This window comes from Streptomyces sp. NPDC005811, assembly GCF_040630405.1.
Taxonomy (GTDB): Bacteria; Actinomycetota; Actinomycetes; order Streptomycetales; family Streptomycetaceae; genus Streptomyces.
The window spans coordinates 113,672-203,493 of the sequence record NZ_JBEXXK010000016.1 but is presented as its reverse complement, the minus strand read 5'-3'; the positions used below and the strand labels follow the sequence as shown (position 1 = coordinate 203,493).

At 72.1% G+C, this 89,822-nt stretch carries 75 protein-coding genes, 1 pseudogene and 1 riboswitch; of the genes and pseudogenes, 53 read left to right on the top strand and 23 right to left on the bottom strand.

Annotated elements, in window-relative coordinates:
• Positions 1 to 128: 128 nt before the first annotated feature.
• Positions 129 to 506 carry a glycine cleavage system protein GcvH gene (gene gcvH / locus ABZ490_RS19520; RefSeq protein WP_358991401.1) on the bottom strand — a complete coding sequence of 126 codons (378 nt, stop codon included), beginning with the start codon at positions 504 to 506 and terminating at the stop codon, positions 129 to 131.
• Between the two features lie 108 nt (positions 507 to 614).
• On the bottom strand, positions 615 to 1,733 hold the full coding sequence (gene gcvT / locus ABZ490_RS19515) for a glycine cleavage system aminomethyltransferase GcvT (protein WP_358991398.1): 1,119 nt from the start codon (positions 1,731 to 1,733) through the stop codon (positions 615 to 617).
• Positions 1,734 to 1,894: 161 nt separating this feature from the next.
• Positions 1,895 to 1,995: riboswitch (glycine riboswitch) on the bottom strand.
• Between the two features lie 180 nt (positions 1,996 to 2,175).
• Between gcvT and ABZ490_RS19510 the strand changes: the two genes are divergently transcribed.
• The 10 genes and pseudogenes from ABZ490_RS19510 (at position 2,176) to ABZ490_RS19465 (ending at position 14,346) form a co-directional block, all read left to right on the top strand.
• A complete protein-coding gene (locus tag ABZ490_RS19510) occupies positions 2,176 to 2,865 on the top strand; it encodes an AAA family ATPase (protein WP_358991395.1) in 690 nt (229 codons plus the stop codon).
• Positions 2,866 to 2,955: 90 nt separating this feature from the next.
• Entirely contained in the window at positions 2,956 to 3,756 is an 801-nt protein-coding gene (locus tag ABZ490_RS19505; protein WP_358991392.1) for an enhanced serine sensitivity protein SseB, read from the top strand.
• Positions 3,757 to 3,916: 160 nt separating this feature from the next.
• On the top strand, positions 3,917 to 4,714 hold the full coding sequence (locus ABZ490_RS19500; protein WP_358991390.1) for an enhanced serine sensitivity protein SseB C-terminal domain-containing protein: 798 nt from the start codon (positions 3,917 to 3,919) through the stop codon (positions 4,712 to 4,714).
• Positions 4,715 to 5,033: 319 nt separating this feature from the next.
• Positions 5,034 to 6,041, top strand: coding sequence for an ABC transporter permease (locus ABZ490_RS19495; RefSeq protein ID WP_358991387.1), 1,008 nt, complete (start codon positions 5,034 to 5,036; stop codon positions 6,039 to 6,041).
• A gap of 121 nt (positions 6,042 to 6,162) precedes the next feature.
• Positions 6,163 to 7,965 carry an ABC transporter substrate-binding protein gene (locus tag ABZ490_RS19490; RefSeq protein WP_358991384.1) on the top strand — a complete coding sequence of 601 codons (1,803 nt, stop codon included), beginning with the start codon at positions 6,163 to 6,165 and terminating at the stop codon, positions 7,963 to 7,965.
• 109 nt (positions 7,966 to 8,074) lie between these two features.
• Positions 8,075 to 9,073 (top strand): ABC transporter permease, encoded by a 999-nt coding sequence (locus tag ABZ490_RS19485; RefSeq protein ID WP_358991381.1) that lies wholly within the window; start codon positions 8,075 to 8,077, stop codon positions 9,071 to 9,073.
• Entirely contained in the window at positions 9,070 to 10,167 is a 1,098-nt protein-coding gene (locus ABZ490_RS19480) for an ABC transporter ATP-binding protein (protein WP_358991378.1), read from the top strand. Before ABZ490_RS19485 ends, ABZ490_RS19480 begins: the two co-directional genes overlap by 4 nt.
• 14 nt (positions 10,168 to 10,181) lie before the next feature.
• A pseudogene (locus ABZ490_RS19475) lies at positions 10,182 to 11,324 on the top strand (dipeptide ABC transporter ATP-binding protein); the annotation flags it as partial.
• Between the two features lie 917 nt (positions 11,325 to 12,241).
• Positions 12,242 to 13,633, top strand: coding sequence for a M1 family metallopeptidase (locus ABZ490_RS19470; RefSeq protein ID WP_358991375.1), 1,392 nt, complete (start codon positions 12,242 to 12,244; stop codon positions 13,631 to 13,633).
• Positions 13,634 to 13,689: 56 nt separating this feature from the next.
• Positions 13,690 to 14,346, top strand: coding sequence for a trimeric intracellular cation channel family protein (locus ABZ490_RS19465; RefSeq protein ID WP_358991372.1), 657 nt, complete (start codon positions 13,690 to 13,692; stop codon positions 14,344 to 14,346).
• Here ABZ490_RS19465 and ABZ490_RS19460 read toward each other — a convergent pair.
• The gene (locus ABZ490_RS19460; RefSeq protein WP_358991369.1) at positions 14,255 to 15,550 is read right to left on the bottom strand and encodes an alpha/beta hydrolase-fold protein; all 1,296 of its coding nucleotides are present in this window, start codon (positions 15,548 to 15,550) and stop codon (positions 14,255 to 14,257) included. The two genes, ABZ490_RS19465 and ABZ490_RS19460, sit on opposite strands and share 92 nt — an antisense overlap.
• A 126-nt stretch (positions 15,551 to 15,676) precedes the next feature.
• On the opposite strand from ABZ490_RS19460, the gene ABZ490_RS19455 reads away from it, so the two are divergent.
• Positions 15,677 to 16,537 (top strand): thioesterase family protein, encoded by an 861-nt coding sequence (locus ABZ490_RS19455; protein ID WP_358991366.1) that lies wholly within the window; start codon positions 15,677 to 15,679, stop codon positions 16,535 to 16,537.
• Positions 16,538 to 16,619: 82 nt separating this feature from the next.
• Here the strand turns inward: ABZ490_RS19455 and ABZ490_RS19450 are convergent, their stop codons facing one another.
• Positions 16,620 to 17,201, bottom strand: a complete 582-nt coding sequence (locus tag ABZ490_RS19450) for a TIGR03086 family metal-binding protein (protein WP_358991363.1) — start codon at positions 17,199 to 17,201, stop codon at positions 16,620 to 16,622.
• Positions 17,202 to 17,312: 111 nt separating this feature from the next.
• Here ABZ490_RS19450 and ABZ490_RS19445 point away from each other — a divergent pair, with 111 nt between their 5' ends.
• Together ABZ490_RS19445 and ABZ490_RS19440 are read left to right on the top strand one after the other, a co-directional pair.
• Entirely contained in the window at positions 17,313 to 18,320 is a 1,008-nt protein-coding gene (locus tag ABZ490_RS19445; protein ID WP_358991360.1) for a YafY family protein, read from the top strand.
• A gap of 116 nt (positions 18,321 to 18,436) precedes the next feature.
• The gene (locus tag ABZ490_RS19440) at positions 18,437 to 18,805 is read left to right on the top strand and encodes a hypothetical protein (RefSeq protein ID WP_358991357.1); all 369 of its coding nucleotides are present in this window, start codon (positions 18,437 to 18,439) and stop codon (positions 18,803 to 18,805) included.
• Between the two features lie 96 nt (positions 18,806 to 18,901).
• Here the strand turns inward: ABZ490_RS19440 and ABZ490_RS19435 are convergent, their stop codons facing one another.
• On the bottom strand, positions 18,902 to 19,543 hold the full coding sequence (locus tag ABZ490_RS19435; protein ID WP_358991354.1) for a TetR family transcriptional regulator: 642 nt from the start codon (positions 19,541 to 19,543) through the stop codon (positions 18,902 to 18,904).
• 133 nt (positions 19,544 to 19,676) lie between these two features.
• On the opposite strand from ABZ490_RS19435, the gene ABZ490_RS19430 reads away from it, so the two are divergent.
• The 4 genes from ABZ490_RS19430 (at position 19,677) to ABZ490_RS19415 (ending at position 22,720) form a co-directional block, all read left to right on the top strand.
• Positions 19,677 to 19,841, top strand: coding sequence for a hypothetical protein (locus ABZ490_RS19430; protein WP_358991351.1), 165 nt, complete (start codon positions 19,677 to 19,679; stop codon positions 19,839 to 19,841).
• Between the two features lie 30 nt (positions 19,842 to 19,871).
• The gene (locus ABZ490_RS19425) at positions 19,872 to 20,150 is read left to right on the top strand and encodes a DUF4190 domain-containing protein (protein WP_358991349.1); all 279 of its coding nucleotides are present in this window, start codon (positions 19,872 to 19,874) and stop codon (positions 20,148 to 20,150) included.
• A gap of 69 nt (positions 20,151 to 20,219) precedes the next feature.
• A complete protein-coding gene (locus tag ABZ490_RS19420; RefSeq protein ID WP_358991346.1) occupies positions 20,220 to 21,389 on the top strand; it encodes a cysteine desulfurase family protein in 1,170 nt (389 codons plus the stop codon).
• Between the two features lie 152 nt (positions 21,390 to 21,541).
• Positions 21,542 to 22,720 carry a VCBS repeat-containing protein gene (locus ABZ490_RS19415; protein WP_358991342.1) on the top strand — a complete coding sequence of 393 codons (1,179 nt, stop codon included), beginning with the start codon at positions 21,542 to 21,544 and terminating at the stop codon, positions 22,718 to 22,720.
• A 104-nt stretch (positions 22,721 to 22,824) separates the two neighbouring features.
• Here ABZ490_RS19415 and ABZ490_RS19410 read toward each other — a convergent pair whose 3' ends face one another.
• Positions 22,825 to 24,405 carry a multicopper oxidase domain-containing protein gene (locus ABZ490_RS19410; protein ID WP_358991339.1) on the bottom strand — a complete coding sequence of 527 codons (1,581 nt, stop codon included), beginning with the start codon at positions 24,403 to 24,405 and terminating at the stop codon, positions 22,825 to 22,827.
• Positions 24,406 to 24,630: 225 nt separating this feature from the next.
• Complete coding sequence (locus ABZ490_RS19405) at positions 24,631 to 25,290, bottom strand: peptidoglycan recognition family protein (RefSeq protein WP_358991336.1); 660 nt, start codon at positions 25,288 to 25,290, stop codon at positions 24,631 to 24,633.
• 82 nt (positions 25,291 to 25,372) lie between these two features.
• On the opposite strand from ABZ490_RS19405, the gene mnmA reads away from it, so the two are divergent.
• Positions 25,373 to 26,503, top strand: a complete 1,131-nt coding sequence (gene mnmA / locus ABZ490_RS19400; RefSeq protein ID WP_358991333.1) for a tRNA 2-thiouridine(34) synthase MnmA — start codon at positions 25,373 to 25,375, stop codon at positions 26,501 to 26,503.
• Between the two features lie 12 nt (positions 26,504 to 26,515).
• On the opposite strand, the gene ABZ490_RS19395 is transcribed toward mnmA, so the two are convergent.
• Positions 26,516 to 27,295, bottom strand: a complete 780-nt coding sequence (locus tag ABZ490_RS19395; protein ID WP_358991330.1) for an alpha/beta hydrolase — start codon at positions 27,293 to 27,295, stop codon at positions 26,516 to 26,518.
• A 38-nt stretch (positions 27,296 to 27,333) separates the two neighbouring features.
• On the bottom strand, positions 27,334 to 27,657 hold the full coding sequence (locus ABZ490_RS19390; RefSeq protein ID WP_358991328.1) for a DUF427 domain-containing protein: 324 nt from the start codon (positions 27,655 to 27,657) through the stop codon (positions 27,334 to 27,336).
• Between the two features lie 50 nt (positions 27,658 to 27,707).
• Between ABZ490_RS19390 and ABZ490_RS19385 the strand changes: the two genes are divergently transcribed.
• The 15 genes from ABZ490_RS19385 (at position 27,708) to ABZ490_RS19315 (ending at position 46,324) form a co-directional block, all read left to right on the top strand.
• Positions 27,708 to 28,247, top strand: coding sequence for a TIGR00730 family Rossman fold protein (locus ABZ490_RS19385; protein ID WP_358991325.1), 540 nt, complete (start codon positions 27,708 to 27,710; stop codon positions 28,245 to 28,247).
• 39 nt (positions 28,248 to 28,286) lie between these two features.
• A complete protein-coding gene (locus tag ABZ490_RS19380) occupies positions 28,287 to 28,964 on the top strand; it encodes an SDR family oxidoreductase (RefSeq protein ID WP_358991433.1) in 678 nt (225 codons plus the stop codon).
• A 20-nt stretch (positions 28,965 to 28,984) separates the two neighbouring features.
• A complete protein-coding gene (locus ABZ490_RS19375; protein ID WP_358991322.1) occupies positions 28,985 to 29,986 on the top strand; it encodes a methionine synthase in 1,002 nt (333 codons plus the stop codon).
• A 15-nt stretch (positions 29,987 to 30,001) separates the two neighbouring features.
• Positions 30,002 to 32,206, top strand: coding sequence for an NAD-dependent DNA ligase LigA (gene ligA, locus ABZ490_RS19370; protein WP_358991319.1), 2,205 nt, complete (start codon positions 30,002 to 30,004; stop codon positions 32,204 to 32,206).
• 208 nt (positions 32,207 to 32,414) lie between these two features.
• Complete coding sequence (locus tag ABZ490_RS19365) at positions 32,415 to 35,000, top strand: bifunctional diguanylate cyclase/phosphodiesterase (protein ID WP_358991316.1); 2,586 nt, start codon at positions 32,415 to 32,417, stop codon at positions 34,998 to 35,000.
• An 85-nt stretch (positions 35,001 to 35,085) separates the two neighbouring features.
• Positions 35,086 to 35,382, top strand: coding sequence for an Asp-tRNA(Asn)/Glu-tRNA(Gln) amidotransferase subunit GatC (gene gatC / locus ABZ490_RS19360; protein WP_018531282.1), 297 nt, complete (start codon positions 35,086 to 35,088; stop codon positions 35,380 to 35,382).
• A 5-nt stretch (positions 35,383 to 35,387) separates the two neighbouring features.
• Complete coding sequence (gatA, locus tag ABZ490_RS19355) at positions 35,388 to 36,890, top strand: Asp-tRNA(Asn)/Glu-tRNA(Gln) amidotransferase subunit GatA (protein WP_358991312.1); 1,503 nt, start codon at positions 35,388 to 35,390, stop codon at positions 36,888 to 36,890.
• Complete coding sequence (locus ABZ490_RS19350) at positions 36,887 to 37,126, top strand: hypothetical protein (protein ID WP_067008367.1); 240 nt, start codon at positions 36,887 to 36,889, stop codon at positions 37,124 to 37,126. Before gatA ends, ABZ490_RS19350 begins: the two co-directional genes overlap by 4 nt.
• A gap of 15 nt (positions 37,127 to 37,141) precedes the next feature.
• A complete protein-coding gene (gene gatB / locus ABZ490_RS19345; protein WP_358991308.1) occupies positions 37,142 to 38,656 on the top strand; it encodes an Asp-tRNA(Asn)/Glu-tRNA(Gln) amidotransferase subunit GatB in 1,515 nt (504 codons plus the stop codon).
• A gap of 177 nt (positions 38,657 to 38,833) precedes the next feature.
• Positions 38,834 to 39,202: a hypothetical protein gene (locus tag ABZ490_RS19340; RefSeq protein WP_358991430.1), complete on the top strand. Its 369-nt coding sequence runs from the start codon at positions 38,834 to 38,836 to the stop codon at positions 39,200 to 39,202.
• A 176-nt stretch (positions 39,203 to 39,378) separates the two neighbouring features.
• The gene (locus tag ABZ490_RS19335; protein ID WP_358991306.1) at positions 39,379 to 41,607 is read left to right on the top strand and encodes an MMPL family transporter; all 2,229 of its coding nucleotides are present in this window, start codon (positions 39,379 to 39,381) and stop codon (positions 41,605 to 41,607) included.
• Positions 41,585 to 42,160, top strand: coding sequence for a GNAT family protein (locus tag ABZ490_RS19330; protein WP_358991303.1), 576 nt, complete (start codon positions 41,585 to 41,587; stop codon positions 42,158 to 42,160). The genes ABZ490_RS19335 and ABZ490_RS19330 overlap by 23 nt, the downstream gene beginning before the upstream one ends.
• A 36-nt stretch (positions 42,161 to 42,196) precedes the next feature.
• Positions 42,197 to 42,766: a hypothetical protein gene (locus ABZ490_RS19325; protein WP_358991300.1), complete on the top strand. Its 570-nt coding sequence runs from the start codon at positions 42,197 to 42,199 to the stop codon at positions 42,764 to 42,766.
• A 199-nt stretch (positions 42,767 to 42,965) separates the two neighbouring features.
• Positions 42,966 to 43,199 carry a hypothetical protein gene (locus ABZ490_RS19320; protein ID WP_358991297.1) on the top strand — a complete coding sequence of 78 codons (234 nt, stop codon included), beginning with the start codon at positions 42,966 to 42,968 and terminating at the stop codon, positions 43,197 to 43,199.
• Between the two features lie 107 nt (positions 43,200 to 43,306).
• Positions 43,307 to 46,324: an AAA family ATPase gene (locus ABZ490_RS19315; protein ID WP_358991427.1), complete on the top strand. Its 3,018-nt coding sequence runs from the start codon at positions 43,307 to 43,309 to the stop codon at positions 46,322 to 46,324.
• An 18-nt stretch (positions 46,325 to 46,342) separates the two neighbouring features.
• Here ABZ490_RS19315 and ABZ490_RS19310 read toward each other — a convergent pair whose 3' ends face one another.
• Both ABZ490_RS19310 and ABZ490_RS19305 read right to left on the bottom strand, forming a co-directional pair.
• Positions 46,343 to 47,503 (bottom strand): PQQ-dependent sugar dehydrogenase, encoded by a 1,161-nt coding sequence (locus tag ABZ490_RS19310; protein WP_358991294.1) that lies wholly within the window; start codon positions 47,501 to 47,503, stop codon positions 46,343 to 46,345.
• A 125-nt stretch (positions 47,504 to 47,628) separates the two neighbouring features.
• On the bottom strand, positions 47,629 to 48,627 hold the full coding sequence (locus ABZ490_RS19305; protein ID WP_358991291.1) for an aldo/keto reductase: 999 nt from the start codon (positions 48,625 to 48,627) through the stop codon (positions 47,629 to 47,631).
• Between the two features lie 75 nt (positions 48,628 to 48,702).
• Here ABZ490_RS19305 and ABZ490_RS19300 point away from each other — a divergent pair, with 75 nt between their 5' ends.
• From ABZ490_RS19300 to serA, 6 genes are all read left to right on the top strand, one after another.
• On the top strand, positions 48,703 to 49,677 hold the full coding sequence (locus ABZ490_RS19300) for a 2-hydroxyacid dehydrogenase (RefSeq protein WP_358991288.1): 975 nt from the start codon (positions 48,703 to 48,705) through the stop codon (positions 49,675 to 49,677).
• Positions 49,678 to 50,045: 368 nt separating this feature from the next.
• On the top strand, positions 50,046 to 53,132 hold the full coding sequence (locus ABZ490_RS19295; protein WP_358991285.1) for an EAL domain-containing protein: 3,087 nt from the start codon (positions 50,046 to 50,048) through the stop codon (positions 53,130 to 53,132).
• A 233-nt stretch (positions 53,133 to 53,365) separates the two neighbouring features.
• Positions 53,366 to 55,210, top strand: coding sequence for an acetolactate synthase large subunit (locus ABZ490_RS19290; RefSeq protein ID WP_358991282.1), 1,845 nt, complete (start codon positions 53,366 to 53,368; stop codon positions 55,208 to 55,210).
• A 32-nt stretch (positions 55,211 to 55,242) separates the two neighbouring features.
• A complete protein-coding gene (ilvN, locus tag ABZ490_RS19285) occupies positions 55,243 to 55,767 on the top strand; it encodes an acetolactate synthase small subunit (protein ID WP_358991279.1) in 525 nt (174 codons plus the stop codon).
• A 118-nt stretch (positions 55,768 to 55,885) separates the two neighbouring features.
• Entirely contained in the window at positions 55,886 to 56,884 is a 999-nt protein-coding gene (gene ilvC, locus ABZ490_RS19280; RefSeq protein WP_358991276.1) for a ketol-acid reductoisomerase, read from the top strand.
• Between the two features lie 232 nt (positions 56,885 to 57,116).
• Complete coding sequence (serA, locus tag ABZ490_RS19275; protein ID WP_358991273.1) at positions 57,117 to 58,706, top strand: phosphoglycerate dehydrogenase; 1,590 nt, start codon at positions 57,117 to 57,119, stop codon at positions 58,704 to 58,706.
• A gap of 121 nt (positions 58,707 to 58,827) precedes the next feature.
• Here the strand turns inward: serA and ABZ490_RS19270 are convergent, their stop codons facing one another.
• Complete coding sequence (locus tag ABZ490_RS19270; RefSeq protein WP_358991270.1) at positions 58,828 to 60,327, bottom strand: MFS transporter; 1,500 nt, start codon at positions 60,325 to 60,327, stop codon at positions 58,828 to 58,830.
• Positions 60,328 to 60,437: 110 nt separating this feature from the next.
• Between ABZ490_RS19270 and ABZ490_RS19265 the strand changes: the two genes are divergently transcribed.
• The gene (locus tag ABZ490_RS19265) at positions 60,438 to 61,010 is read left to right on the top strand and encodes a TetR/AcrR family transcriptional regulator (RefSeq protein WP_358991267.1); all 573 of its coding nucleotides are present in this window, start codon (positions 60,438 to 60,440) and stop codon (positions 61,008 to 61,010) included.
• On the opposite strand, the gene ABZ490_RS19260 is transcribed toward ABZ490_RS19265, so the two are convergent.
• The 5 genes from ABZ490_RS19260 to ABZ490_RS19240 form a co-directional block, all read right to left on the bottom strand.
• On the bottom strand, positions 60,964 to 61,668 hold the full coding sequence (locus tag ABZ490_RS19260) for a dipeptide/oligopeptide/nickel ABC transporter ATP-binding protein (RefSeq protein WP_358991264.1): 705 nt from the start codon (positions 61,666 to 61,668) through the stop codon (positions 60,964 to 60,966). The genes ABZ490_RS19265 and ABZ490_RS19260 overlap by 47 nt on opposite strands.
• Positions 61,665 to 62,588, bottom strand: a complete 924-nt coding sequence (locus ABZ490_RS19255) for an ABC transporter ATP-binding protein (RefSeq protein WP_358991261.1) — start codon at positions 62,586 to 62,588, stop codon at positions 61,665 to 61,667. Before ABZ490_RS19255 ends, ABZ490_RS19260 begins: the two co-directional genes overlap by 4 nt.
• Positions 62,578 to 64,293: an ABC transporter permease subunit gene (locus ABZ490_RS19250; RefSeq protein WP_358991257.1), complete on the bottom strand. Its 1,716-nt coding sequence runs from the start codon at positions 64,291 to 64,293 to the stop codon at positions 62,578 to 62,580. Before ABZ490_RS19250 ends, ABZ490_RS19255 begins: the two co-directional genes overlap by 11 nt.
• Entirely contained in the window at positions 64,290 to 65,783 is a 1,494-nt protein-coding gene (locus tag ABZ490_RS19245) for an ABC transporter substrate-binding protein (RefSeq protein WP_358991254.1), read from the bottom strand. The genes ABZ490_RS19250 and ABZ490_RS19245 overlap by 4 nt, the downstream gene beginning before the upstream one ends.
• Positions 65,784 to 66,035: 252 nt before the next feature.
• On the bottom strand, positions 66,036 to 67,307 hold the full coding sequence (locus ABZ490_RS19240) for a helix-turn-helix domain-containing protein (protein WP_358991251.1): 1,272 nt from the start codon (positions 67,305 to 67,307) through the stop codon (positions 66,036 to 66,038).
• Positions 67,308 to 67,488: 181 nt separating this feature from the next.
• On the opposite strand from ABZ490_RS19240, the gene ABZ490_RS19235 reads away from it, so the two are divergent.
• Genes ABZ490_RS19235 through ABZ490_RS19225 form a run of 3 tightly spaced genes read left to right on the top strand, consistent with a single transcriptional unit; the run spans position 67,489 to position 70,962 of the window.
• Positions 67,489 to 68,415 (top strand): proline dehydrogenase family protein, encoded by a 927-nt coding sequence (locus ABZ490_RS19235; protein WP_358991248.1) that lies wholly within the window; start codon positions 67,489 to 67,491, stop codon positions 68,413 to 68,415.
• A 52-nt stretch (positions 68,416 to 68,467) separates the two neighbouring features.
• Positions 68,468 to 70,099, top strand: a complete 1,632-nt coding sequence (pruA, locus tag ABZ490_RS19230; RefSeq protein WP_358991245.1) for an L-glutamate gamma-semialdehyde dehydrogenase — start codon at positions 68,468 to 68,470, stop codon at positions 70,097 to 70,099.
• 17 nt (positions 70,100 to 70,116) lie between these two features.
• Positions 70,117 to 70,962, top strand: a complete 846-nt coding sequence (locus ABZ490_RS19225) for an alpha/beta hydrolase (protein WP_358991242.1) — start codon at positions 70,117 to 70,119, stop codon at positions 70,960 to 70,962.
• Here ABZ490_RS19225 and ABZ490_RS19220 read toward each other — a convergent pair.
• Positions 70,959 to 71,165, bottom strand: coding sequence for a DUF5988 family protein (locus ABZ490_RS19220; RefSeq protein ID WP_358991239.1), 207 nt, complete (start codon positions 71,163 to 71,165; stop codon positions 70,959 to 70,961). The genes ABZ490_RS19225 and ABZ490_RS19220 overlap by 4 nt on opposite strands.
• 312 nt (positions 71,166 to 71,477) lie before the next feature.
• Between ABZ490_RS19220 and ABZ490_RS19215 the strand changes: the two genes are divergently transcribed.
• Positions 71,478 to 71,612: a hypothetical protein gene (locus ABZ490_RS19215; protein WP_099053954.1), complete on the top strand. Its 135-nt coding sequence runs from the start codon at positions 71,478 to 71,480 to the stop codon at positions 71,610 to 71,612.
• 65 nt (positions 71,613 to 71,677) lie between these two features.
• On the opposite strand, the gene ABZ490_RS19210 is transcribed toward ABZ490_RS19215, so the two are convergent.
• On the bottom strand, positions 71,678 to 73,246 hold the full coding sequence (locus tag ABZ490_RS19210) for a metallophosphoesterase family protein (RefSeq protein WP_358991236.1): 1,569 nt from the start codon (positions 73,244 to 73,246) through the stop codon (positions 71,678 to 71,680).
• Between the two features lie 144 nt (positions 73,247 to 73,390).
• On the opposite strand from ABZ490_RS19210, the gene ABZ490_RS19205 reads away from it, so the two are divergent.
• From ABZ490_RS19205 to cimA, 7 genes are all read left to right on the top strand, one after another.
• Positions 73,391 to 74,434: a 3-isopropylmalate dehydrogenase gene (locus ABZ490_RS19205; RefSeq protein WP_358991233.1), complete on the top strand. Its 1,044-nt coding sequence runs from the start codon at positions 73,391 to 73,393 to the stop codon at positions 74,432 to 74,434.
• Between the two features lie 247 nt (positions 74,435 to 74,681).
• Complete coding sequence (locus ABZ490_RS19200; protein WP_358991231.1) at positions 74,682 to 75,770, top strand: branched-chain amino acid aminotransferase; 1,089 nt, start codon at positions 74,682 to 74,684, stop codon at positions 75,768 to 75,770.
• A gap of 163 nt (positions 75,771 to 75,933) precedes the next feature.
• Positions 75,934 to 76,665 (top strand): urease subunit gamma, encoded by a 732-nt coding sequence (ureA, locus tag ABZ490_RS19195; RefSeq protein WP_358991228.1) that lies wholly within the window; start codon positions 75,934 to 75,936, stop codon positions 76,663 to 76,665.
• Positions 76,662 to 78,374, top strand: coding sequence for an urease subunit alpha (locus ABZ490_RS19190; RefSeq protein ID WP_358991225.1), 1,713 nt, complete (start codon positions 76,662 to 76,664; stop codon positions 78,372 to 78,374). The genes ureA and ABZ490_RS19190 overlap by 4 nt, the downstream gene beginning before the upstream one ends.
• 9 nt (positions 78,375 to 78,383) lie before the next feature.
• A complete protein-coding gene (locus tag ABZ490_RS19185; RefSeq protein WP_358991222.1) occupies positions 78,384 to 79,430 on the top strand; it encodes an agmatine deiminase family protein in 1,047 nt (348 codons plus the stop codon).
• 152 nt (positions 79,431 to 79,582) lie between these two features.
• Positions 79,583 to 80,125 (top strand): TetR/AcrR family transcriptional regulator, encoded by a 543-nt coding sequence (locus ABZ490_RS19180; RefSeq protein WP_358991424.1) that lies wholly within the window; start codon positions 79,583 to 79,585, stop codon positions 80,123 to 80,125.
• Between the two features lie 283 nt (positions 80,126 to 80,408).
• A complete protein-coding gene (cimA, locus tag ABZ490_RS19175) occupies positions 80,409 to 82,022 on the top strand; it encodes a citramalate synthase (RefSeq protein ID WP_358991219.1) in 1,614 nt (537 codons plus the stop codon).
• A gap of 12 nt (positions 82,023 to 82,034) precedes the next feature.
• Here cimA and ABZ490_RS19170 read toward each other — a convergent pair whose 3' ends face one another.
• Positions 82,035 to 82,640: a GPP34 family phosphoprotein gene (locus ABZ490_RS19170; protein WP_358991421.1), complete on the bottom strand. Its 606-nt coding sequence runs from the start codon at positions 82,638 to 82,640 to the stop codon at positions 82,035 to 82,037.
• A gap of 161 nt (positions 82,641 to 82,801) precedes the next feature.
• On the opposite strand from ABZ490_RS19170, the gene ABZ490_RS19165 reads away from it, so the two are divergent.
• Both ABZ490_RS19165 and ABZ490_RS19160 read left to right on the top strand, forming a co-directional pair.
• Positions 82,802 to 85,804, top strand: coding sequence for a glycoside hydrolase family 3 N-terminal domain-containing protein (locus ABZ490_RS19165; RefSeq protein WP_358991215.1), 3,003 nt, complete (start codon positions 82,802 to 82,804; stop codon positions 85,802 to 85,804).
• A 32-nt stretch (positions 85,805 to 85,836) separates the two neighbouring features.
• Positions 85,837 to 87,192, top strand: coding sequence for a hypothetical protein (locus ABZ490_RS19160; protein WP_358991212.1), 1,356 nt, complete (start codon positions 85,837 to 85,839; stop codon positions 87,190 to 87,192).
• A 231-nt stretch (positions 87,193 to 87,423) separates the two neighbouring features.
• Here the strand turns inward: ABZ490_RS19160 and ABZ490_RS19155 are convergent, their stop codons facing one another.
• From ABZ490_RS19155 to ABZ490_RS19145, 3 genes are all read right to left on the bottom strand, one after another.
• The gene (locus ABZ490_RS19155; protein ID WP_358991209.1) at positions 87,424 to 88,206 is read right to left on the bottom strand and encodes a serine protease; all 783 of its coding nucleotides are present in this window, start codon (positions 88,204 to 88,206) and stop codon (positions 87,424 to 87,426) included.
• A gap of 218 nt (positions 88,207 to 88,424) precedes the next feature.
• Positions 88,425 to 89,063, bottom strand: coding sequence for a hypothetical protein (locus tag ABZ490_RS19150; protein ID WP_358991206.1), 639 nt, complete (start codon positions 89,061 to 89,063; stop codon positions 88,425 to 88,427).
• Positions 89,064 to 89,166: 103 nt separating this feature from the next.
• Positions 89,167 to 89,769, bottom strand: coding sequence for a YceI family protein (locus tag ABZ490_RS19145; RefSeq protein WP_358991203.1), 603 nt, complete (start codon positions 89,767 to 89,769; stop codon positions 89,167 to 89,169).
• Positions 89,770 to 89,822: the final 53 nt, after the last annotated feature.

Genomic DNA, 89,822 nt, shown 5'->3' with positions numbered 1-89,822 from the left:
GAAGTTCTCCGACGCGATCATCTCGAGCGTGGACTGCTGGCGGTGCAGCTCGGCGTCGACCGCGGCCGCGATCTCCGGGTCGAGCTCGTGCAGGGGGGTGTTCAGAACAGTCATCTGGACGGTCATCCTCAGCCGGCGGTGTAGGCGGTGTACTCGTCGGCGGACAGCAGCTCCTCCTGCTCGCCCGCGACGCGTACCTTGAACAGCCACCCGCCCTCGAAGGGGGCGGAGTTCACCAGCGACGGGTCGTCGACGACGTCCTGGTTGACCTCGACGATCTCGCCGTCGACCGGCGAGTACAGCTCGCTGACCGACTTGGTCGACTCCAGCTCACCGCAGGACCCGCCCGCGGTGACCGTGGCGCCGACCTCCGGGAGCTCCACGAAGACGACATCGCCGAGCGCGTTGGCCGCGTGCTCGGTGATGCCCACCGTCGAGACGCCGTCCTCGGCGGCCGACAGCCACTCGTGCTCCTTGCTGTAGCGCAGCTGCTGGGGGTTGCTCATGGCCTGAATTCTCCTGTACGCGAGGGAGTGCTGATGAAGGGGGACCGCTCGGCGCGGGCGTGAGCAGCGCATATGTGCGCAGGGTCACGCGCCGGGCGGGGTCGGTCGCTACTTCTGGCGCTTGTAGAACGGCAGGGCCACGACCTCGTACGGCTCGTGGCTGCCGCGGATGTCCACACCGATGCCCTCGGTGCCCGGTGCGGCGTGCGCGGCGTCGACGTAGGCCATCGCGACGGGCTTGCCCAGGGTGGGGGAGGGGGCGCCGGAGGTGACCTCGCCGATCACCTCGCCGCCGGCGACGACGGAGTACCCGGCGCGCGGGATCCGGCGGCCCTCGGAGACCAGGCCGACCAGGACCCGCGGAGGGGCCGACACGGCCCGTTCGGCCGCCGCCTCCAGGGCCGTGCGCCCCACGAAGTCGCCCTCCTTCGCGAACTTCACGACCCGGCCGAGTCCGGCGTCGAAGGGCGTCAGCGACGTGCTCAGCTCATGCCCGTACAGCGGCATGCCCGCCTCCAGGCGCAGGGTGTCCCGGCAGGACAGACCGCAGGGGACCAGTCCGACGCCCTCGCCGGCCCCGGTCAGCGCCTGCCACAGCTCCACGGCGTGCTCCGGACGCACGAACAGCTCGAAGCCGTCCTCGCCGGTGTAGCCGGTGCGCGCGATCAGCGCGGGGACCCCGGCGACCGTGCCGGGCAGGCCCGCGTAGTACTTCAGGCCGTCGAGGTCGGCGTCGGTGAGCGACTTCAGGATGCCCGGCGACTCCGGACCCTGGACGGCGATCAGCGCGTAGGCGTCCCGGTCGTCGCGGACCTCGGCGTCGAAGCCGGCGGACCGCTCCACCAGCGCGTCCAGCACCACCTGGGCGTTGGAGGCGTTGGCGACGACCAGGAACTCGGTCCCGGCGAGCCGGTACACGATCAGGTCGTCCAGGATGCCGCCGTCCTCCCGGCAGATCATGGTGTAGCGGGCGCGGCCGACGCCGACGGAGGCGAGGTCGCCCACCAGCGCGTGGTTCAGCAGCGCGGCGGCCTGCGGCCCGCTCACCGTGATCTCGCCCATGTGCGAGAGGTCGAAGAGCCCGGCCCGGGTCCGCACGGCGGTGTGCTCGTCGCGCTCGGAGCCGTAGCGCAGCGGCATGTCCCAGCCGGCGAAGTCGGTCATGGTCGCGCCGAGCGAACGGTGCAGCGCGTCGAGCGCGGTACGGCGGGGTGGGTTACTGCTCATCGGACGGTCGTCTCCCAAGGCATGGCGGGCGAGGTCGTTCCTGCCCGTTCCTCCCCATCTGTCATCGGAACCTGAGAGGTTCGCCATGACCCACGAGAGGGGGCACGGCTTGCACCTTGGGTGGGGCAGCCGGAAGACGGCGGCCCGCTTTTCAGATGTGCCTCGCCCGCGCGGTAACGGTGCCTGAGAGATTCAAGGGAGGGACTTGCTCCTTCGGCGCCCCGGCGAAGACTGCTGCTGGGGACTCTCCCGCGCGGATTCAAACGGCCGGTATGCAGTTGGCGCGGACATCATTGCACGCCCACGCCCGATCGCGGCAGGCCGCATCTGTAACCGGCTTGTGTCTGTACGCGCACGAAATGGCGAGGCGCCGCGCATTACCTTCTCTTTACGCTCGATGGGGAGGAGGGACTTACCCGAACCCCAGGGGAGGACGATCACGGTGGACAGGACCACGGCGAGGACCACGGCATTCGCGACCACCTCGGCGCTCACGCTGCCCGCACTGCCCGCACAGCCCGCGGGCCGGGCCCGGGAGGCCTGCGGTCCGCGGACCGTCCCGGTGGTCCGCGATCTGCGCGAGCGGGCCGGCCACAGCCCGCACGGACTGCTCTTCGGCCCCCGCGACCTGGTCGTCGTCACCGGACTCCCCGGCAGCGGCAAGTCCACGCTGATGCGGCGGGCCGTGCAGGGCGCGGCGATCGACTCCCAGGACACCCGCGACCGCTTCGGCGCCCGCGCCCCCCGCTTCCTGCCCTACGCCGTGTACCGCCCCCTCGTCCGCGTCGCCCACTTCGCCGCGCTGCGCCGCGCCCTGCGCACCGGCGAGGGCGTCGTCGTGCACGACTGCGGCACCCAGACCTGGGTGCGCGACTGGCTGGCCCGGGAGGCCCGCCGTCGGGGCGGCACCCTGCACCTGCTCCTGCTCGACGTCACCCCGGACACCGCGATCGAGGGCCAGCGCGAGCGCGGCCGCGGCGTCTCGCGGTACGCCTTCCTGCGGCACCGCAGGACCGCCGCCCGGCTGGTCCGCGCCGTGGAGAAGGGCCGGCTGCCCGCGGGGGTCGGCTCGGCGGTGCTGCTCGACCGGGACTCGGCGGACGCCCTGAAGCGGATCGGGTTCACCGCATGAGCGTCCCGGACCGTCCGGGGACGGGGGAAGGCCCCCGCACACCCGCTAGCCTTTCAGCCACAACAGCGGTTCCCAGCAGGCGGTAGGCAGATGGACTTCCCCCCGGCGGACTTCCCGGTCTCCCCGGACTTCCCGGCGCAGGCACACCCCCATCCCCACAGCGGATGGCCCGGCAACGAACTGGAGGAGGTGCTCTCCGTCTCCCTCGGCGCGCCCGGCGCCGGCGCGCGGATCGTGGAGGTGCTCGGGCGCAGCTTCGTCTGGGTGCCCCTGCCCAACGGCGGCGGCCCGCACAGCGGCCCCCTCGACCTGCCCACCCTGGAGCTGGAGGGCCAGGTCTATGTGCCGGTGTTCAGCTCCGAGGAGCAGTTCCACCAGGCCGCCGGTTCGCACATGTCGTACACGATCGCCCCGGCGGTCGAGTTCGCCCGCGGGCTGCCCCCGCAGGTCGGGCTGCTCATCAACCCGGACGGCACGGTCGGCGTCCCGCTGCCCCCGGCGGCCGTGGCCGAGCTGTGCCGCGGCGGCCGCACGCTGCTGGACGGACCCGCGAGCGGCGGCCGGGTCCGCCTCTTCGAGCCCGACTGGCAGGAGGACCCGATGGAGTTCCTCGCCGCGGCCTCCGCCGAGTTCGAGGCGACCGGCGTGGTCCTCACGGCCCGCCGCTGCCTCGCCGCCGTCGAGACGGCCGACCCGGTCATGTTCGTGGGCGTCGAACTCTCCCACCTGGACCCCGAGGTCCGCGAACTCCCCCTGGACGCGCTGGGCCGCGCGATGGGCGCGACCCCGCCGAACTGGCCGGTCAGCCTGATCCTCCTGGACATGGCCCAGGACCCGGTGGCGGAGTGGATGCGCGATCGCATACGGCCGTTCTATACGAGGGGCCACTGAGCCACTGAAGGGGCGCGGGGCTGTATCGATATGCGGCTCCGCCGCGGGGCGCGAAGAGTGACCACCCACCCGCACTCGCCGACGCACCACCGGCCCGGGGGCGGCAGGCGCTTAAGCTGTTCACAGACGCGGGGCAATTCATGAAGAAGGGGCGGTTCAGGTGAGCGCCAGCGGCATCGCGACCGGACAGGTCGAGCACATGCTGCGCCAGGTCACGCCCGGGCGCTACGACGCCTACGAGGCCCTCCTGCGCGCGCTCGCGACCCCCGCCTCCGGCCAGGTCTGGATGCTCCTGTGGCACGGCCAGGCCGGCTCCCCGGACGCCCAGTACGGAAACATGGAGGTCGACGGCCACGGCTACGCCCCCTGTGTCACCTCCGCCCAGGAGCTCTCGGCGAGCGGCTGGAACCGCGGCTACGAGGTGGTCGACGTGGTCGACGTGGCCCGCACCCTCTACCCCGACCACTACGGCCTCTGGCTGAACCCGCACGCACCGGGCGGCGGCGTCGGCCTCCCCTGGCTGGACCTGCGCCGGATCGCCACCGGCCTGGACCGCCATCCCGCCGGCCCCCTGCGGCTGTCCGAACCCGGCATCGAGATCCCCCAGTTCTACGCCCTGCTCGCGCAGAACGCCCACCGCACCCCGGCGGTCCGCGCGCTGCGCCGCGCCTGGGTGCAGCCGGCCCTGGGCGCCCCCTACCTGGCCATCGGGCTCGACGTGTACGACACCTCCCCGCCGGCCGTGGACGCCGTACGGGCGATGATGCAGCAGTCGATCGGGGCCGTACCGGACGGGCTGCCGGTGTCGACGGTGGCCATGACCGACGAGCACGACCCGGTCGTGATGTGGATGCGGGCCGGCGCGCGCCCGTTCTACGACCGTGAGGCCCACGTTCCGGCCGCACCGGCGCAGGCTCCCGTCGGCGGTTACGGGTACCCGCCCGCCGGCCGGTACTGAGAATTGGTCAACTCTGTGGACTCCTGAGGGTTGACGGCCGTTGATCTTCGCGCGTAGATGACGGCGATTCAGACCGCTTCCGTCGGGTGTGTCCGAATAAGTCGCCGTCCGCCCCCCGTTACCCCGCGTCCGGATAACGGAACCTCCATGGTCGCATCACGTTTACGCATCCTTTCGTCGCCAACTCTGGCTACAGATCGCCAAAGCGTTGAAGACTCCCGGTCCAGGGGACTTCGTCCCTGTGTACGACGGACTGAAAATGCCGCTACAAGCGGCAAGTGCGCGCCGGTCACCGCCGGTTGAGAGGGGTCCCTGCCAGATGACGGCACCATTGCACGAGCCGACCGCGGAAGCGGCCCCGAGCGCGGCTGAAGAAGCGGCGGTCGCCACCGGCGGCGCCAAGGCCGTACAGGGCCGTTCCCTGGGCCGGATCGCCTGGGAGCGCCTGAAGCGGGACAAGCTCGCCCTGACCGGCGGCATCGTGGTGCTTCTGCTCGTCGTGGTCTCGCTGCTCGCCCCGGTCATCACGGGCCTGCTCGACCAGGACCCGAACGAGTACCACGAGAACCTCATCGACCCGCTGTTCGGCACCCCGACCGGGTCCCTCGGCGGCATCAGCGGCGAGCACCTGCTGGGTGTCGAGCCGGTCAACGGCCGTGACATCTTCGCCCGCATCCTCTACGGCGCCCGGATCTCGCTCCTGGTCGGCTTCCTGTCCGCGGTCGTCGCCGTCGTCCTCGGCACGATCCTCGGCATCCTCGCCGGCTTCTTCGGCGGCTGGATCGACTCCGTCATCAGCCGCGTCATGGACGGTCTGCTCGCCTTCCCCCAGCTGCTGTTCATCATCGCGCTGGTCTCCGTCATGCCGAACGACCTGCTGGGCCTGACCGGTTCCAGCGTGCGGGTGTTCGTGATGATCCTGGTCATCGGATTCTTCGGCTGGCCGTACATCGGACGTGTGGTCCGCGGCCAGACACTCTCCCTGCGTGAGCGCGAGTACGTCGAGGCGGCCCGGTCCCTGGGCGCCGGGCGGCTGTACATCCTGTTCAAGGAGCTGCTGCCCAACCTCGTCGCCCCCATCGTCGTCTACACGACGATGATGATCCCCACCAACATCCTCACCGAGGCGGCCCTGAGCTTCCTGGGTGTCGGCGTCAAGCCGCCCACCGCCTCCTGGGGACAGATGCTCTCGAGCGCGATCGACTACTACGAGTCGGACCCCATGTACATGGTGGTCCCGGGTGTGGCGATCTTCATCACCGTGCTGGCCTTCAACCTCTTCGGCGACGGCGTCCGGGACGCGCTGGACCCGAAGGCGTCCCGCTGAACCGCAGTACCCCCCGAACCGCCGCAGTACAGCTCGCAGTACAGCCCGCACGACTGCCGCACCCCCAAACGTCCCGTGGCACCGACACGGGGTCTCTCATCAATCCGGAGGATCCGAGATCGTGACTACCCAACGCACCTCAGGGCGGCGGAAGCAGGCATTTGCCGCTGCCGCCGCGGTCGCCGCGCTGCTGACCACGGCGGCGTGCGGCGGTGGCGGAAGCGACGACGGCGGCAAGGGTTCGAGCACCGGTGCCGCCGGCTTCGACGCCGCGAACAACAAGGTCGCCCAGGCCTCCCTGGCCAAGAAGGGCGGCACGCTGAAGTTCGGTGGCGCCCAGGACGCCGACTCGTGGGACACCACGCGCGGTTACTACGGCTTCATGTGGAACTTCGCGCGCTACTACAGCCGCCAGCTGGTCACGGGCAAGACGGAGCCGGGCAAGGCGGGCGCCACCCTCACCCCGGACCTCGCCACCGGCCTGGCCAAGGTCACGGACGACGGCAAGACCTACACGTACACCCTGCGTGACGGCGTCACGTGGGAGGACGGCAAGCCGATCACGTCCAAGGACGTCAAGTACGGCATCGAGCGCGTGTGGGCGCAGGACGTGCTGTCCGGCGGCCCCGTGTACCTGAAGGACGTCCTCGACCCCAAGGGCGAGTACAAGGGCCCCTACAAGGACTCCTCCGCCGACAAGCTCGGTCTGAAGGCGATCGACACGCCGGACGACAAGACCGTCGTCTTCCACCTCCCGCAGGCCAACTCGGACTTCGAGGAGATCCTGGGCCTGGTCTCGGCCTCCCCGGTCCGCCAGGACCAGGACACCAAGTCGAAGTACGGTCTGCACCCGTTCTCCTCCGGCCCGTACAAGTTCGCCTCGTACAGCCCGGGCAAGGAACTGACGCTGGTCCGCAACGACAAGTGGAGCCAGGCCTCGGACCCGATCCGCAAGGCCTACCCGGACAAGATCACCGTCACGTTCTTCTCGGACGCCAACCAGCTCGACCAGCGTCTGCTCAACGGTGACCTCGACCTGGACATCAACCAGACCGGCATGTCGCCGCAGGGCCGCACCACCGCCCTGAAGGAGCACAAGGCCAACCTGGACAACCCGGTCTCCGGCTACATCCGTTACGCGGCCTTCCCGCAGAGCGTGGCGCCGTTCGACAACGTCGAGTGCCGCAAGGCCGTCATCTACGGCGCCGACCACGTGTCGCTCCAGACCGCGCGTGGCGGCCCGGTGGCCGGTGGCGACATCGGCACCAACATGCTCCCGCCGTCCGTCCCGGGCGCCGAGGGCCAGAAGTACGACCCGTACGAGATCTCGGGTGCCAACAAGGCGGGCAACGAGGCCAAGGCCAAGGAGGCCCTGAAGGCCTGCGGTCAGCCGAACGGCTTCAAGACCACCATCGCGGTCCGCAACAACAAGCCGGTCGAGGTGGCCACCGCCCAGTCGCTCCAGGCGTCGCTGAAGAAGATCGGCATCGACGCGCAGATCGACCAGTACGACGGCTCGCAGACCACCGGCATCATCGGTAGCCCCGCCAACGTGAAGAAGAAGGGCTACGGCATCATCATCATGGGCTGGGGCCCGGACTTCCCGACCGTCCAGGGCTTCGGTCTCCCCCTGTGGGACAGCAAGTACATCCTCGACAGCGGTAACTCCAACTACTCGCTGATCAAGGACAAGACGATCGACGGTCTCTTCGACTCCTACGTCACCACGCTGGACGACGCGGGCAAGGAGAAGATCTCCACGGAGATCAACCACAAGGTCATGGAGGGCGCGTACTACCTGCCCTTCGTCTTCGAGAAGTTCATCAACTGGCGCTCGGACAACCTCGCGAACGTCTACACGACCGACAACTACAGCGGTATGTACGACTTCGTGAACCTCGGTCTGAAGAACCCCAAGAAGTAACCCCGGCCACCCGCCGAACGGCACGAAAGGCAGGTGAAGGCCGGCGCGGCGTGATCGCGGGCCACCGGACAATCTCCGGTGGCCCGCGGTCCGCGGCGGGCCGAGAGCTGTGCTCGCTTACCTCATCAGGCGGCTGTTCGCCGCCGCAGTGATGCTCGTGGTCATCATCATGGTGGTCTTCGGCATCTTCTTCCTCGTCCCCAAGTGGGCGGGCGTGGACATCGCCACGAGCTTCGTGGGCAAGCAGGCCGACCCGGCCGCCGTCGAGGGCGTGCGGCAGAAGCTGGGCCTGGACACCCCGATCTATGCCCAGGTCTGGGAGTTCTTCAAGGGCATCTTCGCCGGCCGCACCTACTCGGGCGGCGGGGACACCATTCACTGCGCCGCCCCGTGCTTCGGCTACTCCTTCCGCAGCGAGCAGGCCGTCTGGCCGGTGCTCACCGACCGCTTCCCGGTGACCCTGGGGCTCGCGCTCGGTGCCGCCTTCCTGTGGCTGGTCTTCGGTGTCGCCGCGGGTGTGCTCTCCGCGCTCAAGCGGGGCACCCTGTGGGACCGCGGCGCGATGGTGGTCGCCCTCGCGGGCGTCTCCCTGCCCATCTACTTCACCGGCATGCTCAGCCTCGCGATCTTCGCGTTCGGGCTGCACTGGATCGACGCCCAGTACGTGCCGCTGGAGGACAGCTTCACCGGCTGGCTCGGCGCCATGATCCTGCCGTGGATCACCCTCGCGTTCCTGTACGCGGCGATGTACGCCCGGATCACCCGCGCCACCATGCTGGAGATCCTCGGTGAGGACTACATCCGCACCGCCCGCGCGAAGGGCCTCAAGGAACAGACCGTCATCGGCAAGCACGCCATGCGCTCGACGATGACCCCGATCCTCACCATGCTCGGCATGGACCTCGGCGCCCTCATCGGCGGCGCGATCCTCACCGAGTCCACGTTCAACCTGCCCGGTCTCGGCCGGGCCGTGCTCGATGCCATCCGCAACCAGGACCTGCCCATCATCGTGGGCGTCACCCTGGTCACCTCGCTGGCGGTCCTCTTCGCCAACCTCGTGGTGGACATCCTGTACGCCGTGATCGACCCCCGAGTGAGGCTCACGTGACCGAACTCAGCAAGAGCGGAACGGCCGTGAACGAGCCCACCTCGACCTCGCCGGCCCCCTCCGCCTTCCTCGAAGTACGCGACCTGAAGGTGCACTTCCCCACCGACGACGGCCTGGTCAAGTCCGTCGACGGGCTCAGCTTCCAGCTGGAGAAGGGCAAGACCCTCGGGATCGTCGGCGAGTCCGGTTCCGGCAAGTCGGTGACCTCGCTCGGCATCATGGGCCTGCACACCGCCGGCCAGTACGGCAAGCGCAAGGCGCAGATCTCCGGCGAGATCTGGCTGAACGGCACCGAACTGCTCGGCGCCGACCCGGACTACGTCCGCAAGCTGCGCGGCCGCGAGATGGCGATGATCTTCCAGGATCCGCTGTCCGCGCTCCACCCGTACTACACGATCGGCCAGCAGATCGTGGAGGCGTACCGGATCCACCACGACGTCGACAAGAAGACCGCGCGCCGCCGTGCGATCGAGATGCTCGACCGGGTCGGCATCCCGCAGCCCGACAAGCGCGTCGACAACTACCCGCACGAGTTCTCCGGCGGTATGCGCCAGCGCGCGATGATCGCGATGTCGCTGGTCAACAACCCCGAGCTGCTCATCGCGGACGAGCCGACGACCGCCCTGGACGTGACCGTCCAGGCGCAGATCCTGGACCTCATCCGGGACCTGCAGAAGGAGTTCGGCTCCGCGGTCATCGTCATCACCCACGACCTGGGCGTCGTCGCCGAACTCGCCGACGACCTGCTGGTGATGTACGGCGGCCGCTGCGTCGAGCGCGGACCGGCCGAAGAGGTGTTCTACGAGCCCCGCCACCCCTACACCTGGGGTCTGCTCGGCTCGATGCCGCGGCTGGACCGCGACCAGCAGGAGCGCCTGATCCCGGTCAAGGGCTCCCCGCCCTCCCTGATCAACATCCCGTCCGGCTGCGCCTTCAACCCGCGCTGCCCGTACGCGGACCTCCCGAAGGACAACGTCACCCGCACCGTCCGGCCCGAGCTCGCCGAGGTCGGCAGCCGGCACTGGGCGGCCTGCCACCTGGGCAAGGAGCAGCGGGAGCGGATCTGGACCGAAGAGATTGCGCCGAAGCTGTGAGTGACGAGAAAGCGGTGACGATTCCCGCACAGGCCGGCGAGAGCCGTCGTACCGACGGCGAGGTGCTGCTGAAGGTCACCGGGCTGCAGAAGCACTTCCCGATCAAGAAGGGCCTGCTCCAGCGGCAGGTCGGGGCGGTGCACGCGGTCGACGGCCTGGACTTCGAGGTCCGCTCCGGCGAAACCCTCGGTGTGGTCGGCGAGTCCGGCTGCGGCAAGTCGACGATGGGCCGGCTGATCACCCGGCTCCTCGAACCGACCGGCGGCAAGGTCGAGTTCGAGGGCAAGGACATCACGCATCTCGGCGTGGGCGGGATGCGTCCGCTGCGCCGCGATGTGCAGATGATCTTCCAGGACCCGTACTCCTCGCTGAACCCGCGCCACACCATCGGCACGATCATCGGCGCTCCCTTCAAGCTCCAGGGCGTGACGCCCGAGGGCGGCATCAAGAAGGAAGTGCAGCGGCTGCTGTCGGTGGTCGGTCTCAACCCCGAGCACTACAACCGCTACCCGCACGAGTTCTCCGGCGGTCAGCGCCAGCGCATCGGCATCGCGCGGGCGCTCGCGCTGAACCCGAAGCTGGTCGTCGCCGACGAGCCGGTGTCCGCGCTGGACGTCTCGATCCAGGCGCAGGTGGTGAACCTGCTGGACGACCTCCAGCAGGAGCTGGGCCTGACGTACGTGATCATCGCGCACGACCTGTCGGTCGTCCGGCACGTCTCGGACCGGATCGCGGTGATGTACCTCGGCAAGATCGTGGAGCTGGCCGACCGCGACCTGCTCTACAAGTCGCCGATGCACCCGTACACCAAGGCGCTGATGTCGGCGGTGCCGATCCCGGACCCCCGGCGCAAGAACGCCAAGAGCGAGCGGATCCTGCTCAAGGGCGACGTCCCCTCGCCGATCTCGCCGCCGAGCGGCTGCCGCTTCCACACGCGGTGCTGGAAGGCGACGCAGATCTGCAAGACCACCGAGCCGCCGCTGCTGGAGCTGCGCCCCGGTCAGCAGGTCGCCTGCCACCACCCGGAGAACTTCGCCGACCAGGCACCGCAGGACACGGTCCTGCTGACGGTCGCGAAGGAGGCGGCGGAACTGGTGGCCGACGAGGTACTCGCCGAGTCGGCGGAGACGTCGGCGGCGGTGGCGGCGGAGGTGGCCACGGAGACGGCCACTTCGAAGGAGACCTCCGGCACCCCGAACCCGACCGAGGCCCCCGAAGCCGCGGAGGCGCCCGAGTCCACCGAGGCGGCCGAGGCTCCTGAGGCAGCCAAGGGCACCGAGCCCGCTGAGGCGGCTGAGCCCGCTGAGACGGCCGAGCCCTCCAAAGCGGCTGAGCCCTCCAAGGCGGCCGAGGTCACCGAGGCTCCTGAGGCAGCCACGGGCCCTGAGGCCTCTGAGGCGGTCGAGGCTGCGGATCTCTCCAAGGCCACCGAGGCTCCCGTGATCCCCCAGATCCCTGAGGGCGTCGAGACGGCCGAGGCCGGCGAGGCTGCCGAGGGCAGCGGGGACAGCGGGGCCACCGAGACCCCGGAGGCCTCCGAGGCATCTGCGGTTTCCGAGGCCACCGAGGCCCCGGAGGCTGAAGCGCCTGCGGCTCCCGAGGTCCCGGAGGCTGAAGCGCCTGCGGCTCCCGAGGTCCCGGAGGCTTCTGAGGCATCTGCGGTTTCCGAGGCCACCGAGACCTCCGAGGCATCTGCGGCTTCCGAAGCCACCGAGGCCCCGGAGACCTCCGAGGCACCTGCGGCTTCCGAGACCTCCGAGGCGCCCGCGGCTTCCGAGGCAACTGCGGCCTCCGAGGCCGGCGAGACCTCCGAGGCTGGCGAGACCCCGGAGGCCGCTGAGGCCTCCGAGGTTTCTGAGGGCGCCGAAGCCTCCGAGGGCAGCGAGGCTTCGGAGGAACCCGCGGAACCCGCGGAACCCGCAGGGACGCCCGCCGCTCAGGTCTCGCCGTCCGAGGGCCAGGAGTCAACCGACAAGTAGCGCATGACGAGTTGGCAAAGTCATGCACATGCCCGAACGGGAGAGGTCAGAGTCGTCCGTGTCCGACTTATCGGCACACGCTCGAAGGGACGACCATGGCACTCTCCCGTTCGGCACGTTTAGGGGCCCTCGCGACCGCGGCGGCCTCTTTTCTCGTCATCGCCGCCTCCCCCGCCCCCACCCCGGGCGCCGACGGCATCGGCGACAGCTACTTCCCCCAGCTCGGCAACGGCGGCTTCGACGCCCGCCACTACGATCTCTCCCTCGCCTACGATCCCGACACCGACCGCCTCGACGGCCGTACGACGATCACCGCCCGCGCCACCCAGCACCTCTCGTCCTTCGACCTGGACCTCCAGCAGCTGGAGGTCACCCGGGTCGAGGTGAACGGCAGACGGGCCCAGTTCACCCGCGACGGCGACGAGATCCACGTCACCCCGCGCGGCCCGCTCCGCAAGGGCGCCACCTTCGAGGTCACCGTCACCTACGGCGGCGTCCCCGAACCCCTCGGCGGCCCCATCGTGTTCGGCTCGGACTACGGCTGGATGAAGACCGCCGACGGCGTCTTCGTCGCCTGTGAGCCCAACGCCGCCTCCACCTGGTTCCCGTCCAGCGACCACCCCTCCGACAAGGCCACCTACGACATCCGGATCAAGGCGCCCCAGGGCCTGACCGCCGTCTCCAACGGCCGCCTGGTCTCGACGTACGACAAGGGCACCTCGACGTACACCCACTGGCGCGAGACCAAGCCGATGGCCACCTATCTCGCGACCGCCACGATCGGGAAGTTCGACGTGAAGACCGGGACGACCCCCGGCGGCACCCCGATCTACGTCGCCATCGACCCGGTGCTGGCGAACAGCAACAACGTCGACGTCTACGCCGTGACGGCGGCCGCCACCGACTACTGGTCGCAGGTCTTCGGGCCGTACCCGTTCGAGGAGACCGGCGCGATCGTCGACGACATGCCCCAGGCCGGGTTCTCCCTGGAGGTGCAGTCCAAGCCGGTGTACTCGGCGGTGCGCAGCGAGTCGACGATCGTGCACGAGCTGGCCCACCAGTGGTTCGGCGACTCGGTGTCGGTGGCGCACTGGAAGGACATCTGGCTGAACGAGGGCTTCGCCACCTACGCCCAGTGGCTGTGGGCCGAGCACCAGGGCACCCGCTCGGCGCACGACTCCTTCCTCGCCGGCTACAACGCCCGCCCCGCCGACTCCTCCTTCTGGCAGATCACCGTCGGCGACCCGCAGCGCGACACGATGTTCGCCTCCGCCGTCTACCAGCGCGGCGCGATGACCCTCCAGGTCCTGCGCGAGCGGATCGGCGACACCGCGTTCTTCAAGCTGCTCCCGGCCTGGACGAAACTGCACCGCTACGGCAACGCGGACACCGACGACTTCGTCCGCCTCGCCGAGAAGATCTCCGGGCAGCAGCTGGACGACCTCTTCCAGACCTGGCTGTTCACCACAGGGAAACCGACCCTGTGACGCCGTACTGCCTGGGTTTGTAAGGTCCACCCTGGCTTACGGGTGACAATGTAAGGGTGTTCCAGCAAATCTTCAGCCCTTCCGTCCAGCACACGCTCGATCTGGTCGGCATCTTCGTGTTCGCCATCTCCGGCGCGCTGCTGGCCGTACGCAAGAACTTCGACGTGTTCGGCATCGCCGTGCTCGCCGAGGCCACCGCGCTGGGCGGAGGGCTGATCCGGGACGTGATCATCGGTGCGGTGCCGCCGGCCGCCTTCACCGACCTGGGGTACTTCCTCACCCCGCTGTTCGCCGCCCTGCTGGTGATCTTCCTCCACCCGCAGGTGGAGCGGATCCAGTCGGCCGTGAACGTCTTCGACGCGGCGGGCCTCGGTCTGTTCTGCGTCACCGGCACGACGAAGGCGTACGACTACGGCCTCGGCCTGACCGCGTCCGCCGCCCTCGGCCTCACCACGGCCGTCGGCGGCGGTGTGCTGCGGGACGTGCTGGCCAACGAGGTGCCCTCGCTGCTGCGCTGGGACCGCGACCTGTACGCGGTCCCGGCGATCGTCGGCGCCACCCTGGTGGTGATCTGCATCCGCTACGACGTCCTCACCCCGCTGGCCAGCGGTTTCGCGTCCGCTACCGCTTTCGTCCTGAGGCTGCTCGCGATGCGGTTCCACTGGCGAGCGCCTCGCGCGTGGAACCGCCGGTCGACGGTACGGGAGGAGTAGTCCCCGTAGTCCCCGTAGTCCCCGTAGTCCCCGTAGCCCCCACGTCCCCGGTGCCCCCCGCGGCCTGCCGGGCGCTGATCCGGTGCTGGTCGAGCTGGGTGCTCAGCCACCGGAACGCCGGCACCACCTGCGGCCGCCACAGTGCCATGGTGTGCCCGCCCGCGCTCTTCGGGATGTAGACCACGTGCACGGCCGTCGGGGCCTTGGCCTCCTTCTGGAGCGCGAGCGCGGCCTCGTAGCCGTCGCCCGGCTGGCCGGAGAGGTAGAGCGCCACGGCCGGCGGGGCGGCCGTGCGGGCGAGCATCAGATAGGGGTTGGTGGCCCGGCGCAGGGCCGGGTCCTGGGCGGCCAGGGAGTCCCGCTCGCCGATCGGGTCGTTGTAGCCGGACAGGCTCACCGCCGCCCGGTAGCGGTCGGGGTGGGCGACGGCCAGCTTGATCGCGCAGTGCGCCCCGGCCGAGTACCCGGCGACCGCCCAGCCCTTGGGGGCGGGCTGGGCCCGGAAGTTGTCCATGACCATCCGGGGTACGTCGATGCTCAGCCAGGTGTCGGCGTTCACCGTGCCGGGCACGTTGGCGCAGCCGGTGTCCACGCCCGGCAGCAGGGTGGTGCGCGGTGCCACCAGGATGAACGGCGCGACCTTGCCCTGGCGCATCAGCGGTGCCAGCTGGGCGGTGGCGCGCAGCGAGCCGAACCAGGACTTGGGCGAGCCGGGATAGCCGGGCAGCACCTCGACCACGGGGAACCGGTGCCGGGCGTAGGCGGCCTCGTGGTACTGCGGGGGCAGCCAGACGTAGACCTCGGCGTTCACGCCGGAGACCCGGCCCTGGAGCTGGGTGACCTGGACCCCGCCGGCCTGGTGCATCCCGGCCCCCTGGGCCTGGGTGAACCTCTGTCTGACCCTCGGCAGATGCGTCAGCGAGATCCCGCCCGTGCCGTCGGCGCCGAGGTCGGCGGCCTGCTGCACATGGTTGCTCGTACCGAGCAGGTCGGACCAGTTGTCGTAGAGGTTGTTGGCGTTGTTGACCAGGACGAAGACCAGTGCGACGGCCGTCCCCTGGGCGAACACCAGCATCAGCACCCGGGCCGCGCCCCGCAGGAATCTCGGTCCCCCGATCCGTGACCACAGGACGAGGGGGAGGGCGACGGCGACGACGGCCAGCACGATCAGGGTGTAGAGGAACGCAGTCCCGGTGAGGCTCATGTCCCCCTAGAGGAGAAGCCGGGGCGCGGGGTTTACGGATGAGTACGGACACTTACCGAGAAATTGCCCGCGTCTCACCTTTCCAAAAAGCTACTGCTTAGTAATTACCTGTTGTACGGTTCATCCATGCCAGAAGCAGCTACCGCGGCGGCCGAGCGGGTCACCATCGGGGACAGCGAGTTCGACCGCGACACCGCGCTCACCCGGCGCGCCCCGGGCGTCTACGACATCGACCTCTCCGCCGGCTGGACGATCATCAGCGCCGTCAACGGCGGCTATCTGCTCGCCGTCCTCGGCCGCGCCCTCGCGGACGCCCTGCCGCACCGCGACCCGTTCACCATCTCGGCCCACTACCTCACCGCCTCCCAGCCGGGCCCGGCGGTCGTCCGCACGGAGGTGGTCCGCACCGGCCGCACCCTGTCGACCGGCCAGGCCTCGCTCCTCCAGTACGACGAGAACGGCGCCGAGGTCGAGCGGATCCGCGTCCTCGCCTCCTACGGCGACCTGGACTCCCTGCCGGACGACGTCCGTACGACCGCGAAGCCGCCCGTGTTCCCGCCGCTCGACCAGTGCTTCGGCCCCGAGGACGGACCGGCCCCCGTGGACGGCAGCTCCGCGATCACCGAGCGCCTGATGCTCAAGCTCGACCCCTCCACCCTGGGGTGGGCCCTCGGCGCGCCCTCCGGCAAGGGCGAGATGCGGGCCTGGTTCGGCCTCAAGGACGGCCGCGACCCGGACCCGCTCTCCCTCCTCCTCGCCGTCGACGCCCTCCCGCCGACCGCCTTCGAGATCGGCCTGAGCGGCTGGGTCCCCACGGTCGAACTCACCGTCCACGTCCGCAGCCGCCCCGCCCCCGGCCCGCTGCGCGTCTCCATCACCACCCGCAACCTCGCGGGCGGCTTCCTGGAGGAGGACGCGGAGGTCTGGGACAGCACCGACCGCCTGGTGGCCCAGTCCCGCCAACTGGCCCGCGCCAGACTGGCCTGACGGCGCCGGATTGGCCTGACGGCGCAGGAGGACTGGCGGCGTTGCAGATCTGGCGGTGCCGGAGGCCTGGCCGCGAGGGCGGCTAGGCGAGCGGCTTGCGGCCCAGCCAGGCTGCCAGGCGGGTGTAGGCGTCCGCGTCCTCGGGGGCCGGGTGGGCCGGGCCGAAGGGGGTGCGGCTGTCGCGCTCGGGGTCGGGCAGGTTGCGGTGGCCGGCCGCCAGGGCGAACTCGGCGAGCTCCGGGTCGAGGGCGACGGGGTGGCCGAGGGACTCGCCGAGGTCCCAGGTGTGGGTCACGATCTCCATCACGTATCCGGCGAGGGCCGCGTCCCCGGGGACCTCGCCCCACGGCACCCGCACCGGCGCCGCCATCCGGTCCTCGCTCTCCCAGGCCTTGACGGCCCGGGTCCTGACCTCGTCGTAGGCCTCCGCCCAGCCGTCGTCCGCGACGCCCTCGACGAACGCCGGTTCGGCGAGCCCGTCGCCGCCCTCGCCGACGATCGCGATCCGCCGGGTGCCGCCGACGATGTGGCTCAGCAGCGTCCGTACGTCGAACTCGGCGCACGGGGTCGGACCGGCGAGCTGCTCGGGCCGTACCGTCCGGATCAGCGCGGCGGCCTGCTCGGTCGCGCGGGTGTAGACGGGGCGGGGGTCGGTCGGGTTCATGGTCGGGCCTTTCCTCGGTTCCTCGGTGGACACGACCCGGATACTGGACCCATAACCTGACATCCGCCGTCAGCATTTGTCCGGCCGCCCCGGACGGGGGAACCTGGGGCCGTGAAGTCCGACCGTCTCCTGTCGATCCTGCTGCTCCTGCAGACCCGCGGCCGGGTCCCCGCCCCCGAACTCGCCGAACGCCTCGAAGTGTCCGTGCGCACGATCTACCGGGACATCGAGGCCCTGTCCGCCTCCGGCGTCCCCGTCTACGCCGAACGCGGACGGCACGGCGGCATCGAACTGCTCCCCGGGTTCCGCACGGACGTCACCGGCCTGACCGCCGACGAGTCCCGCGCCCTGTTCATCCTGGCCGCCCAGGGCGCGCACGCCGCCCTCGGCCTGGACGCGGCCCTCGGCTCCGCCCTGCGCAAGGTCATGGCCGCGCTGCCCGCCCCGCACCGCCCCGCCGCCGAGGTGACCAGCCGCCGCATCCTGGTCGACGCCACCCGCTGGAAGGGCGGCCCCCAGCCGGCCGTCGACCTCGACACCCTCCAGGACGCCGTCTTCACCGACCGGCGGCTGCGGCTGCGCTACCGCCACAGCGGCGATCCCGGCCCCACCACCCACACCGTCGACCCCTACGGCCTCGTCGCCAAGGCGGGCGTCTGGTACCTGGTCGCCGACCGGCGCGGGAAGCCCCGGCTGTTCCGCGCCGACCGGGTGCGCTCGGCGACCGTGCTGGACGACCCCGTACGACGGCGGCCGGGTGTCGAACTCGCCGACGCCTGGGAGGTGCTGCGCCGTCAGGTGGAGGAGCGTCCGGCCGGGGTCGAGGTCACCGTCCGGGTCCGGCGCGAACGGCTCGACATGTTCCTGCGCATGAACGCACCGGCGCTCGTCGAACTCCCCGGGGGCGAGGGCCACGGGGAGGGCTGGGTGACCGCACGGCTGTCGTACCCGTCCGTCCCCGCCGCCCGCCAACTCCTCGCGTTCTCCGACCGGGTGGAGGTCCTCGCCCCGCCGGAGGTGCGCGAGGAACTGCGGGCCGCGGCGGCTTCTGTCACGGAGCTGTACCAGCGTACTGATGGGTCACCCATGGTGAATTCGCAGGTCAGCCCGGTTTCTTGAGGTGCGCTTTACCTCATTGACAGGCAGCGGACAGAGCGGGCCCAAGGAAGCCTCAGCCGCCGTTGGTTGAGTGCCCGCATCTCAGGACTCCCTCATCGTGCTTGGAGCTGTCTCTCATGAAGCGTGTGCGTCTCGTCCCGGCGGTGGCCCTGTTGGCGCTCTCGCCCCTCGCCCTGGTCGCCTGCGGTTCCGGCGACTCCTCCTCCAGCGGCAGTTCCGGCCAGAGCCAGAACTGCCAGGCCCCGTCCGGCATGCCGACCGGGGCCGCTCCGAGCGGCGCCCCCTCGGGCGCCCCGTCCGGCGCCCCGTCCGGTGCCGCCTCCGGGCAGCCGACGGGCACGCCCACCGGTGTCCCCTCCGGCATGCCGAGCGGCGCGCCCGGCGGCGGCCAGGGCGGCCCCGGCGGCGGTCAGGGCGGCGGCTGCGGCGGCCCCGGCGGCGGTCAGCAGGGCGGCCAGGGCCAGCAGGCCCAGCAGCAGGGCTGACGGCCCGTCGGGTCCGTACGGCACAGGCACGACAGGGCGGCGCATCCGTACACGGGTGCGCCGCCCCGCCGTGTGCGGGGCTCGGGTACGCCGGGCTCAGGTGCCCGGGGACCGGTCGTGCCAGTGGTGGCGGCCGATGCTGATGAGCCGCATCTGACGGGTCGCCCGCGCCGCTACCCGCTCCCGCTCCTCCGGCGCCGCCTCCAGCGCCTCCAGGAACAGCGAGGCCGTGATGAGCATCTGGTCCACGTACAGGTGCGACAGCATCAGCAGGTCGTCGTCGTTCCAGCCCTCCGCCTCGGAGTCCTCGGCCAGTTCGTCCCGGACCTCCTCGGCGAAGCGGCCGAGTTGCTCCCGGATCGCCTCGCGCACCGGCTGGACCCCGCCGTGCCGCTCCCGGGCGATGAACCGGACATGCGCCGAGTGCGCGGTCACGTACCCCTCTATCAGCTCCACGGCGCGGGTGATGCGCTCGTCGCTCGTCTCGGCGGCGGTCACCGTGGTCCGGATCATCGGGTGCAGACTCCCCAGCGCCTCCTCGACCAGGGCGACGCCGAGATCCGCGGTGGAGCGGAAGTGCCGGTAGAACGCGGTGGGGGCGACCCCGACGGCCCGGGTGACCTCGCGCAGGCCCAGGCTGCTCAGGCTCTGCTCCTCCAACAGGGCGAGCGCGGCGTCCAGGAGCGCCTGCCGGGTCTTCTGCTTCTGGGCCTGCCGGATGCCGACGGTGTGACTCATATCATCCAGTTAACAACTGTTCTCCGGAATTGGAAAGCCGCGGAGCGCGGTAGACTCAAAGTCAGTGAACAACTGTAACCACAACTGTTCACTGAAATGTTCACCCGGACTTCACGGAGGGGGATCCGATCCCATGCTGTTCCTCGTGGCCGCCCTGTTGCTGCTCGGTGTCGTCATGGGCACCGTGGCCCACGCGCCGCTCGACTTCTCGCTCGCCATCGCCGCCGTGATCGCCGTCTGGCTCGGCGTCTTCGCGCTGCGCGAGCGGCACGCCCGCCGCCGCGCCTCGACCCGCTGACCGGCACCGCCCGACAGGAGCTGAACCGACATGAACCTCACCGCACCGGCCACCGGCCGCGCCCCCCGGGGCGCCGGCGTCCGCGACACCGACGGCATGGCCGTCGCGTCCTTCGTCCTCGGTCTGCTGGGCCTGCTGGTCCTGAACCTCTTCCTCGGCCCCCTCGCGATCGTCCTCGCCTCGGTGGCCCTGATCCGCGGCACCGCCCGCCCCGGCCGGGCCTGGCTGGGTCTCGCGCTCGGCGTCGCCGACCTGCTGGTCCTGCTCGCGTTCATGCAGGCGGACGCGTCGGTGTCCTGGGGCTTCTAGCACCGGCCGCACCCTCGGCCGACCTGGACACGAGGTCCCGCCACGGCGCCCCGTAGAATCGTGGCCACCATGGCATACCTCGACCACGCCGCGACCACCCCGATGCTCCCGGAGGCGGTCGAGGCACTCAGCGTGCACCTGAGCATCACCGGCAATGCCTCCTCCCTCCACGCATCCGGCCGTCGGGCGAGACGGACGGTCGAGGAGGCCCGCGAGACCCTCGCGGAGGCGCTCGGCGCCCGCCCCAGCGAGGTCGTGTTCACCTCCGGCGGCACCGAGGCCGACAACCTCGCCGTCAAGGGCCTGTACTGGTCCCGCCGTGACGCCGACCCGGCCCGCACCCGGGTGCTGGCCAGCCCCGTCGAGCACCACGCGGTCCTCGACGCCGTGCACTGGCTCGGCGAGCACGAGGGCGCCCGGATCGAGTACCTCCCCGTCGACGGGTACGGCCGGGTCCACCCCGACACCCTGCGCGAGGCCATCGCCCGCGACCCGGACGACGTCGCCCTCGCCACCGTCATGTGGGCGAACAACGAGATCGGCACGGTCATGCCGGTCCGCGAACTCGCCGACGTCGCAGCCGAGTTCGGTGTCCCGCTGCACGCCGACGCCGTCCAGGCCTTCGGTCAGGTCCCGGTCGACTTCGCGGCCTCCGGACTCGCCGCGATGACCGTCTCCGGCCACAAGATCGGCGGCCCGTACGGCATCGGCGCCCTGCTCCTGGGCCGTGAGTACACCCCCGTCCCCGTCCTGCACGGCGGCGGCCAGGAGCGGCACGTGCGCTCCGGCACCCTCGACGTCCCCGCCGTCGCCTCCTTCGCCGTCGCCGGCCGCCTCGCCGCCGAACAGCGCGAGTGGTTCGCGCGGGAGATCGGCGCCCTGCGCGACTCCCTGGTCGCCGCGGTCCGTACGGCCGTCCCGGACGCGATCCTCGGCGGCGACCCGGCGCCGGGCGGACGGCTGCCGGCCAACGCGCACTTCACCTTCCCGGGCTGCGAGGGCGACTCCCTGCTCCTGCTGCTCGACGCCCAGGGCATCGAGTGCTCCACCGGCTCCGCCTGCACGGCCGGCGTCGCCCAGCCCAGCCATGTGCTGCTCGCCACCGGCACCGACCCCGACCTGGCCCGCGGCACCCTGCGGTTCTCCCTCGGGCACACCAGCACCGAGGCCGATGTGGAGGCGCTCGTCAAGGTCATCGGGCCGGTGGTGGAACGGGCCCGGGCGGCGGGACTGACGTAATCCGCCGTGCCTTTAGTGTCGACACTCGACAGGAATCTGGGCGGCAGCTAGCGGTCACCTGTCAATATGGTGACTAGGTGTCGACAGTGGGCGACTATTCGGCTACCTTCCGATGCAGGTTCCCCCCGCTGCTGTCGACAGAAGGCCGTCCCATGACCGTCGCGTCATCGCACGAACGCCGCGTCCCCCGGCGCAGAGCCCCGCTCGCCGTGGCCGCACTGCTCCTCGTGGGCGCCCTGTCCCTGGCCCCGGCGGCCGCCGCCGTCGGCACGGCCGGCGTGACGTCCGCCTGCACGGGTGCGCTCGCGTACACCGCGCTCGACACCTCCGGCACGGCCGCCGCCCAGACCCGGCACGTCGTCACCGCCGACCTGGACGGCGACGGCATCCAGGACGTGGTCGGCAGCAACCTGGACGCCGACTCGGTGACGGTGCTGCTCGGCGCCGGTGACGGGTCCTTCGCCGAGAGCACCACCTACCCCGTCGGCACCCGCCCCTACCAGACCGTCGTCGCCGACTTCGACGGCGACGGCCACCCCGACCTCGCGACCACCGACTTCGGCGGCGCCCAGGTCAGCGTGTCGCTCAACGCCGGTGACGGGACCTTCGGCGCCGCCTCGGCGATCGACGTCGGCACCTCACCGCGGGCCCTGGCCACCGGGGACCTCGACGGCGACGGCCTGCCCGATCTCGTGGTCGCCGAACAGGGGCCGAGCACGGTGCGCGTGCTGCTCGGCCGGGGCGACGGCACGTTCGAGGACCTGGGACAGACCGCCACGGGCAGTCAGCCGCACGGCGTGGTCGTCGGCGACTTCGACGGCGACGGCGCCCCGGACGTGGCCACCGCGAGCGTGGGGAGCGCCGGAGTGAGCGTGCTGCTCGGCACCGGCACGGGGGCGCTCGGCGCCGCGACCTCGTACGCCGCCACCTCCCGTCTCTACTCCCTCGCCGAGGGCGACTTCGACGGGAACGGCACCCTCGACCTGGCCACCGTGAGCAACGGGACGAACGCGCTGGACGTGCTCTCGGGCAACGGTGACGGCACCTTCGGCACGGCCACCACCTACACCACCTCCGGACTGCCGGTCGCGGTCGGCGCCGCCGATCTGGACGGCGACGGCCGCACGGACGTCATGGTCTCCTCCCTCAAGGGCAACTCCGTCGCCGTCTTCCGGGGCGGGGTGAACGGCTCGCTCACGGCGCTCGCCGACCTCTCCGCCCCCGGCGCCTACGACGCCACGGCGGCCGACCTGGACGGCGACGGCGTCCGCGACCTCGTGGTCGCGAACAGCGGCGCGGGACAGGTGGACGTGTTCAAGGGGACCTGCTAGCCACCGCCACCACCATGAACCTGGCCCGGGTGCGCTGGGTCAGGGGCTGCCGCCGGCACTTCCACTGCCGGCGGCAGCCTGCTCTGGGGGCAGGGCCGAGGTGCCTAGCTCTCCGTGACCATGAGGGCCGCCATCATGCCCTCGTCCTCGTGCTGGAGCAGATGGCAATGGAGCATGTACATGTACGTGTCGTCGGTGAAGTCGGTGAACTTCATCGCGATCTTGATGGAGCCGCCGCCGACCACCTCATACGTGTCGTACCAGCCGAGGTTGACGCCGGTGGGTTCCTCGCCGTTGATCTCGATCAGCTGGAACGGCACGTCGTGCAGATGGAAGGAGTGCTCCAGCTGCGTGCTGTTCTTGATCGTCCAGATCTCCTCGGCGTCCAGCGTGGTGCTGATCATCGCCATCGAGGACATGCTGGTGCCGGCCGAGCCGTTGATCAGCATGGTCGCGCCGCTCTGGCCGAGGGTGATCGTCCGCGCGGTGAAGTCGCTCGTGTCGTACCGGGTGATCGTGTTGAGCGCGCTCGGCAGGTCGTCGGGCGTGTCCGAGGCGTCCGGGGTCACGGTGAGGAAGTCGTACGTGCCGCTTCCGCCGCGGATCCAGCCGGTCGTGACCACTGCCTGGAGCGTGACGGCGTCCTCCAGGTCGAGCACGAACTCGGCGCGCGCGCCGGCCACCAGGCGGATCGTGGTCACCTCGGTGGCCTCGGTGAGGTAGCCCTGGTCGGTGGCGATCTGGGTGAGCGTCCCGCCGTCGCTGCGCTGGACGGTCATGATGTCGGCGGGGGAGGCGTTCAGGACGCGGAAGCGGGTCCGCGTCTTGGTGGCGGTGAAGCCGAGGGTGGTCGAGTCCACGTTGGTGCCGTTGACCAGCACCGGGAAGGTGACGGTGGAGCTGCGGTACCCGGTGGCCTCGTACTTGATGTCGCCGCTGGTGTCGACGGCCAGACACTGGAGGATGATCGGGATGTCGTCGACGCCGTACTCGCTCGGCAGCGCGGCCGAGACGTCCGAGTCGTCCTCCACGATGATCATCCCGGCCAGGCCGTGGACGACCTGCTCGGCCGTGGTGCCCAGGGCGTGCGGGTGGTACCAGAGGGTCTTGGCCTCGTCGAGGACCTCGAAGGTGGGCGACCAGGTCTCGCCGTCGGCGAATGCGTTCTGCGGGCCGCCGTCCATCTTGGGCGGGATGTGGGCGCCGTGGAAGTGGACGGTGGTGTCGTCGCCCAGGCTGTTGGTGATGTTCAGCAGGACCGTGTCGCCCTTGGTCCACTTCATGGTGGGGCCGAGGTACGACCCGTTGTAGCCGGCCGTGGTGCTGGTGACGCCGCTGATCACCTCACTGGTGCCGGTCTTCGCGGTCAGGGTGTAGGTGGTGGCGCCGTCGGTGGTGGTGGTCTCCAGCAGGTCCGGGATGTTCAGGGTGCCGGTGGCTTCCGTGGCCGCGGACGCCTTGTTGCTGTTGCCGCCGGTCAGCAGCGAGAAGCCGATCCCGGCCGCGCCGACCGCGCCGAAGCCGACGCCCGCCATCCCGCTGAGGAACTTCCGCCGGTGCAGGCCCTTGCCGCCCCGGCCCCTCGTCTCCTTCGTGTGCTCGCCCTTGGCGGCCCGGCCGCTCCTCGCGTGGGCACCCGTGCTCTGCTCGCCCGCTCCGGAAGCGGGGTCTGTGGTGTGGGTCATGGCCGTGGAGCTTTGGGCTAAGGCCTATGTGAAGACTGAGCCGAAGTTAGGAGTCAGCTCTGATCCCTGTGCAGCCTTAATAATGCTTTTGGATCTTCAACTCCTCTGAAAAAAAGCCAAGTTGGCGTGCCGCAGGTCAGGATCGCGGTGCGGGACACATCGGGCGGTCCGCCCTCACGAATCGCTCACGATTCTGGAAACTTGTGAGCTGCGTCACAACGGATGTCAGGCGGAAGCGGTTCGCGCCGTTTTGACGAGCTTCAGGTACCGGTCCCAGTCCCAGTGCTCACCGGGGTCGGTGTGGTCCGTCCCCGGCACCTCCACATGCCCGATGATGTGCTCCCGGTCGACGGGGATGCCGTACCGCTCACAGATCCGGGCGGTCAGCCGCGCGGACGCCTCGTACATCGCGTCGGTGAAGTCCTCCGGCCGGTCCACGAACCCCTCGTGCTCGATGCCGACACTGCGCTCGTTGTACGCGCGGTTGCCCGCGTGGTACGCCACGTCCAGCTCGCGGATCATCTGCGTGACGCCGCCGTCCCGGCCCACGATGTAGTGCGCCGCCGCCAGGTGCCCCGGGTCCTCGAACGCCTGCACCGCGCTCGCCAGATCGCCCTGGGTGACATGGACGACGATCATGTCGACGCCGTAGTCGTCCGGACGGTCCGCCCAGCGGAAGTTCGCCTCCGAGGCCGCCACCCAGCGCGCGCCCCCGAAGTCCACCGCGCCCTCCACCCGCGGCTTGCGCACCCCCGGCAGCCGCCAGTACAGCTCCGTCAGCTCCTCACGCGCCAGCACCGCCGACCCCACGGCGGCCACCGCGCCGCCGATCAGCAGCGCCCGCCGTCCGATCCGCCGGTCGGTGTCGCTCCCTCTCGCCCCCATCGCCCGCCCTTTCTCGCCCTTCGTGATCGTCAACGGATATGCGCGAGCTGTGGTTCCCCGCCCCCCGTACCCTGGAGGGGTTATGACTGAGACCTCGCAGCGCCCCCGCCCCCTCCGCGTACTCGCCGCCATGTCCGGCGGGGTCGACTCCGCCGTCGCCGCCGCCCGCGCCGCGGAAGCCGGCCACGACGTCACCGGAGTCCACCTCGCGCTCTCGGCGAACCCGCAGTCCTTCCGCACGGGCGCGCGCGGCTGCTGCACCATCGAGGACTCCCGCGACGCCCGCCGCGCCGCCGACGTCATCGGCATCCCGTTCTACGTCTGGGACCTCGCCGACCGCTTCCGCGAGGACGTCGTCGAGGACTTCGTCGCCGAGTACGAGGCCGGCCGCACCCCCAACCCCTGTCTGCGCTGCAACGAGAAGATCAAGTTCGCCGCCCTGCTCGACAAGGCGCTCGCGCTCGGCTTCGACGCGGTCTGCACCGGCCACTACGCGCAGATCGTCACGCGGCCCGACGGCTCCCGCGAGCTGCACCGCGCCTCCGACATGGCGAAGGACCAGTCGTACGTCCTCGGCGTCCTCGACGAGAAGCAGCTCGCCCACGCCCTGTTCCCGCTCGGCGACACCCTCACCACCAAGGACGAGATCCGCGCGGAGGCCGAGCGCCGGGGCCTCGCGGTCGCCAAGAAGCCCGACTCCCACGACATCTGCTTCATCGCCGACGGCGACACCCAGGGCTTCCTCGCGAACCGCCTCGGCCGCGCCGAGGGCGACATCGTCGACGAGTCGGGCGCGAAGATCGGCACCCACGAGGGCGCGTACGGCTTCACCATCGGCCAGCGCAAGGGACTGCGCATCGGCACCCCGGCCGCCGACGGCAAGCCCCGCTACGTCCTCGACATCTCCCCGGTGAACAACACCGTGACGGTCGGCCCGGCCGCCGCCCTCGACGTGAGCGGCCTGACCGCGATCAAGCCGCGCTGGTGCGGGGCGGCCCCCACCGGCCCCGGCACCTACACCGCCCAGCTGCGCGCCCACGGCGGCGAGACCGAGGTGACGGCGGAGTCCGTCGACGGCGAGCTGAGCGTGACGTTCGCCGAGCCGGTCCGCGGGGTGGCCCCCGGCCAGGCGATCGTCCTGTACGACGGCACGCGCGTGGTGGGCTCGGCGACGATCGCCTCGACGGTCCGGACGACGGCCGGGGTGGCCTGACCGGCCCTGCTCCTAGGAGCCGAAGAACTCCGCCAGCACCGGCGCGAGCACGTTCGGATCCACCATGTGGGTCTGGCCCTCCAGCAGGCGGTACGTCCCCTGCGGCGCCGCCTCCGCCACCGCGCGCGTGGCCTCGCGCATCCAGGGCGGACTGTCGCCGCCCGCCACCGCGAGCACGGGCACCCCGAGGGCGGCCAGCCGTTCCCGGGGGACCCGGCCGCCGGCCATGACCGCGTCGTCGTAGGAGAGGGTCGGCGCGATCGCCTCCATGCCGGCCCACATGGGCGACTGGCGGGCCCGCTCGATCATCTCCTCGGCCAGCCCCGTCAGCCGCAGGAACAGCTCCACGGCGTCCCCGCGCCGCCCCTGGGCGAGGGCCTCGGAGAGTCGCTCGGTGTACTCGGCGCGTCCGCGCACCGCCTCCTCGTCGACCGCGTACGGCGTCTCGTAGACGGCCACCCGCCGCACCGGCAGCCCGCTCGCCGCCGCCTCCAACACCAGCGCCCCGCCCGAGGAGATGCCGTACAGCGAGGCCTCGCCGCCCGCCACCTCGATCAGCGCGGCGAGGTCCTCCACCTCGCGTTCCACCGCGAACGGCGCCGTGTCACCGCTGTCGCCGCGGCCCCGCCGGTCGTACGTCAGGACCGTGCAGCTGCGCGTGAGCAGCCCGCCCAGGGGCGCCACGGTGCCGCCCGTGGACATCGCCCCGCTCACCAGGATGACCGCGGGACCCTGTCCGGCCCGGGCGTACGCGAGTTCGGTGCCGTCGCGCGAAATGGTCTTCTTGTCCATGTCAGAGCAGACTGCCGCACGGCGGGGCGGTGATCGGCCTACGACACCTCCACTTCGTAGAAGCACAGGTGGTTCCTGATCTCGGCGACGTCCGGCTTCGGGTCCGGGTACGCCCACACGAGGTCGGGCGCGCCGGGCAGCGACCAGTACGACGCCGTGCCCTTGAAGGGACAGAAGGTGTGGGTCTCGGACGGCGTCAGCAGGTCCATGCGCACATCGGCTTCGGGGAGGTAGAACCGCACCGGGCAGCCCGTCTCGCGCAGGGCGAGGGCCCGGTCGGTCTCGGCGAGCACCCGGCCGTCGTGGACGACCCTGATGTGCCGGGGGTCCCGCTCGATCGTGATCGTGTGTCCTCGGGTCATGTCGGAAAAGCACTCGCGGACCCCCGGTTCTTCCCGCGTACGGTGGCGGCATGCGTATCTGTGTCTTCCTCTCCGCCGCCGACCTCGACGACCGTTACACACGACCCGCGCGCGAGTTCGCGGAACTGCTGGGCAAGGGCGGGCACACGCTCGTGTGGGGCGGGTCCGACACGGGTCTGATGAAGGTCGTCGCCGACGGGGTGCAGGAGAACGGCGGCCGGCTGTGCGGGGTGTCCGTGACCTTCCTCGCCGCCAAGGCCCGGCCGGGCGCCGACGAGATGGTGATCGCCAAGGACCTCGCCGAGCGCAAGAAGCTGCTGCTGGAGAAGGCCGACGCCGTGGTGGTACTGGTCGGCGGCACGGGCACCCTCGACGAGGCCACCGAGATCCTGGAGCTGAAGAAGCACGGCCACACCGACAAGCCGGTCGTGCTGCTGAACACCGCCGGCTTCTACGACGGACTCAAGACGCAGTTCCGGCGCATGGACGACGAGGGATTCCTGCCGCGCCCGCTGACCGACCTGGTGTTCTTCGCGGAGGAGCCGGTGGGGGCGCTCGCCTACCTGGAGGAGAGCCAGGGCACCTCCTGAGGGCCGCGTGATGCGAGCATGGCGGGCATGACTACCCATGTGATCACCGGGGCGGGCTCCGGCATCGGCGCGGCCGTCGCCCGCCGGCTGCACGCGCGCGGGGACGACCTCGTGCTCCACGCGCGCGACGCGGGCCGCGCGAAGGAACTCGCCGCGCGGTTCCCCGGCGCCCGCACCCTGGTCGGCGACCTCGCCGACCCCGACCGGCTGAGCTGGGCCTTCTCCCACCAGTCGCTCCCGGACCGGGTCGACTCGCTGCTGCACATCGCCGGCGTGGTCGACCTGGGCCCGGTCGGCGAGCTGACCCCCAAGACCTGGCGCCACCAGCTCGACGTCAACCTGATCGCCCCCGCCGAGCTGACCCGCCACTTCCTGCCATCGCTGCGGGCCGCGCGCGGGCACGTGCTGTTCGTGAACTCCGGCGCCGGCCTCCGGGCGAGCGCCGACTGGTCCGCGTACGCCGCCTCCAAGCACGGCCTCAAGGCCCTCGCCGACTCCCTGCGCGGCGAGGAGCACGGCAACGGCGTCCGCGTCACCTCCGTCTACCCCGGCCGCACCGCCGGCCCCATGCAGGCCAAGGTGCACCAGCAGGAGGGCAAGGAGTACGACCCCGCCGAGTGGATCGACCCCGAGTCGGTGGCGACGACGATCCTGATGGCGCTCGACCTGCCGAGGGACGCCGAGGTCAACGACCTGACGGTACGGCCCGGTCGCTGACCTTCCGTAGGCTTCCCCACGTGAACGCAACTTCGCCCTACGGCCCCGCCACCGGCGTCGGCTCGCTCCCCGGCGGCGACGCCAGGGAGGCGGCCAGGACCGCCACCGGCTCCTTCGAGGACTTCCCCTTCCTGCCCGAACTCCCGGCCCGCGGCCCCGGCGCCGACATGATCGGCCGGACGGCGGGGATGCTCGTCGAGCTGTACGCGCGCGTGGAACCCAGCGGCTGGCGGCTCGGCGACCATCCGGGCCGCGACACCAAGCGGGCCCGCTCCTGGCTCGGCGAGGACCTCGACGCCCTCGAGGAGTTCACCCAGGACTACGAGGGCCCGCTGAAGGTGCAGGCCGTCGGCCCCTGGACGCTCGCCGCCGCGCTGGAGCTGAGGAACGGCGAGGCCGCCCTCTCCGACCCCGGCGCCTGCCGCGACCTGGCCGCCTCCCTGGCGGAGGGGCTGCGGCTGCACCTCGCCGAACTGCGGCGGCGCATCCCCGGCGCCCGCCTCGTCCTCCAGCTCGACGAACCGTCCCTCACCTCCGTCCTGACCGGCCGGGTGCGCACCGCCAGCGGCTACCGCACCCACCGCGCCGTCGACCGCCAGCTCGTCGAGGCCACCCTGCGGGACCTGGCCGGGGTGCACGGGGACGGCCCCGTGGTGGTCCACTCCTGCGCCCCGGACGTGCCCTTCGCCCTGCTGCGCCGGGCCGGGGTCGCCGGGATCTCCTTCGACTTCTCGCTGCTCACCGAGCGTGACGAGGAGGCGATCGGGGAGGCGGTGGAGGGCGGCACCCGGCTCTTCGCCGGTGTCGTGCCGGGCACGGACGCCGCATTGTCGGACCCTGCTAGTAGCGTCATGGGTGTACGGACGCTGTGGCGCAGGCTGGGGCTGCAACCGGGACTTCTCGCGGAGGCGGTCACGCTCACACCGGCCTGCGGACTCGCGGGGGCCTCTCCCGCGTACGCCCGCCGGGCCCTCGCCCACTGCGTCCGGGCGGCGAGATCCCTCGCGGACAACCCAGAGTAACGGGAGGACCACACGGTGGCCGGCGACAAGCAAGCGGAGACGACGGTGCCCGCCGAGGCACGGGAGCAGCACGCGCAGCTCGCTGAGCAGATCGAGGAGCACCGCTTCCGGTACTACGTGAAGGACGCTCCCGTCATCAGCGACGCGGAGTTCGACCGCCTGCTGCGCGCCCTGGAGGCGCTGGAGCAGCAGTACCCCGAGCTGCGCACGCCCGACTCGCCGACCCAGAAGGTCGCGGGGGCGTACGAGACGGACTTCACCGCCGTCCAGCACCGGGAGCGCATGCTCTCCCTGGACAACGCCTTCGACGACCTGGAGCTGGCCGCCTGGGCCGAGCGCGTCCACAAGGACGTCGGCGCCTCCGCGTACCACTTCCTGTGCGAGCTCAAGGTCGACGGCCTCGCCGTCAACCTCACGTATGAGAACGGCCGCCTCACGCGCGCGGCGACCCGCGGCGACGGCCGCACCGGCGAGGACATCACGCCCAACGTGCGCACCATCGCCGAGATCCCCGACCGGCTGGCGGGCGACGGCGTGCCCACGCTCGTGGAGATCCGCGGCGAGGTCTACTTCCCGATGGAGGGGTTCGAGGAGCTCAACGCCCGGCTGGTCGCGGCCGGCGACAAGCCCTTCGCCAACCCGCGCAACGCGGCGGCCGGTTCCCTGCGCCAGAAGGACCCGCGCGTCACGGCCACCCGCCCGCTGCACATGGTCGTCCACGGCATCGGCGCCCTGGAGGGCTACGAGGGCATGGACCGCCTCTCCGAGGCCTACGACCTCCTCAAGGGCTGGGGCCTGCCCACCTCCACCCACAACCGGGTCGTCGGCGACCTCGACGGCGTACGGCAGTTCATCGCGTACTACGGCGAGAACCGCCACTCCGTGGAGCACGAGATCGACGGGGTCGTCGTCAAGCTCGACGAGATCCGGCTCCAGGGCCGGCTCGGCTCCACGGCCCGTGCCCCGCGCTGGGCCATCGCGTACAAGTACGCGCCGGAGGAGGTCAACACCAAGCTCGTCAACATCCGCGTGGGCGTGGGCCGTACGGGCCGGGTGACACCGTACGCGCAGGTCGAACCGGTGACGGTGGCGGGCTCCGAGGTCGAGTTCGCGACCCTGCACAACCAGGAGGTCGTCAAGGCCAAGGGCGTCCTCATCGGGGACACCGTGGTGCTGCGCAAGGCCGGGGACGTCATCCCCGAGATCCTCGGCCCCGTCGCCGACCTCCGGGACGGCACCGAGCGGGAGTTCGTGATGCCGGCCGAGTGCCCGGAGTGCGGTACGCCGCTCAGGCCGATGAAGGAGGGAGACATCGACCTGCGCTGCCCCAACGCCCGTGCCTGTCCCGCCCAGTTGCGCGAGCGGGTCTTCTACCTGGCCGGTCGCAAGGCACTGGACATCGAACAGTTCGGCTACGTCGCCGCGGCCGCCCTCACCAACCCGCTGGAGCCCGCCGAGGCGCCGCTGCGCAACGAGAGCGACCTCTTCGACCTCACCATCGAGCAGCTGCTGCCCATCAAGGCGTACGTCCGCGACCAGGACAGCGGACTGCCCAAGCGCGACCCGAAGACCGGCGAGGAGAAGATCGCCACCGTCTTCGCCAACCAGCAGGGCGAGGCGAAGAAGAACGCGCTGGCGATGCTGGAGAACATCGCCGCCGCCAAGGACCGCCCGCTCGCCCGTGTCCTCACCGGGCTGTCGATCCGTCATGTGGGGCCGGTCGCGGCCGAGGCGCTCGCGCGCGAGTTCCGCTCCATCGACCGCATCGAGCAGGCGAGCGAGGAGGAGCTGGCGGCCACCGACGGCGTGGGCGCGATCATCGCGGCCTCGCTCAAGGAGTGGTTCGCCGAGGACTGGCACCAGGAGATCATCCGCAAGTGGAAGGCCGCCGGCGTCCGCATGGAGGACGAGGGCTCCGGCGAGGACGAGGGCCCCCGCCCCCTCGAAGGCCTCACGGTCGTCGTCACCGGCACGCTCGAACACTTCACCCGCGACGGCGCCAAGGACGCGCTCCAGAGCCGGGGCGCCAAGGTCACCGGTTCGGTCTCCAAGAAGACCTCGTTCGTCGTCGTGGGTGACAACCCCGGCTCCAAGTACGACAAGGCGATGCAGCTGAAGGTGCCCGTGCTGGACGAGGACGGCTTCACCGTCCTGCTCGAACAGGGCCCGGACGCGGCCGCCGAAGTGGCCCTCGCGGCGGAGGAGTCGACCGGGGAGTAGCCCGAACCGGCGGTTGAAGGCCACCCGATCGGCGCATACCAGATGCATACGGGTGGCCGGGGCGCATTCGGGCAACCGTCGACGACCGCTGCCCGTGGACGCCTTCCGCGGCCTACTGTTGAGGTGTGCACCCAACGCGGCGCCGCCCACGGGTTGTCGGGCAGTGCGCCGCGTGGCGTGGGCACCGCCGGTTGTGAGAGGGACGGGAATGGAACCGACCGAGAGCGACGCCCCGGACTCCCGGCTGCGCCGGCTCCGGGGCGTCGGCGTCAGGTGGGGGAGCCGCTGGGCGGGGCGGTCCGGGCGACAACCGGGTGCTCAGGCGCACCCCCCGCGGACCGCTCCCGACCTCCGCGCCCCCACGGAACCTCCCGCCGAACCGGCCCCCGGGCTGCCCACGAGATTTCCCCACGCATCCGCAGCCGGGCTGCCTACGAGACTTCCCACCGCACCCGCGGCCGGGCTGTCCGCGGCACCACCGGCCGGATCCGCCGCGGGGTCGTCCGCGGCGCCACCGGCCGCACCCGCCGCCGGGCTCCCTGCTCCACCACCGGCCGGGCCCGCCTCCGGCCCGCCCGGCCCCTCCGGTCCGGCCCGGCCCCCGGCGCCGTCCGGCGCGTCCTGTCTGTTCGGCGCCTCGGGTCTGTCGGGGGCCTCCGCCCTCCCCGGGGCCTCCGTCTACTCCGGGACGTCCGCCCTGCCCGGCGCCTCGGTGCTGTCCGCGAGCTCCGGACTGCCCGGTGCCGAACCCGACCGGCAGCCGTCCTGGCCCGCGCTGCCCGCCGCGGTCGTCGGCGCGGCCGCCCTCGCCCTCGGCGCCGGCTTCTACCGCGCCTTCACCGGCAGCCACGCCCTCTTCCCGTCCGGTACGGCCGGCTGGGCGCTGGCCCTGCTGACCGGCGCCATCGTCGGGCACCTGGTCATGCTCGGCCGGGCCCGCTGGTGGGGCGGCACCGGCTCCGGCGCCGCCCTCACCCTCGCCGTCCTGCTGCTGTACGGCTGGGTACCCGCCGGTCTGGTCAGCCTCACCGTCGTCGTCCTGGTCGGCATCGCCAGACGCCACCGCTGGCGGCAGGGCGTCCTGCACGGCGCGGTGGACATCCTCGGCATCGGTACGGGCGCCCTGCTGCTGGCCGCGTGCGGACGGGTGCCGTCCGTCGAACACCCCTGGTACCCGGACGGCTGGACCGTCTACACCGGCCCCCAGGTGGCCCTGGTGGCCGTCGCCTATCTCTCCGTCACCCGCGTCCTGCTCTGGTACCTGCACGCCCCCCGCTCCGGCGGACTGCCCACGGTCGCCCGCACCGCCCTCCTCAGACAGGGCCTGGTCGCGGTGGCCCTGCTCGGCATCGCGCCGCTGGTCTGCGTGGTCGCCATCGCCAAACCGATCCTGCTGCCGCTGTTCGCGATCCCGCTCATCGCCCTCGACTCCACGCTCTGGATGGCCCGGGCCCGCGCCGAGGAGCAGTTGCGCGACCCGCTGACCGGACTGCCCAACCGGCAGTGGCTGCTGGAACGCATCTGGACCGCCCTGGACGACGCCGAGCGCATCGGCGCCCGGTCCGCCCTGATGCTCATCGACCTCGACCGCTTCCGTTCGGTCAACGACACCCTCGGGCATCTCGCCGGTGACCGGCTCCTCCTCCAGACGGCCGAACGGCTGCGGGTGGCCCTTCCGCGCGGGGCGGAGGTGGCACGGCTCGGCGGGGACGAGTTCGCCGTCCTGCTCCCGGTCGCCGACTCCACCACCTCCGCGACCCGGGTCGCCCGCGCGCTGGTCGCCGCCCTCAGCTCGCCGCTCGACCTCGACGGACTCACCCTCGTCCTGGAGGCCAGCGCGGGCGTCGCCGTCTTCCCCGACCACGCCCGTGACGCGGAGGGCATGCTGCGCCGGGCCGACGTGGCGATGTACCAGGCCAAGCGGGACCGTACGGGAGTCGAGGTGTACGAGTCCAAGCGGGACTCCAACACCCCCGACCGGCTCGGGCTGCTGGGCGATCTGCGGCGGGCGCTGGACGCGCACGAGGTGCAGCTGCACTACCAGCCGAAGGTCCGCTTCGACGGGCAGGTGGCGGGTCTCGAGGCGCTGGTGCGGTGGGTGCATCCGGAGCGGGGGAAGGTGCCGCCGGACGAGTTCATAGCGATCGCCGAGTCCTCCGGGCTGATGCCGCACCTCACGGAGTACGTGCTGGAGACGGCGCTCGGCCAGGTCGCCCGGTGGCGGGCGCAGGGGCTGTTCGTGCCGGTCGCGGTGAACGTCTCGCCGCGCGACGTCCACACGCCCGGGTTCGCCGGGTCCGTCGCCGCGCGTCTCGCCCGGCACGGAGTGCCCGCGGGAGCGCTCCAACTGGAGATAACGGAGCACGTCCTGCTGGAGGATCCGCAGCGGGCGGCGGACACGCTGAACGGGCTGACCGGGCACGGCGTGAAGATGTCCCTGGACGACTTCGGGACCGGGTACTCCTCGCTGGTGCATCTGCGGCGGCTGCCGGTCAGCGAGCTGAAGATCGACCGTTCCTTCGTGGCGCGGCTGGCGGTGGACACCGAGGACGCGGAGATCGTGCGCTGCACGGTCGACCTCGCGCATTCCCTCGGGCTGCTCGTGGTCGCGGAGGGTGTCGAGGACGACGAGACCTGGGAACGGCTGCGGGATCTGGGCTGCGACGCGGTGCAGGGGTGGCTGGTGGCCGCGGCGATGCCTCCCGAGGAGACGACGGCATGGCTGCGGGCGCGGGGCTCGCGCGGCTGGCAGCGTCCGGCGGCGGCGCTCCCGGCCGCCGCCACCGACGACTAGCCCACCGAACCGTTTCACGGCCACGGGCCGCCGCACCCTAGGATTGGCCCCACATCACCATTCACTCACCCCAGAGGAACGCTGCATGCCTGGCATCACGCGCGAGGAGGTCGCCCACCTCGCCCGGCTGGCGCGTCTGGAGCTGAAGCCCGAAGAGCTCGACCACTTCGCGGGACAGCTGGACGACATCATCGGCGCGGTCGCCCGCGTCAGCGAGGTCGCCGACCAAGACGTACCGCCGACCTCGCACCCGCTCCCGCTGACCAACGTCATGCGGGCGGACGAGGTCCGTCCGTCGCTCACCCCCGAGCAGGCGCTCTCCGGCGCCCCGGCCCAGGAGCAGCAGCGTTTCAAGGTGCCGCAGATCCTGGGGGAGGACTAATCGCCATGACGGACCACGTCACCATCATCAAGCTCACCGCCGCCGAGACGGCCGCGAGGATCGCCTCCGGCGAGCTCACCGCCGTCCAGGTCACCGAGGCCCACCTCGCCCGGATCGAGGCCGTCGACGAGAAGGTCCACGCCTTCCTGTACGTCGACCGCGAGGGCGCCCTCGCCCAGGCCCGTGCCGTGGACGAGAAGCGGGACCGCGGGGAGAAGCTCGGCCCGCTGGCCGGCGTCCCGCTCGCGCTCAAGGACATCTTCACCACCGAGGGCGTGCCCACGACCGTCGGTTCGAAGATCCTCGAGGGCTGGATCCCGCCGTACGACGCGACCCTCACCAAGAAGCTGAAGGCCGCCGACGTCGTCATCCTCGGCAAGACCAACATGGACGAGTTCGCCATGGGGTCCTCCACCGAGAACAGCGCCTACGGGCCGACCGGCAACCCCTGGGACCTCACCAGGATCCCCGGCGGCTCCGGCGGCGGTTCCTCCGCCGCGCTCGCCTCCTTCCAGGCGCCCCTGGCCATCGGCACCGACACCGGCGGCTCCATCCGCCAGCCCGCCGCCGTCACCGGCACGGTCGGCGTGAAGCCGACGTACGGGGCCGTCTCGCGCTACGGCATGGTGGCCTTCTCCTCCTCCCTCGACCAGGGCGGGCCCTGCGCCCGTACGGTCCTGGACGCGGCGCTGCTGCACGAGGTGATCGCCGGGCACGACCCGCTCGACTCCACCTCGATCGACACCCCGGTCCCGCCGGTCGTCGAGGCCGCCCGCAACGGCAGCGTCGAGGGCATGCGCGTCGGCGTCGTCAAGCAGTTCCGCGGCGAGGGCTACCAGGCCGGAGTCATCCAGCGGTTCGACGAGTCCGTCGCGCTGCTGAAGGAGCTGGGCGCCGAGATCGTCGAGCTGGACTGCCCGTCCTTCGACCTCGCCCTGTCGGCGTACTACCTGATCGCGCCGTCCGAGTGCTCCAGCAACCTCGCCCGCTTCGACGGGCTGCGCTACGGGCTCCGTACGGGCGACGACGGCACCCACTCGGCCGAGGAGGTCACCTCCCTCACCCGGGCGGAGGGCTTCGGGCCCGAGGTCAAGCGCCGGATCATGCTCGGCACGTACGCGCTCAGCTCCGGCTACTACGACGCGTACTACGGCTCCGCCCAGAAGGTCCGCACGCTCATCACGCGCGACTTCGAGAAGGCCTTCGAGCAGGTCGACGTGATCGTCTCGCCGACCACGCCCACCACCGCCTTCCCGATCGGCGAGCGCGCCGACGACCCGATGGCGATGTACCTGGCCGACCTGTGCACCATTCCGACCAACCTCGCGGGCAACGCGGCCATGTCGCTGCCGTGCGGTCTCGCCCCGGAGGACAACCTCCCGGTCGGTCTCCAGATCATCGCCCCGGCGCTGAAGGACGAGCGGCTGTACAAGGTCGGCGCCGCCGTCGAGGCCGCCTTCGTGGAAAAGTGGGGGCACCCGCTCCTCGAGGAGGCTCCGTCGCTGTGAGTGCACTGAACAAGGCCAAGGGCTTCAAGAAGTCCAAGTCCGGTACGTACCTGTCGATGGCCGGCACGGCCTTCGGCGCGATCGGTGTGGCCAAGCAGATCAAGAAGGCCCGCGCCGAGCACGACACGCTGCGGCTCATCGACGCGACCGTCTCCGCGGTCGCGATCGTCACCGGTCTCGCCATCCTGTACCGCGAGCTGAAGCGGCTGGGCGACGACGACGTCCTGCTGGGCTGAGAGGGAAGTTTCACCGTGACCACCACGACCGACCTGGTGTCGTACGAGGACGCGCTGGCGTCGTACGACCCCGTCATGGGCCTCGAGGTCCATGTCGAACTCGGCACCAAGACCAAGATGTTCTGCGGCTGCTCGACCGAACTCGGTCAGGACGCCAACACGCAGACCTGCCCCACCTGCCTCGGCCTGCCCGGCTCGCTCCCGGTCGTCAACGCGACCGGCGTCGAGTCCGCGATCAGGATCGGTCTCGCGCTGAACTGCGAGATCGCCGAGTGGTGCCGCTTCGCCCGGAAGAACTACTTCTATCCGGACATGCCGAAGAACTTCCAGACCTCCCAGTACGACGAGCCGATCGCCTTCAACGGCTACCTCGACGTCCAGCTGGAGGACGGTGAGGTCTTCCGCGTGGAGATCGAGCGCGCCCACATGGAGGAGGACACCGGCAAGTCGACCCACGTGGGCGGCGCGACCGGCCGGATCCACGGCGCCTCGCACTCGCTGCTCGACTACAACCGCGCCGGCATCCCGCTGATCGAGATCGTCACCAAGCCGATCGAGGGCGCGGGCGAACGCGCTCCCGAGGTCGCGCGGGCGTACGTCCGTGAGCTGCGCGAGGTCATCAAGGCGCTCGGCGTGTCGGACGCCCGCATGGAGATGGGCCAGATGCGCTGCGACGTGAACCTGTCGCTGCGCCCCAACGGCACCGAGAAGTTCGGCACGCGTTCCGAGACCAAGAACGTGAACTCGCTGCGGTCCGTGGAGCGTGCGGCCCGCTTCGAGATCATGCGGCACGCGGCCGTGCTGAACGCCGGCGGGACGATCATCCAGGAGACCCGCCACTTCCACGAGGACACCGGGTCGACGACCTCGGGCCGCGTGAAGGAGGAGGCCGAGGACTACCGGTACTTCCCCGAGCCGGACCTCGTGCCGGTGGCCCCCTCCCGTGAGTGGGTGGAGGAGATCCGGGCGGCGCTTCCCGAGCTGCCGCTGGTCCGCCGTACCCGGCTGCTCGCCGAGTGGGGCATCTCCACCACCGACATGCAGGCGATCCTCAACGCCGGTGCCCTGGACAAGATCGTCGCCACGATCGACGCCGGTGCCGACGCGGCCTCCGCCCGCAAGTGGTGGATGGGCGAACTGGCGCGCAGCGCCAACGAGTCGGGCACGTCCCTGGACGAGCTGGCCATCACGCCGGAGCAGGTCGCCCGGGTCACCGAGCTGGTCTCCAAGGGTGACCTGAACGACAAGCTGGCCCGTCAGGTCATCGAGGGCGTCCTCGCGGGCGAGGGCACCCCGGACGAGGTCGTCGACCGGCGCGGGCTGAAGGTCGTCTCCGACGAGGGCGCGTTGACCACCGCCGTCGAGGAGGCCATCGCCGGCAACCCGGGCATCGCCGACAAGATCCGCGGTGGCAAGGTGGCCGCGGCCGGTGCCCTGGTCGGCGCCGTGATGAAGGCCACGCGCGGGCAGGCCGACGCGGCCCGCGTCAAGGAGCTGATCCTGGAGAAGCTGGGGGTCAGCGAGGGCTGACCTCGGGTGACCTCGGGTAACTCCGGAGAGGGGGTGCGTCCGCTCAGGGCGCACCCCCTCTCCCGCTCTCAGCCTGAAGCGCTACGCTCGCGCGCCATGAGTGCACGAACCGACTCAGAGCCACAGGGCGGCATAGACGCCGCGGGCGCCACGGATGACGCGGGTGACGCGGACGACGTGGGCGAGGCAGCAGGCTCCGAGGTTTCCGATCAGGCAGCCGACGCGGACGACGAGGCCGGTGCCGACGACTCCGACGACTCCGACGACTCGGACGACTCGGACGACGACGAGTACGACTACGAGGACGCCCGGCGGGCCCGCTGGACGGCGACCGCGACCGGGGCCCTGCTCACCCTCGCCGGTCTCGCCGCGTCCCTCATGCGCCTCGGCGGCACCGCCCCGGCCTTCGTCCCGGCCGCCTACGCCCTGGGCGCGGTCGTCTGCGCCGGCGCGGGCTTCCTGGGCGCCCGGGGCCGTACCCGGCGCGCTCTGTGGCTGATGATCGCCGGGGTGATGGTGATGGCGTTCGGCGACCAGGCCGACTGACATGCGCTGACACCGCCGTCGTTATTGTCCTGTGATCTGCCTCCCACTCTTGTGAAAAGACACACGAACGCATCAAAGGATCTTCACCGCCTGCAAGAGTGGCACCGCATTGCTCATACGTTCTTTGCGGGCTGTTTCCCGGTCAAAGATCCACAATTCACCCCGGGAGCACGTCAGTGGCAGCCCTCGCACGTTGGTGTGTACGCAACCGCCTCGTCACGGTGGTGCTCTGGCTTCTCGCTCTCGTCGGCACGGCCACCGCCGCCGTCGCCACCGGCTCCGCCTACTCCAACGACTACGAGGTCCCCGGCACCGAGTCCGGCCGCGCCACCCAGCTGCTCGCCGAGGGGTTCCCCGCCCTGGGCGGCGACAGCGACACCGTCGTCTGGCACACCACCTCGGGCACCGTCCGCGCCGCCGACGTCGAACAGACCATGACCCGCGCGCTGGACCGGATCGCCGACCTGCCCGGGATCGCCTCCGTGACCGGACCCTACGGCGAGCAGGGCGCCGCGCAGATCAGCAAGGACGGGCACACGGCGTACGCCACCGTCACCTTCGCCGACCGCGCCGAGGACATCGGCACGTCCGAGGCACGGGCCGTGGTCAAGGCCGCCAAGGCCGCCGAGAGCGACGGACTCCAGGTCGAGCTGGGCGGCAGCGCGATCGCCCTCACCGAGTCCTCCGGCGGGCATCTCGCCGAGATCGTCGGCGTGGCCGTGGCCGCCGTCGTGCTGTTCCTCGCCTTCGGCTCGCTCGCCGCCTCGCTGCTGCCCATCGCCACCGCCCTGGTCGGCGTCGGCACCGCCTACGCCGGCATCCAGCTCCTCGGGCACGCCATGACCGTCGCCGACTTCGCGCCGATGCTCGGCATGCTGGTCGGCCTCGGCGTCGGCATCGACTACGCGCTGTTCATCGTGACCCGCCACCGGCGCGGCCTGAAACGGGGCCTGACGGTCACCGAGGCCGCCACCAACGCCGTCGCGACGACCGGACGCGCGGTCGTCTTCGCGGGCGCCACGGTCTGCATAGCCCTGCTGGGGATGCTGATCCTGCGCCTGAACTTCCTCAACGGCGTCGCGATAGCCGCCTCCCTGACCGTCGTCCTCACGGTCGCCGCCTCCGTGACCCTGCTGCCCGCCCTGCTGGCCTGGATCGGCCCGCGCGCCCTCAGCCGCCGCGAACGCCGCCGGCTCGCCGAGCACGGACCCGAGCCGGAGCTGCCCACCGGGTTCGCCGCCCGCTGGTCGGCGTTCGTCGAGCGCCACCCCAAGCTCCTCGGCTCGATCGCCGTCGTCGTCATCGCCGTCCTAGCCCTGCCGACGTTCTCCCTGCGCCTGGGCACCTCCGACCAGGGCAACGACCCGAGGACCAGCACCACCCGCCAGGCCTACGACCTCCTCGCCGACGGTTTTGGCGCCGGGGTGAACGGCCCGCTGACCCTGGTGACCCGCGTCGACGGCGCCGAGGACCGGCTCGCCCTCGACAACCTCGACACCACCCTGCGCGCCACCGAGGGCGTCGCCTCGGTGACCCCGGTCACCTTCGACTCCGGCGGACACCTCGCCTACCTCACGGTCGTGCCGGAGGCCGCCCCGCAGTCGAAGAACACCAGCGAGCTCGTCGACCGGCTGCGCGAGGAGGTGCTGCCCCGGGCCGAGGCCGGGACCTCCCTCGACGTCCAGGTGGGCGGGGGCACGGCGGGCTACGACGACTTCGCCGGGGTCATCGTCGGCAAACTGCCGCTCTTCGTCGGCGTCGTGATCAGCCTCGGCTGTCTGCTGCTCCTGCTCGCCTTCCGCTCCGTCGGCATCCCGCTCAAGGCCGCCGTGATGAACGTGGCCGCCGTCGCCGCCGCCTTCGGGGTCGTCGTCGCGGTCTTCCAGTGGGGCTGGGGGAGCGAGCTGCTCGGCCTCGGCCGGGCCGGCCCGATCGAGCCCTTCCTCCCGGTCATCATGGTGTCGGTCCTCTTCGGCCTCTCCATGGACTACCAGGTGTTCCTGGTCAGCCGGATGTACGAGGAGTGGCTGGAGACCGGCGACAACCGGCGCGCCGTACGGGTCGGCCTCGCCGAGACCAGCCGCGTGATCAACTCGGCGGCGGTCATCATGATCTCGGTGTTCCTCGCCTTCGTCCTCAGCGGCGACCGGGTGATCGCCATGTTCGGCATCGCGCTCGCCGCCGCCGTCGCCCTGGACGCCTTCGTCCTGCGCACCCTGCTGGTGCCCGCGCTGATGCATCTGCTCGGCGGCGCCAACTGGTGGCTGCCGCGCCGGCTCGACCGCCACCTGCCCCGGATCAGCATCGAACCGCCCGAGTGCCGTGCCGCCCATGAGAGGCTCACCGAGGTGGTCGAGGCGCTGGAGAAGGAGCGGGAGCCGGATGTACGCGATATCGCTGGGTGACGACGGAGCCGAACTGCGGCCGCTGGAACCCTGGCACGCCGAGGAGTTCCTCGCGCACCTGGAGCGCGGCCGCGCGTTCATCAACGCGTACGTCCCCTTCGGCTCGCAGGCCACCGACACCGCCGGGGCGCGCGAGGTGCTCCAGCGGTACGCCGGCCTGCGCGCCGCCGACACCGGCTCCCTGCACGGACTCTGGCTGGAGGGGCGGCTCGTCGGCGGGGTGCTGTTCCTGAACTTCGACGCGGAGAACGGCAACTGCGAGGTCGGCTGCTGGCTGGAGCCCGCCGGCACCGGGCGCGGCCTGGTCACCCGGGCCATGCAGGTACTGATCGACTTCGCCGTCGAACGGCGCGGGATCGAGCGCGTCGAGTGGGTCGCCTCGGCCGGCAACACCAAGAGCCTGGACGTGGCCCGGCGGCTCGGGTTCACCCGCGACGGCGTCCGCCGGGAGGCCTACCCCTATCGTGGGGTGCGGCACGACCTCGAAGTGTGGTCCGTGCTGGCCCGGGAGTGGCGTGCCGCACGCGCGCGTGCCGCTCACAACGATCATTAAGGGACCTCTCAGAGAGCGTCCGTACGGTGCGAGGTTATGGGAACCAAGACTGTTGACGAGGCCGCCGACGAGCAGACGGCGGACCTCACCAAGACCGAAGCGTCCGACGACGTGACCGAGGCCGACACGGACGGCTCGGCCGGCACGGACGACAACGAGGTACTCGAGGACGGCCTCGACGCCGACCTGGACGACGCCGTCGCCAAGGAGGGCGCCCCGGGCGTCGGCCAGGGCGCGGGGGCCGTCGTCGCCGCCGTGCTCGGCCTCGTGTCGCTCAGCGGCAGCTGGATCGGCACGATCGCGGGCGCCCGCCAGACCCTGGTCGGCCAGCTCCAGACCTCGTCGAGCGCGACCGTCGCCAAGCAGATCCAGGCCGTCTACGGCGACGCCTGGCAGACCACCGCCCTGTGGGCCGGCCTGTTCGCGCTGACCGCCCTGGTCGTCGGTGTCGTCGTGCTGGCACGCCCCGCGTTCGGCAACGCCGGCCCGCAGGCCCCCTGGATCAAGTCGGTCTCCTGGGCCGGCGTGGTACTCGGTGTGATCGGCCTGCTGCTGGCCGTCCTCAAGTACACCGACGCCCTGCTCGGCCTGCCGTCCGCGAGCTGAGTCCCGCACCCGTCACGAGGGGCCTCAGGGCCGCCGTAAGCACCTTACGGCGGCCCTGAGGCCCCTCACGCACGTCTAAGGCCCCTGCGCACGGCCGAAGATGCGGCACTCTCCCGATGTGGCGGACCCCCCTCGGGGACGAGGGTGGGGACACCGCGGCAGGCGCCACGCCGGCCCGCCGTCCCGAGGGGGAACCACCATGTACGCGTACGAGATCCAGCAGGCCCGTGCCGCCGAGCTGCTGCGCCGGGCCGCACACGAGCGGCTGGCCCGTGAGGCCGTCCGCGGCCGCCGCGCCGCCCGCCGCGAGGCCGCCGAGCGTGCCGCCCGTGCCGCCCGAGACGGTCGGGACGGTCGGGAGGGCGAGGCCGACCGCGCGTCCGCGGCACCCGGCACCCGCTCCCACAGGCCCCGGTCCGCCCGCCCGGCATGACCGCCGTGGCCGGGCCGGAGGGCGGCCGCACAGGGGTCGGCCGCCCTCCGGCACCGACGCCGGGCGCCGTGCCGATAACGAGTGGGCCGGTGCCGTCCTCGCGTGCGATGCTCGCCCCCGTGGAGACCAGGTCCGTCAGTCCCGTCTTCGTCGGCCGCCGCGACGAGCTCGACCTCCTGAACGACGCGCTCACCCGCGCCGCCGCGGGAGAACCGCAGGCGTTCCTGATCGGCGGCGAGGCCGGGGTCGGCAAGACCCGCCTCGTCGAGGAGTACACGGCCGTGGCCGCCCGCCGGGGCGCCGTCGTCGCGCTCGGCGGCTGTGTGGAGATCGGCGCCGACGGGCTGCCCTTCGCCCCCTTCTCCACCGCCCTGCGCGCCCTGCGCCGCGCCCTGCCGGACGAACTGACCGCGGCGGCGGCCGGACAGGAGACGGAACTCGCCCGGCTGCTCCCCGAGATGGGGGAGACCCGGCCCGGGCGGCACGACGAGGAGGGCATGGCCCGCCTCTTCGAGCTCACCGCCCGCCTCCTGGAACGCGTCACCGCCGACCGCACGGTCGTCCTCGCCCTGGAGGACCTGCACTGGGCCGACGCCTCCACCCGCCATCTGCTCTCCTACCTGCTGCGCACCCTGCGCACCGGCCGTCTCGTCGTCCTCGCCACCTACCGCGCCGACGACATCCACCGCCGCCACCCGCTGCGCCCCCTGCTCGCCGAACTCGACCGGCTGCGCACCCTCCGCCGCCTGGAACTCGGGCGTCTCACCCGGGAGGAGACGGGCCGTCAGATCGCCGGCATCCTCGCCCAGGAACCCGACCCGGCCCAGGTCGACGACATCTTCGAACGCTCCGACGGCAACGCCTTCTTCGTCGAGGAACTCGCCGTCGCCGCCCACGAGGGCTGCTGCACCGGCCTCACCGACTCCCTGCGCGATCTGCTGCTGGTCCGGGTCGAGGCGCTGCCCGAGACCGCCCAGCTCGTCACCCGGATCGTCGCCGAGGGCGGCTCCACCGTCGAGTACCGGCTGCTGGAGGCCGTCGCCCGGCTCGGCGAGGACGAGCTGATCACGGCACTGCGGGCCGCCGTGGACGCCAACCTCCTGCTCGCCACCCCCGACGGCGACGGCTACCGCTTCCGCCACTCCCTCGTCCGCGAGGCCGTCGGCGACGATCTCCTCCCCGGCGAACGCTCACGCCTCAACCGCCGCTACGCCGAGGCCCTCGAAGCGCATCCGGCCCTCGTCCCCGCCGAGGAGCGGGTGATGCGGCTGGCCAGCTACTGGTACCACGCCCATGAACCGGCCAAGGCCCTCCCCGCCGTCCTGGCCGCCTCCGTCGAGGCCCGCTCCCGCAGCGCCTACAGCGAGCAACTGCGGCTCCTGGAAAGGGCGATGGAGCTGTGGGACACGGCCCCCGAGGACATACGGTCCCGGCTGCGCCCGGTGGACTACACCGAGGCCTACCCTCCCCCAATGCCTGAACGACGTGGGGGGACCCCCAGCGGCTGCGACCCCGCCACCACCCCGCTGCGCTATCTCGACCTCATGGCCGAGGCCGCCGTCGCCGGCCGCTTCTGCGGGGAACGCGAACGCGCCTTCAAGATCACCAAGCGGGCGCTGCGGCTCCTCGCCGACGAGAACGACCCGTTGCGCTCCGCCTGGTTCTGGGTCCAGCGCTCCCGGCTGGTGCGCTCCCTGGGCCGGGGGAGCGGCCGCGAGGAACTGGCCCGTGCCCAGGACCTGGTCCGCGGCCTGCCGCCCAGCGAGGTGCACGCCCAGGTCCTCACCCGCGCCGCCAACTGGTCCATGATCCACTCACCCGGTCCGGAGGCGTACGACGACGCCGAGCGCGCGGTCGCGTACGCCAGGATGGTCGGCGCCCGCGAGACCGAGCTCGACGCCCGCCAGATTCTCGGCAGCCTCATGGTCGGCGCCGGTGACATCGAGGCCGGCCTGGCCGAGATGCACGAGGTGAAGGAGCGGGCCCTGGCCGAGGACATCACCTCCGTCGCGCTCAGCGTCTACATCAACCTCCCCTCCGAACTGGAGGCGGTCGGCCGCTCCCGGGACGCCGTGACCCTCCTGGAGGAGGGCGTCGCCTTCGCCGGACGGCACGGGCTCAACGACACCAAGGCCTGGGTGTGCGGAAACCTCGCCGAGTCCCTGTTCTCCCTGGGCCGTTGGGAGGAGTCGGAGGCCGCCTCGGCCGCGGTCGCCGACCGGGCCGGGCAGGGCGTGGCAGCCCAGGGCATCCACGCCACCCGCCGCGCGGAACTCTCCCTGGCCCGGGGCGACTTCGCCGAGGCGCAACGCCAACTCGCGGCCGCACAGGGCTTCTTCGGTGCCCAGGAGCGCGCCGCCCAGCACCACCTCCCGCTCACCCGGATCGCCCTCGCCCTGGCCGTCGCCGAGGGCCGCCCCGCCGACGCCCGCGCCCACCTCGTACGCGCCCTGGAGCCCGGCTTCCCGCCCGGCTCCCAGTGCTACGCCTGGCCCCTGCTGATCACCGCCGCGGAGGCGGGCCCGGACCTCCTGGACGCGCTCCGCAAGGCCGCCAGGTCGGTCGCGACCCCCGCCCCGGTCTGGCAGGCGCACGCGAGCTGGCTCCGCGCCGAACTGCTGCGCGCCGAGGGCCGCGCCGTCCCGGACGACTGGTCCGAGGTGGTCACCGCCTTCGAGCGGCTGCAGCGCCCCTACGACCTCGCCCGCACCCGGCACCGCCTCGCCGAGGCCCTGCTGGCGACGGGCGACCAGGACCGCGACCGCGCGACCGAGCTCCTGCGCCTCGCCCACGCGGTCGCCGGCCACCTCGGCGCCCGCCCGCTGACCGACGCCGTGACGGCCCTGGCCCAGCGGGCGCGCATCCCGCTCACCCCGCGGACCTCCAACGACCCCGCCGACGCCCTCGGCCTCACCAGCCGTGAACGCGACGTCCTGCGCCTGGTCTGCGCCGGCCGGACCAACCGCCAGATCGCCGCCGCGCTCTTCATCTCCCCGAAGACGGCCAGCGTCCATGTCTCGAACATCCTCGCCAAGCTGGGTGTCTCCGGCCGCGGAGAGGCGGCCGCCCTGGCCCACCGGCTGGGGGTGTTCCCGCCGGAGCCGGGAGAGCGCGCGCTCGCCTGAGGCCGGGGCCCGGCCGGTTCAGCTCACCCTGAGCTCCAGGATCCGGTCGTCGCCCTTCTTCGGGGTGCCGCGGCCGTCCGTGTTGCTGGTGGTGACCCAGAGCCGGTCGCCGCCCGCCGAGACCACCGTGCGCAGCCGGCCGTGCTCGCCCTGGAGGAAGGACTGCGGGTCGGCCGAGGCCTCGGTGCCCCTGAGGGGGATGCGCCACAGGCGCTGCCCCTTCAGACCGGCCATCCAGATCGAGCCCTCGGCGTAGGCGATACCGCTGGGGGAGGCGTCGTCGGTGTGCCACTCGGCTATCGGGTTCACGTACGCGCTGTCGTCCGACTCGCCCTCGACCACCGGCCAGCCGTAGTCGCCGCCCGGCTTGATCGCGTTCAGCTCGTCCCAGGTGTCCTGGCCGAACTCCGAGGCGAACAGCCGCTGTGCGGAGTCCCAGGCCAGTCCCTGCACATTCCGGTGGCCGTACGAGTACACCGCGGAGTCGGGGAAGGGGTTGCCCGGCGCCGGATCGCCCTCGGGGGTCAGCCGCAGGATCTTGCCGCCCAGGGACTTCCTGTCCTGGGACAGCCCGCGGTCGCCGGTCTCGCCCGTGCCGGCGTACAGCATCCCGTCGGGGCCGAAGGCGATCCGGCCGCCGTTGTGGATCATGCCCTTGGGGATGCCCTTGAAGACCGTGTCCGGCGCGCCCAGCTGATCACCTGCGGGCCGCTTCGGGTCGTAGATCATCCGGACGATCCGGTTGTCCGAGACGGAGGTCAGATACGCGTAGACCATGTGGTCCGAGGCGTAGTCGGGGGAGAGGGCGAGGCCGAGCAGTCCGCCCTCGCCGGCCGCGGAGACCCCCGGGACCTCGCCGACCTCGGTCTTCCTGCCGCTCGACTCGTCCACGTGGGTGATCGTGCCCTCGTCGCGCGAGGCCACCAGGAGTCCGCCCTCGGGGAGCGGGGCCAGGCCCCACGGCGAGTTCAGGCCCTCGGCGACCGTGCGCACCACCACGACCGTGCCCTTCGCGGGCGGGGTCGCCTCGGCGCTCGGGGAGGACGAGCCCCGGACCGCCGTACCGCTCGCGGACGCGCTCGGCCCGGTCCCGGACGACCCCCCGTCGCCCGAGGAGCAGCCGGCCGCGAACAGCAGCGCCCCCGCGGCCAGCCCGGCCGTCACCACTCGACCTCGCACGATCGCGCTCCCTTCGACACGGCGGTCCCGCGGCAGCCTCCACCTGTCCCTACGCGGAACCCGCCCCACAGGTTCCCGATCCCCGCCGGTCCCACCCGAAAGCGGCACCGGAGACCGCGCGGCGCTCACTCCCACGATCCCTGGGCGGCGGGCAGCTCCGCCACCTCGGCCAGGTCCCGGGGCGTCAGCCGCAGTCCGGCCGCACCGGCGTTCTCCTCCACCCACCGCTCCTGCTTGGCCCCCGGCACCGGGACCACGTGCCGCCCCTGCGCCAGCACCCAGGCCAGCGCCACCTGGGCCGCCGTCACCCCCTCGCCGTGCCGCGCGGCCACCCGGCGCAGACCGGCGATCACGGACTGGTTCGCGGCCATCATCTCGGCGGTGAAACGGGGGTGCCGGGCCCGCATGTCGTCCGGTTCGAAGCCCTCGCCCGGGGTCAGCGTGCCGGTGAGGAAACCATTCCCCAGAGGCATCGCCGCCAGAAAGCCCACCCCGCGCTCCGCGCACCACGGCAGCAGCGCGTCCAGGGCCTCCGGCGACCACACCGACAGCTCCGCCTCCACCGCGCTCACCGGGAACACCTGCTGCAACCGCCGCAGTTGCCCGATCGTCGCGTCGTGCAGCCGCCCGCCGGAGCGCCGGCCGCCCCGCGCCCCCACCGCGCACAGCCCCAACGCCCTTACCTTGCCCGCCCGGACGAGCTCCGCCATCGCGCCCCAGGTCTCCTCGACCGGGACCTCGGGGTCGGCGCGGTGCAACTGGTACAGGTCGATGACCTCCGTCTGGAGCCGCCGCAGCGACGCGTCGCAGGCCCGTCTCACGTACGCGGGGCGGCCGTTGGCCACGATGTGCTGCTCGCCCACGAGCAGACCGACCTTCGTCGACACGAACGCGTCGCCGCGCCGCTCCTTCAACACCCGCCCCAGCAACAGCTCGTTGGTGAACGGGCCGTACATGTCGGCCGTGTCCAGCAGGGTCGAGCCCAGGTCCAGTGCCCGGTGCACCGCCCTCACCGATTCCTCGCCCCGCCGCCGTGACCCGCTGTATCCCCAGCTCATCGGCATGCACCCAAGTCCGACGGCCCCCACCGAGAGCGCCCCCACACCGATCGTCCTGCGCTCCACCTGCCCGCGACCCTCCCTCTTACGACCCCCCAACCTAACCTCTGTACGCGCGCGTACCTGAATTAGCCTCCTCGCATGAGCATCGACCCGCCCCGTGACGTATGGCTGCCCATCCCCCCGGAGGAGATCGAGGGTCTCCCCGAGGGGTTCGACTACCTCTTCTGGGACGGGGGAGAGGACGGCGATCAGCCGTACCCCGGGGACCCCGCCGACTGCGTCGTGTACGTCGTGCCGTACATGAAGGCGCAGCGGGTGCGGGTGGCGCCGCTGGCCGAGATGCGGCGGGTGCGGGTCGTGCAGACGCTCACCGCCGGGGTGGACGACATCACCGCACGGCTGGCGGACCTGCCGTCCGGTGTACGGCTCTGCAACGCGCGCGGGGTGCACGAGGCCAGCACCGCCGAACTGGCGCTCGCCCTGACGCTCGCCGCGCTGCGGGGGATCCCGCAGTTCGTGCGGGCCCAGGACCGCGGGCACTGGGAGGGCGGCTTCCATCCGGCGCTCGCCGACAAGAACGTGCTGGTCGTCGGGTACGGGGCCATCGGCGCGGCCATCGAGGACCGGCTCGTGCCGTTCGAGGTGGCGCGTGTGGCGCGCGTCGCGCGCTCCCCGCGCACGACGGCGCGCGGTCTTGTGCACCCCTTCACCGAACTGCCCGCCCTGCTGCCCGACGCGGACGTGGTCATCCTCTCCACCCCGCTCACCGAGACCACCCGCGGCCTGGTCGACACCGAGTTCCTGGCCCGTATGAAGGACGGCGCGCTGCTGGTCAACGTGGCCCGCGGCCCGGTCGTCGACACCAAGGCGCTGCTCGCCGAAGTGGAGACCGGACGCCTCATCGCCGCCCTGGACGTCACCGACCCCGAACCCCTGCCCCCCGCCCACCCGTTGTGGCGCGCGCCCGGTGTGCTGATCAGCCCCCACGTCGGCGGCCCCACCTCCGCCTTCCTGCCCCGCGCCAAGCGGCTGCTCGTGGACCAGTTGGGACGGTTCGTGAACCAGGAGCCTTTGCGCCACGTGATCCTGACGACGGGTGCGGCAGCCGTGTAGTCCGGTTCCGGCACCCTCCGCAGTCCCCCGGGCGCGGTCCGTACGCATATGCCGATGATCGTCACGGAGCGTAGAGAACCTATGTCCCTGAGTGACGGGACTGGTGTATCGTCCCGACAGGGGCTGCGCCGCGACCTTTCGGCGCCTGGGACGGACATTTCAGACTTGTGAGGGGGGCGACGGGCGATGCACGGCCTATGGACGAACGATCCGACGCGGCGAAGCCGCCGGCGGCGGCCCTGGCGCACGGCCGCGAGCGGACACGGTCACGACACCCACCCCGGCCATCACCACCACCGGCACGGCGGCCGCAGGAAGCAGGCGCACCGGGACCCGAGGGACCCGGCGCCGCGGACGTGGGGGATCCGGTGAGTACCCCGACGACCTCCACGACCCTCCTCGACGGAGTCGACCCGGTCCCGCGCGACCGGTCCCCGGCGAAGAGGCCGTCGGCCGGGCGCCCGTCCTTGGGCGCCGGCCCGAACCTGGTGCACCAACTGGTGCTGGCCCTCGTCTGCGCGGGATACGCCGTCGGTTCCGCGCTCGGCTGGGGCTCCGACGAACTCGCCCTGATCATGGGCGACTTCGGACTGACCGCCGCGGCGGGCACCGCCGCCGTCTCCTGCTTCCTCTACGCGCGCACCCGCCGCGTCCGCTTTCGACCCGCCTGGCTGCTCTTCGCCCTCTCCTCGGCGATGGCCGCCCTCGGCAATCTCGTCTGGGGCTGGTACGAGGTCGTCCTCGGGCGTCCCGTGCCCAGCCCCAGCTACGCCGACCTGTTCTTCCTGTGCTTCGCGCCGCCCGCGATCGTGGGGCTGCTGGTGCTGGCCGCCCGGCCCGTCACCAAGGCCGGCTGGGTCTGCCTGGTGCTCGACGCCTGGCTGATCGCCGGCTCCCTGCTCACGCTCTCCTGGAGCCTCGCCCTCGCGCAGGCCGCGAAGTTCGACGGACCGAGCGTGGCGCACGCGGCGCTGTCGCTGGCGTACCCGCTGCTCGACATCGCCCTGGTGAGCATGGTCCTCGTCCTGCACTTCAGAAGGGCCTACGTGAACCGCACGGCGGTGAACACGGCTGTCGGCGCGCTCGCGCTGACCGTGATGTGCGACGCCCTGTTCACCTCGCCGCTCATGCACAACAACTACCACTCGGGCCAGCTCCTCGACGCGGGCTGGTTCGCGGGCTCCCTGCTCCTGGCGTACGCCCCCTGGGCCGCCTCCCGGCAGCAGGGCGCCGCCGACGAGGGACACACGCGCGTGGTCCACGAGCACGTACCGGGACACCGCCCCGGCGGGCACCCGCACGCGGCCCCGCACCCCTCCGCCCCCACTCCGCCGCAGGCGTCCCCGCAGGCGTCCCCGCAGGCGCCCGCGCAGGCGTCCCCGCAGGGCGGCGACCACGGCCGCTACCCGGCCACCCGGCCCATCACGGGCTCCCTCGCCGCCCTCACCCCGTACCTGGCCGCCGCCGTCTGCACCCTGGGGATCCTCTACAACGTCCTCAACGGCCGCAGCGTCGACCGCGTGGTGCTGCTGACCGGCGGCGCGGTCGTGCTCGCCCTCGTGGTGCGCCAGGGGATCATGCTGCTGGACAACATCACCCTCACCCAGGAACTGGCGCAGAAGGAGAACCACTTCCGCTCCCTGGTGCAGGGCTCCAGCGACGTCATCATGATCGCCGCCCCCAGCGGCATCCTGCGGTACGTCTCCCCGGCCGCCGCCGGGGTCTACGGACGGCCCGCCGAGGCCCTGGTGGGCACCGAGCTGGCCGACCTCATCCACCCCGAGGACCTGGGCTGCGTGGTGCACGAGGTGCGCCGCTTCCTCGCCGCCAGCCCCCAGGACGAGCCCACCACCCGGATCGAGTGCCGCTTCCGCTCGGGCGAGGCCGCGAGCGGGGGAGGCTGGCTCAACGTCGAGTCCACGGTCAACCGCCACCACGGCGGCCTGATCTTCAACAGCCGGGACGTCACCGAACGGGTGCGCCTCCAGGCCCAGCTCCAACACAACGCCGAGCACGACCCGCTCACCGACCTGCCCAACCGCGCCCTGTTCACCCGGCGCGTCCAGCAGGCCCTGTCCGGCCGCCGCAGCTCCGACCGGGGCACCGCCCTGCGCAACACCGCCGTCCTCTTCATCGACCTCGACGGCTTCAAGGCGGTCAACGACACCATCGGGCACCAGGCCGGGGACGCGCTGCTCGTCCAGGCCGCCCGCCGGCTCCAGGACGCCGTCCGCAAGGGCGACACCGCGTCCCGGCTGGGCGGCGACGAGTTCGCCGCGCTGATCGTCGGCGACACCACCCGCGACCGGGCCGCCCGGGAGCGGCACATCCTGGAGCTCGCCGACCGCCTCAGGGTCACCCTCTCCCAGCCCTATCCGATCGATGGCAACGACGTCAGGGTCGCCGCCTCCATCGGGGTCGCCTTCGCCGAACCGGGCCTCGGCGCGGGCGAGCTCCTGCGCAACGCCGACCTCGCCATGTACCGCGCCAAGGCGGGCGGCAAGGGCCGGGTCGAGCTGTACAAGCCACAGATGCAGCAGGACGTCGTACGCCGGGCGGAACTCGCCACGCGACTGCGGGCCGCACTGCACGACGGGGAGTTCGCCCTGCTGCACCAGCCCGTGGTCCGGCTGGACGACGGCCGGATCGCGTCGGTCGCCGCCCAGGCGCGCTGGCGCTCCTCCCAGGGCGTGCTGTTCACCCCCGCCGAGTTCCTGCGGGTGGCGGAGGACGGCGACCGGACCGCCGAACTGGGCCGCTGGATCCTGGAGGAGGCCGTCGAACAGGCCGCCGACCGGATCGCGAGCGGACTCACGGTCCCGGTGGCGGTCCGGACGAGCGCCCGCCGGCTGCTGGACCGGTCGATGCCGCTGGGCTCCGTGGAGGCCCTGCTCACCCGGCACGGACTGCCCTCCGGCTCCCTGCTGATCGAACTGGCGGACCTGGACCCCAAGGTGTCCCTGGACGAGCTGGAGCGCCGCCTGGGCGCGCTGCGCCGCCTCGGTGTCCGGATCGCCCTCGACGGCTTCGGCGGCGGCTACGGCGCCCTCACCGCGCTGCGCAGGGTCCCCGTCGACGTGCTCAAGCTCGACCGCTCGCTGGTCGAGGGGGTCGTCGAGTCCGCGCGGCTGCACAAGATCACCAGCGGGCTGCTGCGGATCGCCTGCGACCTGGGGCTCCAGTCCGTGGCCGAGGGCGTGGACCTGCCCGAGCAGGTCGTGGCCCTGCGGGCGATGGGCTGCACCCATGGCCAGGGCATGGCGTTCTCCGGGCCGCTCGACGAGTACCGGCTGCGCCGGGCGCTCGCCACCGGCCGCTACTCGGTGCCGCACGGTCCCGTGGAACCCGCGTTCGCGGGCGGCGCCCCAGGGGTGTACACCAGTGGGGTAACCGCCGTCCTGGGGAGCGGAAGTGGACTGCGCTCACATACTGAGACTCCTGTCCCACCCACTTGACAGTCGGTGCGCGCCAGGGGGAGGGTCAATGCCATGCGCACCCGAATTCTCGTACTTGGAAAGCGCGTCGGCTGAAGCTGGTGACGCCCGGGAGACCCCGGACTCCCAGCGACCCACACCCGGCGCGCTCCCCTCGCTTGCCTTACGGCACGAGGGGTTTTTTGTTGCACAAAACGCAGTGAACCCGCAGTAGAACCCGCAGTGAAACCCTCAGCATCGAGAAGAGAATGCCGATGACCGAGCAGGCCACCGGGGCTCATCCCCAGCCCCGGCCCCGATCCGGAGGACACTCCGCCACCGTCGAGCACGTCACGGGCGCGCAGTCCCTCATCCGCTCCCTCGAGGAGGTCGGCGCCGAGACGGTATTCGGCATTCCGGGCGGCACGATCCTGCCCGCCTACGACCCGATGATGGACTCCACCCGGGTCCGCCACGTCCTGGTCCGCCACGAGCAGGGCGCCGGCCACGCGGCCACCGGTTACGCGCAGGCCACCGGCAAGGTCGGCGTCTGCATGGCGACCTCCGGTCCGGGCGCGACGAACCTGGTCACGCCGATCGCCGACGCGAACATGGACTCGGTGCCGCTCGTGGCGATCACCGGGCAGGTCGTGTCCAAGGCGATCGGCACGGACGCCTTCCAGGAGGCGGACATCGTCGGCATCACGATGCCGATCACCAAGCACAGCTTCCTGGTCACCAAGGCCGAGGACATCCCGCGGGTGATCGCGCAGGCGTTCCACATCGCCTCCACCGGCCGCCCCGGACCGGTCCTGGTCGACATCCCCAAGGACATCCTCCAGGCGAAGACCACCTTCTCCTGGCCGCCCGTCATGGACCTGCCCGGCTACCGCCCGGTGACCAAGCCGCACGCCAAGCAGATCCGCGAGGCCGCCAAGCTGATCACCGCCGCCAAGCGGCCGATCCTCTACGTCGGCGGCGGCGTCCTCAAGGCCGGCGCCACCGCCGAGCTGAAGGTCCTGGCCGAGCTGACCGGCGCACCCGTCACCACCACCCTGATGGCGCTGGGCGCGTTCCCCGACAGCCACCCGCAGCACCTGGGCATGCCCGGCATGCACGGCTCGGTCGCCGCGGTCACCGGTCTGCAGAAGGCCGACCTGATCGTCGCCCTCGGCGCCCGCTTCGACGACCGCGTCACCGGCAAGCTCGACAGCTTCGCGCCGCACGCCAAGATCGTCCACGCGGACATCGACCCGGCCGAGATCGGCAAGAACCGCACCGCCGACGTCCCGATCGTGGGCGACGCCCGCGAGGTCATCGCCGATCTGATCCAGGCCGTGCAGAAGGAGCACTCCGAGGGGCACCAGGGCGACTACACCGCCTGGTGGAAGGACCTCGACCGCTGGCGCGAGACCTACCCGCTCGGCTACGACCAGCCCAGCGACGGCTCGCTCTCCCCGCAGCAGGTCATCGAGCGCATCGGCCGGCTCGCCCCCGAGGGCACGATCTTCGCCGCGGGCGTCGGCCAGCACCAGATGTGGGCCGCCCACTTCATCCAGTACGACAAGCCCGCCACCTGGCTGAACTCCGGCGGCGCCGGGACGATGGGCTACGCGGTCCCGGCCGCGATGGGCGCCAAGGCCGGAGCACCGGACAAGACCGTCTGGGCGATCGACGGCGACGGCTGCTTCCAGATGACCAACCAGGAACTCACCACCTGCGCCCTGAACAACATCCCGATCAAGGTCGCCATCATCAACAACGGCGCCCTCGGCATGGTCCGCCAGTGGCAGACCCTGTTCTACAACCAGCGCTACTCCAACACGGTCCTGCACTCCGGCCCGGACGACGTCAACCCGAACGCCCGCGGCACCCGCGTCCCCGACTTCGTGAAGCTGTCGGAGGCGATGGGCTGCCACGCGATCCGCTGCGAGTCGCCGGACGAGCTGGACAAGGTCATCGAGGAGGCGAACTCGATCAACGACCGCCCGGTCGTCATCGACTTCATCGTCCACGAGGACGCGATGGTCTGGCCGATGGTCGCCGCCGGCACCTCCAACGACGAGATCATGGCCGCCCGGGACGTCCGCCCCGACTTCGGCGACAACGAAGACGACTGAGCAGCGAAGACGCAGAGAGAGACGCAACGAACATGTCCAAGCACACGCTCTCCGTCCTGGTGGAGAACAAGCCGGGCATCCTGGCCCGGATCGCCGCCCTGTTCTCCCGCCGAGGCTTCAACATCGACTCCCTCGCCGTCGGGGTCACCGAGCACGCCGACATCTCCCGCATCACCATCGTGGTGAGCGTCGAGGCGCTGCCGCTGGAGCAGGTCACCAAGCAGCTCAACAAGCTCGTCGAGGTGCTGAAGATCGTCGAGCTGGAGCCGGCCCAGGCCGTCCACCGCGAACTCGTCCTGGTGAAGGTGCGCGCCGACAACGAGACGCGCTCCCAGATCGTCGAGATCGTCCAGCTGTTCCGCGCCAAGACCGTGGACGTCTCCCCGGAGGCCGTGACCATCGAGGCCACCGGCAGCAGCGACAAGCTGTCCGCGATGCTCAAGATGCTGGAGCCGTACGGCGTCAAGGAACTGGTCCAGTCCGGCACGATCGCGATCGGCCGCGGGGCCCGTTCGATCACGGACCGCTCGCTGCGCGCGCTCGACCGATCCGCGTAAGGCTGGATACGGGCGGTCGGGTGACCCCGGCCGCCCGTATACCGAGACCCCGAGACTTCCCTTCCGCCCGCCGTCATACGGTGGGACGCAACACCTGCACTCAAGGAGAGAACCCAAAGTGGCCGAGCTGTTCTACGACGCCGACGCCGACCTGTCCATCATCCAGGGCCGCAAGGTCGCGGTCATCGGGTACGGCAGCCAGGGCCACGCCCACGCGCTGTCGCTCCGTGACTCGGGTGTCGACGTCCGCGTCGGTCTGCACGAGGGCTCCAAGTCCAAGGCCAAGGCCGAGGAGCAGGGCCTGCGCGTGGTGACCCCCGCCGAGGCCGCGGCCGAGGCCGACGTCATCATGATCCTCATCCCGGACCCGATCCAGGCCCAGGTCTACGAGGAGTCCATCGCCCCGAACCTGAACGACGGCGACGCCCTGTTCTTCGCGCACGGCTTCAACGTCCGCTTCGGCTTCATCAAGGCCCCGGCCGGCGTCGACGTCGCCCTGGTCGCCCCGAAGGGCCCGGGCCACCTGGTCCGCCGCCAGTACGAGGAGGGCCGCGGCGTCCCCGCGATCGCCGCCGTCGAGCAGGACGCGACCGGCAACGCCTTCGAGCTGGCCCTGTCCTACGCCAAGGCGATCGGCGGCACCCGCGCGGGTGTCATCAAGACCACCTTCACCGAGGAGACCGAGACCGACCTGTTCGGTGAGCAGGCCGTCCTCTGCGGTGGCACCGCGGCCCTGGTCAAGGCGGGCTTCGAGACCCTGGTCGAGGCCGGCTACCAGCCGGAGATCGCCTACTTCGAGTGCCTGCACGAGCTGAAGCTGATCGTGGACCTCATGTACGAGGGCGGCCTGGAGAAGATGCGCTGGAGCGTCTCCGAGACCGCCGAGTGGGGCGACTACATCACCGGCCCGCGCATCATCACCGACGCCACCAAGGCCGAGATGAAGCAGGTCCTCGCGGAGATCCAGGACGGCACCTTCGCCCAGAACTGGATGGACGAGTACCACGGCGGTCTGAAGAAGTACAACGAGTACAAGACGGCCGACTCCGAGCACCTGCTGGAGACGACCGGCAAGCAGCTCCGCAAGCTGATGAGCTGGGTGAACGAGGAGGCGTAAGCCTCACGCGAGAGGGCCGGGGCACACCGCTCCGGCCCTTTTGGCCATCCCGTCCGGCCCGGACGGGTGATCCTTCCGCGGAGGCGTGAGGCGACCTCCGTGGCAGCACTACACTGCTGCCTATATACGCGTTCAGGCCCACAGCGTCGTGCGTCTTCCACGCGGCTAGCCCCTCCTCCGCCTGCGGCCGTCGGGACGGCCGTCCGCATGCTTTGGACTTGTGAGGACTCACGTGAGCTCGAAACCCGTCGTACTCATCGCTGAAGAGCTGTCGCCCGCGACCGTGGACGCACTTGGCCCGGACTTCGAGATCCGGCACTGCAACGGAGCGGACCGAGCCGAACTGCTCCCCGCCATCGCCGGCGTCGACGCGATCCTGATCCGCTCGGCCACCAAGGTCGACGCCGAGGCGATCGCCGCCGCCGGCAAGCTGAAGGTCGTCGCCCGCGCCGGCGTCGGCCTCGACAACGTCGACGTCTCCGCCGCCACCAAGGCCGGCGTGATGGTCGTCAACGCCCCCACCTCCAACATCGTGACCGCCGCCGAACTGGCCTGCGGTCTCCTCCTCGCCACCGCCCGCCACATCCCGCAGGCCAACGCCGCGCTGAAGAACGGCGAGTGGAAGCGGAGCAAGTACACCGGTGTGGAGCTGGCCGAGAAGACCCTCGGTGTGGTCGGCCTCGGCCGGATCGGCGCGCTCGTCGCCCAGCGGATGTCCGCCTTCGGCATGAAGGTCGTCGCGTACGACCCCTACATCCAGCCCGCCCGCGCCGCCCAGATGGGCGTCAAGGTGCTGTCGCTGGACGAGCTGCTGGAGGTCTCCGACTTCATCACCGTCCACCTGCCGAAGACCCCCGAGACGGTCGGTCTGATCGGCGACGAGGCGCTGCGCAAGGTCAAGCCGACCGTGCGGATCGTCAACGCCGCGCGCGGTGGGATCGTCGACGAGCAGGCCCTGTACTCCGCCCTCAAGGAGGGCCGGGTCGCCGGTGCCGGCCTCGACGTGTACGCGAAGGAGCCCTGCACGGACTCCCCGCTGTTCGAGTTCGACCAGGTCGTCTCCACCCCGCACCTCGGCGCCTCCACCGACGAGGCCCAGGAGAAGGCCGGTATCGCCGTCGCCCGCTCGGTGCGCCTCGCCCTCGCCGGTGAGCTGGTGCCGGACGCGGTGAACGTCCAGGGCGGGGTCATCGCCGAGGACGTCAAGCCGGGTCTGCCGCTCGCCGAGCGTCTCGGCCGGATCTTCACGGCGCTCGCCGGCGAGGTCGCGGCCCGCCTGGACGTCGAGGTCTACGGCGAGATCACCCAGCACGATGTGAAGGTGCTGGAGCTGTCCGCCCTCAAGGGTGTCTTCGAGGACGTCGTCGACGAGACGGTCTCCTACGTCAACGCCCCGCTGTTCGCCCAGGAGCGCGGTGTCGAGGTGCGCCTCACCACCAGCTCCGAGTCGGCCGACCACCGCAACGTGGTGACGGTGCGCGGCACGCTCTCGGACGGCGAGGAGGTGTCGGTCTCCGGCACGCTGGCCGGCCCCAAGCACCTCCAGAAGATCGTCGCGGTCGGCGAGTACGACGTCGACCTGGCCCTCGCCGACCACATGGTCGTCCTCAAGTACGAGGACCGTCCCGGTGTCGTCGGCACCGTCGGCCGGATCTTCGGTGAGGCGGGCATCAACATCGCCGGTATGCAGGTCGCCCGTGCGGCGGCGGGCGGCGAGGCGCTGGCCGTCCTGACCGTCGACGACACGGTCCCGGCCGCCGTCCTGACCGAGGTCGCCACGGAGATCGGCGCGACGTCGGCCCGTGCGGTCAACCTGGCCTGAGGTTGCCCACCGGTCTGGGGGCTGCCGCCCCCAGGCCCCCGCTTCGGCCCTGAACGGGCCTCGTCCTCGAACGCCGGACGGGCTGAAGATGCCCGTCCGGCGTTTGTCTGCGCTCGTTACGTCACTTCACGTGGATCCTGCGCAGGCTCACTGCCGCCGCCACCGCCGCCCCCGCCAGCAGCACCGCCCCGGCGATCGCAGCGCCCTGCATCCCGCTGGTGAACGCCTCCCGTGCCGCCGCGGCCAGTCCGGGGACCCGGTCGGCGAGCGCCAGCGCCCCGCCCAGGGTCTCCCGGGCCGGGGCGGGCGCCGAGGACGGGATCTCGTGGCGGTAGATCGCCGTGCCGATGGAGCCGAGGACCGCCATGCCGAGGGCGCCGCCGAACTCGGCGCCCGTCTCCAGCAGGGAGGACGCGGAGCCGGCCCGCTCGGCCGGGGCCGCCCCCATCGCCAGGTCCGTCATCTGGGAGATGACCATGACGATCCCGGAGGCGAGGACCCCGCAGGCGGTCAGCACGAGCCACATCGAGTCCGTGCCGGCGAGGGCGAGCAGGGCGTAGCCGGCCGCGGCGATCGCGAAGCCCGCGGTCACGACGTGGGCACGGTCGACGCCCTTCTGGACCAGGGCGGTCGCCAGCGGGGCGGCCATCCCGATCGGCACCGACGGCAGCAGCGCCCACAGGGCCGCCTCCAGTGCGCTCTTGCCGAGGACCGACTGGAGGTACTGCGTGGTGAAGAAGGCCGAGCCCATCATCCCGAACGAGGAGACGAGGTTCAGGAGGACCGCGGGGCCGAAACCGGGGCCGCGGAACAGGGCGGGGGAGATCATCGGGTCGGCGGTGGTGCGCTGACGGTGGACGAAGAGGGCGGCGAAGAGCAGGCCGACGGTGATCGAGACGACGTACGGCGCGTGCCAGCCCTCGGAGGGGATCTCCTTCAGGCCGTAGACGACGGGGAGCACGGCGGCCATCGACAGCGGGACGCTCGGCCAGTCGAAGCGGCCGGGGCGCGGGTCCTTCGACTCGGGCAGCAGGACCGGGCCGAGGAGCAGCAGCAGGCCCATCGCGGGCAGGTTGACCAGGAAGACCGAGCCCCACCAGAAGTACTCGACGAGGATCCCGCTCATCACCGAGCCGAGCGCGACACCGGCCGTCATGACCCCCGACCACAGGCCGATCGCCTTCGCGCGCTGCGCCGGATCGGTGAACATCGTGCGGATCAGGGCCATCGTCGACGGCATCAGGGTCGCTCCGCCGACGCCGAGGAGCGCACGGGCGGCGATCAGGGTCTCGGCGCTGTCCGCGTAGGCCGCGAGCAGGGAGGCCGCGCCGAAGGCGGTGGCTCCCGCGAGCAGCAGCCTGCGGCGGCCTATGCGGTCGCCGAGCGAGCCCATCGTCATGAGCAGGCCGGCCAGGACGAACGCGTAGATGTCGAAGATCCACAGCTGCTGGGTGCCGGTCGGCTCCAGGTCCGCGTTGATCGCCGGGATCGCGAAGTAGAGGACCGAGACGTCCATCGAGACCAGCAGCAGCGGAAGCATCAGCACGCCGAGCGCGGTCCATTCACGGCGGCCGGCCCGCCGGCCGGCCGGGTTCACGGTGGTGCACGTCGAGTTCGTCATGCCGAGGAATGTACGCGCGTCTTAAACGCTTGTCTAGAACGATCGTATAAATCGCTCGTGTAAATCATCCGTCTAGGACGTCTGTATGGATCGGCGGTACGCTGGCGCCCATGGGACACCGTGAGGATCTGCTCGAAGGCGCCATGCGCTGTCTGCTGGCGAAGGGCTTCGCGCGCACCACCGCGCGCGACATCGTGAAGGAGTCGGGGACCAACCTCGCCTCCATCGGCTACCACTACGGCTCCAAGGGCGCGCTGCTCGCGCAGGCCTACATCGCCCTGGTGGACCAGATGTCCTTCGACGGCGGCGGGACGATCACCGGGGCGCCCGGCTCGCTGGAGCGGTTCCGCGAGGTGTGGTCGCACATCGTCGACAGCATGCGCGAGTCCGGCCCGATGTGGCGGCTCGGCGTGGAGATCACGGCGATGGGCGACCAACTGCCCGAGGTCCGCGACCAGTTGTCCCGCGCCCAGCGCGAGGGCGGCCGGGGCCTGGTCTCGCTGATGACGGGCGTGCCGGAGGAGGAGGTGTCCGACGAGACCGCGGACACCCTCGGCCGCTTCTACATGACCCTGATGTCGGGCCTGATCTCGCAGTGGACCTTCGACCCGAAGACCGCGCCCGACGGCGATGTGCTCACCGAGGGGCTCCGGCAGATCGTCGAGGGCGCCACACGGAGGTGACCCGCCCCTCCCGCAGCTCCACCACCCGGTCCGCGAAGTGCCGTACGACGTCCCGGTCGTGGCAGATGAAGAGGTAGCCGAGCCCCAGCTCGTCCCGGAGGTCGGCCAGCAGGTTCAGCACGCCCGCCCGGACCGACGGGTCGAGCGCCGACACCGGCTCGTCCAGCACCAGCAGGCGCGGTTCGCCCGCCAACGCCCTGGCGATGCCGACGCGTTGGCACTGGCCACCGGAGAGTTCGTGCGGCCGGCGGTCGCCGTACGACGGGTCCAGGCCGACCCGTTCGAGGAGTGCCGCCACCTGTGCGGGCGTCGGCCGCAGGCCCCGCAGGCGCAGCGGTTCCGCCACCGCGTCCCGGATCCGGTGCCGGGGGCTGAGGGAGCCGTACGGGTCCTGGAACACCGGCTGGACGCGCGGCCGCAGCGGACGCAGTTCGCGCTCGGTCAGGGTCGTCAACTCGCGTCCCTCGAAACGGACTTCACCCCCGTCCGGGCGCCGCAGTCGCAGCACCGCGAGCGCGGTCGAGGACTTGCCGCAGCCCGAGGGGCCGTCCAGCGCGAGGATCTCGCCCGGTGCGAGGGTGAAGGAGACACGGTCGACGGCGGTGAACGCGCCGTAGCGGACGACGAGGTCGCGGACCTCCAGCAGCGGCTCGCTCATCCCGGCTCCCCGGCCGGGGCGGGATGGTGGCAGGCGACCAGGCGGCCGTTCCCCTCGTGTTCGGGCGGCTCCTCGCGAGGGCACACCCGGGAGGCCAGGGGGCAGCGCGGTGCGAACGCGCAGCCCGGCGGCAGCGCACCCGGCAGGGGAGGCGCCCCGGGCAGCGCGAACAGCCGGCGGGGACCGTCCGGCCGGGGCAGGGAGGCCAGCAGGCCCGCCGTGTACGGCGACCGGGGCCGCGCCAGCACCTCCCGCGCCGGGCCCGCCTCCACCACACGGCCCGCGTACATCACCAGCATCCGGTCCGCGTGCCGCCGTACCGCGTCCAGGTCGTGGGTGACCAGCACGAGTGCGGTGCCCCGCGACTCCCGCTGCGCGGCGAGGAGGGCGAGCACCCGCTCGCGGCGGTCGGCGTCCAGGGCGGTGGTCGGTTCGTCGGCGACCAGGATGTCGGGCTCGTTGACGGTGGCCATCGCGATCACCGCCCGCTGCCGCATCCCGCCGGACAGCTCGTGCGGGTAGCGGCGGGCCGTGCCGGGGATGCCGACCCGGTCCAGGGCGGCCCCCGCGAGATCCAGCGCCTCTCGCCGGCCCACGCGCCGCACCGACCGTACGGCGGCGGCGAGTTGGTCCCCCACCCGGTGGACGGGGGACAGCGCGGAGAGCGCGTCCTGCGGGACCAGCGCGATCCGGCGGCCCCGCGCGCCGGAGAGGTCCGGGCGGACCGTGCCGGACACCGCCGCCTCCCTCGGCAGCATGCCGGGCAGCGCCCGCGCGGTCAGGCTCTTGCCCGCGCCCGACTCGCCCACCAGCGCGCAGACCTCGCCCGCCCGCACCTCGAAGGACACCCCGCGCACGACCTCCACCCCGGCGAATCCGATCCGCAGATCCCGCACCGACAGCACCACTTCAGGCTCCAACTCCGCTCACGCTCCTCGTAGTCGTCCGGCCCCGCGCGTACGACGCACCCGACACCGCCAGTCCGGCCAGCAGGGCGAGGGCGACCGCCGGGGCCAGGGCCGCCCACGGGGCGCGTTCCACATAGGCCCGGGACTCGTCCAGGAGCAGCCCCCACTCCGGTGCCGGGGGCCGGGCGCCGAGGCCGAGGAAGCCCAGCGAGGCCAGCGCGAGCGCGATGCCGGGCAGCCGGAGCAGCGCGTGCCGGGCCACCGGGGCCGCCACCGAGGGCAGCACGTGCCGGGTCAGGATCCACCACGGGGGCGCGCCGAGGGCCCGTTGCGCGGTCAGGTACGCCGACGCCCGCACCTCCTGCACCAGCGCCGCCGCGTGGGCGGCCAGCGGGGGCCAGGAGACCAGGGCCACCGCGAGGGCGGCGCCGCCGGTGCCGGGGCCGGCCGCCGCCGCGACCAGGATGCCGACGATCACCGGGGGCAGCGCGTTGGCGATGTCCGCCGCGCCCGCCGCGACCGCGGGCAGGAAACCCAGCGCCAGCGACACGGCCAGGCTGAGCAGACACACGGCCGCCGCCGTGCCGACGGTGGTCGCGGCCCCGTGCCCGAGGCGGGCCAGCACGTCCCGGCCGAGACCGTCGGTGCCGAGGGGGTGCGCCCAGGACGGCGGCGCCAGCCGGGCGGCGGTGCGCACGGTGTACGGGTCGCGCGCCAGCCCCCAGCCGACCGCCGTCAGCAGCACGGCCGCGAGGAGGACGGGGACCGCCGGACGGACCCGCACCGGCCGGGGCGCGGGGAGCGCGAGGGACGCGTCCCGCAGCGCCGGGCCCAGCAGCCGGCGCCGGACCAGCGCCGCCGCCGCGCCCGTGACCAGGCCGACCAGCAGCAGGGCCAGCACCGCGCCCTGGAGCAGCGGCAGGTCCTGGGACTTGGCCGCGCCCAGGGCCGTACGCCCGATGCCGGGCACGGCGAACACCGTCTCCACGGCGACCGCGCCCCCGGTGAGCCCCACGGCCACCATCCCGAACTGCGGTACCAGCGGCGGGAGGACGCGGCGCAGCGCGGCGGCACGGATCCGCGCCCGGCTCACCCCCGCGCCCCGCCACAGCTCCACCCACCGCTCGTCCAGCACGGCGGGCAGCGCGTCCGCGACCAGCCGGCCGAGCAGCCCGCCGGCCGGGACGCCCAGCGCGACGGCGGGCAGGACCAGATGCTCCGGCCCGGCCCACCCGGACGTCGGCAGCCATCCCAGCCACACCCCGCACACCAGCAGCCCCGCTGTGGCCAGCAGGAATTCCGGTACGGCGGCCAGCATCGCGGAGCCCGCCCCGGCCGAGGCCCGCCCCCGTACCAGCACGGGCGCGACGAGGACGACGGTCAGCAGCAGTGCGACGGCGAGGGCCGCGCCCATCAGCGCGAGCGACACCCTGAGCCCGGCGAGCACGGAGGGCAGTACCTCGGTGCCCGACACCCAGGAGGTGCCGAGGTCGCCGCGCCCGAGGCCGGCGGCCCGGCGTCCAAGGAGGGCGAGGGGGCCCGCGTCCAGGCCGAGGTCGCGGCGGACGGCTTCCAGGGCCTCCCGGGTCGGCTCCTGCTCGGCGGAGCGGGCGCGCAGCACGGTCAGCGCGGGGTCGCGGCCGGAGAGCCAGGGCAGCAGGCCCACGGCGGCGAGGACCGCGAGGAGACCGGCCGCACGGGTCGCGGCGGCCCTCACTCGACGTGCGTGGCGGCCGTGACCAGTTCCCGCTCGCGCGGGTCGTGCGCGGCGCCGACGACCCCGGGCGCGTCGCCCTGGATCACCCGCTCGTGCAGCAGCGGTACGGCGGCGTCGGCGGCGAGGACGGCGGCCTCGGCGGCGATCACGGCCCGGCGGCGGGCGTCGCCGGTGGGCGTCGCGCCCGCCGTGCGCAGGGCCGCGTCCACGGAACGGTCGCTGAACTGCGCGAGGTTGAAGGAGCCGTCCGAGGCGAAGTCGCTGTAGAGATAGGCGGCCGGGTCGCCGGAGTCCAGCACGGTGGCCCGGGAGAGCAGGAACGCGTCGAAGGCGCCGGACAGCGCGTCCGCCTCGATGGCGGCGTACTCGCGTATCTCCAGCCGGACCGTGAACCCGGCCTTCTGGAGCTGCTGTTGGAGGGTGGCGGCCACCTCGGGGAGTTCGGCGCGGTCGGTGAAGGTGCCGAGGGTGATCGTGCGGCCGGCCGGATCGCCGGCCTTCGCGCGGGTCACGGGCGCGCGCAGCCCGGCCGCCCACGGCAGCGCGGGCCCGAGCAGCCCCTCGGCGAGGTCCGCGCGCCCCTCGTACACACCCTTCACGATCGCCGCTGCGTCCACGGCCTCCCGGGCCGCGGCGCGCAGTCCGGCGTCCGCGAAGGCGCCCTCGGCGGTGTTCAGGTAGAGGGTGTTGGTGCGGGGCATCGGCACCTCGGTGACGAGGTCCGCGTCCAGCAGGGCGGCCTGCGAGACGGGGACCGCCTCGACGATGTCGGCCTCGCCGCTGCGCAGTGCCGCCGCGCGGGCGGTGCCGTCCGGCACGAACCTGACGTCGATCCCGGGGGCCTCGGCCCGGCCGCCCCAGTAGGCGTCGTAGCGGTCGAGGGTGGCGGAGGAGGTGCCGTTCACCTCGGTCAGTTCGAAGGGGCCGGTGCCGGCGCCGACCGGGTCCACGGTCTTCCCGTCGTACGCCCGTGCCGCGAGGATCGACAGCTGCGGCGAGCTGAGCCGCTGCGGGACCAGCGGGTCCTCGGTGGCGGTGGTGACAGTGACCCTGCGGGCGCCCTCGGCCTTCGCCGTGAGGTCGACGCCGTCCAGGATGCGGGGCTTGGGGGCGGCGGTCGCGGCCCGGGTGAGCGAGCGGACCACGGCGTCGGCGTCCAGCGCGGTCCCGTCGTGGAAGGTGACGCCGTCGCGCAGCGCGAAGGTCCAGGTACGGCCGTTCTGCCGCCAGGAGGTGGCGAGCGCGGGCTCGGCGTCACCCTCGGCGTCCAGTGTCACGAGGGTCTCGGCGGTGGACCAGCGCGAGAGCTTGAAGGCGTCGTCGGACAGCGGCGACAGCCCGGAACGCGGTGGCTGCATCATCGCGACCCGTACGCGGCCGCCGTCGGCGCCCGCCGAAGCGGTGCCGTCGCCGGTGAAACAGCCGGTGAGCAGGGTGGAGGCGGCCGTGAGAGCGGTGAGGGGGAGCAGACGGCGGGCGGGCAGGCGCACGGGGCCCTCCGGGTAAAGGGGTGGTCAAGGGCGAGTGCGCCGACCCTAGCATGATGATAATCGTTTTCAATAGATGGGCCGGTGTTGGAGCGAGGGGCTGGGGCGGCAGTCCGGATACGGGCAGCGCCAGGACCGGCCGAGGACGTCCGCGCGGGAGACCTCCCGGTCCGCGAACACCCGCATGTCCCGCGGGACCCGCCACGGATGGCGCCGTGATGTCCGGCATGCCCGCCCGATGCCGGGCGGTGCCCCTCAGAGCAGCCGGGCAGCCTTCAGTGTCATGTGCAGCAGCAGCCGGTCCTCCCCGTCGGCCAGGTCCAGACCGGTCAGCTGTTCCACGCGGGACAGCCGGTAGTACAGGGTCTGGCGGTGGATACCGAGCCGGGCCGCCGTGCGGCCCGCCTGGCCCGCGCAGTCGAGGAAGACCTCGGCGGTGCGGGCGAGTTCCCGGTGGGCGGGGGCGAGCAGGGGGCGTACGGCGGGATCGTGGGCGGTGTCCCCGGGCAGCGAGGTCAGCAGCCGGTACGGCCCGATCTCCGCCCACCGGGCCACCGGCCCGAGCCGCGCCTCACCCAGCGCGGCCCGAGCGGCCCCCAGAGCCTCCCCCCAGGCCCCGCCGAGCTCCCCGAGCCCCACCCGCCCCACCGCGACCCCGGCCACGACCCTGCCCCCGAAGCCGCCGCCGGTCCCGCCCACGGAGCCCCCGCTGCCCCCATCGGTCCCGCCGCCCGGGCCGCCGAGGCGGCCGCCCGCTCCGCCCCCCGGGTCCCCCGCCCGTTCCAGCAGGCGGGTCGCCACCGACAGGGCCGGGGTCAGGACCTCCGGGGTGCGCAGGCGTACGAGCACCGCCAGGGCATGGGCCGTCGGGCCCCAGGGGGTCGTGCAGAGGGCCGTGGCGCCCGGGAGGGTGCGCAGGGACGGGGCGTCGTCGGGAGTGGCGGCCGGCCAGGGGGCCACGCAGATCAGGGTGTGCGGGACGTCCGCGCGGGGGCCGAGCGCGGTGCGGAGTTCCGCCAGCGCCGCCTCGCGCGGCCAGCCCGGTTCCGCCGTCAGGACGGCCCGCAGCTCACGGGTGAGGTCGGCACCGTGCTGTGCCTCGTCCGCGAGGAGCGCGCCGATCCGCACGGTCACCTCCATCGCCGCCGCCAGCTGTCCCTGCGAGGGCCCGGGATCGTCGGCGAGGAGCCAGACGTAACCGAGGGCGACCCCCCGGTGCCGTACGGGCAGACAGATCCGGCCCCGGTGCACGCCCGCCTCCGGCGTCGGCGGGATCCGGACCGGGCCGGTGGCGCGGGTGATGCCGAAGCCCTCGAACCAGGTGCGCACGGCCGCCGTCGACCGCCGGGTCAGGATCGAGCGGGCCCGCACCGGGTCCAGCGCGGACGCGTCCAGCTCGTCCTCGCTGTCGTACGCGCCGAACGCGATCAGCTCGAAGTCCCGGTTCTCCAGGGTCGCGGGGACGCCCAGCAGCTCCGAGATCTCATCGACCAGGTCCTGGTAGTCACCTTGGTATTCGGCGGTCACCTGGGCATTCTCCCGCAATCCCGCAGGCTTTCATCCATCTGTCTGAGATCCGCGGCACGGATGCGTGACAGCTGTCGATGGCCCACGATCGAAGAGATCCCTAACTTTCACGGTGGTTCTCCGTGCCGTTCCCGGATCGTCGGGTATCGGCCTCGTATGGGTTGGTATGTGGAGGTGCCCCGTGCTGGGTCCCGTGATTCTCGCCGCGTCGCGCAGCGACCGGATGCGACGCCTGATCTCGGCCGCCCCGGTGACCGGGCAGGTCGTCGACCGCTTCATCCCGGGGGAGACCGTCGACGACATCGTGCCGGTCGTCGAGGAGCTCACCGCCCGGGGTCTGGAGCTGACGATGGACGTCGTCGGCGAGGACATCACCACCCCGGGGCAGGCCGCCGCCGCCCGTGACGCCTACCTCGCCCTGATCGACCGCCTTCGCGCGCTCGACCTCGGCGAACGCGTCGAGATGTCGGTCAAGCTGTCGATGTTCGGCCAGTCCCTCCCCGGCGGTCACGAGCTGGCGCTCGCCAACGTCCGCCCGGTCGTCGAGGCCGCCGCCGCCATCGGCACCACCGTCACCCTCGACGCCGAGGACCACACCACCCTCGACTCGATGTTCGCGATCCACGACGAGCTGCGGAAGGACTTCCCGCAGACCGGCTGTGTGATCCAGGCCTACCTGTTCCGCACCGAGGCCGACGCCCGCCGCCTCGCCGCGAACGGCAGCCGGGTGCGGCTGGTCAAGGGCGCCTACAAGGAGCCCGCCGAGGTCGCGTACCAGCAGAAGCACGAGATCGACAAGGCGTACGTCCGGATCCTGCGGACGCTGATGGACGGGGCGGGCTACCCGATGGTCGGGTCCCACGACCCGCGGCTGATCTCCATCGCGCAGGAACTGGCCCGCAAGGCCGGCCGCAAGCCCGACGAGTACGAGTTCCAGATGCTGTACGGCATCCGCGGCGACGAGCACCTGCGGCTCGCCGCCGAGGGCCACCGCATGCGCGTCTACACCGCCTACGGCACCGACTGGTACGGCTACTTCATGCGCCGCCTCGCGGAGAAGCCGGCCAACCTGCGCTTCTTCGCCCGCTCCCTGCTCACCAAGGGCTGAGCCCGCACCCCGAGCCCCTACACCCGCTCACGTACAAGGAGTTACGGATCCCATGGACGCTGTGACCCAGGTCCCCGCCCCCGTCAACGAGCCGGTGCGCGGCTACGCCCCCGGCTCGCCCGAGCGGGCCCGGCTGGAGGCCAAGCTCAAGGAACTGGCCGACAACCCCCTCGACCTCACCTGCACCATCGGCGGCGAGCGGCGGATGGGCGGCGGTGACGCGTTCGACGTGGTCCAGCCGCACAACCACCGGGCCGTGATCGGCACCTACCGCAACGCCACGCGGGCGGACGCGCAGGACGCCGTCGACGCGGCCCTCGCCGCCGCGCCCGCCTGGCGCGCGATGTCCTTCGACGACCGCGCCGCGATCATCCTGCGCGCCGCCGAACTGCTCGCCGGCCCCTGGCGCGAGACCATCGCCGCCTCCACCATGCTCGGGCAGTCCAAGACCGTGCAGCAGGCCGAGATCGACACCCCCTGCGAGCTGGTCGACTTCTGGCGCTTCAACGTCCACTACGCCCGTCGGATCCTGGCCGAGCAGCCCCCGGCCAACTCCCCGGGCGTGTGGAACCGTCTCGACCACCGCCCGCTGGAGGGCTTCGTCTACGCGATCACGCCGTTCAACTTCAGCGCGATCGCGGGCAACCTGCCGACCGCCCCCGCCCTCATGGGCAATGTCGTCGTCTGGAAGCCGTCGCCGACCCAGACCCACGCCGCCGTGCTGCTCATGCGGCTGCTGGAGGAGGCCGGTCTGCCCAAGGGCGTCATCAACCTCGTCACCGGCGACGGCATCGCCGTCTCCGAGGTCGCCCTCGCCCACCGCGACCTGGCCGGCATCCACTTCACCGGCTCGACGAAGACCTTCCAGTACCTGTGGAAGACGGTCGGCGCGAACATCGAGAGGTACCGCTCCTACCCGCGCCTGGTCGGCGAGACCGGCGGCAAGGACTTCGTCGTCGCCCACCCGAGCGCCGACCGCGCGGTCCTCAAGACCGCCCTCACCCGGGGCGCCTTCGAGTACCAGGGCCAGAAGTGCTCCGCGACCTCCCGCGCCTACCTCCCGGCGTCGATCTGGAACTCCGGCTTCAAGGAGGAGTTCGCCGCCGAGGTCGACCAGCTCACCATGGGTGACGTCACCGACCTGTCGCACTTCCTCGGGGCCGTCATCGACGAGCGCGCCTTCGCCAAGAACAAGGCCGCCATCGACCGCGCCCAGGCCGACCCGACCTGCACGATCGTCGCGGGCGGCAGCTACGACGACTCGGTCGGGTACTTCGTCCGCCCGACCGTCGTCGAGTGCACCGACCCCGCGAACGAGGTGTTCACCACCGAGTACTTCGGCCCGTTCCTCGCAGTCCACGTCTACGAGGACGACGCGTACGACGAGATGCTCACCCAGATGGAGTCGGTGTCCGACTACGCCCTGACCGGCTCGGTGATCTCCGGCGACCGCGCGGCGACCGCGTACACCATGGAGAAGCTCCGCTACGCGGCCGGCAACTTCTACATCAACGACAAGTCGACCGGCGCCGTCGTCGGCCAGCAGCCCTTCGGCGGCGGCCGCGCCTCCGGCACGGACGACAAGGCCGGCGCCCCGCAGAACCTCACCCGCTGGACGCTGACCCGCGCCATCAAGGAGACCCTGGTCGCCCCGACCGACTACACCTACCCGCACATGGGCTGATCCCGCACCATGCGGGGATGACCCTGCACACCGACGACGGAGTACGACTGTGGGCGAGCGCGTCCGGCCGGGGCGCGCCGCTCGTCCTGTGCCATGGCGGGCCCGGCCTGTGGGACATGTTCGAGGACGTGGCCGCGCTGCTCGGCGACACCGCCACGGTGATCCGCTGGGACCAGCGCGGCTGCGGCCGTTCGCAGCGGTGCGAAGGACCGTGGACCACCGCCCGGTCCGTGGCCGATCTGGACGCCGTACGACGCCACTTCGGTCTCGGCCGCACCGCCCTGCTCGGCCACTCCTGGGGCGCCCAGCTCGCCCTGGCCTACACGCTCGCCCACCCGGAACGGGTGAGCGCGCTGGTGTACGTCAGCGGCACGGGCATCGGCCCCGACGCCGACTGGCACCCGGCCTACCGCGAGAACCTCCTCGCCCGTCTCGGCGAGACGCCCGGACGCCTCGCCCGCTGGCGGGAACTGACAGACCGTACGACGCTCAACGAGGCCGAGGCGCGGGAGCGTGCCGTGCTGCTGTGGTCCGCCGAGTTCGAGGACCGCGAGCGCGCCCCGGACCTCGCCGACCGCATGGCCGACCCGTGGTTCGGGGTCAACGGCGACTGCAACCAGGCCCTCAACCAGGAGCGGCGCCGGACCTGGGGCACCCCGGCCCTGCGCGCCGCCTGCGCGGCCGTCGACGTGCCGGTGCTGATCGTCGACGGCGCCGGGGACATCCGGCCCCGGTCGGCGGTGGACTCCCTGGAGCGGGCGCTGCCGCGGGTACGCCGGGTGACCTTCCCGGACGCGGGCCACATGCCGTGGACCGAGGCTCCGGACGGCTTCCGGGAGGCCGTGGCGTCGGGCCTGTCCTAGCCCGGCATCTCCGTGCGCTCCCACCACTCGTAGACGGGCAGTCTGCCCTCCGGTGTGTCCGCCCGGCGGGTGGTGGGGCGGAAGTGTTCGTAGCCGTTGCGGAGCTCGATCTTCAGGTCCGCCCCGGGGGCCGTGACCGGGACGATCCGTTGGGGCAGATCGTCCGGACCGCCCTGGAGAAGTGCCTTGGCCGTGTCGCTCATGCCGTCACCGTTCCCGCTCGTCCCGACCCGCTCCCGCACCGCCTGCCCAGGATCAGCCGTCTGGGCGATCACCGCAGGTCAGACAGGTGCGGCCCGATAGGGCGTCTCAGATAGTAGGAAGTCCGAGTAATTGTGCAGACAGCCGCGCGCTCCTCGCTTAACTTTGTAGGAGCCGAACGTCTCGCTCGATCAAGCGAAGGGCGGTCGCGAGCCGGGCCCCGCGCAGGCAACCCCTGCGGCCCGCAGCTCCCCGTCCCGGCGTCTCGTATCCCCTGCCGTACTCCCTGGGTCCTTCGAAGGAGTCGATTCCCCATGGCCGAGACGACCGTCCGCCGCCGAGTCCGCCACACCTCGCGTACGAGCGAGTCCGACCGCAAGCAGGCCGCCGCCGCCCTCCAGCGCGCCCTCGACCGCCGGGACAACGGCGGCGAGACCGGCCACCTGTAGGCAGTTCCCCCCGTAGTCCGGGAGCCGCACCCGCACGGGGCGCGGCGCGGGTCCTGAACGGGACTTCAGGCCCCGCGCCGCACCTCGAACCGGTCGATCCGCCGGCCGTCCTCCGCCAGCGCCGACACCGTCAGCCGCGCCGAGGGCCCGCCGGTCGCCTCCACCGACAGGAACGAGAAGCCCCGGTAGCGCACCCGCGACCACTCCACGGTCTCCGCCGCGTTCTCGCGCGAGCGCGTCCAGTGGAAGGTGTCCACCGCGTCGCGGTCGCGGACGTGCCCCTCGTAGCTCTCCGGCGCGTCCGCCGGGAAGCCGTACAGATCACGGCCGCCGCCGCCCGCCGTGACGTACACCGTCCCGTCCCGCGTCGGGTCCGTGGACCCGCCGACCGGGACGGTCCGGCCCACCCGTCCGCCCTTCAGGGCGTCCGTCCGCTCGTAGACGTGGTTGTGCCCGTTGACCACCAGATCCACCTGGTACCGGTCGAACAGCGGCAGCCACTCCGAGCGCACCCCGCCGTCCGAGGCGTGCGCCGAGGTCGAGTAGGCGCAGTGGTGGAAGAAGACGACGACGAAGTCGACGTCCGGTGACGCGCGCAGGGCGGCCAGCGTCCGCTTCAGCCAGGCCGTCTGCCGGCCCTGGGTGTACCCCTGGTTCGCGGGGATCTCGTACGACACGTCGTTCGCGTCCAGCGCCACCACGCCCACGTTGCCGTACGTGAACGTGTACACGCCCGGGGCGGTGCGCGGGTCGAAGCCGGTGTCCGGGAGGGAGAACCGGGCGAGCTGGCCGCCGTAGCCGTCGGGGGAGTACCAGGCCTCCATGTCGTGGTTGCCGGTCGTCACCATCCACGGCACCGACCGCGCCACCGGCTCGCTCTGCTTCAGGAACGCGTCCCAGGCCGTCGGGTCGTAGCCGTCCGTCTTCTCGCCCTTGCCGGTCCCGTCGGCGTAGCAGATGTCGCCCGCGTGCAGATGGAAGGCGGGGGCCGCCTTCTGCAGCAGCCGGTCGACCGCGGCGGCCGAGCGGCCCACTCCCTGGTCCCCGAACGCGGTGAACACGAACCGCCCGGCGCCCGCCGGTGCCGTACGGAACGAGGCGACCGTGGCGCGGTGCTCCGCGTCGGCCGGGTCGAAGCCGTCGTGGCCGACGCCGTAGTAGTACGTCGTCCCGGGCAGCAGCTCGGTCACCGAGGCGTGCACGTAGTACTGGTCGAGCGCGGTGCGTACGCCCTCCACGCCCGGCGTGTGCAGCGCGCGCACCTCGGCCCGCACCTTGCCGCCGAGGTCGTCGGGGCGGGTGCCGATCCGTACGTACGGCTCCCGCACGGCGGCCGGGACCTGCCAGGAGATCCGCATCCCGGTGCGCGGGTCCGCGCCGAAGGAGAGATGGCGGCCGAAGGGGACGGCCGAGGAGCGCTCCGTGGAACGCGACGCGGTGGCGGTGGGGGCCGCCGACGCCCTCGGGCCGGGGGAGTCGCCCCCGCAGCCGGCCAGCAGCCCGCCCGCCGCCACCGCGCCCGCCGACACCAGGGTGCGGCGCCGGGTGAGCTTCGTGCGCAGATACTCGTACTGCTCCGCCATACTCATCCCGCGGGCGAGCTGCGGCGGAATGCCGACGTCCGGTGTCTCCATGCGGGAGAAGTTTCCCGGTCGGTCCAACGGGCGTCCTGCGTACGGGTGAACGCCGGTCGACCGGAGCACGCCGTCCTTCCCTCCGGGTGTCCGTATGGCGGACCGAGGCGTGTCATTCCATGGGACAAGGAGTACGGTGCCGACATGTCTCGCAGCATCAATCTCGCAGTGATTCCCGGTGACGGCATCGGCCAGGAGGTCGTGGCCGAAGGTCTCAAGGTCCTCTCCGCCGTCCTCCCGCAGGATGTGAAGCTGGAGACCAAGGAGTACGACTTCGGCGCCAAGCGCTACCACGACACCGGTGAGACCCTCACCGACGCCGACCTCGACGCGCTCAAGCAGCACGACGCGATCCTGCTCGGCGCGATCGGTGACCCGTCGGTCCCGTCCGGCGTCCTGGAGCGCGGCTTCCTGCTCAAGCTCCGCTTCGCCTTCGACCACCACGTCAACCTGCGGCCCTCGAAGCTGCTGCCCGGCGTCGACACCCCCCTCAAGGGCCAGCCGGCCATCGACTTCGTCGTGGTCCGCGAGGGCACCGAGGGCCCGTACACCGGCAATGGCGGCACCATCCGCAAGGGCACCGAGCACGAGGTCGCGACCGAGGTCTCGGTGAACACCGCGTTCGGCGTCGAGCGTGTCGTGCGGGACGCCTTCGCCCGCGCCCAGGCCCGCCCGCGCAAGAAGCTCACCCTCGTCCACAAGAACAACGTGCTGACCTTCGCCGGTCACCTGTGGACGAACATCTTCACCAAGGTCGCCGCGGAGTTCCCCGAGGTCGGCACCGACTACATCCACGTCGACGCGGCCACGATCTACCTGGTCACCGACCCGGGCCGGTTCGACGTCATCGTCACCGACAACCTCTTCGGCGACATCATCACCGACCTCGCCGCGGCCGTCTCCGGCGGCATCGGCGTCGCGGCCTCCGGCAACATCAACCCCGCCGGCACGTTCCCGTCGATGTTCGAGCCCGTCCACGGCTCGGCCCCCGACATCGCCGGCCAGGGCAAGGCCGACCCCACCGCCACGGTCCTGTCCGTCGCCCTCCTGCTGCGCCACCTCGGCTACGAGACCGAGGCCGCGCGCATCGACGAGGCCGTCTCCGCCGACCTCGCGGAGCGCACCGGCAAGCCCGCCCGCAGCACGTCCGAGATCGGCGACGCGCTGGCCGTACGAGTAGCCGGCTGACCCCGCCGCCACTCGAATCCCTCGAAGCCGCCGGGTCGCATCCGCACCCGGCGGCTTCCGCATGTCCCCGCCGGGTGAAACCATCAGCCCCGGGTCGCATTCCCGCCGTTTTCTTCCCGCCGTCCCGCTTGCGATAATCGAACGCGGAGCCGCGGAATGAGGCAATGCTCGGACGTCCTACTACTGGCCACCGGCCGTACGGACGTGAGCGCGGCCCGTCACTACAACCGGTGAAGGACAACCACTCATGACGACGCCCACGATCGAGCTCAAGCCCTCCGCCAGCCCCACCGCCGCCGCCGAGCGCGAGGCGGTCCTGGCGAACCCCGGGTTCGGCCGCCACTTCACCGATCACATGGTGACGATCAAGTGGACCGAGGGCCGCGGCTGGCACGACGGCCAGCTCGTCCCGTACGCGCCGATCCCGCTCGACCCGGCGACCAACGTCCTGCACTACGCCCAGGAGATCTTCGAGGGACTCAAGGCCTACCGCCGGCCCGACGGCTCCGTCGCCACCTTCCGCCCGGACAAGAACGCCAAGCGCTTCCAGGCCTCCGCCCGCCGCCTCGCCATGCCCGAGCTGCCGGTCGAGACCTTCATCGAGGCCTGTGACGTCCTGGTCGCCCAGGACAAGGACTGGGTGCCCGCGCACGGCGGCGAGGAGTCCCTCTACCTGCGTCCCTTCATGATCGCCACCGAGGTCGGGCTGGGCGTGAAGCCGGCCAACGAGTACCTGTTCCTGGTCATCGCCTCCCCGGCCGGCGCCTACTTCCCGGGCGGCGTGAAGCCCGTCTCCATCTGGGTCTCCGAGGACCACGTCCGCGCCGTCCCCGGCGGCATGGGCGACGCCAAGACCGGCGGCAACTACGCCGCCTCCCTGCTCGCCCAGGCCGAGGCCGCCGCGCAGGGCTGCGCCCAGGTCTGCTACCTCGACGCGGTCGAGCGCACGTGGGTCGAGGAACTCGGCGGCATGAACCTCTACTTCGTCTACGGCGACCGGATCGTCACGCCGTCGCTGACCGGCTCCATCCTGGAGGGCGTCACCCGTGACTCCCTGCTCACCGTCGCCCGCGACCTCGGCTACACGGCCGAGGAGGGCCGGATCTCCGTCGAGCAGTGGCAGCGCGACTCGGAGAACGGCACCCTGACCGAGGTCTTCGCCTGCGGTACCGCCGCCGTGATCACCCCGGTCGGCACGGTCAAGCGCACCGGCGCCGAGTGGCAGCAGTCGGGCGGCGAGCCCGGCGAGGTCACCCTGAAGCTCCGCCAGGCCCTGCTGGACATCCAGCGCGGCACGGCCGAGGACCGGCACGGCTGGATGCACCCGCTGGGCTGAGCCACCGCACCCCTGCACAGGGCCGCTCCCGACCTCCGGGGGCGGCCCTGCCGCGTCTCCGGGGTTCCCACTATATTGAGCGCCACTCAAACAGGCTGCCTCTAAGTCTTACGATCTTCATGGCAAGCCGCTTAGAGTGGCGCTCGAACCATCGGAGGTCACCGTGCGACTCACCCCCACCGAACGCGACCGTCTGCTGCTCTTCGGCGCCGCCGAACTGGCCCGGGCCCGTCGCGCCCGGGGCCTCAGGCTGAACGTCCCCGAGGCCACCGCGCTCGTCGCGGACACCGTCTGCGAGGCGGCCCGGGACGGGCTGCGGCTGGCCGAGGCGATCGAGCGCGCCCGCTCGGTGCTCGGCCCGGACGACGTGCTGCCGGGCGTGGCGGACATCGTCACCGAGGTGCACGTCGAGGCCGTCTTCGACGACGGTTCGCGGCTCGCGGTGGTCTCCGACCCGATCGGCGGCGGCCTCGGCGGGAGCGCCCCCGGCGCCCTGCTGCCGGGCCCCGGTCACGAGGAACCCGGGGCGGCCGTCCGGCTGACCGTGACCAACACCGCCGACGTCCCCGTCTCCGTCACCTCCCACTTCCACTTCTTCGAGGCCAACCCCCGGCTCGACTTCGACCGGGCGGCCGCCTACGGCATGCGTCTGGCCGTGCCCGCGGGCTCGTCGGTGCGGTTCGGGCCGGGGGACGCGCTGGAGGTCGGCCTTCTGCCGATCGGCGGCGCCCGCGTCGCCATCGGCTTCGCCGGTCTCGTCGACGGCCCCCTGGACGCGCCCGGCGCCCGCGAGGAGGCCCTGCGCCGCGCCGCCGCCTGCGGCTACCTCGGCGTACCGGCCGCCTCCGGCGAAGGCGTACCGGCAGCCGTCTCCGGCGAGGAGGACGCGCGATGAGCCGCCCCGGCGGCCACCCCGCCGAGGCCCGCCGTCTCACCCCGTACGAGTACGCCGCCACCCACGGCCCCCGCGCCGGCGACCGGGTCCGCCTCGGCGACTCGGGACTCGTCGTCCGGGTCGAGTCCGACTCCCAGCGCCCCGGCGACGAGTTCCTCGCCGGGTTCGGCAAGACCGCCCGCGACGGACTGCATCTGAAGGCCGCCGCCGTCCGGGACACGTGTGACGTCGTGATCAGCAACGTCGTGGTGATCGACGCCGTCCTCGGCGTCCGCAAGGTGTCCATCGGCATCCGCGAGGGCCGGATCCACGCCATCGGGCGGGCCGGGAACCCCGACACCCTCGACGGGGTCGACGTCGTCGTCGGCACCGGGACCTCCATCGTCTCCGGGGAGGGGCTGATCGCCACCGCCGGGGCCGTCGACACCCATGTCCATCTGCTGTCACCGCGGATCATGGAGGCCTCGCTGGCCTCCGGCGTGACCACGGTCATCGGGCAGGAGTTCGGGCCGGTGTGGGGCGTCGGCGTCAACTCGCCCTGGGCGCTGCGGCACGCGTTCGGCGCGTTCGACGCCTGGCCGGTCAACATCGGCTTCCTGGGCCGGGGTTCGTCCTCCCACGCGGCGCCCCTGGTGGAGGCGCTGGCCGAGGGCGGCGCGTCCGGCTTCAAGGTGCACGAGGACATGGGCGCCCACACCAGGGCGCTGGACACGGCCCTGCGCGTGGCCGAGGAGCACGACGTCCAGGTCGCCCTGCACAGCGACGGCCTGAACGAGTGCCTCTCCGTCGAGGACACCCTCAGGGTGCTGGAGGGCCGGACCATCCACGCCTTCCACATCGAGGGCTGCGGCGGCGGACACGTCCCCAACGTGCTGAAGATGGCGGGCGTCCCGAACGTCATCGGCTCCTCGACCAACCCCACGCTCCCCTTCGGCCGGGACGCCGTCGCCGAGCACTACGGCATGATCGTCTCCGTCCACGACCTGAAGACCGACCTGCCCGGCGACGCGGCCATGGCCCGCGACCGCATCCGCGCCGGGACCATGGGCGCCGAGGACGTCCTGCACGACCTGGGCGCGATCGGCATCACCTCCTCCGACGCCCAGGGCATGGGCCGGGCGGGGGAGACCGTCCGCCGGACCTTCGCCATGGCCGGGAAGATGAAGGCCGAGTCCGGCGCCCCGGACGAGGACCACGACAACGAACGCGTCCTGCGCTACCTCGCCAAGCTGACCATCAACCCCGCCATCGCGCACGGCCTCGCGCACGAGGTCGGCTCCATCGAGGTCGGCAAGCTCGCCGACATCGTGCTGTGGCGCCCCGAGTACTTCGGCGCCAAGCCGCAGCTCGTCCTCAAGGCCGGCTTCCCGGCGTACGGCGTGACGGGCGACCCGAACGCGGCCACCGACGACTGCGAACCGCTCGTCCTGGGACCGCAGTTCGGGGCGTACGGCGCCACGCCCGCCGACCTCTCCGTGGCCTTCGTCGCGCAGGCCGCCCTGGACCGGGGCCACGACCGGATGCCGACCCGCCGCCGCAGGGTCGCCGTCCGCGGCACCCGCGGGATCGGCCCGGCCGACCTGCGCCTCAACTCCCGTACCGGAACGGTCGACGTGGACCGGCGCACCGGCCTGGTCACCCTCGACGGAGAGCCCCTGCGCTCCGCACCGGCCGAGTCCGTCTCCCTCAACCGCCTGTACTTCCTGTGAGGATCACCCATGTCCGCTGCCGCCGACGGCTTCCGCATGCCCGCCGAGTGGGCGCCCCACGAACGCACCTGGATGGCCTGGCCGGGCCCCAACGACACCTTCGCCGACGACGGGGAACTCTCCGCCGCCCGCGCCGCCTGGGCGCGGGTCGCCCGTACCGTCCGCCGCTTCGAACCGGTCACGGTGGTGTGCGGACCGGGACAGTCCGCCGAGGCCGCCGCCCTCCTCGGCCCCGAGGCGGACCTCGTCGAACGCGACCTCGACGACGCCTGGATGCGGGACATCGGCCCCACGTTCCTGACCGACGACCGCGGCGGACTCGCCGCCGTCGACTGGACGTTCAACGGCTGGGGCGCCCAGCACTGGGCCCGCTGGGAGCACGACGCGAAGATCGCCGCGCAGGTCGCGGACCTCGCGGGGGCGCGCACCTACGCCTCGCGGCTGGTCAACGAGGGCGGCGCGATCCATGTCGACGGCGAGGGGACGGTCCTGCTGACGGAGACCGTCCAGCTCGGCCCGGAACGCAACCCCGGCTGGACCCGCGAGGAGGTCGAGGCCGAGGTCCACTCGCTGCTCGGCACCCGCAGGGCGATCTGGCTGCCGCGCGGGCTGACCGGCGACTACCCCCCGCACGGCTACGGCACCCTCGGCCACGTCGACATCGTCGCCGCCTTCGCCGCCCCCGGCGTGGTGGTGGCGCACCGCCAGCCCGACCCGGCCCATCCCGACCACGAGGTCACCGAGGAGGTCATCGGCATCCTCCGCGCCGCGACCGACGCCCGGGGCCGCCGCCTCGAGGTCGTCGACGTCCCCGCCCCGACCGTCCTGGAGGCCGACGGCCACTGGGCCGACTACTCCTACATCAACCACTACCTCTGCAACGGCGGAGTCGTCCTCTGTGCCTTCGACGACCCCCGTGACGCCCTGGCCGCCGACATCTTCCGCCGGCTCTTCCCCGACCGCGCGGTCACCCTGGTCGACGCCCGCACGATCTTCGCGGGCGGCGGCGGCATCCACTGCATCACCCAGCAGCAGCCGAAGCGCCGGGTCGGGTAGAACGTACGCGTGAACGCCCTCCCGCCGTGCCGAACCCGCGACCTCCCCGCCCCGCACCGCTGTGCCGGTGCCGTCCGCGCGGGGGCCGCACTGTGACCGCCGCCCGGCGGCGCACCCCCGCGCCGCCGCGCGAGGAGGTGCTGGTCGCCGCCATGAGCATGATCGCCGAGCGCGGGCTGGAGAAGCTCACCATGGCCGGGCTCGGGCGGGAGGTGGGGATGAGCAGTGGGCATCTCCTCTACTACTTCCACTCCAAGGACGAGCTGCTGCTGCGGACGCTGGAGTGGAGCGAGGGGCGGCTCGGGGCCGAGCGGGCGCGGCTGCTGACCGCGGACCTGGGCGTCCGGGAGCGGCTCGACGCCTATGTCGACCTGTACGTCCCCGACGGGCACCGTGATCCCCACTGGACGCTCTGGCTGGAGGTCTGGAACCGCTCGCAGAACGCCGACGACACCGCCCGCGACCGGCAGGCCGCCATCGAGGGCGCCTGGCACCGCGACCTGGTGGCCCTGCTCGCGGAAGGGGTGTCGCGCGGCGCGTTCCGCCCCGTCGACCCCGACCGGTACGCGACCCGGCTGCGGGCGCTGCTGGACGGTTTCTCCATCCATGTGGCGATCGGGCTGCGCGGCACGGACCGGCGGCAGGTGCTGGCGCATGTGCGCGAGTTCCTCGACGCCTCGCTTCCCGCATCCTGAGACACCCGGCTCACGGAGGTCCGGCTTGTGCCAGACTGCCCCCGTGTTCTCGTTCGCCATGATTATTGGCAGCAGGCGCGCCGGTCCGCAGTGACCGCCACGTACGACCAGGTACGGGTGGCCACCGTCGTCCTCGACCCGCGCGCAGACCTCTCGCACCCGCGAGAGGTTTTTCGCTTTTCTGGCCCACCCACAGCCGGGAGCGAGCGCACGAGGGACCATGGGGACGGTGGAGCCGGTCATTCCGGTAAGACCGAAGATCCACAACAGGAGCCTTGAGACCATGACCGAGACGGCAACCAGCGAGCTCGACGACTCGTTCCACGTCTTCGACACCACCCTGCGCGACGGCGCCCAGCGGGAGGGCATCAACCTCACCGTCGCCGACAAGCTCGCGATCGCACGGCACCTGGACGACTTCGGCGTCGGCTTCATCGAGGGCGGCTGGCCCGGCGCCAACCCCCGGGACACCGAGTTCTTCGCCCGCGCCCAGCAGGAGATCGACTTCCAGCACGCCCAGCTGGTCGCCTTCGGCGCGACCCGCCGCGCGGGCGCCAAGGCCGCCGAGGACCCGCAGGTCAAGGCGCTCCTGGAGTCCGGGGCCCCGGTCGTCACCCTCGTCGCCAAGTCCCACGACCGGCACGTCGAGCTGGCCCTGCGCACCACCCTGGACGAGAACCTGGAGATGGTCCGCGACACCGTCTCCTTCCTCAAGGGCCAGGGCCGCCGGGTCTTCGTCGACTGCGAGCACTTCTTCGACGGCTACCGCGCCAACCCCGAGTACGCCAAGGCCGTCGTCCGCGCCGCCGCCGAGGCCGGCGCCGACGTCGTCATCCTCTGCGACACCAACGGCGGCATGCTCCCCGCCCAGGTCCAGGCGGTCGTCTCCACCGTCCTCGCCGACACCGGCGCCCGTCTCGGCATCCACGCCCAGGACGACACCGGCTGCGCGGTCGCCAACACCCTCGCCGCCGTGGACGCCGGCGCCACCCACGTCCAGTGCACGGCGAACGGCTACGGCGAGCGCGTCGGCAACGCCAACCTCTTCCCGGTCGTCGCCGCCCTGGAACTGAAGTACGGCAAGAAGGTCCTCCCCGAGGGCCGGCTGCGCGACATGACCCGGATCTCGCACGCCATCGCCGAGGTCGTCAACCTCACGCCCTCCACCCACCAGCCCTACGTGGGTGTCTCCGCCTTCGCCCACAAGGCCGGACTGCACGCCTCCGCCATCAAGGTCGACCCGGACCTCTACCAGCACATCGACCCCGAGCAGGTCGGCAACACCATGCGCATGCTGGTCTCCGACATGGCGGGCCGCGCCTCGGTCGAGCTCAAGGGCAAGGAACTCGGCGTCGACCTCGGCGGCGACCGCGAGCTGGTCGGCCGGGTCGTGGAGCGCGTCAAGGAGCGCGAGCTCAGGGGCTACACGTACGAGGCCGCCGACGCCTCCTTCGAACTGCTGCTGCGCACCGAGGTGCAGGGCGGCAAGCCGCTGCGCTACTTCGAGGTGGAGTCCTGGCGGGCCATCGTCGAGGACCGCCCCGACGGCACCCACGCCAACGAGGCCACCGTCAAGCTGTGGGCCAAGGGCGAGCGGATCGTCGCCACCGCCGAGGGCAACGGCCCGGTGAACGCCCTCGACCGGGCCCTGCGGGTCGCGCTGGAGAAGATCTACCCCCAGCTCGCCAAGCTCGAGCTGGTCGACTACAAGGTCCGCATCCTCGAAGGCGTCCACGGCACCGAGTCCACCACCCGCGTCCTGATCTCCACGACCGACGGAACGGGAGAGTGGTCCACGGTGGGCGTCGCGGAGAACGTCATCGCGGCCTCCTGGCAGGCCCTTGAGGACGCCTACACGTACGGGCTGCTCAAGGCGGGGGTCCAGCCGGCCGAGTGACCGTGACGGGTGTCAGAACCCCCGCCACACATTGTCGAAGGCCGCGTCCTCGACGCGCCGCCGCTGCCGTACGGCCTCCAGCTCCGTCAGCGCGCCGTTGACCGCCGCGAGCACGGTCACCAGCGCCTCGTCGGCCGGCACCGGCGGCTCGTCCGCCGCTCCCTCGGGGATGCCCAGCGCGGCGGCGAGCGAGGCGAGGACGGGCTCGCGCGCGGTCCAGCGCTCCTTCGCGCGGGCCCGGTCCGGCGCCTCCGCGGCGACCTCGCGGCCGTTCCTCGGCACCAAGAGCCGGTACCGGGGCCGGCCGGCCGCCTCCTCCGTCTCCAGCTCGTTGGCGTAGGCCTGGGCCAGTCCGTCGCCCCGGCGCCACAGCCAGTCCTCGACGGACTCGTGCGGCGACTCCCGGACGAGGGCCGCGCCGGCCTCGGCCAGCAGCCGGTCGTCCGTGGCCGGCGGCAGCCCGGGCACGATGCGGTCGTCGTCCAGCGTGACCGCCTCGGTGGCGAGCAGGTCGGCCAGCTCGGCCCCCGCGAGGGCCAGGGAGAGGTCGCCCCGCTCGACGGGCCGGGCGGACGGGACGTCGAGGGAGACGATCAGCAGATCGCGCGCAGTGGTCATGGCGGACTCCAGGTCGGTTGAACCCATGATCCCTCCCTCCCCGCCCCGGGGCGAGAACACCTCTTGACGGGTCTGCGGGGCATTAGTTAACTCACGACATGATCTAAGCAATGAGTGAACTGTGGGAGTCCTGAGGGAACCCGAGAGCCGAGGGAAGGTCCATGCCGAGAACCGCCCTGCTCGTCTCCACCGCGCTGTTCGCCGCGCTGCTGTCCCCGACCGCCGTCCGCGCCGCCGCCGACCCCGCCCCGACCCCCGTAGACCGCTTCGAGGGCGAGGTGCCCTTCGCGTCCCAGCCCGCCGAGGGCATCTTCACCTGGGGCAGCGACGCCGACGACCCGCCCGCGCTCCGGCTGGCCGACCGCGCCGACGCCCCCGAGGGCGGGCGGGTCCTGGCCGGCACGTACGACATCAGCGGCTGGGGCGGCTTCACCCACGACTACGCCGCCACCGGACCCGCCCACGACTGGTCGGCCCACCAGGGCATCCGGTTCTGGTGGGAGGGGCACGGCGACGGCCGCAGGATCGCCTTCGAGATCAAGGACGGCGGCGCCCACGGCGAGGCCTCCGAACTGTGGACGACGTCCTTCACCGACGACTTCACCGGCTGGCGGCGCGTCGAGATCCCCTTCGCCGACTTCCGGTACCGCACCGACTACCAGCCGGTCGGCGGCATCGACCACGTGCTCGGACTGACACGGATGTGGGGGTACGCGGTCACCCTGCCCGTGGGTTCCGGCGGCGACTTCGCCCTGGACGGCGTCGAGCTCTACGGCCGCGCCGACCAGTCCCTGCGGGCCTCCGTCACCACCGACGCGGCCGTGTACCCGGTACGGGAGGGCGGCGCGGCCACGGTCCGGGTCACCCTGGCCACCACCGGTTCCGCCCCGGTCGACGAGCCGGTGACGGTGACCTACGGGACGGCCGGCGGCACCGCCGAGCCCGGGCGGGACTACACCCCGGTCGCCGGCACCCTCACCTTCCCCGCGGGCACCCCCTCCGGGACCTCCCGCACGGTGCGGATCCCGACCCTGCGGGACCGGACCGCCGAAGCCGCCGAGACCGTCCCGCTGACGCTCACGGTCACCGGCGCCAAGGCTCCCGCCGAAACCCCGCAGATCGTGATCGACGCGCACGGACTGCCGTATCTGAACGACAAGTTGCCGGTGCGGAAGCGCGTCGCCGACCTGCTCTCCCGGATGTCCCTCGCGGAGAAGGCCGGCCAGATGACCCAGGCCGAGCGGGGCGCGCTGACCGCGCCGGGCGACATCGCCGCGTACGGCCTCGGCTCGCTGCTGTCCGGCGGCGGCTCGACGCCCACGCCCAACACCCCCGAGGCCTGGGCGAAGATGATCGACGCCTTCCAGCTCCGGACGCGGGCCACGCGGTTCCAGATCCCGCTGATCTACGGCGTCGACGCCGTCCACGGCCACAACAACCTGGTCGGCGCCACGGTCATGCCGCACAACATCGGCATCGGGGCCACCCGCGATCCCCGACTGGCGTACCGCACGGGCGAGGTGACCGCCGCCGAGGTCCGCGCCACCGGTGTCCCCTGGGACTTCGCCCCCTGTCTGTGCGTCACCCGCGACGAACGCTGGGGGCGCTCCTACGAGTCCTTCGGCGAGGACCCCGCGCTGGTGGAGTCGATGGAGACGGTGATCCAGGGCCTCCAAGGCGCCCCGGACGGACGGGACTTGAAGGACGACGACAAGGTCCTCGCCACCGCCAAGCACTTCGTCGGCGACGGCGGCACCAGCTACGGCTCCTCCACCACCGGCAGCTACACGATCGACCAGGGCGTCACCCGGGTCACCCGGGAGCAGCTGGAGGCCGTCCATCTCGCGCCGTACCAGGCTGCGGTCGACCGGGGCGTCGGCACGGTCATGCCCTCCTACTCCTCCCTCGACATCGCGGGGGACGGACAGGGCCCGGTGAAGATGCACGCCCGCGCCGACATGATCAACGGTGTGCTGAAGGGCCGGATGGGCTTCGACGGGTTCGTCATCAGTGACTGGGCGGCCATCGACCAGCTCCCCGGCGACCATGCCTCGGACGTCCGTACGTCGGTCGACGCCGGCCTGGACATGATCATGGTCCCGTACGCCTACCAGGACTTCACCCGGACGCTGACCGACGAGGTGACGGCGGGCCGGATCGGCGAGCGGCGGATCGACGACGCCGTCTCCCGCATCCTCGCCCAGAAGTTCCGCCTCGGCCTCTTCGAACACCCGTACGCCGACACCAGTGGCGCCGCCGACATCGGCTCCGCCACCCACCGGGCCGTGGCCCGGCAGGCCGCCGCCGAGTCGCAGGTGCTGCTGAAGAACTCGGGCGGCCTGCTGCCGCTGAAGAAGACCCAGAAGGTGTACGTCGCCGGATCGAACGCCGACGACATCGGCAACCAGACGGGCGGCTGGACGGTCACCTGGCAGGGTGCGTCCGGCAACACCACCCCCGGCACGACGATCCTGGAGGGGATGCGTCGGACGGGTGCGCCGGTGACGTACTCCCAGGACGCCTCCGCGCCCCTGAGCGGCTACGACGTCGGTGTGGTCGTCGTCGGCGAGACCCCCTACGCCGAGGGCGTCGGCGATGTCGGCAACGGCAACGACCTGGAGCTGAGCCCCGCCGACCGGGCGGCCGTGGACCGGGTGTGCGCGGCCATGAAGTGCGTGGTGCTGATCGTCTCCGGCCGCCCGCAGCTGATCGGCGACCGGCTCGGTTCGATCGACGCCCTGGTCGCCTCCTGGCTGCCGGGCACCGAGGGCGACGGCGTGGCCGACGTGCTCTACGGCCGCCGTCCCTTCACCGGCCGGCTCCCGGTGACCTGGCCCCGCTCCGAGGCCCAGCTCCCGATCAACGTCGGCGACCCGGTGTACGACCCGCAGTACCCGTACGGCTGGGGTCTGACGACCCTGGCGAAGACCCCCGGGGGCGGACCGGCCACCCTGGAACGGCTGGCGGACACGGCGGGGCGGGCGCACACCGCGCAGGCGGGCCGCGACGCCGTCGACCGGGCCCGCCGGATCGTCCAGGCGCGCATCGCCGACCGGATCACGGCCGCCTCCGCGAAGCCCTTCGCCGAGGCCGACCATCTGTTGCTGACCGGGCGGTACGCGCAGGCGGTGCGCAAGCTGATCGAGGCCTATCGCGCCGGGTGACCTGTTTGGGAGGCTTCGGGTAGTTTCGAGATATGAAGGGTGTCGTACGGCCCCGAAGCCTCCCGGTGCTGCTGGCGGCCCTGGCCCTGGCGCTCCTGACCCTGCTCGCACCGCGGGCGGCGGCGGAGACCAGCGTGTCGCGGATCGCCGACGCCCTGCGCGAGAACCCCGTCTACGTCGACCCGGCCGCGTCCGCCCAGCTCTCCACGTCGGACGCGGCCGCCCTGCGGCGGCAGATCGAGGAGGCGGACAAACCCCTGTTCGTCGCCGTCCTCCCGGCCGGCTACCCGACCGCCCGGCTCTTCACCGACCTGCGCGCGGCCACCGGCGTCACCGGCCTGTACGCGATCCGCCTCGGCGACCGCTTCGACGCCCGCGCCGACTCGGCCGTCCTGTCCCGCACGGCCGTGGGGAACCTGGTGAGCAGCGTCCAGGGCGAACCCGACGCGGCCACCCAGCTCGGCGACTTCACCGACCGGGCCCTGCCGGCCCTGCGCGGCTCGGCGCCCGCGAGCTGGGGCTCCTCCGGCGGCGGGGGCGGGATCTCCACGGCCGGTCTGGTCACCGCCGGGGTGGTCCTGGCCGCGGGCGGCGCGGGCGCCTACACCCTGGTCCGGCGCAACCGCCGCCGGCACGAGGAGGAGCGGCGGGCGGCGCTGGAGAGGCTGCGGGTGGTGGTCGACGAGGACATCACCGCCTTCGGCGAGGAACTGGACCGCCTGGACTTCCACCCGGCCGAGCCCGGCGCCGACGACGCGATGCGCGCCGACTACGAACGCGCGCTGGACGCCTACGACCGGGCGAAGTCGGCGATGGCCGCGGCGCACAGGCCGGAGGACGTGCGGCCGGTCACCCAGGCCCTGGAGGACGGCCGCTTCTCCCTCGCCCAGCTCGCGGCCCGGCGGGAGCGCCGGCCCCTGCCGGAGCGCCGCCCGCCCTGCTTCTTCGACCCCCGTCACGGGCCCTCCGTGAAGGACGCCGACTGGACCCCGCCCGGTGGCGCGGCGCGCGAGGTCCCGGTCTGCGCGGCGGACGCCACCCGGCTGGCCGACGGCCGCGATCCGGTGATCCGCGAGGTGGACAGCGACTACGGCCGCCGCCCCTACTGGGAGGCGGGCCCCGCCTACGGCCCCTGGGCCGGCGGCTACTTCGGCGGCGGCCTGCTGCCCGGCCTGCTCGTCGGCACCATGCTCGGGAGCCTGATGGCCACCCCGTCCTACGCGAGCGACTTCGGCTCGGGGTACGGCGACTTCGGCGGCGGTTACGACGGCGGCGACGTCTCCGGCGCCGGCTTCGACCCGGGCGACTTCGGCGGCGGCTTCGGGGGCGGGGACTTCGGCGGGGGCGGGGACTTCGGGGGAGGCGGCGACTTCGGCGGCGGCTTCTGAGGGACATCCCGAAGGCGGTCCCTCAGGGCGCGGGGCAGGGGGCGCCGAAGGCAGCCCCCAAAGGGGCGCGGGGAACTGCGCGACCGGCCACGACGCACCCGCACCCGCCCGAGACCGGACCCGCCCGAGACCGGACCCGCCCGAGACCGGACCCGCCCGAGACCGGACCCGACGCCCACCGGCATCGCATCGGATCCGGCCCCCGCGCGAGAGCGCGACCGCGCGACCCCCCTACAGCGAAGCCGCCGCCGAGGCGATCGCCGAGGCGAAGGTGGACACCTCGGAGTAGACACCGGGCGCGTTGGGCTGGGCGCAGCCGATGCCCCAGCTCACGATGCCGACCTGGACCCACGCGTTCGCGGAGTCGCGGCGGAACATCGGGCCGCCGGAGTCGCCCTGACAGGTGTCGACGCCGCCGGAGGCGTAGCCGGCGCAGATCTCGTCGCCGGCGACCAGCCCGCTGTAGCCGCTGTACGTCCGGCAGGTCGCGTCGCTGACGAACGGCACGGTGGCCTTGAGCAGGTACCGCTGCTGGGCGCCGCCCTGGGTCGCGGCACCCCAGCCGGCGACGGTGAAGGTGCCGGTGTTGTACTGCGTGGTCGTGGCGATCTTCAGCGTCGGCAGGTCGATGGGCTGCGCGAGCTTGATCAGCGCCCAGTCCTTGCCGTTGCCGTTGTAGCCGGGGGCCCGGTAGACGTACGTCGAGCGCACCTGGACCCGGCCGGTCGTCGACTGGAGGTCCACGACGCCGGCGGTGGCGGTGATGCTCGTGTTGGCGCCGGTGCCGTTGACGCAGTGGGCGGCGGTCAGCACGATCTGCTGGGTGTAGAGCGCACCGCCGCAGCCCATCGAGAGCCGGACCATGAACGGGAACTCGCCCTGCGCGGCACGGGTTCCGCCGACGACGGGGGAGGGGGCGGCCTGGGCGGCCGACACGGGCTGGAGGCTCGCGACGGCGAGCGCGGTGGCGCCGACGGCCGCGAGTCTCTTGAGGGCGGTGAGGAGCTTCTTCATGGTGCTGCCTCCGTGGGGGGTCGATTGATGACGTGCTCATGTCACGATCACGGCAAAGAAACGCCCATGCAGTGGCATGGTCAGGTCAAATCCATCCCCAGGATTATGTGAATCCCCTGTGCCCCCGCACAAGGGTCCCGATTCGGCCACCGTCCCGCGGGGGAGTGCGGGCCGGGCGCGAGCGGCGCCCGGCCGCCGGTGGGCCTGCGGGGGTCGGGTCAGTCCTGGGCCGCCGACTTGGCGTAGTCCAGGAGTTGTTCGAAGTCGATCGCTCCCGGGTCGCCGTGGGTGTTCTCCGGGACGTGCATGTGTCCGCACACTCCCCGGAACGCGTTCCAGCGCTGGAAGCCCATCCGCTGGCCGCCGCCGTTCCCGGAGGACCTCGGGTACGGCGGCCACAGGGACGGGCCGCGCAGCGGCACGTCGTGGTGGATGTGCATCCACGCCAGGTACCGGGCCACGCCGCGCAGCGCCCACTCGGGGGCCTGGGGCCAGTAGACGTGCCCCGGTTCGCCCGTCCCCCACTTGGTGTGGCGCTCGGGGTCGCAGGTGCCGACGAGTTCCACCTGGCAGACGTTCAGGGTGTTCGTCTCCACCCCGCCGCGCAGATTGACCAGCGCGCGCGAGGAGATGTCGATGTCGAAGTGCTGGTACCACCGCAGCCGCTTGGCGCCGAAGTCCGGCACGGCGGTGAGGTTCGGCGCGTTCGCCCCGCCCTGGTAGTCGGGCAGCGAACGGCCCTCGGTGGTGTGCAGAACGACGGCGTTGACCTCCATCCGGTCACCGCCGAACTCGCTCTGGTACCAGTGGTCGCGGTTCGCGCCCGGGTAGTGCTGGGGTCCGGTCCTGGTGCTCATGACCGCGACAGTGGCACAGCTCACAGAAGGCGGCCGGGAGCATTCCGCTTCCGGCCGCCATCTGCTGCTTTCTGAAGTTTTCTGCCCTACCCGGGCCCTCGGGTCACGCGTTCTTGATCGCCGAGATGTCGAAGTTCAGCTTTATCTTGTCCGACACCAGGACGCCGCCGGTCTCCAGCGCCGCGTTCCAGGTCAGGCCCCACTCGGAGCGCAGGATCTCCGCCTTGCCCTCGAAGCCGACGCGCTCGTTGCCGAACGGGTCCTTGGCGGCGCCGTTGAACTCCAGGTCGATGGTGATCGCCTTGGTCACGCCGAGGATGCTCAGGTCGCCGGTGATCCGGTAGTCGTCGCCGCCCAGCGTCTCGGCGGAGGTGGAGCGGAAGGTCATGGCCGGGAACTCGTCGGTCTTGAAGAAGTCCGCGCTCTTCAGGTGGCCGTCACGGTCGGCGGACCCGGTGTCGATGCTCTCCATCTTCACGTCGATGGACGCGGTGGACCGGGACGGGTCGCTGCCGTCCAGGTGCAGGGCCCCGGTGAAGTCGTTGAACTTGCCCTTGACGTTCGTGACCATCGCGTGCCGGGCGACGAAGCCGATCGTGGAGTGTGCCGGGTCGATCGCGTAGTCGCCGGTGAGCGCGGCGAGGTCCGGCGTCACCGTGGCGTCGGCGGTGGTCTCGCCGGTGTCCTTGCGGCCGAAGATGCCCATGACGTGCCTCCTGTGGGGACGGGAAGATCGATTCTGTTTAATCTTCAACGAGG

Bases quoted from the DNA above. Each gene is read 5' to 3' on its own strand.
- gcvH (WP_358991401.1), bottom strand. From the start codon at position 506: ATGAGCAACCCCCAGCAGCTGCGCTACAGCAAGGAGCACGAGTGGCTG.
- gcvT (WP_358991398.1), bottom strand. From the start codon at position 1,733: ATGAGCAGTAACCCACCCCGCCGTACCGCGCTCGACGCGCTGCACCGT.
- ABZ490_RS19505 (WP_358991392.1), top strand. From the start codon at position 2,956: ATGGACTTCCCCCCGGCGGACTTCCCGGTCTCCCCGGACTTCCCGGCG.
- ABZ490_RS19495 (WP_358991387.1), top strand. From the start codon at position 5,034: ATGACGGCACCATTGCACGAGCCGACCGCGGAAGCGGCCCCGAGCGCG.
- ABZ490_RS19470 (WP_358991375.1), top strand. From the start codon at position 12,242: ATGGCACTCTCCCGTTCGGCACGTTTAGGGGCCCTCGCGACCGCGGCG.
- ABZ490_RS19460 (WP_358991369.1), bottom strand. From the start codon at position 15,550: ATGAGCCTCACCGGGACTGCGTTCCTCTACACCCTGATCGTGCTGGCC.
- ABZ490_RS19455 (WP_358991366.1), top strand. From the start codon at position 15,677: ATGCCAGAAGCAGCTACCGCGGCGGCCGAGCGGGTCACCATCGGGGAC.
- ABZ490_RS19450 (WP_358991363.1), bottom strand. From the start codon at position 17,201: ATGAACCCGACCGACCCCCGCCCCGTCTACACCCGCGCGACCGAGCAG.
- ABZ490_RS19440 (WP_358991357.1), top strand. From the start codon at position 18,437: ATGAAGCGTGTGCGTCTCGTCCCGGCGGTGGCCCTGTTGGCGCTCTCG.
- ABZ490_RS19435 (WP_358991354.1), bottom strand. From the start codon at position 19,543: ATGAGTCACACCGTCGGCATCCGGCAGGCCCAGAAGCAGAAGACCCGG.
- ABZ490_RS19430 (WP_358991351.1), top strand. From the start codon at position 19,677: ATGCTGTTCCTCGTGGCCGCCCTGTTGCTGCTCGGTGTCGTCATGGGC.
- ABZ490_RS19425 (WP_358991349.1), top strand. From the start codon at position 19,872: ATGAACCTCACCGCACCGGCCACCGGCCGCGCCCCCCGGGGCGCCGGC.
- ABZ490_RS19420 (WP_358991346.1), top strand. From the start codon at position 20,220: ATGGCATACCTCGACCACGCCGCGACCACCCCGATGCTCCCGGAGGCG.
- ABZ490_RS19415 (WP_358991342.1), top strand. From the start codon at position 21,542: ATGACCGTCGCGTCATCGCACGAACGCCGCGTCCCCCGGCGCAGAGCC.
- ABZ490_RS19410 (WP_358991339.1), bottom strand. From the start codon at position 24,405: ATGACCCACACCACAGACCCCGCTTCCGGAGCGGGCGAGCAGAGCACG.
- ABZ490_RS19405 (WP_358991336.1), bottom strand. From the start codon at position 25,290: ATGGGGGCGAGAGGGAGCGACACCGACCGGCGGATCGGACGGCGGGCG.
- mnmA (WP_358991333.1), top strand. From the start codon at position 25,373: ATGACTGAGACCTCGCAGCGCCCCCGCCCCCTCCGCGTACTCGCCGCC.
- ABZ490_RS19395 (WP_358991330.1), bottom strand. From the start codon at position 27,295: ATGGACAAGAAGACCATTTCGCGCGACGGCACCGAACTCGCGTACGCC.
- ABZ490_RS19390 (WP_358991328.1), bottom strand. From the start codon at position 27,657: ATGACCCGAGGACACACGATCACGATCGAGCGGGACCCCCGGCACATC.
- ABZ490_RS19385 (WP_358991325.1), top strand. From the start codon at position 27,708: ATGCGTATCTGTGTCTTCCTCTCCGCCGCCGACCTCGACGACCGTTAC.
- ABZ490_RS19365 (WP_358991316.1), top strand. From the start codon at position 32,415: ATGGAACCGACCGAGAGCGACGCCCCGGACTCCCGGCTGCGCCGGCTC.
- gatC (WP_018531282.1), top strand. From the start codon at position 35,086: ATGCCTGGCATCACGCGCGAGGAGGTCGCCCACCTCGCCCGGCTGGCG.
- gatA (WP_358991312.1), top strand. From the start codon at position 35,388: ATGACGGACCACGTCACCATCATCAAGCTCACCGCCGCCGAGACGGCC.
- ABZ490_RS19330 (WP_358991303.1), top strand. From the start codon at position 41,585: ATGTACGCGATATCGCTGGGTGACGACGGAGCCGAACTGCGGCCGCTG.
- ABZ490_RS19325 (WP_358991300.1), top strand. From the start codon at position 42,197: ATGGGAACCAAGACTGTTGACGAGGCCGCCGACGAGCAGACGGCGGAC.
- ABZ490_RS19320 (WP_358991297.1), top strand. From the start codon at position 42,966: ATGTACGCGTACGAGATCCAGCAGGCCCGTGCCGCCGAGCTGCTGCGC.
- ABZ490_RS19315 (WP_358991427.1), top strand. From the start codon at position 43,307: ATGCTCGCCCCCGTGGAGACCAGGTCCGTCAGTCCCGTCTTCGTCGGC.
- ABZ490_RS19300 (WP_358991288.1), top strand. From the start codon at position 48,703: ATGAGCATCGACCCGCCCCGTGACGTATGGCTGCCCATCCCCCCGGAG.
- ABZ490_RS19290 (WP_358991282.1), top strand. From the start codon at position 53,366: ATGACCGAGCAGGCCACCGGGGCTCATCCCCAGCCCCGGCCCCGATCC.
- ilvN (WP_358991279.1), top strand. From the start codon at position 55,243: ATGTCCAAGCACACGCTCTCCGTCCTGGTGGAGAACAAGCCGGGCATC.
- ABZ490_RS19270 (WP_358991270.1), bottom strand. From the start codon at position 60,327: ATGACGAACTCGACGTGCACCACCGTGAACCCGGCCGGCCGGCGGGCC.
- ABZ490_RS19265 (WP_358991267.1), top strand. From the start codon at position 60,438: ATGGGACACCGTGAGGATCTGCTCGAAGGCGCCATGCGCTGTCTGCTG.
- ABZ490_RS19260 (WP_358991264.1), bottom strand. From the start codon at position 61,668: ATGAGCGAGCCGCTGCTGGAGGTCCGCGACCTCGTCGTCCGCTACGGC.
- pruA (WP_358991245.1), top strand. From the start codon at position 68,468: ATGGACGCTGTGACCCAGGTCCCCGCCCCCGTCAACGAGCCGGTGCGC.
- ABZ490_RS19225 (WP_358991242.1), top strand. From the start codon at position 70,117: ATGACCCTGCACACCGACGACGGAGTACGACTGTGGGCGAGCGCGTCC.
- ABZ490_RS19220 (WP_358991239.1), bottom strand. From the start codon at position 71,165: ATGAGCGACACGGCCAAGGCACTTCTCCAGGGCGGTCCGGACGATCTG.
- ABZ490_RS19215 (WP_099053954.1), top strand. From the start codon at position 71,478: ATGGCCGAGACGACCGTCCGCCGCCGAGTCCGCCACACCTCGCGTACG.
- ABZ490_RS19210 (WP_358991236.1), bottom strand. From the start codon at position 73,246: ATGGAGACACCGGACGTCGGCATTCCGCCGCAGCTCGCCCGCGGGATG.
- ABZ490_RS19205 (WP_358991233.1), top strand. From the start codon at position 73,391: ATGTCTCGCAGCATCAATCTCGCAGTGATTCCCGGTGACGGCATCGGC.
- ABZ490_RS19200 (WP_358991231.1), top strand. From the start codon at position 74,682: ATGACGACGCCCACGATCGAGCTCAAGCCCTCCGCCAGCCCCACCGCC.
- ABZ490_RS19190 (WP_358991225.1), top strand. From the start codon at position 76,662: ATGAGCCGCCCCGGCGGCCACCCCGCCGAGGCCCGCCGTCTCACCCCG.
- ABZ490_RS19185 (WP_358991222.1), top strand. From the start codon at position 78,384: ATGTCCGCTGCCGCCGACGGCTTCCGCATGCCCGCCGAGTGGGCGCCC.
- ABZ490_RS19180 (WP_358991424.1), top strand. From the start codon at position 79,583: ATGAGCATGATCGCCGAGCGCGGGCTGGAGAAGCTCACCATGGCCGGG.
- cimA (WP_358991219.1), top strand. From the start codon at position 80,409: ATGACCGAGACGGCAACCAGCGAGCTCGACGACTCGTTCCACGTCTTC.
- ABZ490_RS19170 (WP_358991421.1), bottom strand. From the start codon at position 82,640: ATGACCACTGCGCGCGATCTGCTGATCGTCTCCCTCGACGTCCCGTCC.
- ABZ490_RS19165 (WP_358991215.1), top strand. From the start codon at position 82,802: ATGCCGAGAACCGCCCTGCTCGTCTCCACCGCGCTGTTCGCCGCGCTG.
- ABZ490_RS19160 (WP_358991212.1), top strand. From the start codon at position 85,837: ATGAAGGGTGTCGTACGGCCCCGAAGCCTCCCGGTGCTGCTGGCGGCC.
- ABZ490_RS19155 (WP_358991209.1), bottom strand. From the start codon at position 88,206: ATGAAGAAGCTCCTCACCGCCCTCAAGAGACTCGCGGCCGTCGGCGCC.
- ABZ490_RS19150 (WP_358991206.1), bottom strand. From the start codon at position 89,063: ATGAGCACCAGGACCGGACCCCAGCACTACCCGGGCGCGAACCGCGAC.
- ABZ490_RS19145 (WP_358991203.1), bottom strand. From the start codon at position 89,769: ATGGGCATCTTCGGCCGCAAGGACACCGGCGAGACCACCGCCGACGCC.